Consider the following 115,343-nt stretch of genomic DNA (forward strand, 5'->3'; position numbering starts at 1 on the left):
GGTTCTGGATCGTCTGTAGGTACTGGCGGCATGCGATCCAAGATCGAAGCTGCCAAAGTCGCTACACGCGGCGGTGTGCCTGTATATGTGGGACGTGTAAGCGCGAATGGCGATCTAGACGCAGCCGTTGAAGGACACGGACCGGGAACATATTTTGACACTCACCTCTCTTCACTTCCGATGAAAAAACAATGGCTTGGATTTATGTCCACCCCTCTGGGCGCGGTGCATGTAGACGAAGGGGCCGAGGACGCGCTGGTTCACGGAGGACACAGTCTACTTCCGGTTGGCGTACGACGTGTCGAGGGCAGCTTTCATGCCGGAGATGTCGTTGAGGTGCTCGGACCGGAAAATAAAGTGTTAGGACGCGGCATCGTCAATTATGACGATGAACAGCTTCGAATGGTACAAGGATTACCGAGCGGTGAGGTTGTGGGCAAAATTGGTCCCATTCACCGGCTTGAGGTGATTCACAGGGATGAATGGATTACATTATGTATGTAGGGAGGCCGTAACATGAGTGATTTAACGACAAACACAGCTACAACCGAGGAGAATCAGTTTAGCGAAGTACGAACCAAAGCGAATCTTGCCAAAAAAAGTGCCGGGGTCATGAATCGCCTGACTACAGCACAGAAAAACGAAGCATTGCTTGCTATGGCTGAAGCTCTAGTAAACCATACTGAAGAGCTGATTGCAGCAAACCATAATGACCTGAAACATGGACGGGAATTGGGAACATCGGAATCGCTGCTCGACCGCCTCACGCTGACCGAGGACCGAATCGGGGCAATTGCCGAAGGATTACGCCAAATTGTGGCACTACCTGACCCGGTCGGCGACACCCTTGAGCAAATTGAACGTCCAAACGGTCTGCGAATTGAGAAGATACGTGTGCCGCTGGGTGTCATCGGCATCATATATGAAGCGCGTCCAAATGTAACCGTGGATGCCGCGGGCCTGTGCTTGAAAACAGGTAATCCGGTTGTGCTACGCGGTGGTTCGGCCGCCCTCTTCTCCAACCGCAAGATTATCGAAGTACTCCAGCAGGCATTAGACGCAACAGCTGTGCCACGCGAGGCACTTCAACTTATTGAAGATTCAGACCGTGCCTCGGTCAACGAAATGCTCACCTTGAACGGCTTGCTGGATGTAATTATTCCACGTGGCGGGCGTTCACTCATTCAAAATGTTGTTCAGAACGCTACCGTACCTGTCATCGAAACCGGAGCAGGTGTGTGCCATACCTTTTTGGACGCTACAGCGGATGCAGCAATGGCCGAAGCGATTACACTGAATGCCAAGGTGCAAAGACCGTCCGTGTGTAACTCGATGGAAACACTGCTCGTACACTCGGATTATGCAAAAGCACACTTAACAGGATTGGCAGAACGCTTTCGTGATGCGGGGGTCGAGCTACGCGGCTGCGCACGCACACGAGAATTGGCTCCTTGGGCTGTTCCTGCCACAGAAGAGGACTATGGCACCGAGTATAATGATTACATTATGAACGTCAAGGTCGTGGACAATTTGGACGAAGTACTGGAGCACATTGCCCGTTACGGTACGATGCATTCTGAGTGTATTGTCACCGAGGACCAAGCCCATGTCGAGCGTTTTCTGCAAGAAGTGGACGCGGCAGCCGTGTACCACAATGCCTCTACCCGCTTCACGGATGGCTTTGAGTTCGGGTTTGGTGCCGAGATCGGAATCAGCACACAAAAATTACATGCCCGTGGTCCAATGGGATTGCCTGCCTTGACTTCAACCAAATATCGCGTGTACGGTACTGGACAAATCAGGGAATAATAACAAAAATCAATCCGTATCCTTGGAGGTTATGAATCTATGTGTGAATCACAAACGAAAGTTTTAATTAACGAGCAAATTACGTTTTTCGGGGCAGGATCAATGGCAGAGGCTATTATTCGTGGAATGACGGCTCGTTCTGTCGTTAAACGTAGTGGTATTACCGTTATCAACCGCAGTAATCAGGCTCGTCTTGAGGAACTCCAAAAGCAATATGGAGTCTTGTACCAAACCGAGGATGCCGCCAAAACCGAGCTTCTGCGTCGTTCTCCAGTCCTTGTGCTTGCCATGAAGCCCAAGGATGCTGCACAAGCACTTGGACAGCTCGGCCCACTTCTGTCTGATGAGCAGCTGATCATATCGGTCATCGCTGGATTGTCCATTCGTACGATGCAAACCTTACTGGGTCGCAAGCAGCCGATCGCACGGACGATGCCCAATACATCCAGCTCGATTGGGCTGGGAGCTACAGGCATTAGCTTTTCCAAAGAGATCAGCGAAAACCAGCGTAAAAATGTGCTTACGATGTTCGAATCTGTAGGTACGGTGACGGTTATAGAGGAAGAGAAAATGGATGTTTTGACCGGGATATCTGGAAGCGGCCCTGCCTATGTCTACTATCTGATGGAAGCCATGATTGCCGGGGGAATTCGTGGTGGCTTGACCCCTGAGCAAGCGCACGAACTAACGGTGCAAACCGCGCTTGGAGCGGCACGCATGGTACAGCAAACCGGAGAGGAGCCTTCTGCCCTTCGCCACAAAATCATGTCTCCTAATGGCTCTACGGTAGCTGCATTGGAAATGCTGGACAAAGGTGACTTCTATGAAACGGTGATTGCGGCGGTGCAGCGGTGCGCTGAACGATCCCGCGAGATGGGAGCTGTACTCAAGGAGGGAATTGAATGAGCTATTGCTTGGCGACCTACCGGGTATACGATGACAAAGCCGATTTTAACCAAAAGGCCCAATCTATTGCCATCGGCATGACGGTGGGCAGCTGGACTGAGCTCCCGCAAGCCAAACGGGACGCGATGCAAAAGCATCTTGGCTCGGTTCATTCTGTGGATATTCACGATGGAGGTCCTGGTGAACGGTACGCCGACCTGACCATCGCTTACCCGGATGTCAACTTCAGCCGGGATATTCCCGCACTGCTGGTCACAGTCTTCGGCAAAATTTCGATGGACGGCCGAATTAAACTAACGAAGCTGGGTTTCTCGGAAGCCTTCCGCTCTGCTTTTCCCGGACCGAAATTCGGTATCAGCGGCTTGCGCGAGCAGCTCGGCGTGCATGATCGCCCTCTGCTCATGAGCATTTTCAAATCTGTGATTGGCCTCAATTTGGACGAACTTCGTGAACAGTTTACCCGGCAGGCTCTCGGCGGTGTCGATCTGATCAAGGATGACGAGATCTTGTTTGAAAATGCGCTGACACCAATTGAGAAACGAGTCGAAGCCTGCATCAAAGCTGCCGAAGCGGCTGAGCGCGAAACCGGTAAAAAGCTGCTGTATGCGGCTAATTTAACGGGGCCGACCTCGCAGCTTAAGACGCAAGCTCTCAAGGCCATCGACGCGGGTGCCAACGCGTTACTGTTTAACGTGTTGGCCTACGGTTACGATGTGCTGCATGAACTTAGCAGCGATCCCGCCGTCTCGGTGCCAATTGCTGCTCATCCTTCGTTGGCGGGAGCTGCTTATCCGTCGCCACATTATGGTATATCGGCGTCCGTTCTACTTGGTCAGCTTATGCGGCTGGCTGGCGCTGACCTCGTCCTCTTCCCTTCTCCCTACGGCTCAGTGACGATGCCGCGTGAGGAAAACATGGCGATCCGCGATGAACTGATCACCCCTGATCTACCGCTGAAGGCCAGCATGCCTGTCCCTTCCGCAGGGATTCACCCGGGCCTCGTGCCGTTAATTGTACGTGACTTTGGTACTGACGTTGTTGTCAACGCCGGGGGTGGGATTCACGGCCATCCGCTAGGTACAGAAGCCGGTGGGCGCGCCTTTGTGCAGGCGATTGAAGCCGTACAGCAGAATGTCCCGCTGGCAGAATACGCCCGTACTCACCCCGAGCTGCAATCTGCGCTTGACATATGGGGAGGTGAACGATGAGCACAGCAAAGAAGCCCGTCATTTTTTGCGATTTTGACGGGACAATTACGAACAGCGATAATATTGTCGCCATTATGAAGCATTTTCAGCCTGCAGGCTGTGAGCCCATCATGCATCAGATCGTAAATGGGCATACATCCATTCGTGAAGGCGTAGGTGCGATGTTCGCCTTGATGCCTTCGGAGCAAAAGGGCGAAATTATCTCATATGTACTTGGACAAGCTGGTATACGCGAGGGCTTTGCACGCTTTTTGGACTATGTACGGGAGCAGCAGATTGAATTTTTCGTTACCAGCGGCGGCATTGATTTTTTTATTGATCCATTGCTAAAACCATTCGATATTCCACACGACCACGTCTATTGCAACAAAGCAGATTTTTCCGAGGAGCGCATCCAGATTACGTGGCCGCATCCATGTGAGGAGCCGTGTACAAATGACTGCGGCATGTGTAAAACGACTGTGATTCGTCAATACTCTCCCGAACAATATGAACGGATTTTGATCGGCGACAGCCTGACCGATTTTGAAGGAGCTAAAATTGCCGATCTTGTGTACTCCCGTTCGCATCTGACTTTAAAGTGTCAAGAACTTGGCGTACCACATGTACCCTTTGAAACATTTGATGACATTATCGAGGATTTAAAGCAAAAACAGGAGCAAGGGGTGCTGTAAATGAGTTTTAACTTGGCAGACATTTCATTGGAAGAAAAACGCCGCGCACTGGAAGAAATCGCTGATGTCAAAGAACTATTCGCATCTCGCAACTGGTTCCCAGGCACGAGCGGTAATTTGTCGATCCGAATCGGTGACTTTCATCCTGAACAATTTTATTTTGCAGTTACCGCCAGCGGCAAAGATAAAACCAAGCGCACTCCGGAAGATTTTCTGTTCGTAGACCAGCACGGAAAAGCGGCAGAAGCCACAAACCTCAAGCCAAGCGCAGAGACGCTTATCCATTGCGAAATTTACCGCCTGACAGGCTGTGGAGCCGTTTTTCATGTGCATACCGTGTTTAACAATCTGATTTCAGAATATTACGGTGAGCAAGGCGCTGTACCTATCCAAGGCATTGAGCTGATCAAGGCTTTTAACATTTGGGAAGAAAATGCTGCGATTGATATTCCTGTGCTGCCTAACTACGCGGATATTGCCTCGATTGCCAGGCTGGTGCCTGGTGTACTGAATGATCAGGTGCCTGGAATTTTATTGCGTAACCACGGCATTTATGCGTGGGGCCGTGATGTATTTGAGGCTAAAAAGCATTTGGAGGCGTTTGAATTTTTGTTTGAAACGACGTATCGCTCCCTGCTGCTGAAAACTTTGAAGTAAATAAACTCATAAATTTCAAAGATGTGTATCATTATTTGTAAAAGTGGTTATTGAATATCGAGAACGGAGCCTGAGCGAAAAGCACGGTACGTTCTCTTTTTTATTAAAAAGTTTCCTATCCTAGTGGTGACATGAAATCTTAGTTGAGGTGATATGGCTCCTCGGGTAAAAAATACGACAAAGCATTGCAATTAATTTTTTTAAATGATAGAGCTCCTTTGAACTACATACCATTTATAATTACCAACTTTAAAATAAAGTTGTTGTCGTCGGATTTTGTACATACAACATACTGTACTAAATCGATTGACGATGGAAATAGGTCATTAAGAAGTTCAATTTGGAAACTAAACGATGGTCAATGGCAAATGTTTTTTCATCAGGGAACTCCAACAAAATAGGGACTCACTTTAAACACTTGGCTCTCGAAACACCACAATAATATCAACATTCAGATTAAACATAGCCTTCATAAAGGAAATGTGATGAATAAGAATCCTTCCGATGTAATTTTAGGCATGCTGAAAAAAAAAGCGCCCCCTATTGGGGACGCTCCAGCGTGAATTGCTCTCCTAGCTTCGCATAATTGTTCCCAGCCAACCGACTTACTGGACGCAACTCCTTAGCAATCACATACGTATTTTGGTACGCTTCCTCGGATAAATGATACTGCACTACGCGTCCGATTAACAGATCACAAGCAGGTGTGTCCTCCTTGCCTCCTAGCGGTATCACCTGTTCCAGAATACATTCCATACGTATTTTCGCTTCTGTCACACCGGGAACTGCGATTTTTGTACTTTTTATCGGGGTAAGGCCTGCCAGTGTAACCTCACTCTCCTGCGGCGACAGACGGGAAGCCGTCACATTCACCGCTCCCACATTGTCCTCGTCTGTGATATGTACGACAAAAGCTTTATGCTCCATCGCATTACGTGTTGTATCTTTGGATACTCCATCGACACGTTGTACGGATACAGACAGCAGTGGCGGCTCGGAAGCAACGATGGAAAAATAACTGAACGGCGCACCATTCAGCACCCCTTCGCTGCTCAAAGTCGTTACAAAGGCTACCGGCCTTGGAATAATACTTCCGGTCAACAGCTTATAATTTTCACGCCCTGTAAGCGTATCAGGATTCAACGAAATCATTTTTCTCCCTCATTTCCGATCACAATCGCTATTCGACTGCACACCATCAAGTTTCGCCTGATAAGCAAATGCACCATTAGTTAGCGACATGGATGACATCTCAGGCTTCCTTTTCAAGTATCGCGTGAATGATACAAAATGTAAAGTTGGAGCCGGAAAATCTCCCTATTTTTCAATTATATTTCCTCGGCTATCGCGCACAGTAACCGTAATTCCCTCAGGTACAGCAATCGTAACATCAAGCTGCTGTTGAGTCTGCATAAACCGTGTCGGAATTTGACCCAGTAATACATACAAGGTATCGCCGATTTGCTTGGTCTGATATAAATCTTGACCCTTTATTTCGTCCTCTTTGCCTGTGTATACATAACTTCCGAACACATGCACTTCCGGTGAGCTGGTTGCGTCAATTTTGACCGCATAAGGATCTTCTCCCTGTACAATCACTTTGTTCACTTCGACAGGCAGTTTTTCATGCCAGTCTGGGAGAACCCTTGTTTCCTGAACCGAACTCATTATTTCTCTGACTTGCGGAGTGATCCCCAATGAACTGACCAAGGCAAATCCGATACAGCAAAAAACCAATACCGCCGTAATAAACATACTGAATACATCATAACGAATACGCTCACGCGTCCCCTTCCAAGCAGTATACATTAAAATTTCCAAACCTAGCAAAACAAAAACGACAGGCCACCAGGTCAAAGCCTGGTCCAGTATGCCTGCTCCCCAAAACTTGGAGGCAAACGTTATACTCCCCAGCAGGACGAGGAAAAGTCCCATGGACAGCCTTCCGACTTTCCACACCCCTGCCGGAGCGTTTGACGCTTTAGAGGAATTATTTTTGTTAGATGATGTACCCAATATACCTGTGGAGCCTCCTCCATCGCTCTGAGGATGATGGGCTCCCTTAAAGGGAGCCTCACTCTTTGAAAATTCAGTATCCATTCTATTGCTTCTCCTTTACTCGTTTAGATTTGGAATTCCCGATCATCATCCAAATACCACCGCCGATCAACAATAAGGATACGATAATCGTTCGTAGATACATGTCAACCAAATTATAAATCTCTCCATTCGGAAACAGACGATCCAAAGTAGGAACTAATACGTTGATTAAGATGTAATAGGCTCCTAGCAATAGCAACCCCAAGCCTACCCAGCGGTGATATTGTGCAAACATACCGATCACAGGCTTGTCGATCAGCGGCTCCCGTCCATAACGGCTTACTTGCTGCAACGCATCAAAAAAGCTATAAAACCAGACCACCGGAATCAGGAACAAAAAAAGTGAAAGATGCAGCACGTCCAGTACATAGATGCCTCCTAAAAACAGAAGCATGAGCTGGAGTCCACGCTTTTGCAAACCGATATACATATGTCCAGCACCAGGAAATACCGATAAAATGGTAGCCAGCATTTTACTCCGCCGTCCCTCGACTCTCCCATATTCCAGTTCCTCAAACAAAGTACGATCCTGAAGCATTTCTCCCGCTTGTTTGCGATGTACATGCTGCACCGCATCAAACATGCAATACAGCCAAATGATCGGTAACACGCCCGCAAACGCCAAAAATCCGGATTCGTTTGTAATGCTGGTAATAAAAACGAGGATCGCTCCAAAGCCAAAGAAAGATAGCAGAAAAGACAAACCACGCTGCATCAGGCCCAAGTGAAGGTGTCCCAATCCAGGAATGAACGACAGCAAAATCGTAAAAAAGCGTTCATTGTCCGATCCTTTTTGAAAAGCAGGTGATCCTGCCATACCATAGTGTCCTTGTTGATAATGGTTATAGCCTGGGCCATATCCCATTCCTGCTCCCGGCGCATCCGTATCTGAGTGTGTTGCCTCCTCCGGTACCTCTCCTGTTAAACCAGCCTGTCCATAAGGCCCACTTTGCGAGTAAAAACCATATGGATTAGGTCCTACATGAGGGGGATATGGAACAGCAGCTGCACGAGGATCATAACGCAACAAGCTAATAATAATATGCAGCATACTCAGCCCCCAAAAAAGAGCGGCAACAAACATACTGGCCAATAAAGGTAATTCGTCTCTTGATACCACTGAAAAAAATAATCCTCCCGCCAGACATCCGAAAAACAAAATGGTGTATACAAACGCATTGGCTTTTCTGGTCCAGTAATAGTGTCCCACACCGGGAATGATGTTCAATAGAAATGCCAAGAGCTTGCTTCTTTCCGTATAAGGCATCGCTACACTTCCTTTCTATTTATGGAATTTTAATGAAGTCCCCATCTGAAGGTTGTTGTTTTTGCGTTTTTTATCTCACCCTTTATCCGAAGATTTAGGGCTTTAATTTATCGAGCCAGGTCGTGGTAGCTCGCATGACCTCTTCACTGTAAGAGACGCGTTCTTTTGGAGGAATCGGCTTTCCGTCTGTTTGCGGCATCATTTTGTCAAAGGCTCCACTGGACAACAAGATCAACGTTAGGCTTGCGGCGACAACATAGTGAAACACAGGTTTTTCAAACCAGCGGCGTTTTTTGAACATAACCTGACTCGGTTCAGCTTCTAGCTCGGGAAGAACGGCCATTACCTGATCTGTGAAGCGCTCCGTATCCATCCAGGCAGAATAATCTTTCAAAGTTGACTCCATTTGTTCCAGTGCAACAAGATATAGCATCAGCGCCTGTTCGTCTTCCAGCAGGATCTTTTCCAGCCGGGCAGATTCCTCTATCGTGCAAGTTCCTGCAATGTAAGCATGCCAGTCATTCGATTTCCCTTCAATCCACGGTTTATCCTGTTGGTCAGTCATTGCCATTCCTCCTCCTTCCAGTGGTTTCGAATCCATAGTCGCGCCCGGTAGAGTCTCGACTCTACCGTTTTTAAAGCTACCTGCGTCTCTTCTGCAATTTGGTCGTAGGTTTTGCCCTGCATATAGTAGGCTTGAATAATATCCCGATGTTGCTGGGGCAACTGAGCGATTTTTTGCGATAGTTCTTTAATTTGCTCCTCGCGGATGAGACGAGCCAGCACATCCTCATCCCGGGAAGGGAGCTGTACAAGGGATTGTGCGACGTCTATTAGCTCTGCGGGGCGTCTGTCCTGTTTGCGCTTAATATCCAGCGCTTTGTGGAGCGCAATTCGGCTCAGCCACGTTTTAAAACCTTCGTTCCGGTACTGGGGGAGAGACTTGTACACCTGAACGAATGCCTCCTGCGCGGCATCTTCTGCTTCCTTGCTGTCATGTAGCACCGAATAGGCGATATGAAATACATGCTTGCTGTACAGCTCTACGATCTCACGGAATGCCTGCCGGTCACCAGACCGTATTCGTTCAATGATTCTCTCTATATCAATGACGCTCTCCCCCTTCCCAATACTATAGACGCCAGGAAATTTCCTTCCCCTGCGTATTTCGAAAAAATAATTTAAAAAGGACACACCCTCCTGATGGAATGGTGTGTCCTCTATCATTAAAGCTATTTAGACCGATACATTAATTGCGTCCGCCACCACGGAATCGCTGGGCGTATTCTTTGGCATCCTGTGCATTACGGACACGGTTTCGGCTCCACTCCAGCAAAATACGGTCTATATACCGGAAATGTACCTTCCCTGCAAATACCGCTTCCTTCAAAGCCAGCAAAATAAGCTCCTCGGGATACCGATCCTGATCCACCCAGCTGGTGATCGTCTCGTATTCCATCGGTGATAATGGTCGTCCGAATTCTTTCTCGAAAATCGTGAACAAATTCCGTTCTTCTGTAAGCGGGGATTCCGATATTCCATTCAGTAAATCCGGCTTTCCGGCAAACAAAATGTCATCTTCATCAGGCTGCTCGTTACGTTCGGCGATCATACATTCTGCCAACTTACGATACAGCCCCGTCAGATTGTAACGTTCGAATTGTACGGATGAACTACGGTCTTCTACGGAATCGATTCTCAAAAATCCTTCTTTCATGAGCTTGCTGAAATAGAGCGCGATTTCGTTCGCAGTGCATCCGATACGGGCCTGCAATTGCTCCCATGTCGGAAACTCATTACGTTCCGCTTGTTTAAAGGCAAGCAACTGCATCAGTAGCAGCATTTCGCCATCTGCCAGCCGAAGTGTTCGATAATGCTTGAGCAGGGCGTAGGGAATCTGGACCATTCCGGCTTCCATAGCAAAGGCTACTCCCTCCGCCCATTCTGCCGCTGATGTCTTGTCGAATGATCCGGTCATCGGTTACGGATACAAACGATACAGCATACGTGGGAACGGAATCGTTTCACGTACATGATCGAGTCCACAAATCCATGCTACTGTACGCTCCAGGCCCAGTCCAAAACCAGAATGCGGAACGGTACCATAGGTGCGCAGATCCATATACCATTGGTAGGCTTCACGAGCCAAGTTATGCTCGTTAAAACGTTCTTCCATCAATGCTGGATCATCAATCCGTTGGGAACCCCCGATAATTTCGCCGTAGCCTTCAGGAGCGATCATATCGGCACACAGAACAACCTCTGGACGGGTCGGGTCTGGTTTCATATAGAATGCCTTAATGTGTGTCGGCCAATGTGTAATAAACACAGGCTTGTTATATCTTTCGGCAATCGCCGTTTCATGAGGAGCACCAAAGTCTTCCCCCCATGGGATATCGAAACCTTCACCTTGAAGGAAGGCAATCGCCTCATCATACGTAATACGTGGGAATTCGCCTTGAATTTGCTCCAGCTTCGAAACATCGCGTCCGATAGTTTCAAGCTCCTTCGCACAATTTTTCAGAACAGATTGCACGATATGGCTTACAAACTGCTCCTGTACGCGCAAGGATTCTTCATGATCCACAAAAGCCATCTCAGGTTCGATCATCCAGAACTCAATCAGGTGACGACGTGTTTTGGATTTTTCTGCACGGAAAGTTGGACCAAAGGAATACACTTTGCCCAGCGCCATTGCCGCGGCTTCCATATACAACTGTCCGCTTTGTGTCAAATACGCATCTTCATCAAAATATTTAATGTGGAACAACTCTGTTGTGCCTTCTGCAGAGGAAGGAGTCAAAATGGGTGGGTCCACCTTCGTAAAGCCGTTGCCGTTAAAGAATTCCTGTACAGCACGGATAATTTCCGCCCGTACGATCAGAACAGCACGTTGCTTGGCGGAACGCAACCACAAGTGACGATGATCCATCAGGAAATCTACACCGTGCTCTTTGGGTGTAATCGGGTAGTTTTCGGTCAAATGAATAATCTCAATGCCTGTAACCGTTAATTCAAAGCCCGATTGGCTACGCGGTTCTTCACGCACCACTCCAGTAACGTAAAGGGAGCTCTCTTGAGTCAAGGATTTGGCGTCATTCCAAATATCCTCGGACACTTCGCTTTTCACGATAACCCCTTGAATATACCCGCTACCATCGCGCAGTTGCAGGAACTGAATTTTACCACTAGATCGTTTATTGTTTACCCAAGCGCCGATTGTAACCGTTTCCCCTACATGGCGACCCACTTGGGCAATCGTACTTTTATTCGTCATGACCGTCTCTCTCCTCTTAACCGAAAATCAAACAGCCCTTCCCCCTGGGTCAGGCTGTTTGCTCTCGCTGTTTGGTGCATGCGGAACTCAAACAATAGTCCACATGCATAAAGTTTACACTTTCGAACCGAACTACTGAACCAGACGGAACGTGTCGCGGGCAATAACCAGTTCTTCGTTCGTTGGAATGATCAGTACTTCTACCTTTGAATTTGCAGTTGTAATCCGGCGAGGCTCGCCAGAACGAATAGCATTCAACGATTCATCCAGCTCGACACCGAGGAATGTCAATTGCTCCAACACTCTCTTACGGAGAACGATGGAGTTCTCGCCTACACCTGCTGTAAATGCAATTACGTCTACCCCGTTCATTGCGGCAGCATACGATCCAATGTATTTGCGCAGACGGTATTCATACATCTCAAATGCCAATGTAGAATTAGCTTCGCCTTTTTCCATACCTTCTGTGATTTCACGCATGTCACTGCTGATACCGGAGATAGCTAAAAGTCCACTATGCTTGTTCAGCATGGAATTGACTTCATTGACAGTCAATTCTTCTTTGTTCATGACATAAGGTACAATTGCTGGGTCCAAATCACCACTACGAGTACCCATCATAAGGCCTTCCAGTGGAGTCATCCCCATGGAAGTATCAACAGACAAACCGCCTTGAACTGCTGTTACACTACCACCATTACCGATATGACAAGTGATAATCTTCAGGTCTTCCAAAGGACGACCAAGGAATTTGGCTGCTTCCTTACTCACAAAATCATGAGAAGTACCGTGGGCACCGTAACGACGAACCTTGTACTTATTGTACAACACTCTTGGAATGGCGTACATATAAGCTTTTTCAGGCATGGTTTGATGGAACGAGGTATCGAATACTACAACCTGCGGTACATCTGGCATATTCAATTCAGCCGCTTTAATCCCCATCATGGAAGCGGGATTATGCAGTGGCGCCAGGTCAAACAAGCGGCGGATTTCACTCTTCGCTTCAGGCGTTACAACTGCTGACTGTTTGAAGATTTCGCCTCCATGAACCACACGGTGGCCCACAGCCTGAATTTCACTAGTACTGGAGATTACACCATGTTCAGCATCTGTGAGTGCGTTCAGCACTTTACGGATGGCTGTAGTATGCTCCAGAATTTCGCTAACTTCAGTGTATTCTTCTTTATTGGTTGGCTTATGCGTCAGAATGGAGGAATCCATACCGATACGCTCTACCAAACCTTTGGCCAGAACGGACTCGTCCGTCATATCATACAATTGGTATTTTAGGGAAGAACTCCCTGCATTAATTACGAGAATTTTCATATCCGGTCACCATCCTTGTCGTACTTAAAGAAGCCTTCGCCCGATTTCACGCCCAGATTACCTGCACGCACCATTTTCTTCAGTACGATGGACGGACGATATTTCAATTCGCCGAATTCACGGAACATACGCTCCAGAGCAGCCAAAACGGAATCCAGACCAAAGCGGTCAGCCATTTCCAAAGGACCGCTTTGGAAGCTGTAGCCGATTCGCATAGCGTCGTCGATATCATCAGCGGAAGCTACGCCCTCTTGCAGTACATGAGCCGCTTCGTTAATCAACAGACAGATTATCCGGCTTGTTACGAATCCAGGAGATTCGTAAATCATGACTCCTTTTTTCTCCACTATTTCTTCCACAAACATCTTAGTGTTTTCAAATGTATCGTCCGAAGTTTTCAAACCACGAATAATTTCTACAAGATCAATGCGGGATACTGGATAAATAAAGTGCATACCAATAACACGCTCAGGATACTTGGTCGAGCTGGCAAGCTCGGTCAGGCTCAGCGTGGATGTATTACTTGCAAGAATAATATTGCTTGGACACACATAGTCTAGCTCTTGGAACACTGCTTTCTTCTCGTCCAGATTCTCTGTAATCGTCTCAATGACCATATCGCAGCTGCCGAGCTCCGCCAAATGGATTACTTTTTGAATACGGGATAAGATCAATTTTTTCTCAGCTTGAGTAATTGCCCACTTTTCCAGTTGTTTGTCCAGACTCGTTTCAATCATATTGTAGGCGTAGTCTAGTTTCTCTGGTGTCTGCTCTACCAGCAGCACATCGATTCCTTTGGACGCGAGCATTTCAGAAATCCCCTGTCCCATGGTGCCGCCGCCGATGACGCCGATTTTTTTGAATTGCATGATTCTTTACTCCACCCTTTCCTGGTCACTCTCATATATTGTATCCTTCTTTGTCGAAAAATACATGTTTATGTCCCAATAGATAATAATATCTTAGCACGGACTAAAAGTAAAAAAAAATAACCAGCATAAAAAATTATGCTGGTAATAAAGCATTTTCACTAAATTGACATCTAAATTGGTCTCCAGACAAAGTTTCCTCCTTCATCAGGATGTCAAGTGAGTTGTCGAACACAGGACGATGCTTTTCCAGCAGTTCCAAAGTTCGGGTATGCAGGTCAGCCATAATCTCGCCATTTTCCCGCATGAGTTCTTCTTTCGTTACCATTTCCATGTTAATAATGCCAAGTGAAGTCAAACCGGAAGTCATCATCGTATGAACGATGTTCAGTGCTTGCTCAAAATCATTACTAGAGCCGGTACTTCGACCGCCATAGTACATTTCTTCTGCCGCAGCCCCTGCGAGCGAGATCATAATCTGCTCCTCCAGGTACTGCTTGGTGTATAAATACTGCTCTTGCTGTGGATTGTGACGCACATACCCAAGCGCTTTCCCACGTGGGCTAAGTGCTACCTGGCTTACGCTACCAGGACGAACAATTTCGGCCATAATAGCATGTCCTAGTTCATGAATCGCTACACGTTTTTTCTCTTCCAAGGTCGATTCTCGATCTGTCTTTTCACCCATCATCACTTTGTCAATTGCCATCGACAGATGTTTCTGTGCAATCATTTTCTGATCCTGTCTCATTGCATAGATTGCCGCTTCATTCATTACGCTCTCCAGCTGTGCGCCAGAAAACCCATAAGATTCCTCAGCAATTTTATCCAGATTCGCATCTTCCTGAATCGGTTTGTTTTTGGCATGAATTTTGAGAATATGAAGACGGCCCTTCTTATCAGGCAAATCCACTTGAATATGACGGTCAAAACGCCCTGGACGCGTTAAGGCGCTGTCCAGCATTTCTTTACGGTTTGTTGCCGCAATGATCAAAATCCGCGGTGTATCTACCGAATAAATACCATCCATTTCTGTCAGCAACTGATTCAAAGTCTGATCATATTCTCGTTGCTGTCCACCCTCACGTTTACCACCAATAACGTCGATTTCGTCAATAAAAATAATTGCATTTTCCTTCTTTTCCTTGGCTGCACGAGTACGTGCCTCCCTGAACAACTCACGAACACGACCTGCTCCAACACCAACGTACATTTCAACAAATTCACTACCTGAGGCTGCAACAAAAACAGAATTAGTATAGTGTGCCGCTGCCTTAGCCATCAGTGTTTTTCCTGTTCCCGGAGGACCTGTGAGCAAAACGCCTTTTAATGGACGGATACCAAACTTGGAGATTTCATCATGTCGATTCAAAAAATCCAAGGCCTCACGCAGCTCCTGCTTAGCGCTTTCTTGCCCACCGATTTCCTCAAAAGTCAGCTTGTCCGGGCCATTTTTTTTACGTTTACGTTCTTGCCCAGCACCTACGGCCAAGCCTCCACGAGCATGCATGAGCATTAACAAGCCGCTGAACATCACACCAGCAACTAGAAGAGGGATAATATTTACCCCAATAAAAACGAGAAATATAATGGTTACCGGCACAATGCCGATTAATATTTCCTTGATCCATCTAGGCATTAGGCCATACCCCCATCTGCTGAGATTGACGTGGCAAAACGATAAACTTGGTCGCTTTCCCTTCGCTGAGTCGGATATAGACATTGTTCGAATCCATGTCGGTATCAGCTTTGATACCCGTCTTTTTCTTTTTCATATGCTCAACTGTAGATGAAATTTGAGTATACTTTCTATTTTCCATCGCTTCGGCTACAGGAAACATAGCCTCAGACCACCATTGATTCAGTGCTGTATTGGAACGGTCTGCAATATCGAGCTTAATGGTGCGGCTGCCAATGATGGATTGTCCTTTTTGCTTAACTACATCGACCAATCCGGCCACATCCGCCTGCGGTTTGAGATCTAGTTTCAATACAACCTGATCCTGTTTAATATCTATTTGAGCGCTTGTCACGCCTGGATATTGAGAAACCAGTTTTTCCAGAGGACTTTGCATTGTAACCTGACGGTAAATGAACCATCCCCCAAATAGCAGCAAAGCTGCCAAAACTGCCGCCACAACGATAGGAACTGCACGCAATTTCAAACAACATCCTCCTCTCAAAATGTAAAACTCAGAAGAAACGGGACGAATGTCAACAAACAACCAAATTGCATGATCTTACAGTGATCAGCAATTCTTTTTTCTATCATTTTTGTCTATCACTTATAAAATATAGTATATCATAACGTATATCTAAAATCGAAGGCAATGTGTGGAGGAGTTGTGATGAGGCAAAATCTTTGGTTATGGTGGAGGTGGGACGCTGCGTGTAGGATTTGATCTTACGATCGCTGTTGCCCGCCATAAAGATGAATTTGCCTTAGGAGAGAAGTTGGGTAGGTAAAGATGCTTCGCTGGCATTCAGCTCATCTTTACGGCATAGCAAGACTAAAAGACGTAAATACGAATTTCATCGCATTTACGTCTTTTTCTTGAGCTTTTAATCATTTACTAGTCATTCATTCCACATCTGCTGATCCTCAACCAGCTCAGTTATTGGGCAAAGTATACTTTACCCCCGTCGCTCCCCCATCTGAAAAACGGTAAAAGGCATAGTAATGATGGCTTCCATCATCGTAAAACAGCTGCCACACATATTCGCCATTGAACACACTCGGCTGGAGGCTTACAATTTTTACACCTGGAAGCTGCTGCTGAATTAGCGACGTCATTTTTTGCTCGTCGACTCCGTTCTTCAGCAGCTCGGTATGAACACCGCTATTATCTGCGGCAGGTACGTTAGGTTGTCCCTCCACTTTTTGAAAAGGAACCCATACCATTATATTTTCATTCTGTGCATTTTTCCCTTGAACCACCCAATATACCTGATCCCACACAGACTTCCATGTTTGAGTCGTGCTAACCAGACCACCTGATTGCTTGGCCTTAATGATAGCGGCATTTTTCTCAGCCACCTGGTCTTGAGTAACATAGGAATAATACCAGAAAATGCTGACCAGGATCAGTATCACGGCCAAAATGGCGACCGCTATCCATTTTTTCTTATTTTTCAAACCCGTGCTTCCTCTCTAAGGGGATGTGACACCTGAATTAGCGCGACAGCAGCCCTTCAAAGGCGGCTTGTGCCTCATGTTTGATACGTTCCTCGTCCATAGTCAGGCATTCGCCGTTTTTCACAACCTGACGACCGTCTACCCACACATGAGCCACGTCCTTGGCGCTTGCAGAGTATACCGCATGGGAAATAAGATCTGTACGCGGCAAGAAATGTGCCTGATTCAGATCCAACGCGATAAAGTCAGCCTTGTTGCCTGCTGCCAACGCTCCTACTTCTTTTAAACCAATCGACTTTGCACCGTATTCTGTTGCCAGACGCAGCGCTTCACTTGCAGGAACTGCCGTAGGGTCACCGGATACACCCTTGTGAATAAGTGCTGCCAGACGCATTTCCTCGAACATATCCAGGTTATTATTGCTGGCAGGACCATCCGTTCCGAGAGAAACCGTAACCCCTGCACGCAGCAATTCAGGCACTCTTGCCACACCACTTGCCAGCTTCAAGTTGCTGCCAGGATTGTGGGAAACCGCTACACCACGTTCTGCCAGTAAAGCTATTTCTTCGTCGTTCAAATGAACGCCATGGGCAACAAGCGAAGGACGGGAGAAAAAGCCAAGCTTATCCAAGTGTGCAACCGGACGCAAACCGTAGTCGCGTACGTTTTGCTCTACTTCGGCGATCGTCTCAGACATGTGCGTATGCAGTGGCAAGTCCAGATCATGCGCAGCTTGTACGAATTTTTCAATAAACGCAGGTGGACATGTATATGGCGCATGCGGTGACATCATCGTTGTAATACGGCCGTCTGCTTTACCGTGCCAGTTACGCGCAAAAGTCACGGCCTCTGCCAGCTTGATTCGCTGTTCTTCCTCCGAACATAGTCCAATTGCTCCACGCATCAGACTTGCACGAATACCTGACTCTTCAGCCACACGAGCCACCTCATCCATATGATCGTACATATCGAGGAAGGTTGTTGTTCCACCTTTCAGCATTTCCAGCACAGACAAGGACGTACCCCAGTACACGTCTGTAGATGTAAACTTGGCTTCCATAGGCCACATTTTTTCCTGAAGCCATACTTGAAGTGCCAAATCATCTCCATGCCCACGCAGTAGAGACATCGCCGCATGACCATGAGTATTGATCAGACCAGGTAAAAACAATAGCCCTTTACCATCGATCGCTTCCGTCTCTTCCTCACCCGCAGGCAAGGTTTCGCCAATATAAGTAATACGACTATCCTCCACAATCATAAAACCATGGACTACCCCTGCTTCTGGTCCATTTACGGCAAAAGATCCGTTTTTAATCATCCATTTATTCACTGTCATATTGTGCTTCTTCCTTTCCGTCCTCCAAATAATAAGCGAGGCTAAGCAAATCAGTTGTAAAGTCTGTGGCATGAATCCGAATGTTGGCTGGTGCCTTGAGAGTAGTCGGTGCAAAGTTCAGGATCGCTCCAATTCCGCTATCAATAAGCCTATCAGCCACGTGCTGTGCTTCAAAATCAGGTACGGTAATAATCCCGATTCGAATGTTTTTTTCTTTCACAGTCGCTTCCAGTTCATCCATCGGTTGCACGACCAATGTATTGATCTTGGTTCCTACCTTATCCGGAAACGCATCAAATACCGCCACAATCTTCATATTGTCTTTTAAATAAGCGTTATAATTCGAAAGGGCTTGCCCCAGATTACCCGCTCCGACCAATACTACATTAATTTGTTGGTCGATTTTCAGGATATGGCGTATTTTCTCAATGAGATAAGAAACATCATAACCGATACCCTTCCGACCAAAATCTCCAAAATAAGCAAGATCTTTACGGATTTGGGCCGGGTTCAAATCTAGCCTCTGTCCCAGCTCTTGAGAAGAGACCGTAGCCACCTCCCGTTTGTGCAGTGCATTCAGATAACGTAAATATACGGGTAACCTCCGTACGACAGCCTCTGAAATTTTATCTGATTTCATACTTGCTCCCCCTAATTGTAACGAACATACTTATGTCCGTCCGTTATGCCTCTGTCTCCGGGGCGGATTGGAGCCATTCGGCGATGCGGGGCACCATTTGCTCCGATGGCATATGCTCCATTTTTGGTCCCGGTAACGAGTACAAAAAGTGCTTTCCGTAATAGGATTCAATCACACGCGTATCATAAACGATAACGACCCCGTGGTCGTTCGCTGTACGTACCAACCGACCAAATCCCTGTTTGAAGCGAATGACCGCTTGCGGTACAGACAGCTTCATAAATGGATTCTTCTTCTGCTGCTGGAGCAGTTCGCTTTTTGCCTCCAGCAGCGGGTGATTCGGCGGTTGAAACGGCAAGCGAACAATGGCTAGACAAGTCAGAGCCTTCCCCGGAATATCGACGCCTTCCCAGAAACTGCTGGTCCCCAGCAATACAGAAGCTTTCGCTTCCTGAAACCGGCGGGTTAGCTTGCTGCGACTTCCACTGTCCACACCTTGTCCCAGCACAGTAATTTCGCTGGATGCTAAGGCCTCTTTGAGCGGCTCATACACTTGCCGGAGCATCCGATAGGACGTAAACAGAACGAGCATTCTCCCACGTGTCGCCTGAGCAGTCGCTCCTAGAGAGCTAACGAGCATATCTACAAAATGCGCATCTCCTACACTGCCCTTCACACTTGGGAAATCCCGTGGAATAACCAGCAACACCTGATCCCTGTAATTAAAGGGTGACGGGAGCTGCGAAGTCATCAGCCGCTCTTGATCTGCGGCCTCCTGTAAGCCGAGCTGATCGATCATGTACTGAAACGACTTATCTACCGACAAGGTAGCAGAAGTCAGAATAATGCTTCTTTTTTTGTCAAAAAACATTTCTTTCAACTGGCGGCTCACATCGACGGGTACCGCATAAAATTGCAATGATTTACTACGGAATTGCCCGCTTGCCTCGAGCCAGTATACGGTTGTTTCATCATCGAGTCGGATAAAAAAGCGCAAATTTTCTCGAATCCCCGCCAAATCCTTGAGCAGACCCGTGATATCTGTAATAAGGCTATCCGCCGCATAATCGTCATGTTCTTCCTTGACGTCCAGCATCAGCTTGTCGCCCTTGCGCAAAATTTCGCTCATCGTTACATATAGCTGATTTTCCAAAGCTCCCGCCTGATCCCACTTTGCAGGCTTGGCCGAAGGTTTGAGACGGGAAGAAAACTGTCCTGTTTCACCCGGTGTCGCATCACTTCGCTCCGGCAACATGCCAAACAGCTTGTCGCTTAGCAGGTCCCAAGTTTCCTTCACCTCTAACACGAGCGGATACAGCTGGTCGATAGTTGAGGCCCAATCTGCCGACTTCTCGTGCCCCGATTTCGCCAACTGTTGACGAAGTGAAGGCAGTTGTCCATTCTTGCTGTCTTTGAACAGTCGCGTCAGTGTATGCACGAGTGTGAAATATTTCATATGCATACCTAGGTGTTTACCAGCTACTTCCTCCAGGTGATGGGCTTCATCTATCACCAGATGTTCATAGCTCGGCAATAACTGATGACTGGCTTTGACGTCTGTGAACAACTTAGAGTGATTCGTAATAACAACATCCGCTATTCCTGCTTCATGGCGTGCACGATGATAATAACATTTGCGGAACCATGGGCAGGAACGACCAAGACAGGACTCTGAATCACTCGCCACCGTTTCCCAGAAATCCCCTCCACGGTTGCTCAGATTCAGTTCTTCATCATCACCGGTTTCTGTTAGCGTCAACCAGACGATCATCTGAGCCGCTGTAATTAAATCTTCCTTCGGTGTAGCGAAGTCTCTTCTGTTTATTTTATGTTCAAACTTACGCAGACACAAATAATGTCCCCGACCCTTGAAAATAGCAGCCCGGAACGGAAACGGAATCACCTTGGTCAGCATCGGAATGTCGCGCTCGCGTAATTGCTCCTGCAGGTTGATCGTATGTGTACTCACCATAACGCGCTGTCCCTTTTTCACACTGTGATACAGCGATGGGAGCAAATAACCCAGAGACTTCCCTGTTCCTGTACCTGCTTCAATCAGCAGATGCTTGTCTTCACTCAGTGCCTGATTCACACCCTCAATCATCTGTATCTGCGCCTCGCGCTCCTCATATTGACTCAAGGATGAACGCAAATTGTCCCGCACATCATCCATGTACTCCTCAAAGGTAACACCTGACAGTGGATTCGGGTCATCTTCTCTACGCGGAGCAGCTAGCTCCGTCCAATCTTCCACTTTTAGCGCAAGCTGACGAAAAAACTGATATCCCTCCAAATCCTGAATAGGATCAAGCTCTTTCTCTTCACGCACCCCATCAAGAAACCATCCAAGGTCACTGTCTTCCTCTGCAAACAAATCACTAAGCCGCTGTATCGTTATCAGAGGTAATGCTTGAAGCTCACCCAGACACTTTAAAAACACCTCGGCCGTAGCCAATGCGTCGCTGTCTGCTTGGTGAGGGCGATCATGTGCCAGCCCGAACTCAGAAGACACAAAACCCAACTGATACGAAGATAGTGATGGAAACATAATTTTCAGAAAATCCATTGTATCCAAGATTCTTCCGCTAAATGGCAAGTATCCGCACCGATCCAGAGCGTTTTGCAAAAAATTAAAATCAAACGCCACATTATGACCGACCAGTACAACATCGTCCAGCATAGGCACAAGCTCCATCATCATTTCTTCAAGTGCAGGTGCATCCTTCACGTCATCGTCTGTAATTCCGGTCAATCCAGTGATAAAAGGTGGAATAGATCTGCCAGGGTTCACATAAGAGCCGTAAACACGGGAAATGCTGTTATCATGATCTATAATTGCAAGTCCGACTTGAATGATGTCATCCGCGGACTGGGTGCCTGTCGTTTCAAAATCCAATACCGCAAATTTCATTCGGGCTTAATCCTTTCTTATGACACTTACAAAAATAATAACTCCGTATATTAGCATAGCAGAAGATCGCGTGTTTGGAAATTAAGACAGCCAAAAAAGACGATGCATACGCCGCCTCAGGAGGTGGGCATGCATCGTCTTACTCGGTGTCTGACAACTACATCCAGGTCATTATGGAGCTGTCGTATCGAAGCTTTTCGGTACCGGACAAACAGGCTTCCATATTGTGCAGCGGCTCGGGTAACGCAGGATCGAACTGATGTGCGAGAGCAAAACATTTTTGCGCCTCCTCTACGTCAGCCTGCTTTGCCAACAGACAGCCTAGCGCATTATAGATGACCGCTTTTAGTCCTGCCTGCTCAGTCAGGTCCAGCACCTTCTGAAAATGGTATACAGCTTCTGCTGGATCATCTAGTTGAAAATAGGCCATTCCCATATACATGCGACTCTGCCAACTGTTCGGAAAATGCTGTAGTACCTGCTCAAATTGTTGGATCGCCTCAGGGTACATAAGTAATCGATAATACCCTTGCCCCCGACTAAAAGCCGGCAGCTCTTTTTCAGGCAGCTCCGTGTCAGACATATCGGTCTCCGCGGAAAAGCCGGCCGCACGCAGGCACACCATTTTTTCCTCAAAGGCCAGCCACTCATCCATAATTCCGTCACTCATTCTCCGCAGCAGACTCCAGTGCTGTAGCAGCTCCTGCCTGCGGGAGCCCTGGGCTGATGGGTAATGCTTCACGATATCATCTAACATGCTGTTCATTTCTGCGAATACATGCTGGAACATGTGCATCCCGCCCTTATGAAAGATGGATTAATACACTCACATTTTTCGCTTAAAAGACGGGTTTCATCCGCACTCCCATTCATTACATGATCGTCGCATGTACTTCTTTGTTCATCGTTTGGGCTGGTTTATTATGTTCATCAACAAATACCACTGTTGGTTTGTATGTTTTGGCCTCTTCATTTGACATGGAAGCATAGGAAATAATAATGACTGTATCACCAGGCTGCACCAAACGAGCTGCCGCACCGTTGAGACAGATCACACCGCTCCCACGCGGTCCGGGGATAACATAGGTTTCCAGTCGAGCTCCATTGTTATTGTTTACAATTTGAACCTTTTCATTCTCCAACAGATCCGATGTCTCCATGAGATCTTCATCTATAGTGATACTCCCCACATAGTTCAGGTTAGCTTCCGTAACCGTAGCGCGGTGAATTTTGGATTTCATCATAGTTCTAAACATGGGAAAGCACCTCCGCCTTCTGTATTCTTATATTGTCAATCAGTCGGGTACTGCCAAATTTCACAGCTAGCGCTACGATGATGTCTTCCTGAACATCACATAGCCGCTGCTCGGGAAGAAGGGGCTCCAGACCAGGAAAAGTTAAAATTTCAATGTAATCAATGTCTGCTAAAGGAGAGGAAGTAATGGTGGACTCCACCATTTGATGTAACTGACGAATCGTAATTGTGTTTGTTACAATATCTTCGCTCACTTCTTGCACCTTACGCAGTGACTGGGACAGCACCAATGCCTGCTCGCGCTGTTCTGCACTTAAATACACGTTACGGGAGCTGAGGGCCAAACCATCCGCCTCTCTGACGATGGGACAAGGTACGATAGTCACGTTCATATTGAGATCAGTCACCATCTGCTGGAGCACAGCAACCTGCTGTGCGTCCTTCACCCCAAAAAAGGCCAAATCAGGACCTATCATGTTAAAAAGCTTGGCTACCACCGTAGTCACACCATCAAAATGGCCGGGACGGGAAGCACCGCACAAGCGATCTGTCAAAGCGGATACACGAATTTTGGTTTGGGTTGGTTGTGGATACATTTCTGCTACAGTTGGCAAAAATACAATATCCACGCCCTCACGCCGTGCTACCTCCAAATCACGAGCTTCATCGCGGGGATAGCTTTCCAGATCTTCATTCGGTCCAAATTGGATCGGATTTACGAAAATGCTAAGCACCACCGTATCTGCCATTTCACGCGCCTTGTGCATCAAGCTCGCATGTCCTTCATGCAGGTATCCCATCGTTGGTACAAAGCCGACTTTATGTTGCAGTAAAGAGGCAGAATCGTGTACCGTTTTTGCTCCATTGGCTCCAAGTTGCCGACGTTCGGCAATAACCTTGCGTAGTTGAGCCACTTCTCTTACGATGATCATGACTGAGATTCCACCTTTTCCTTAGCTTGTTTCTGCGCTTGTCCTTTTGCCTGTCCGTACAAGGACTCCAGGGACTCCACAACACGGTCATCCGCGCTGAATACATGCTCTGCGGCCGGGAATGCCCGCCCTTTCACATCACTCACATACTGCTCAATGCTGCTGCGGATCAAGCCGCCTACATCGGCATAGGTTTTAACAAAGCGTTTGCTGAAATAAGGAGATGCGTACTGAATCAGATCGTGATAAACAAGTACTTGACCGTCACATCCACGTCCTGCACCGATTCCAATGGTTGGAATGGAAAGTTCTTTAGAAATCGCCGTTGCCACTTCCTCAGTCACCAATTCCAAGACAATACCAAAGGCACCCGCCTGCTCTAATGCCTTGGCATCTGCCATCAACCGGCGTGCGTCTGCTTCGTCCTTACCTTGAATGCGATAGCCACCAATTTGATTAACTGATTGCGGAGTAAGCCCGATATGTCCCAGCACAGGTACACCTGCCTGAACAGTCGCTTTTACGACATCGGTAATTTCAGCTCCGCCCTCCAATTTAACAGCATGCGCATGTCCTTCTTGCATCAGACGGCGGATGCCTTGAAGACTTTCGGATATGCTGCCGTGATATGTCATAAAAGGCATGTCCGCTACGATAAATGTATGCTCAGCGCCTCTTGCAACTGTCCGGGAATGGTACACCATATCATCCAAGGTCACAGGGATGGTCGAATCGTAACCAAGAACTACGTTACCCAGCGAGTCCCCCACGAGAATGATGTCAATTCCCGCCTCCTCGGCTATCTTAGCCGATGGATAATCATAGGCGGTCAGCATACTGAGCGGAATGCCCTCCTGCTTCATTTTTTTCATTTTTACAATATTCAGCGCTTGTTTTCCTGCCATCGCGAATGGCTCCCTTCCATCTTTTTTTGGCACAAAAAATAACCTTTTATGAACGCCTGTACATCTGCGTCATCAAAAGGTCCGAACAGCCAAAAAAGACACTCATTTTGAGATCGTCCCTTCTGTCTCGGTCCTGTTCGGCTCAGAGCAGAATCCAACGTAACCTTCAAATGAAGTTATGATGGTCTTACAAACTTGCTAAAGTAGAGCAATGTGCCCTTGGAGTGCAGCTCGGACCGTCCGATGCCGCCTCCTGCACAGTATAACAAAAAACATCAGCTTTTTCACGTGAAGTTTCACACAGGAAACAGAAAGATTGTGGTCGTATACTCAGCTAGGGTCGCTTCTACAATTGTATATCCCCTGAAATAACCTGAATCCGCTCACCCTGGTTCGTTTCTATCACTAGTGCCCCTGAAGGGTCCAAGCCCACCGCTGTACCTTCTACCGCTATCCCTTGTCCCGTATGTGCCCGAACGCTGCGGTTCATCGTCACGGATAACGCCTCCCACAGCATGGCTATGGGCTGGAACCCCTGCTCGGCATACAACTTACTTAGCAGCTCCATTTCTTCCAGAACTGCAGCAATCAGTGCAGTACGGTCAATTTCAAGCCCTGCTTCTATTTTCAAGGATGTCCCTACATGGGATAGCTCTTCCGGGTAATCTTCTTTATTTAAATTTACGTCAATGCCGACCCCTGCAATACAGTAGCGGACCCGTTGATCCTCTGTTGCAGATTCCAACAGAATACCGGATACTTTGCGACCATGAATCAACAGATCGTTTGGCCATTTGATTCCTGCCTCCACACCCGTCAGCCGACGAATGGCTCTACACACTGCTACACCTGTAAGTAGCGTTAGCTGGGGGGTAAAAGCTAAGGGCTGGGTGGGGCGCAATACAATGCTCATCCATATCCCTTTGCCGCGAGGGGAATACCATTTACGTCCCTGACGTCCCCGACCCGCCGTCTGTTCTTCTGCCAGCACTACCGTTCCCTCCGGCGCATCCTCTTCTGCTAAACGCATAGCATCCTGCTGAGTGGATACCGTCGAATCCAGCACTATGATACGCTGGCCAAACGATTGTGTAGTTAATAGATCTGCCAGTTTGGATACTTCCAATCGGTCAGGCCGAGATATCAACCGATAGCCCCGGCGCGAAGAGGCATCGATATTATAACCCAGCTCACGCAGTTTGTTGATTTGCTTCCATATTGCTGTGCGACTAACGGAGAGGCGTCGGCTAATCTCCTCACCAGATACGTAATCGGATGAACCTTCCTCCAGTATGCCTAACAGTCTATCATGATTATTCACTACTCATCACCCGTTTCACTTCCTGAAGCAATGTTTCTGTTTCATTCGGGATATCTCCGCAAGCGACCGCTTGTAAAAGCCGTTCCATCATCTGCCCCAGCCAAGGTCCACCTGGTCGATTCATTGCCTGAACCAGTTCATTTCCAGTAATATTTAAATCTTTGATACGAACGACGACAGCCTGCTGTGTCCACGAGTTTGCCAGTTCGGCAATCTTCTTCACATGCTTTTCTACCCACGGCGGTAATCCACGGAACGAAGAAGGCAGTGTCTTGTGAAGCTCCAGCCAGTCTGAAGCTGTATCCTTTCCCAGCTTAATTAACAATCGAATCCAGTTACGACGCAGTACCTCGTCGTTGATAGGGTCAGAATCTCTCGAAACAGAGTTGTCAGCTATGGCAACAGCATGGCTGATGAGCTCGGTCTCCCATTCCAATAAATGAACCAAACGCAAACGTACGGCGTTGGAGAAGGTCCAAGCTCTTAATAGCTCGTCCGCTGCCTCGGAGCTAAGTCTACAAGACATAAGGAGCAAACCCCACCGTAGCTCTGCTGGCAGCTGCACGATCTCCTTGAGCGCCTGTGCGTCACATTGTTCCCAGGGAACCGGAACCTTCGTACAGCCAAGCAATCCGCTACGTCCCAGCATCTCCAATCCACGTAATGGGTCAGGCCCCGCTAGCATCTTTTCTAACTCGACTCGTACCCGTTCCATGGCTATATATCGAAGTCCCTCTCTGCGACGGATCATACCTTTCCAGGTATTGTAGGCCACCCGGAACCGAAATACAGAGGCAAAACGGATGCAACGCAGCATTCGCAGCCCGTCCTCCTCAAAGCGTTCCTCAGCTCGTCCCACACAACGAACGAGAGCAGCTCGCAAATCGGCTTCTCCCCCAAACGGGTCCACCCGCTCTCCGTGTTCTGCCATCGCAATCGCATTCATAGTAAAATCCCGTCGCATCAGATCCTCACGGATATCCTTCACGAAGGCAACTTCCGTTGGACGGCGGTGATCGGCATAACCGCTTTCTGTACGAAAAGTGGTCACCTCGAACGCATGGCCACCCTGCATAACCGTTACCGTCCCATGCTGGATTCCTGTCGGAATAACATGAGGGAATAGCGCTAAGACCTGTTCAGGCTCAGCCGAAGTGGTCAGATCCATATCATGAATAGCTCGTCCTAATAGCTCATCCCGCACACAGCCGCCAACCCAGTAAGCTTCGTGGCCTGCTGCTGTTAGTGTATGTATGACCTCTCTGCCATGAAGTGCCATCTCTTGGTCAGCGCATTGCCAAGTATTTGTATTCATAGGGTTTCCCCCTTTGCAAGTATTCAATATAAAAAACGGACGCGAGTCCGCCCCCTTAAACGCTGATCGGTTTAAGATCCGGCACCTCGCGTCCCAACACACGGTAATAGATTTCTTCATATTGACGGGTAATCAGCTCATCACAAAAAACGGTACGGGCGCGGGTCAGACACGCTTCACGGAAACGTTCCGCCATCGCTTCATCGGACAACAGCTCAACTGCATAATCAGCCATCGCCTCAGTATTACCAATTTCAGCAAGATACCCCGTACTTCCATGCACAACGAGTTCAGGAACTCCTCCGGCCTGAGAACCGATTGTCGGCACTCCACAGGCCATTGCTTCCAGCGCAACCAAACCAAAACTTTCTTTTTCCGAGGGAAGCAGCAGCACATCCGCCATAGAAATCACTTCTGCGATCTGATCCTGCTTACCTAAAAAGAAGACCTTGTCTTGAAGTCCTAAATCCTCAATTTTGCAACGGATTTTTGGTAGATCCGGTCCTTCCCCCACCAGCAGCAGCTTCGCAGGCACTTTTCGTTGCACTCTTTCAAATATATCCAACACATCGCCCACCCTTTTGACAGGACGGAAATTGGAAATATGCATCATTATTTTTTCATGCGGTTGGGCAAAGTCTCTTCTAAGCGCAGCGGCATCTCGTGGATAATACACCCGTTTATCTACAAAATTATAGGTTAAATCAATAGGCCGTGTAATTTCCAGCGCATCTATCGTCTCCCGAATCAAATCTTTGGAAACCGCCGTCACAGCGTCACTTTTGTTAATAGCCAGCCGAATCAGGTCCTTCAACGACTCATCCTGTGCCAAGACTGTAATGTCCGTACCGTGTAGGGTGGTTACCACCTTCAGATGATCACCCACCATTTCCTTCGCCAAGTAAGCGCATACTGCATGTGGTACCGCATAATGAACATGGAGTACATCCAAATTCTTCATTTGTGCGACTTGGGCCATTTTGGTCGCCAGTGACAAATCATAGGGCGGATATCTAAACACGTAATAATCGTTAATTTCAACCTCATGATAAAAAATATTTTTCTGAAACGTCCCGCCTAATCTGAACGGAATGCTATTGGCAATAAAATGAACCTCGTGCCCTTTTTCTGCCAGCAACTTGCCCAGCTCAGTAGCCACTACGCCGGAACCACCCAGCGACGGATAACAGGTAATCCCAATTTTCAGTTTGTCATTCAAGCTAGCTGCCTCCTTCCGCTCACCAGTGATAACTTTTCTGCCGATTTATTTTTACACTCTGCAAAATGCTCAAGTATAGAATTCTTATGTGAATAGCTTAACCAGATATGGCGTTTTGGACGCAAACCCTTCTGCATACGTAATCAGTTTGCGCTGACCCAACAACGAGTCGCGAGCTTTTACGCGTTCCACATATCCCTGATTTAATGGAGTGGATACTGTATCCTTTCCAGGCGCTGCCTGAAATTGCGAAGCATAACTCAATAATGACTGTTCCTTGACTTCATAATGCTCGGTGATATCCACAATCAAATCCGTTCTGCCAATATCATTGATAAAATAAAAATATAATTGCTCTACCTGTACCGCAGGATTTTCTGGCATAAAACGTCGCAACTTCGCGTTAAATACCGCTTCCTCCACCAACTTGCTACACATGACATGGTCTGGATGCCGATCCTCCCAATAAGGAGCGAATACGACTTTCGGTGCATGGCGCCTGATTTCTGCTGTAACTGCAGCTACATGTTCAGGAGTTACATATAATCCACGATCAGGCAGACCCAAATTCGTCCGCACAGCAAGCCCGAGCACTTTCGAAGCATGTTCAGCTTCTGACATACGAGTATCCACATCACCATTGGATGACATTTCAGCCCGCGTCAAATCGCACACGCCCACCTTTAAACCAGCGGCTGTATGCTTGGCAATCGTGCCTCCCATTCCTATTTCTGCATCGTCAGCATGAGCTCCGAAAATCAGGATGTCCAGCGTCATTATATATCACCCTGCTGGTCAATGCCCGGTTTATATTTATGTACCAGCTCACGCCAAGCAAAATCGCCTCGGTCCAGCGCTTTCACCAGTATTTCAGCAGTTGCAACGTTTGTTGCCAAAGGAATCCCCTGCACGTCACACAAACGTAACAAGGCACTAATGTCCGGCTCATGCGGTTGTGCCATGAGCGGATCACGCAAGAATATAATCAAGTCCATGTCATTTTGCGCAACCATGGCCCCGATTTGCTGATCTCCTCCAAGCGGCCCGGACATGAAACGGTGAATTTCAAGCTTGGTTTGCTCCATAATGCGCAGACCTGTTGTACCTGTTGAAAATAACTTGTGATCTGTAAAAACATGCTCATAGGCCGTTATGAAATTTACCATTTCATCCTTTTTTCGGTCATGCGCTATAAATGCAATCTTTAACATTCGAAGTTCCTCCTGCCTCATTCTATAATTTCATTCGTCCAATCATTCGCGTATTCTTAATCGATGTAATGCTCAAATCCATATACAAGCCCTGGCTGCTCCATGACCTTCTGAATACCGATTTTAACACCCGGCATATAGCCCGCCCGTTCATAAGAATCCTGACGAATCTTCAGAGATTGTCCAAACCCTCCGAATATCACTTCTTGCTGTGCGAACACACCGGGAAGACGGACACTGTGGACACGAAACCCTTGATAGTAACCTCCCCGTGATCCTTCTAACGTTTCTTCCTCTTCCGGGTTACCCTGTCGCAGCTCTTCACGCTGTTCGGCGATTAGCTCTGCGGTCTTAATGGCTGTGCCCGATGGCGCGTCCAATTTTTGGTCACCATGATATTCGATAATTTCCAGATGTGGGAAGTATTTCGCTGCCTGAGCCGCAAACCGCATCATCAAAATGACGCCAATTGAAAAGTTTGGCGCGATCAGACCACCAATTTGCTGCTCACGACACTGCTTGTCCAGTTCATCAATCTGTTCGGGAGTAAACCCTGTTGTTCCGATAACCGGACGAACTCCATGCTTGATAGCAAGCGCTGTATGTGCATATGCAAAACGCGGCCCCGTAAAATCGACCATGACATCCGCTCGGCTATCCAGTAATGCCTGCTCCACATCCTCCACAATAGCGATACCCGCTTCCGGTAGTCCGACGAGAAGGCCGGCATCACTGCCGGCATGTGTTCTGTTCACTGCGGCCACAAGCTGTAGTTCCTCATCTTGAAGAACCAATTTGACAACTTCACGGCCCATACGCCCTGCTGCTCCTACAACAGCCACTTTTATTGGTTCTGACATATCCCTACAACTCCTTATGCATCCATTTGTGCTAGATCTGTTCATTCATCTGCTGGCATAACTTCTTCATGAGGTTGGCAAGCTGCACATTGTGAGGAAACAGTGCAGCCGCCTCACGAGCAGCCTGCACAGCCAGCTTATACTCATTCATTTCGTCATAAATCAATGCGAGCAGCAAAAAAGCATCCCCACATAACGGATCGAGGGCTATTGCTCGTTCCAGTAACAAGATCGCATCCTGACGCACCTGCGGCGTAGCTCTGTCGACATCCAGCATTTTTCTGGCCTTCTCCGTATGCTGCCTGGCTTCCTGCGCATGTAGATGGAGAACATATTCATCCTGCTGTGGAGCGAGACGAACCGCATGCTCTGCATATGCGAGAGCCTGCTCCAAACGACCACTACGAGCATAGGTAACCGAGCACCGGAAATAATGCTCCGCATGATCAGGCTGAGCTGAAATTGCTTTTTCAAACCATTCCACGGCCTGCTCAAAATCGTTCTGCAAAATGCACTGATAAGCTTTCTGAACGTATTCCTCCGCCTTCATGACACTGCACCTCCGGGTAACCGGTTTGGTACAGCATATGTACAAAGCGCCTAATCGGTGTCCTTTTTGGTCCAACGATTCGCATCACGTGTGTTAAATTTATGCATAACCTTATCATGTGCCTCGGTCAAATTTATACCTAGCGAGTTCGCAAAGCAGATGGTGATGAACAAAATGTCCCCCAGCTCCAGCTCAATGGAATTGTCCGCCTCATCCGTTTTTTTCGGTTTCTCGCCAAAGGAGTGATTGACTTCCCTCGCCAGTTCCCCGACTTCCTCAGACATCCGGGCCAACATCGCTAAAGGGCTAAAATACCCTTCCTTAAATTGAGATATATACTGGTCTACCTCACGTTGAATTTCATCTAATGATTTTTCCATGAAACACGCAATCCCCCCATGTGCAGGTTTATTCATATGTTATCGTAAAGCACATTTTAAAACAAATTTTTTTTAATTGTGAACTTATGACCCCAACTTACTGTCATCAGTCTTTTAAAGCTACCGTAAAAAGGTATACTACATATAAGGAGCTGCGATTAGCAAAATCAGCATGAAGTCGTTCTTCCTTAAACTGCTACTGCGAGGGATTATATGAAGATATCCAAGTCCATGGAACAGCTTAAAATGATTTTACCCATTGTGCTCGGGACCGCCATCTATGCATTCGGTCTGCTTTATTTTATTATACCCAGTAAACTGATGGAAGGTGGTATTACTGGGATCACCCTGCTGCTCAATTATGCTTTTTCGATTTCACCCTCTCTCTCCACATTGCTTCTGAACATTCCTTTATTTTTAATTGGATGGAAAATGCTTGGGGGCAAGCAAATTCTATATACAGGGGTAGGTATTGGGTCGCTCACTTTTTTTCTGTGGTTGTATGAAAAAATGATTCATCTCGGATGGATGGGAACATTTCAAACTGAACACGATTTTATACTTTCTTCATTATATGCGGGGGTTACGCTTGGAGCCGGATTAGGTATTGTGTTCCGCTTTGGCGGCACCACGGGCGGCTCGGATATAATCGCTCGTATTCTAAACCGGAAGTTTGGCTGGAGTATGGGAAGGATTATGCTGGTCATTGATATCGTCATTATCGGTGCTTCACTACTTTACATACCAAAAGAAAAAATTCTATATACATTAGTCGCCGTGTTCATCGCGTCCAAGATTATTGATTTTATACAAGAAGGCGCCTATTCCGCCAGAGCCTTTATGATTATCAGCGACCACACGATGGACATTGCGGATATTATTATTAGAGACATGGATCGCGGAGTTACTATTATTCCGGCTGTAGGTGCATTTTCCAAGCAGGCCAAGCATGTTGCCTATTGTGTCGTGCCTCGTCAGGAAATACGACGTTTGCACCAAATTGTTAAATCGGTTGATCCACGGGCGTTTATTATCATACAGGATGTGCATGATGTACATGGAGAGGGGTTCAAAGAGGAATAGCCCGGAAATCCGGGCGATGGGCTAATCTATATGGATGGCTCAGCAGCCAACGACGCGAATGTTCGAATTTGCATCGTTATCCAGAGAAACCAGCTCGATATTTACGATAACCTGCATAGACCAGCGCCAGCAGAACAATCATGCCGATTGCCAATTCTGCCCGGCGCTCACTTTCACGCGGGATAAATGGCGCCAGTGCAGTGGCGTCTTTTTCACGTCCAAACAAGGCATTAAACGTCGGATTTCCCTGATCCAACGCCCCTCTAATCGCTGAGGCATCTGCGTATTGCTGATCACCCAATCCTTTGACGTAGGAAATCCATGAATCAGCCCGGATAACCTCACTTGTTCTGCCATGTATCAATGCTGCTGTACGAATCGTCTCATAATGGTCCTCCAGCACTGCGGCTCCAGCTTTGAAACCCTTCATGTTACCTTTAGCAAACTGGCTGTTCAAACCGCTAACATCTTCTTTTAAAATCTTATAATACTGCTGCCATAAGGGCTGACGCGGATGTGCAAGCGCATCTGTCGCAAGTCGTAAATTGGCCGCAGCCTTCACCCACTCATCTGGTGATACTTGGACGGACTGTGTAGCTTGCTGCACCTCAAGGATGCTGCCGGACAAAGCATGAATGGCCTCTACAGATAATGCTGCCTGCACCTGTCCGGTGCCAAACCATCGACTCACCTCGGCTACATCCGCGCGCGCTTTTTCAATGTTCCCGTCCATCACATCCCGGTACAGTATCGCAGCTGCATGATCCAGTTCCTCAATTTCTTTTGTATTTCGTATGGGTTTTGATTGATCACGCGCTTCTGCCACACCTGGAGGGACGCAGACGGACAGCATCAGGACCATAGATAATACAACACTCGAAACAATACGTATCGTAATTTGAAACGTCTGACCCCTAATCATGGGACATCCCTCCTCACCTTACTGTATGGCAAGGTTACCGGGACTAGAACTTTCTTCAAAATCAAAACCAAAACTTTGTGTAGCTAAATGATTAAAGCTCTTTCTTATTTTATGATCATCACGGATTCCTTTCTATTTCTTCACTTCTACTCTCATTCGATTGCGCGCAAACATGGCAAGCCATGCTGCTACGATACTGACAAGGGTTAGCATATAGGTAAACGCACGCACTTGCGGTACATTATCCATTAGCGTCTTTGGAAGATACGGATATATACCAAATGTATAATCCATCGTATCATTTAACAATGTCCAGAGTGCGGCTAGGCATAAAGCAGCCCATTTGCAGGTGAAAAAACGCACGAACAGTAACGCTTCGACCGCCATTGCCGTGTGAGATGCCACCAGCATCCAATCCTGCCATATCATATGTCCGCCCTGCGCAACTCCCCAAAAAATAATAGCTGAAGCCCATATGCCATATTTTACACTCGTGACAACAGCCAACGCCTCCATGATCTGTCGAATGACCTTCAAGCTCTTGAGACGCGGAGAATAGAGCAAAAATGCTATAGAGATCGTAAAAAACAGACTCGCCGTCGGACTATCAGGCACAAATACAATCTGCCACATCGGATGATAATTTAGAGTATATTCCAACTGCCCCCCATACCATATGTACCCACACACTGTTCCTACCAGATTACACCAGAACAGCAGCCATAAAAAAGGCCGGCTCGTCAAGAACGACCGGCTCCACAAATAAGATAACGACACGCCCTTCATCCTCCGTTCATACGACGGTTGCCTTGTACAGGCCCATCCTACAAAAACTATACCATATCCAAGCGTACCAAAAAAACCTGACCGCCGCTACAGTCAGGTTTGATGATTATAATCTCGAACTAACAATTGGTCTGAAATCCAACTTAGGGTTCCTAAGATTATTCTAACTCATTGCTTTCAGCTCATCCGTAAGATGACGAAAAGCTACTTCATCTCCGGAGGCTAGCGCCTCATCAATATCCTTGTAGAGTTTTTCACTCCGGTGTTTACGTAATGCCTCGTCCAAAACCATTTCAGCAGACAGGCCCAACATTACTTCATAAGTAACCTTCATTTTATCCATAGGATGCACCTCCAACATGAGTTTAAGAGATCCTATATTCTTTTCCTTTCGCCACATAGCTGAGTGCCGTTCGTGACATCCGCTGCAAATCTGCATCTGTCAATTCGCGCACCACTTTGGCAGGTGTACCGAGAGAAAGAGTATAGGGTGGTATTTTGGTATTTTCCGTAACGACCGACCCTGCTCCTATTAAAGCATATTCACCAAGCTCCGCTCCGTTGAGTACAATGGCCCCCATACCGATTAAAGTGCCTTTGCCTACCGTACAACCGTGGATTATTGCAGCATGACCTACCGAAATGTCATCCGCCAGCAACAGGGGCTGATCCGTGTTCACATGTCCCACGACACCGTCCTGAATATTGCAGCGTTCACCTATGATGATAGGCGCCATATCTCCGCGCAGTACGGCATTAAACCATACAGAGGAATCTTGGCCGATCGTTACTTTTCCGACAATTTTTGCTCCTTCTGCCACATAGACAGATGAATGGAGCTGTGGCATGTTTCCGGTATAGTGAATCAGCATCAACTTCACCCTCTCTTTTTGGGTGAAATTCTATCAACATGTGTGTTGCTTGTCAATGGAGCCGTATACCCGAGTCGTTCCGCCCAATGCGGCACTCTCCCGCCAACTTCAGCCCCCAGGCCGTCATCTGTACAGAGGGTCCCGTCGGATGTTCACCCTGACGAAGCATACCCAAGTGAAGCATCATTCGTATAATTCTCTGATCAAAGACCGAACGGGGCGTATCATAGTAAAACGGTCGAATCAGTGGGCCGATATGTACAAAAAGCGACTCTGAGGACGTCCACGGTCTGGCACATTCTCCAATCCAGTAGACTAGAGAAAGCAAATTAGGAACGGCTCCTTTATACAGTCTTAACCAAAACCTGAATAGCTGTATCATTTCTTCCTCAATTGTATGCTCCTGATGTGCTTCCCCCTTTGCCGTCAGCACAACCTGGTCCCCTTTCTCCTCGATGTACTTGGAGTGTCGGGCATAATCATACAGTAGGGCCATTCGGTCTGGATAAAACTTAAAAGAGGAACCATACCCGAAACGCCATCCTCCCTTCCCCAAAAGCGGCTCCGCAATGTGCAAATGCTCCATCAGCTGCTGCTGATTGCGACGGTACCAAGCCCCCTCGGGATTTAGCGGAACCTCATGCTGCCCCATGTATTGAAGGAAAAGCCGTAAATCCTCTGCCAGTAGATGCCCTTCATCCCGGTACGATGACGGTTCGCTTACCCGTGTCATTCCGCTTTGGAAGTCATGTACCATAACACGTCGAAAGCGCTCCTTCATATCCAACGGAATTTGGAACAAATACCTCGTGTTGTGCGTCGAACCGTTGAACAACCAGCCACTAGAACGCAGACGGGTCACAATATCTCTTGGCCGCTCACCAGGATTTTCGTCCTCCTCAACAGACTGTTTGGCTATTGCAATCAATTCCTCCATGCTGAAATACGGTCGGTCATCGAACAGCAGTGCGTTCAAAAACCTTACCTCTGACAACCTCAGCTCCTTGACCTGCGCCTCAAAAAAACTACTGCTGCCGAGCTTCGTCAAAATCCCCTGGATCAACTCATGCTTGGAATTAGGTTTACAGTCACAATCGTAATACACCGCGATTCTGTTCAAATGCACAATATCCGCAAATGTCAGCATATCCGCCAGATTCATTGTTCCATCGCCTCGTCACTGGACTGTCATCCGGAATTGATTCTTACCTGTTGTACCCACAGCTTTGACGGATTGTTCAAACTCTAAACCTCTTTTTTTGCAAAGGTATAATTAAAAAACAAAAAAGACCACGACTTCTACGATGAGTAGAAGCCGTGGTCTTTTACTAACTTTTTGAGTTACAGTCACTTTTCTCTTGCAAATGCTTCGTGCAATTATACAAAAGTGGTGCCCAATCCATATCCTCACGCTGAAGTATACTAAGTGACAAATTGCCGATTCGTTCCGTGAATTTTTCCTGATACAGAGCCTTATACAAATTAGCCAAAAAACCGCCGTGGGAAACGACCAGCAGATTCTTGTCCCGATTTTCCGTCCAAATGGCCTCCATAAAACCTAGCCCGCGAAGCTGAAGATCCGCATCGCTTTCCTGCCCTAGATCCAGCAGGTGCCAGTCGACTCCCCACTTCTCTTCACGCTCGGCCTGTGTCATGCCCTCGACCTGACCATAAGCACGTTCTCTTAGTCGATCATCAGATTCTAGCAACGGAAGATGCAGAGCAGAAGCAATAATCTTCCCGGTCTCTTTCGCTCTGGAGAGACTACTTGTAATAAGCCCGTCCCAATGATAAGACTCTCTCTTTAATCGTTCTGCAAGCAAGCGTGCCTGCTGGCGTCCTTCCTCATTTAACGGAATATCACTGTGGCCCTGGATTTTCCCTACCGCATTCCAATCCGTCAATCCATGTCTGATCAAGCCAATAAGCATCGTGTCTTTTCCTCCGCTGTTTTGTTATTCAGGCATTGTTATGAATTCATATTGGAGTCCAGCTGTCCTGCTAACTTCTGACCCTTCTCGTCCGATGGATCCAGCCCAGAGAAAATAAAGCAAGCGCAAGTGCCAGTACAGACAACAGCATCCAGTATTGCGGATAAGTAGGAACAATGCTAGCAACCAGCGGGTCCATAATGCCACTATTCACATCTTTAATGTGGTATTGATATTGTGGAGATGTACTTGTAGTTTCCAACAGGCCTGTCGGTAAAATACCCGTATCCATGACAGGAGCTGCTTGAGGGGGATTTTCCTTAGAGGAGCTTCCATTCCAGTTCAAAAACAAAAAGCTGCATAAAAATACGGCCAAGAAGCCAGCGATCCATACAGACATATACTTACGGGCTGCTGGGTTCACACGCGCACGTCGATGCTCACCCGGAACAAGCCACGGTGATTCTTCATAAATTCGATCCATGACTCTGCGATTCATGGCCTCTAGCTTATCATCTGTTATTTCAAAGGAAATATCACGAATAGCGGATCGATTTTCTTTTGACAAATCCCACTCTTTTTCTTCCAAACCATGTTCCCACCCAGCAGACGAGCTTTTGGCCCGTCTGCGCTCCGAGTCTTGTTTCGATACATTTTTGCCTGTAGCGAACAAATCCTCAGTGTCCCTGGATTTCATTGGCTGCTCATCCCTTCGTTTTCCTCATAGAGAGGCTCAAAAAAATAAGGCTCCAACTGCGTCTTCACACTGGTTCTTGCCCGGAAAAGCAACGACTTCACCGCACTGACGGTCTGTCCTAAAATAGTCGCAATCTCCTGATAATCTAATTGCTCATATTCACGCAAAATCAGCGCAGATCGCTGCTTCTCAGGCAATCTATTGATCGCCTCACGAACCATCTCTACCTTCTCACCGCGAAGGACAGCCTGCTCCGGAATTACATCCGATGGAGCTACCGGTACATAACCGCTCTCCTCCAATGGAACCTGACCGCTACGGTGCTTGCGAAGCTCACTTAGCACCGTATTGCGTGCAATTGTATATAACCAAGTGGAGAACGATGCGTCTACCTCGCGAAAAGAGTGCAGGCTCCGATACGCTTTGTAAAACGTCTCCGAGCATAAGTCCTCAGCAATCATTTCCAGGTTCGAACTTTTCAGCATATGATAAACAAAAGCTAAAATTTTACGTTGGTGACGCCTCATTAATTCTGAATAAACCTCAACATTACCTTGTTTGATTTCCTGAATCATCTGGGAATCTGTCATCATCCGAGTGAGACCCTCCTCGCCCATACATGTGCTGTTTTCCCGTTCGATTCTGTCTATATATACCGAACAGGTCAAAAAAAGTTGCGCCCTCTGCGCAAATGGATGAAACAGCATCATGGAACATTTGTTATTTTCTTACCCTATGTAGTGCCAACATTAACGGTGCTATCCCCAACAATATTCAACGTCCAAAATGGACTTACCCATTGTACCACAAAATGACCGCCAGTAAAAAAGTCCAAAATCCCCACGATTTCCATCAATGCCTCCCTAACGCTGGCAACTAATTCATTTATACAGCTTTTCAATGGATTTTAAATTTTTTCAAGATTAAATGACAAACCTACTGAAAGCGTGCCATCAAATAAACCAATAAGGATAATTACACAAAAAAAGAAAACGCTTTAAAAAAATATTGACAAAATGAAAACGTATACATATAATAAAAGTACAGTATGGTTTCTCTCCACTCCTATCCTACTCAGCTACTTCACTAAAAGTAGCTACCACCCGGGGCTTTACCCGGGTGGTCTTTTTTTTGTTTTCCAATACTCCTCTTTACCTTACTCACCTACCCCATATGTGGGTTGATAAAATACATCAATATTTCACCAATTATTTGGTTGTCCTATTAAAACACATTATTATATAATTAATTTTTTCAATAGATAGGGGGCAGGAAATGAATAATAAGTGGAACAAGGCTGTATATAAGATTTGGTCTCCAATTTATGATAACTTTTTCAATTCAGGTAGCTTCCTCAATTCTAGAAAGATCATATTTCAAGAAAAGTCATTTAATAGCGAGCAAAAAATACTTTTTGTAGGTGTAGGAACTGGAGCAGATTTAGAATTAATAAATCACTACAGGCTGGATATTACTGCCATAGATTATTCACCTGAAATGCTTAACAAAGCAAAAGATAAATTTGCCAAAACCTCCATAAAATTCTTGGAAATGGATGCTCAACAAATGAATTTTATGGATGAGCAATTTGATATAGTAGTAGGAAGTTTAATTCTCTCAGTAGTACCTAACGCAAATAAATGCTTCGATGAGATGGTGCGGGTTTTGAAAAAAGACGGGGAAATTATTATTTTCGATAAGTTTTCTCCTAAAGGAAAAAAGCCCTCATTATTCAAAAAAACGATAAGGCCCGTTATTAAGGTGTTAGGAACCGATATAGGGTTGAATTTTGAAGAACTGTTTGAAACCCAAAAAACAAAACTGCGGATCAAAGAGGATGCACCTATAATGTTCAACGGTATGTATAGAAAGATAGTAATTACAAAATAACGCGTAGCTCCACTACCTCTTCAAGTAACAAAAAAGCGAGCGAAGAGAACCTTCACCCGCTTTAGATCTTTTCTTACTACTTCACTCTCAGAAAGTGTGGTGCTTTTAAGGCGGTCCATAGCGTAGAGGTTCATTCGAATCTGGAGAAGCGGAGCGCTCGCCTTTGCCTGCGGGATTTTCCCCTTTGTACATATATTCAGAAAATCCGCAGACAACAGCGATCGTAAGATCAAATGAATCGCGGAGCGCAGTCCCTCCTTTAACGAACACTCATACTTTCTTCACCCTTTATACCACCACTTTATAGCCCATCGAATCCAGCAGTGTCTTGGCACGCTCCCAATCCTGCTCTTGACGGAAGGAAAGCCGCATGATGCCTGGGACATCCTCCCGGCTTTCAATGATTTGCATATTGCTCAGATTAATGCTGTGATTCCCCAGTTCCATAGCAATTCGCCCGATAATCCCTGGGGTATCCGGTACATCAATATACAGATCAAACGTAGAGACGATGACTCCTTTACGACGCTCTGGCAGTTCACTGCGGAAGTGCCCAGCTGTTAAAAACTCGTCAGCGATTCCCTTACCGTCTTGTATTCTCAGTAAATGGGTAAAACGCTCAATCTGTCCGTTCCATTCTTCCAACAGACCTAGTAAAACTTCACGATTGCTCAGTAAGATGTCCCGCCACACAACCGGATCACTAGAGGCTATCCGTGTAATATCACGGAACCCACCGGCAGCCAATGTACGGTACAACGGATTTTCATCATTGTGCTTTCGCACCTGATTCACCAGCGCTGCTGCAATAATGTGCGGAAGATGGCTAATCGCACCGACAATGTCATCGTGCATAGCTGGTTCGACACGCACAACATGAGCATTAGTATATTTTAATAAACGTTCCAGCGAGCAGTATGCTTCCTCAGGCACACCCTCTGCCGGGGAAAGCACATAATATGCATTTTCAAACAGCAACGCGGAAGCAGCCTTTACACCGGAACGCTCCGAACCGGCCATCGGATGACCACCGATAAAGTAAGCATTGCGCAAAGAAATTTCTGATGCTTTTTTGGCAATTGCCGATTTCGTGCTGCCTACATCAGTGATAATACAACCCGCTTTAAGCGGTAGCCTGCTTAACAGTTCGAGATAATACTCCAATAAGCCCACAGGTACGCATAAAAAAATAAAATCGGCATCCTCTGCCGCTTCTTCAACCGAAAGAGTCGCGGTGTCCACGACACCACGGCTTAACATCGGTTCCATCAGTTCAGGGAGATGGGCATGGCCGACAACCGAAATATCCGGCTTCCCTTTAAAACAAAGTGCGAGGGACCCACCTATCAGTCCCACGCCGAAAATGGCAATCTTCATCAATTATCAAATCCCATCTGCGGAAATTATAGGCGTACTTTCGCCGCTTCCGCCCCCAGGACCTGTTCCAGCGCACGAATAAACAACTCATTTTGCGGTTGTGATCCAACGGACACTCTAATATATGTCGGATATTTGTGATGACCTGCGCGAATAATCACACCTTTACGAAGCAACTCCTGGAATACCTCACCGGATGGACGACGTACATCCAGCATAATAAAATTACCATGTGCTGGGAAAGACTCCAATCCCAGACGCTTCAGCTCATTTTGCAAATAAGCTCTGCCCTCTGCATTACGATCCCCGCATTCTTGAACAAATTCCTGATCTTCCAAAGCAGCAATAGCCGCAGCCTGTGCTACCCGTGAAGTATTAAACGGTTCACGAACCTGATTTATCAAGCGAATAATTGACTCAGCTCCCATACCATAACCAATGCGTAGCGAAGCAAGGCCATAGATTTTGGAGAAGGTGCGAAGTACAACCAGATTTTCATACACTGGCAACAAACGAATGCCGTCGGGATAAGAACGATCCGTCACAAACTCGGCGTAAGCTTCATCCAGCACAACCATGATATGCTTTGGTACTTGGTTCAAAAACGCAATCAGCTCCGCTTCGGGTACAATCGTGCCCGTCGGGTTATTTGGATTACATATCCAAATAATTTTTGTACGGTCATTGATGTGGGACAGCATAGCATCCAAATCATGTACACCATCACGCAAAGGCACCTCAACTGCAACCGCTCCCTCAATTTCCACGTTACTTTTATACACGGAAAATGTCTGATCGGCCATGATGCTTTCTTCTCCAGGAAGGAGGAAAGCACGCGTAATCAACGCAATAATTTCGTCAGAGCCACAGCCATAGATAAACTGTTCCTCTTTTAAACCCGTCCGTTTAGCTAGTGCCTGTGTCAAAGCTACCGCACTTCCATCAGGATACACACTAATGTTAGCAAACTCCTGCTGAATAGCCTGCAATACTTTAGGAGAGCTACCATACGGATTCTCATTCGAGGCGAGCTTGATGACTTCATCGAGTCCCAGCTCACGTTTTACGTCTTCAATCGGTTTACCGGGCTGATATACTGGCAAATGTACAATATGCGGTTTAGGTTGCATGCCCCTACCTCCTCTATCCAATCAGAACTATATTTACTACTTTATATTTTGACACCCATTATTGCTTTAATTGTGCCACAAAATTATGAATTTGCAAAAGACCTTCTTGCCTGCGTGCAGAATCATTCAGTAGCGGAATGGCCTCCTCTACCTGACGTACAATAGCACTGCCGACTACAACTCCATCACAAATGTTTGAAAACCGGGCTACCTGTTCTTGAGTAGAAATCCCGAAGCCGACCGCTACCGGAATATCCGTATGCCGTTTGACCTGCGCGATAAAGCCCTCTATACCTTCAAAAAAGGAAGCTCTTTCCCCGGTTACACCCAGCGAGGATACACAGTATACAAATCCACGGGCCTGACGGACAATTCGCTCGATCCGCTGTTCAGACGTTGGAGCCACCAGAGGAATCAGATGCACACCCACCTCTGCTGCCCGTCCTCCCAGCTCCTCCGCTTCCTCAAGCGGAAGGTCCGGAATAATAAGACCGCTGATACCGTGCTCCTGCAAGCCTGCAAAGAAAGCATCCATCCCCATCTGTAATACAGGGTTATAATACGTGAACAGAATAAAAGGCAGGTTTGAACCTGCCGCCCTAGCCAGAGAAGCTGTCTCCATGCACGTGCGGATGGAAATTTGCCGTTTCAGTGCACGCTCAGACGCGCGCTGAATTACAGGACCATCAGCCAGCGGGTCGGAATAGGGTACACCCAGTTCCAATATGTCAGCTCCGGCCGACTCTAACTGCCGAATGATCTCTATCGTCGTATCCACATCCGGGTCGCCTACCGTCAGAAAAGGAACTAATGCCGTTTTGCCTTCATTTTTAAGGCGATCAAACGCCTGATCAATTAGATTCATGACGGATTTCCTCCCAAATACTTGATAATGGAGTCCACATCTTTATCCCCTCGTCCAGACAAACAAATAACGATAATATCATCTGGCGTCAACGTAGGTGCCAGCTTGACGACCTGCGCAACTGCATGTGCCGACTCTAATGCAGGAAGTATTCCTTCGGTACGGCAGAGGAGCTGAAGCGCATCCAGCGCTTCCTGATCCGTGATCGGAACATATTGGGCCCGCTCAATATCTTTCAGGTATGAATGCTCCGGTCCAACACCTGGATAATCCAGTCCAGCCGAGATGGAATGCGCAGGTTGCACTTGTCCGTACTCATCCTGAAGCAGATAACTCATAGAGCCTTGGAAGACCCCTTGTGTTCCCTTGGTCATCGTAGCTGCATGGAATTCTGTTTCGACACCTTTTCCAGCGGCCTCCACGCCAATCAAAGCGACACCCTGATCCTCAATAAAAGGATAAAACATGCCGATGGCATTGCTTCCGCCACCGATCGCTGCCACGATGACATCCGGCAATCTGCCTTCCTTCTCTAGGATCTGGCGACGCGTTTCATCACCAATCACACGTTGGAAGTCCCGCACCATCATTGGATATGGATGCGGGCCGACAGCTGAACCCAAAATATAAAACGTATCATGGACATGGCTGACCCAGTAACGCAAGGCTTCATTACCAGCATCCTTAAGTGTACGTGTACCCGATGTCACTGGAATGACCTCTGCACCCAAAAGCTGCATCCGAAAAACGTTCAACTGCTGGCGCACAGTATCCTCTTCGCCCATAAACACCTTGCATTCCAATCCGAGCAACGCAGCCACAGTTGCTGTCGCGACACCATGTTGTCCTGCGCCTGTTTCAGCAATAACCTTCTGTTTACCCATACGCTTCGCCAGCAATCCCTGAGCTAATGCATTATTGATTTTGTGGGCGCCAGTATGGTTTAAATCTTCGCGCTTCAAGTAAATTTTAGCCCCGCCCAAATACTGGCTCAGACGTTCCGCATGATAAAGCGGGGTTTCCCGACCAGAATAGTCTTTCAGGAGCCCGTTCAACTCTGCTTTAAACTCGGGATCATCCGCGTACTTACGGTAGGATTCCTCCAATTCAATCAGTGCGTTCATCAACGTTTCCGGTACAAAACGTCCTCCAAATGTTCCAAAACGTCCGTTGTTATCAGGTAATTGTGTCATGCCTGCTTCACCCTTTCTACGAATGCTGTGATTTTTGCAATGTCCTTGACTCCGTTCGTCTCTACACCGCTGGATACATCCAGCCCTTCGGGATGATACTCATGAACCAGCTTTTCCGCATTATCAGCAGTCAGCCCGCCGGCTACAAACAAAGGAATTCCATGTTGATGGGTCCAAGCCTGATAGGCAGGAATTCGATCCCACGCAAACGTTTTTCCAGAACCGCCACCATACAGGGGATCGTATGTATCGAGCAGTAAAGCATCAATTGTTCCGACATAGGCATCCAATTCGTCCGCCGAGCGTTCTCTCTGTCCTTGACTGTCCACAGACCATGCCTTGAATACCTGTATACCAAAATACTCCCTGATTTCCCGACAGCGCTCTGGACTCTCCTGTCCATGCAGCTGTATGACATCCAAGGGTGCTTTCTCCATCACATCATTTAACAGTGCATCACCAGGGTTCACAAATACGCCCACGCTGCGCGGTCTGCTGCCTGAGGTCCATTCATCCAATACGCGAAGCAGCTCTCCAGCCTGTACGCCGTCAATCCGGCGCTTGCTGTCGGCAAACACAAAACCTATATAATCGACCGGTAAGTTTACCATAGATTTTAGCACTTCAACGCTTTGAAGTCCACAAATTTTTACGCCCGTTTTGTTCATACTTTAATCCCGTCCATCAATTCGGTTACAGCCTGTCCCACATCTTCCTTGCGCATCAGATGCTCCCCTACCAGGATGCCGTGTGCACCCACCGAATGCAGATACTTTACATCTTCCGGTCCAGCAATTCCGCTCTCACTGATGAACGTAATCCCTTTAGGAATTAGTGAGATCAGCTCCTCCGTCGTCTGGAGACGAGTCTCGAATGTTCGCAGATTTCGGTTATTTACGCCAATCAAGGTTGCTGTCCCCAGCTCCAGTACCGCTTTAAGCTCCTCACTGTCATGCACCTCTACCAATGCGTCCAGCCCAAGGTTCTTGGCGATTTGTAAAAAGGACCCTAATACACGCGGTTCCAGTATAGCGGCAATCAACAGCACCGCATCCGCTCCCAGCAAACGAGCTTCATATATTTGCCGTTCATCAATGATAAAATCCTTTCGCAACAGCGGAATCTTCACCTGATCGCGAATCTGCTGTAAATATTCAGGACTTCCCTGAAAATACGTCACATCTGTCAGTACAGAAATGCAATCCGCTCCTGCTCCCTCATATGCACGTGCAATGTCCACCGGATGGAAATCCGGTCGAATCAGCCCTTTGGATGGGGAAGCCTTCTTCACCTCAGCAATCAGTCCGAGCGGACGGTTGCGTCCGCTCGCGATCGCATTTTCGAATTCTCTCGTCGCAGGTAAATCAGCAATTAATCGTTCAGCTTTACTTATTTGAAAATGCTCCTTAAGCTGCTCCACTTCTTGTCGCTTCGTCACCACAATTTTATCAAGATACATATTGATATTCCCCCGTTGCCTGTATTAATTGGTCCAGCTTGGAAAGTGCCCGTCCAGAGTCAATGGCTTCGGCCGCTCGTGCTACTCCGTCCGTCAAGGTAGCTGCTGTGCCTGATACATAAATGCACGCTCCTGCATTCGCTAACACAACATCCCGATAAGCTCCATGCTCTCCGTTTAAAATTCGTCGTATGATATCTGCGTTAACCTGTGCGTCACCGCCCAGTACCTGATCAAGAGAATGCGTCTGCAAGCCCAAATCCGACGGATGAAGCTCGAACGTGTGAACCTTGCCGTCCCTTAGCTCGGATACTCGTGTCGCAGCTGAAATGCTAATTTCATCTAGTCCATCCAGACTACTGACAACCATGGCCCGTTTGGAGCCGAGCTGGTTCAATACCTCGGCAATGACTTCCGTTTTGCTGGCGTCATAAATGCCCAACAACTGCCGATCCGCACCAGCCGGATTCGTCAATGGACCCAGCATATTGAATACCGTCCGCACACCCAGTTCGCGGCGCGGCGCGGCGGCATGCTTCATAGACGGATGATACAGCTGTGCGAATAAAAAGCAGATGCCGATTCGGTCCAGACATGACCTAGCCTGATCACTCGTCAAATGAATATTGACTCCCAATGCCTCCAGGACATCAGCGCTCCCGGCACGGCCACTTGCAGAACGGTTGCCATGCTTTGCTACCCGTACAGACACCGAAGCTGCGATGATTGCGGATATCGTGGAAATATTAAACTTGTGAATTCCCGAACCTCCAGTACCACATGTGTCCAGCAGACGACCGTTGCCTTCTTCAGTTTGCACTGGACTAGCGTAGCTACGCATAGCCTCGGCAAAACCAGTGATTTCATCTACCGTTTCCCCTTTGAGGCGAAGAGCCGTCAGCAGCCCGCCAATTTGCGCCTGTGTAGCACTCCCACTCATAATCTGTTCCATTACGCTCCGGGCCTCCGTACGCGAAAGATGCTGTCCCTCCATGATCCGGCTTAACCCCACTTGCATCATGTCATGTCGTTCCATTGTCGTCTCCTCCTCAAAATCAGATTTTTGTGTGTTACGGAGTGTACAAATAATCCTGGTTGATGACGCTGTTATAGGGCTGTGTCGTTGCCGGGAACATCACTTCTGCCGTGCGGATTGCCTTCAGCAATGCCTTTGCTTTGTTCACCGTCTCCTGATACTCGCTTTCCGGAACCGAGTCCCACACAATTCCAGCGCCTGCCTGGACATAAGCCCGGTTCTTTTTAAACACAATCGTGCGAATCGTAATGCAAGCGTCCATATTGCCCGAGAAGCCCAAATATCCAATCGCCCCTGCATAGGGTCCACGTGCTTCCCGCTCCAACTCAGCAATAATCTCCATGGCCCGCAGCTTTGGTGCCCCTGATACGGTGCCGGCTGGCAGACAAGACAGGAAAGCATCGAAGAAATCTTTGTCCTCACGTAGCTCACCTGACACATTGGATACAATGTGCATGACATGAGAATAGCGTTCAATTTCCATGAACGTGTCGCATTTGACTGTGCCAAACTGTGATACACGGCCCAAATCATTTCTTCCCAAATCGACCAGCATCAGATGTTCTGCACGTTCTTTTTCATCCTTCAGCAGTTCTTCAGCAAGCGCCGCATCTTCTGACTCCGTTACGCCACGCGGTCTCGTTCCCGCAATAGGACGGGTCTCTACCCGGCCGTTTTCCACCTTGACGAGTGCCTCAGGCGAAGTGCCTACGATGATCTCGTCATCCATTTTCAAATAATACATGTATGGCGACGGGTTCATCGTGCGCAGCACGCGGTAAACCTGTAAAGGAGAGGCCTCTGTATCAATGTGAAAACGTTGGGATAGTACAACCTGAAAAATATCACCGGATCGGATATACTCCTTCGCCTGCTCTACGTTTGATATAAACTGTTCCTTCGTCACATTGGATTGAATCTCACCCAGTTCCACATCATCAGGAATAGAGGCCGATCCTAATCGCTCAGGCTGAGGCTGCTTGCGCAGATACTGTGCCGTTTCCTCCAACTTGCGTTCCACATCAGCATAAGCAGCTCGAATGTCCTCATCGCGGAACCCTTCGCCTACATGAACATTGCCAACCAGCAAAATTTGCTGTTTCACATGATCAAAGACAATGACTTGATCGCAGAACATAAAACGAATATCATCCATATTCAAATCATCTACCGAGTGCTCTGGCAGCTTTTCATAGTATTGAAGCAGGTCATATCCAAAAAACCCGATAGCCCCGCCTGTAAATGGAGGCATTTCTTTCAGTTTCGGACTGCGGTATTTACGTAGCAATGCTTTGAGCGCTTCAATCGGCTTGTCGTTTAATATTTGCCGTTTACCGTGTTGTTCCAATATCAAACGTCCCTTTTTACCCGAGACCATTAGAAACGGGTCTGTACCGATGAACGAATGTCGCGCCCACTGCTCGCCTCCCTCTACACTCTCTAGCAGAAAGGCACGGTCCCGCTCGGCATACCGACGGAAAATCCGAATCGGCGTCTCCATATCAGCCAGCACTTTTTTGTATACAGGAATCAGGTTAAATTCACTCGCCATCGTTATCACTTGCTCCACATGCGGCGTTAACATGAGATCACTTCCTTTCCAAATTGGCGCAGAACCAAAGGAGAGAATATAAGAAAAACGTCTATCGACGTACCTTCACGGAGGCCAGACCGCGTGTAGCGGAAGTTTTTCTTGCGATTATAGAATTGTTCAGCTCCGCTGAAAATTTTATAAATTCTATAATCGTAAAAAAGCCTCTACCGGTAAGGTAGAGGCTGTCAGTTATTGAAATTATAAGAATGCTCCATATGTAAAATGACTACAGCAAATTGATAAGTATACACTCATCCCTTTGGTTTAACCGCGCAGGTTGCCTCAAATAAGCTTCTCTGTAGAAGAATATCTCTTCATAGACAAAAGCTTACCCGCTACCGCCGATCTCTGTAATCTCATATGGAATTGGCTAAGGCTGCACTCTTCTCATCTCAACTCTGTCTCTGGCTAACTCTACTCTACTTAACTCTGCTACACACACTATATCTCATGGGATGTTACTTTGGCAACCATCAACTTAAAAAACAGGCACTTATTTCCCTTGGGAAGCTAGATCCGGTCTTAAGGCCTGCGCTCCGTTCAAATATACATGTTTAATTTCCCGCTGGGATTTATCAGTGTTCACCTGTACCATCAGACGGATGCACTTGGGCAAACTACCTGCCACAGGAACTTCTAATGCACACATGAGCGGAACCATATCCCAGCCATCAAGCTGACGAATGGCCTTGGCTGGAAAGGCAGTATCCAGATCATGAGTCACCGTAATCCATACGTTACTAATATCCTCTGGCTGAATTTCATTGTAGGATACAATTTCTTCCAGTAGTTGGCTTGTTGCTTCCAAAATTTCATTTTCTTCATTATTCGCTACGGTCGTCGCGCCACGAATTCCACGATTGTACATCGTTACACCCCCTCTTTTAACTGTTCAATAACTCTTCGGATGTAAGAGACGGAAATATCCTTCACAACCTCCACGTGCCCGATGCTACGTGGGACGACAAAAGTAATGCTGCCTTCTTTGAACTTTTTGTCATGCATCATCGCGTCCAGTAGCCGATCTGTATCGAGATGTGACGGAAGGGAGGTCGGTAGCCGTAGTGAAGACAACATATCCTTCGTTGCATCTACCAAAGAAGGATATGCCCCCAGCTTCACGCCCAAAAGTGCGGAGCCGACCATCCCAATCGAAATGGCTTCCCCGTGTAAAAACTCACCATATCCCGCAATAGCTTCAATCGCATGACCAATCGTATGACCTAGGTTTAAAATAGCGCGCAAATCATTTTCTCGTTCATCGCGTGACACCACTTCGGCTTTAATGGAACATCCCTTTTCCAGACCGTACTCCAGAGCTGTCGCATCCAGTGCAAGCAAATCAGTCGCATGGTCACGGCACCACTGGGCGAAATCAGCATCCCAGATCAAGCCGTGCTTGATCATTTCAGCAAGCCCCGCAGATACCTCACGAGGAGGCAGTGTAGACAACGTATCTACGTCATACAACACAAGTTCCGGTTGATGGAAAGCTCCTATCATATTTTTCGCCAAAGGATGGTTGATGCCGACCTTACCGCCCACGCTACTGTCATGGGCCAGAATCGTAGTGGGGATCTGTACAAACTTGACACCTCTCATATAAGAAGCTGCCACAAATCCAGCCAAATCACCCACGACACCACCCCCAAGTGCAATAACGGCTGAATTGCGATCCAAGCCGCCCTCAATGGCTGCTGTTATGACCTGCTCAAATACAGCAAGCGACTTGGAGGTTTCACCTGGCTTAACGACAAAGGACACTGTCTTGTAGCCAGATGCCTGAAGATTGCTCTCCAATGTTGCCAAGTAGAATCCCGCTACATTTTCGTCAGAAACAATCAACAACGGGCTTTTTTGCGCAATTCCTCGTTCCTTCAACAACTCTCCGGCTCGATATAACAGTCCTCGTCCAATATGAATAGGATAAGAACGTTCGCCAAGCTGTACCGTCAGCGTACTCATTTTAGTACCGCCCCAATTGTTCTTCGTAGGATGCAATATTCGCACGAATCTCTTCAATCGAATCCCCGCCGAATTTTTCTAGCAAAGCTTTTGCAATCTCCCAAGCTACCACATGCTCCATAACTACGCTAGCCGCAGGTACTGCACATGCATCCGAACGCTCAACCTGTGCAGTAAACGCCTCCTTCGTATCAATGTCGACGCTTTGCAGAGGCTTGTAGAGTGTGGGGATCGGCTTCATTACGCCACGAACCACAACTGGCATTCCATTCGTCATGCCCCCCTCAAAACCACCCAAACGATTGGTACGACGGTGATATCCACGTTCCTCATCATATAGAATCTCGTCATGCACCTGTGAGCCGCGCAACTCTCCTGCTTCAAAACCGATGCCTATTTCCACGCCTTTAAATGCATTAATCGACATGACGCCTTGTGCGATACGTGCATCCAGCTTCCGATCATACTGTACATGACTGCCCAGACCAATCGGAATACCTTCTACAATACATTCCACTACCCCACCGACTGAATCACCTTCTTGCTTGATCAGATCAATATATGCTTCCATTTTCTTTTCGGTTTCTGGATCGGTTACTCTCACCGAGGAAGCTTCTGTCACCGCAATCAGCTCATCAATCGGCAAATCGCGGTAAGGAGCTTCGATTTCCCCAATACGAATGACCTGACCTGCCACCTTGATTCCGAACTCAGCCAGCAATTGACGAGCCAAACCGCCGCATGCCACACGAATTGCTGTTTCACGTGCGCTGGAGCGCTCCAGCACGTTACGAAGATCCTTCAGGTTGTATTTCATTCCGCCATTCAAATCCGCATGACCCGGACGTGGCCGGTGAACCCGACGCTTTTCTTCATCACTGCCTTCAATAGGTTCAATATTCATAATGTTCTGCCAGTGCTTCCAATCGTTATTTTCCACAACCAGCGCAATCGGTGCACCCGTGGTGTATCCGTGACGTACGCCTCCAGCAATCTTCGCCGTATCTTTTTCAATCTGCATACGCCGACCCCGTCCATATCCTTTCTGACGACGGTGCAGCTGAAAATTCAATTCCTCAAAATCCAATTTTAAATTGCTCGGCATACCCTCTACAATGGCAGTTAGCTGGGGACCATGCGTTTCCCCCGCGGTTAAATAACGTAAACTCATGACGCGTTCCCCCTTTAAACTGTTAAACTGTGCATCGCTAAAATCTTTAACTGTGCTTCATTATAGTATACGCACCTTTCTTTGACAAGAAAAGCCACGTGTATGCAGATAAACAAAAACACGCCTCTTAGCCAAAGGGGCTAAAGGACGTGCTTTGCTAATAAGCCAACCATCAATTACTCAAAGATATAAATAAGTCCCTATAAAACTTTGGATGATGTTTGCAGGCTTATGCTTTTTTGCGATAAAAAAAGGTTTCCGTCGATTCCAGACCATATTGGTTAGGAGAAAAGATTTGCTCTGTGCTACCGACAAACAATACTCCGCCGGGACGAAGACTGGCTGCAAACTTTTGATACAACGTATGTTTGGCCTCTTCTGTAAAATAAATCATTACATTTCGACAGATAATGAGATCATAGCCATCCTCAAACCGATCCAGCAGCAAGTTTTGCTTTTGAAATTTCACGGCTTGTTTCAAACGGTCATCAATTCGATACATCGCACCATCCGGCTTAAAATATTTGCTAGCTACCTGCTCAGGCACATCCTTGAGCGAACGCTCCAAATATTTGCCTTCCTTGGCTTTTGCCAATGCACCATCATCAATGTCGGAAGCCGTAATGGAGCAATTCCCCAAAATACCTTTACCGTCGAGAACCATAGCCAAGCTATAAGGCTCTTCACCAGTCGAGCAGGCCGCACTCCACAGCTTAAGCTTCTGCTTCCCCACAAGCAGTTGTGGCAAGATTGTATCTCGCAGCACTTCCCACCGATTGGGATTACGCCAAAATTCCGAAACATTGATCGTCATCCGATCCAGAAATTCATAGAATAGAGGTTTTTCCTTCATCATGGCATCATAAAAAGAAACAAAACTGGGAAACCCGTTTTTGTTGCGAAGCGTAGTTAACCGCCTTTTCATCTGTGCTTCTTTGTATTGTGCAAGATCAATACCTGTGCTGTCCTTGATTTTGCGGATAAACGCTGTGTAATCGGGGTCCGTCTGACCCAGTTCCATATCCGTCATGCTACCATCCTTCTTCATACGTAATTAAACTTACATCCAGGTCGCCACACTTTTTTCATACCGAACGGATTCTTCCGGCATGAAAAAATTTGCAATCTCGCGCTCTGCGCTCTCCGGTGAATCTGAACCATGAATGAGGTTAAACGGTGTATGTGCTGCAAAGTCTCCACGAATTGTGCCCGGAAGAGCTTCGGTTACTTGTGTTTTACCAATCAACAAGCGGGAAAGCGTAACGATGTTATCCCCTTCCCATACCATAGCAAACACAGGGCCTGATGTGATAAAACCTACAAGCTCTTCAAAAAAAGGCTTGCCCACATGCTCCGCATAATGCCGTTCTGCCTGTTCTCTTGATACTTGTACAAGCTTGCCAGCCGCCATTTTAAAGCCTTTGTCTTCCAGACGACTAATGATACGTCCAATCAACCCACGTTGTACACCATCCGGTTTAACCATCAAAAAAGTACGATCCATCGGCTCACTCCCAATCCAATCTAATGTATTTATACAGTACTAAACTGTATTGTAACAGAAAGCTTGGAACTGGTTAAAGCATTTTGTCACAGCAAACCCAAAACACAACTTTAGTAGGAGCGGCGTGTTACAAAATGAGCAATATCGCGTAGCGTCTTTTTTGTTTTGACATCTGGTAGTAAGTCCAGCGCGTTTAGCGCTTTATTAATATATCGGTCGGCGAGAATTTCAGCTTTAGCGATTCCTTCACTTTTTTTGATTATATCCACCGCTTTGCGTGCGTCTCCTAGCCCATCTCCATCCTGAATGCGGCGGATTTCAGCCAGTAGATCTGCACGCAACTCAGGCTGTTCGAGCGCATAAATCACCGGAAGCGTAATATTCCCCTGTCTCATATCGCTGCCCGGCGGCTTTCCGATCTTTTTTTCTGTTCCGCACAGATCAAGCAGATCATCCTGAATTTGAAAAGCCATACCTACGTTATAGCCGTAGCTGTACAGCAGGGAATTGACACTTTCCTGTGCCTCTGCAGCCATAGCTCCCAGCTGGCAACTAACCGCAATTAATAAAGCCGTTTTGCGCCGTATGCGAAGCAAATAATTACGCACACTCTGATCCACATTAAAAAAATCACGAATTTGTTCCATTTCACCAATGGACATCTGCACCAGCGCTTTAGACAGTACCCGGTGAATGTCGGGATTCGGCAATCCAGCAGCAATAGACAGCGCACGTGCATATATGTAGTCTCCGGTGTACATAGCCACCCGATTGTCCCATTTGGACTTCACGGTGGGTTGACCGCGTCTCATTTCCGCATCGTCAATCACATCGTCGTGAACGAGAGAGGCAGAATGAATCAATTCCAGAGGTACCGCTATACGCTTGAGCTTGTCCAGATCATATTCTCCAAACTTGCCTCCCAGCAATACAAATACGGGACGCAAACGCTTGCCCCCTGCTTTAAGCAGATGAAGCGACGTATCATTAATCAACGGCTCCGTACTATCGATACTGCGGTACAACTCTTCTTCTATAAAGTTCATATCCTTCTTTAATAAACCGAACAAATCCAATCGTTTCATTCTTTCACCCGTGTCAGCGTATTGTCACTCCAGAGAAGCGGCTTTACTCGTCGGTCAAGCAGCCCCAGTTCATGCGCATACTGAAAGTAAAGCTCTAAACCTTGTTGTTGCTTCTCTCCAAAATCATAACACAGATTAGTAAAGTAGCGCTCCCAATAATCTCGCAGACCTCCAATTTCCTCGCATGCTTCAGAAATAACAGACGTCAAGTCCGACAGACTACGCTGCTTGCTTGCGCGGAACGCACTCGCAGTTTCAGCTACCGCTGCGGGATTTTGAGCAGCAACAGCACGTCGTACTGCCCATACAGCAAAAGTCATACTGTAGCCCGTCCAGCGCTTCCACTCTTCTCCGAGGTCCGTAACATACAGACCTTCGTTTCGCCAAGATGCCTTAATCGCGTGATCTCCAATCAGTAGCCCCGCATCTGCCTGTTCCAGCATCAAGTCAAGATCCGGTTCACAGTCAAAATAGGAAGGCTGACCTTCCCATGCCTTTTGCATCAAAATTTTCAACAAATTCACGGATGTAGCAGACGTATTTGTTAGTGCAATGGTTCCGTTTTTGATTTCGTCCAGCGGCTTGCGTGAAAATAGTAAAATGGATTGCACAGGACCATCTGCACTGACGGATAAATCCGGCAACAGTAGCATTTCCTCAGCACCGGATGCATACGCAAAGGAGGACATCGCACTGATATCCAAACTCCCATTCAACATACCTTGATTCAATTCAGCCGGAACTTTAGAAACCATCTCCGCCGAATGGAGAAGCTCAGAAGGATTAAAATAATGAAAAATAGGCCAAGCGTTTGTATATTTAATTTTTCCGATTGTGATTGTCTTGGTGTCCGGTGTCGGCATCGGAATCCCCCCATCTCGTAAACAGTTGATGTTCTATACGCAAGCTGTCCAATACTTTGCCTACGAGGAACAGCACAATATCATCCAGCGTCTTCGGATGAAAGTAAAAAGCCGGCATGGCCGGAATCATTTTGACGCCAAGTCTCGCAAGCTTAAGCATGTTTTCCAAATGAATGGCATGTAGAGGCGTCTCACGAGGCACAAGGATCAGCGGACGACCTTCCTTTATCATCACGTCCGCTGCCCTCGCCATGAGATTATCGGACGAACCGTGTGCTACTGCTGATAACGTCCCCATCGAGCATGGCATGATAATCATCGCATCCACCAAATAAGAGCCGCTTGCAATCGAAGCTCCAATATCTGTGAACGGATGGTATACAAGAGAACCGGGACGGCCTCCGAATTGTTCATTCAAAGCCCCTTCCCGGTCAGTCACATTCCAGCCCAACTCCTCTTTCAACACCCGCCAGCCAGCATTAGACACGATCAGGTGAACTGTGTATTGCAAGTCCAGCAGAGTCTCTACCAGTCGCACACCATAAATGCTTCCGCTCGCGCCTGTAATGCCAATAACGATTCGTTTGCCTTGATGTTCGCTCACCTGATTATTCATTAGTATTAACGCACCACCAAATCAATCAGTGTAAAGGCAAATACGACAGTGCTAAGTACACCGTTCATAGTAAAGAATGCCGTCTGCAAACGACTCAAATCTTTTGGAGATACGATATAGTGCTCATAAAATAAAATAATGCACGAAATAATCATGCCCGCCAGATACCACCAGCTTAAATCTGCAATAAAGAACAGTACAATAAATCCGATCGCCGTAATGACGTGAAATGCCCGAGCGATGTTCAATGCACCTGCTACACCAAAACGGGCAGGAATAGAATAAACTCCTTCGTTTTGGTCAAAATCTATATCCTGACAAGCATAAATAACATCAAATCCAGCCGTCCAAAATGCGATCGTGAGATACAGAACGATAGCGGTCAAATCTATTTGTCCCGTTACCGCAACCCACGCGCCTAGTGGCGCCAAACCAATGGTCAGACCAAGTACAATATGGCAAAGCCAAGTGAAACGCTTGGTGTAAGAGTAAAAAACGAGCATAAAAAAGGCCAGCGGGAACAGCTTGAACGCCAGCGGACTTAACTTGAATGATGCCCAGAATAACAACACCAGACTGACGATAATGAAAATTACCACTTCGCTCGATTTGAGCAACCCTGCCGGGATAGCGCGTCCTGCTGTGCGCGGATTTTTCCCGTCAATCACCCGGTCGATCATACGATTGAAGCCAAAAGCAGCGCTGCGTGCGCCAACCATAGCTAGCAGGATCCAGCCGATCTGCGGCCACGAGGGTAGGTTGCCTGTCACGATAACTGACCCCAATACAGCCCCCATGAATGCAAATGGGAGCGCAAATAACGTATGTTCAATTTTAATCATTTCCAAAAAAATAGCAATTTTCTTAAACATGCTGACTCTCCTTGATTCCAATGTGCAATGCCGCAATGCCTCCGGTGAGAGAATGAGCCTGAACATCCTTCAATCCGACTTCACGGAAGATGCCAGCCAACTCATCCCTTCCTGGAAAAAGCGCCAACGAATCAGGGAGCCATTTATACTGCTCATAACGTTTGGCGAACAATTTGCCGAGCATGGGCAAGATGTGTTGAAAATATGTGTAGTAAATTCCCTTGAACGGCTGCCAAGTAGGTTTGGACAATTCTAGACATACGACCTGCCCGCCAGGTTTGACGACTCGTTGCATCTCCTGTAACACGTGGCGCAGATCAGGTACGTTGCGCAGACCGAAACCAATCGTTGCATAATCAAATGAATTATCTTCAAAAGGCAGTTCCATCGCGTTGCCCTGAACAAGCTTAATTTGCTTTTCACGGGATTCTGATATAATTTTACGCTCGCCAACATTGAGCATGTTCTGACTAAAATCGAGTCCTACGATGTGACCACTTTCACTTGCTCGCGCCATCGCAAGCGTCCAGTCACATGTACCACAGCAAAGATCAATTGCCGTATCGCCGCGACGCATGTTCATTTTTTTCATCGTAAATTTCCGCCAAGCCTTATGTCTGCGAAAGCTCAGTATATCGTTCATCAAATCGTATTTACCTGCTATGCTTTCAAACACGCCATGAACGAATTGCTCTTTCGGCTTGGTGTCGCTTGATCCCATCACGTTCACCTAACCTTCCCTCACAACTGGGTGCGGACTATTTAGCAGCTTTAGGAAAGGCTCAAGCATGCGTTCAAATTCCTCGATCCCCGTATTTTGGTCATCTGACAGGATCTGCCGGATGTGTGTAACTGCCGTGCGAAGCTTGTCCAGTATCGCATCCTCGGCTTTGTATTTCAGAACAAGCTTACGCCATGCTTCAGTGTCAGTACCACTTTCTGAAAGCAACGCTTGCTCGTTCCGGTCTCCGTTACCATAAATATGCCAGAACATATATCCGAAACGGGACTTGTCCGGTTCTGTCCGCTTGCCCCATTCCTCCACCAAGGTATCACAGAGGGCAAATTTGTTAAGAAGCTGCTTCCAAATTTCCTGATCCTGTTCTGCTACAAGTGAAGTGAATGATAAAAAAAGCTCCTTTTTGAAACGAACCATCTGAGTTAAATACTGAGTTGCATCCAAGCGGAATTGCTTCATTCCCCAGTACAGACTCATTTTCCCTGCGTTCACTTCACATACAGCATCACTCAACTTCGAAATGGCCGTAATGCGGCCTGCCAGTGCAAGCAACTGATAAAAACGACTGCTAAAATAGTCCCCAGCTAACACTTTCAGCTGTCTGGAACGCATCTCCTCCGGGCTCCGTATACCGGATAAAGTATCAATCATATCATGCGTATCCAGCCCCATCTGCACAAGTGAGGTTACCAATGCGTACAGTTCGTCCTCACTGGCATGCAGCTCCTGCGCATTCCGGTTCAAAAACACAAACATCAAACGGGTACGGCTGTCAGGAAAAGCCGGCATTTCCGTATGTTGTTGAATCATGTCGTATTCCACATATTTCCTTGCTAATTGGGGTACGCGATACGGTTTCATCCTAAGCCTCCGAGACATGACTTTCTGCTATACTCAAATAATTGCAATGCCTTATATTATATCACAATTTAAAATGATTCGCGACTAAAGTACTGTAGGTCCACCGGCAGAAACATCTAATCTGTATATACACCGTTAAACCTGTTTTGCCACATGGGCGTTACTGTAATGCGGAAACGGGATTTCAAATCCTCTGGCAATTCCGCGCCTTCCCGGCTTCTCAGCTGTTCCAATGCCTCGTTCGTCCACTCGTTCCGGCGTATATCGGATGCAAGCAGCAAATGACGTTCTCCTGACCATTCGTCCTGCGTCACCACCCGAAGCAGCAATTGCCGCACATTCGTCGTTCCGTAAAAGCTAAAAGCGGCAATCTCCGCCATGTTTTGATAAATCTCTAGCGGGGCAGTTTCTTCCTTGGACAGTTTGACATCCAGGGTCAGGACAGAATGTTCCCAGCTTGCGCTTGCAATCGGTGTAGTCAACGGTAGCTCGTTCAGCGTATCCACCAGATTGTCATCTGACAGCAGCACCCGTTGCTGAGGCGAAATCGTCGCCTGTGTCTCACGAACTGCTGCGGTTCCTGAGTCCAGCACTTGTAAAGACGGCAGCAACACAGCTGCTGCGATGGTTATGAGAATGGAGCCACCGAATACAATCCAAGGTTTCATCAGAGCCTCCCCTGACCTCTACCTCATAATGTGGGTTTGCTACGGTAAAGGTCCTCACTCTCATTCTACAACAAAAAAAAGCAGGCTATGCCTGCATTTTAATCCTCCGTATCTACTACCCCGTGCTTAGTCATCACAACGGCTTTGCCGCGAATTTTAATAGCAGAAGTATGATCCGTAAATTGGACAATCAGTACCTCGCCCTTGTCCAATTTTTCTGAATGATGTAGGCGTGTATCCTGGCCTCTGGTCAAACCAAATACCTGACATCCGTTGCTTTTCGCTTTAATTACGACGTACTCACTGCTACCCGTCACGTTATCTTCCATATCCTTTTCCTCCCTGAGAGCCGAAGCTATACTTTTTATGATGGAGATTCAAGCTTGTTTTGTCAACTACATGCTTCCCGTGCTCCTGCAACAATTAGCATGTCCCGAGCCATACTATCCGTGCAGTCCCATCTATTAAAGAAAGGAACGGATCTGATGAAAAACTACCTTCCCGCCAATCTCAGTCCTGCCCAAATCGAACGGCTTCAACAGCTGGAGCATGAATTTGCCGAGCTGACAGGTGAACCCCTAGTGCTGATCGCTTATGCCTCGCGAAACGGCAGGGCAGCTTCCTCTTCTCCAGTCCATAGCACCCCTACCACGAAGTAAACAGGACAAAAAGAAAAGGCCGTGAATCAAATTCACGGTCTTTTCAGCGCATTGGGAATATGTAAGAAATCTTATTTAATTCCGTCTTTAAGCGCTTTACCCGGTTTAAATGCCGGAATTTTGCTCGCAGGAATTTCGATTTCTTCTCCTGTTTGCGGGTTACGTCCTTTACGTGCGGAACGTTCACGAACCTCAAAGTTCCCGAAACCTACCAGTTGCACTTTATCTCCGCTTTGCAACGCTCCAGAGATCGCCTCAAATACTGCATCGATTGCTTTGGTTACGTCCTTCTTGGACAATTCAGTGCTTTCAGAAACCTGATTGATCAAATCCGTTTTATTCAACATATTCACCTCCCAATTCAAGTGTAGTCCAGCATTTAGGTTATCGGTGTTAATGACCGATATGAGGTCGCCTGTATAAAATAACCCGGGCGGCGTACTGCCTTCCATAATGTTATCATCTGTTTCCGTTTCGTCGTTAAATATACATAGAATATACCTAACCTCCGCAATATAGGCCGAAACTGGCGTTTTATGGCACCCTGCTTGCGTGGAACAAGGTTTATAGTAATACAGTCCACAGACAATTTCAAGTACGACGACGGTTTAACACATAAAAAGTAACGGCCAGCGCAAGTACCAGCACTACTCCTTTGACAATATCATGGGCGAAATATTGCACATTCATCATCGTTAGTCCATTAACCAACACACCGATCAAAACTGCACCAATAAATGTACCAATAACATTGGGTTTACCAGCACCAAAGACCGAAAAACCGACGAATACTGCAGCTACCGCTTCCATGAGCAAGGGGGAACCCGCGTCAATTTGGCCTGAGCCTACGCGCGAGGCATACAAAATACCGGCAATCGACGCAAATACACCTGAAGCAACATAGGCCAGAGTACGGACTTTTTTTACCCGTATACCCGACAGACGAGCAGCTTCCTTATTTCCACCCGTTACATACATTTGACGCCCATGCTTTGTATAGGTCAAGAAAACATGCACCGCCGCCACAGCCAGCAACAGTAAAATAACCGAAATCGGGATACCCAACCATTTACCTTGCCCCAGCAAAAGAAATGCAGGAGATATCTCCCCCGGCGCCTTGCTACCATCGGGAAACTGCATATGATTATATATGGTATAGCCCTGTGCGTACGTTTTGTGAATCCCGCTTACAATATACATGATTGCAAGGGTTGCGAGCAAATCAGGAATACGCAGTTTAATGATCAATAATGAATTCAACAGTCCTACCAAAGCGCCGACAATCAGAGACACAATAATGACCACCGCAACAGGCTGCTCATACCAGACCATTAAAGAAGCGGAAACGACCGTTGTCAAAGATACTGTAGCTCCCACCGACAGGTCAAAACCGTCCACGATAAGTGACAATGTCACACCAATGGCAACGAAAGTCACAATGGCAATCGAGCCAAGAATGTCCATTAAATTATCATAAGTCCAGAAATAAGGTAATGTAGATGAAAAAAACGCCAACACACCTATAATGACAACTACGGCACCGTAACGAAATGAGACGTTTAACCATTTTTCCTTCATGAAGAATGCACCTCTTCACCCCCGCTGGCATACAACAGAAGCTGTTCCTGTTCCACTTCGCCCCGAGCAAATTCCTTTATAATTTTGCCATCATACATCACTGCAATCCGATCACCAATGCCAATCCCTTCAGCAAATTCACAGGTTAGATAAATGATCGCTTTTCCTTGCTCCGCCAACTCACCAATGATACGGAAAATATCACTTTTTGCCCCTATATCTACACCCTTGGTTGGCTCGTCAAAAACAAATACATCCGCTCCGGAATGCAGCCATTTCCCAATAGCAACTTTTTGCTGATTCCCGCCACTTAAATATTTAACATTCTGACGGAGCGATGGTGTCTTAATACCGAGAGAGGCGACAATCCCATTACCGTTATTTCGTTCTTTACGTCGACTGATGAAACCAAGGACACTCAGTTTGCCCAAAAGCGGAAGACTAAGGTTTCTTTCCACACTCTCCTCAATTAGCACCCCCTGCTTACGTCGCTCCTCGGGTATGGACACAATTCCTTGAGCTACCGCATCCGCTGGTTCCCTCAATCGAATGGAGCGACCTTTAAAGGTCAGCTCTCCCTTATCCGGCTTGTCTGCTCCTGTAAGAAGTCGTGACAGCTCTGTCTTGCCTGCACCAACCAAACCCACAATAGAGAGAATTTCACCACATCGGACCTGTACATCAATGCCGTGCACTCGTAATCCTTTGTGAAGCCCTTTCGCTTCCAATACCGTTTCACCAATCGGTACCTCTGTTTTTGGAAATTCCTCCTCAAATGTTTTCCCAAGCATATGCGTAACGATGTCACCTACACTTAAATCAGACGCAGGTCCCGTGAACACGCGCTCACCATCACGCATCACCGTAACACGGTCACTGTGTTCGATAACCTCCGGCAATCGGTGTGTGATGAGGATACATGCAACTCCCTCATCCTTGAGTGTATGGATTGTGCGGAACAAACGTCGCGTTTCTTCTTCGCTGAGCGGCGCCGTAGGCTCGTCAAAAATGATGGCATTGGCTTGCTGTGTCAGAATGCGTGATATAAGTACAAGCTGTTTTTCTGCCAACGTCAATTCAGACACATATCGTCGCACGTCAATATCTACCTCCAGACGTGCTAATGCCTCACGCGCTCGTCTGCGCATAGAAACCGGTGCAGTCCACCATCGACCATCAGGGGCTGACAAATCGTCCATTACAATATTTTCAGCAACAGTTAACTGTGGTACAAGCGCTGAATCGACCTCCTGATACACACAGTGAATTCCCGCTCTTTTGGCCTCCCACGGTGAACTAATGTTCAGTTCCTTGCCACCAACTACGATAGCTCCCTGATCGGAATGATACGCACCGGACAGAATCTTCATCAATGTACTTTTCCCTGCCCCGTTGGCGCCCAGCAGAGCGTGAATCTCGCCACCCTGCACCGTAAAATCCACGGCTCGCAGCGCATCTACACCAGCAAACTGTTTGCTAATTTTTTTCATTTCCAATGTATATACTTGTGAACTCATGGTGCCCCCTCACGCCTGCTTATGATAAAAGCGCGCCGAAGCGCGCCTTTGAGTTATGCAAACATTTTATTTGGACGTTTCATATTCCTTCATCCAATCCTTATAGCCCTGTTCGCTTTGGCCCCAGCCCTTCACATATTGGGACAGCTCGGATGTGGAAATTTGCTTATCCGGCAACGCTTCGCGTTGCACATATACAGCCTTCAGTACGACTTTCTCCTCCGGATTATCCCCATGCAGCTTCTGATATGCATAGCGCACTTGTACGCGCCCGATATCTGTTGGATCTACGGCTGCCGAGGCCACCCAAGGGTTTTTCGGGTCTTGGATCATTTGCAAGTCCTCGTCGCTCATGTCAATGCCGTAGACTTTAATTTCCGTACGTCCCGCTTGTTGGATGGCACGGGCTGCGCCTTTGGCAAATTCATCCCATGCCGCCCAGACGGCTGTAATTTCGCCCTTAGGATATTGCTTTAATACAGCTTCCATTTTGGCTTGCGTATCCAACGCAGGATTCTGAGCCGAACCAAAAGTCGCAATTTCTTTAATATCCGGATTGGATTTCAAAAATGCACCATAAGCAACCTGACGACGTTCCATCGGCGCAAATCCGGCAACCCATACTTTCACAATGTTGCCTTTGCCACCGATATCCTTCTTCATTTGCTCCAGCGTTAGCTCAGCCATGCTTTGGTCATCCTGTGAGAGCACTACCGCACCCGGAACATTGACGGCAGCATCGAACACGATAACTGGAATATTGCGGGAAACTGCTTTTTTTAGCCCTGTTTCCAGTAATGCATCACCGTGATCAGTCAAAATGACATCAAACTGCTGGTTAATCGCACTATCAAGCAGAGAAGCCATTTTAGCCTTATCGTTATCTGCCACAAACTTAGTCAGCGTACCGCCAAATTTTTTAACTTCCTCTTCCACACCTTGAACATACTGTTGCGAAAATGTGCCCGTGTTAAACTCCATGATCAACGCAACCCGTTTACCCTTTAGATTTAAGTTGTCCGTTTTTTCGTTTGTTGTATTCGATTCCGCAGTGCTTGTCCCTTGAGTGCCGCTCTCTGTTTTCGGCACGCCACATGCAGTGACCAGCAAAACCAGCACCAGTAGCATGATACCTCCCAGTCCTAGCTTTTTGTGTCTTTGGAACTCTTTTTGGATATCCATAATTTCATTTCCCCCTCGTTCAACCACAAAATGATTCAAATTTGATACTTAATATATCGCTTTAAACCAAGTATGTAAATAGGTTTTATGAAATATAGAAAAATTTCTGTTTTATAGGCCAGAATACAAAAATCAACCGTCCCCGATTGAATACCGGAAAACGGTTGCTGTTTAAATGTAAAATCAAGGCGGAGCCTAGCTCTCTACTTGTGAAACTCATTAATCGGATTGTTATATTTGAACCTACATCCTGCTACGAGAAACGAAAAGCTCAATAAAAACAGAGGTAGTCTAGGACTTTATTTTCTCGTCCATGGCTACCCCTGTCTGGTTTTGGAGGTCAGTCTAATATTTTGTTTTTGCGAACCGTAGAGAGCAAATTGCTCTCCACGGTATTTCTCTTATACATTTTTTAGGTGTGGCTTACCCTTAAAGAATAATAGCAATGAGACCGCCGGAGCCTTCATTAATGATACGACCCAGCGTTTCCTGCAGCTTATAGCGTGCATTGTCCGGCATCATGGCGATTTTACCCTGAATGCCTTCCCGTACAATGGAATGCAGCGAACGTCCGAAAATGTCTGACTCCCAAATTTTGATTGGGTCATTCTCAAAATCTTGCATCAGATAGCGCATAAGCTCTTCACTTTGCTTCTCTGTTCCGATAATCGGAGCAAATTCCGATTCCACATCGACACGAATCATGTGTATAGAAGGTGCTGTCGCCTTGAGCCGCACACCAAACCTTGTACCCTGACGAATCAACTGCGGATCGTCTAGTGCCATCTCAGATAACGACGGCGCGGCAATGCCATATCCCGTTGTCTTGACCATTTCCAGCGCCTCGGCGAAGCGGTCGTACTCTCGTTTGGCATGGGCAAAATCCTGCATCATTTGCAGCAAATGATCCTTGCCACGAATCTCTACCCCGACGACTTCGACCAAAATCTGGTCATACAGCTCATCGGGAGCATACAGATCAATTTCAGCTACGCCCTGCCCCATATTCATCCCGCTCAATCCGGCCCTGTCGATGAATTCATATTCCATAAACTGGCCAACCACTCGATCTACATCACGCAGGCGTCGAATATCTTTAACCGTATCGCGAACGGAATTTTCATAATTGCTACGCAGCCAGTGCTCTTCGTTCAGTACCATGACCCAGCTCGGCAGGTTTACATTCACCTCATGCACCGGAAATTCATACAATACTTCACGAAGTACGCCTGTAACATCATCTTCCGTCATCGTCGCCGCGCTGAGTGTCATAACTGGTATATCGTACTTGGCAGCCAGCTCACCGCGAAGCTGGAGTGTTTCATCACTGCGAGGATGCGTGGAGTTGATAACCAAAACAAATGGTTTGCCAACTTCCTTCAACTCCTCAATGACGCGTTCCTCCGACTCTACATAAGAGCTGCGCGGGATTTCCGCAATCGTGCCGTCTGTAGTGACTACCACACCGAGCGTCGAATGCTCCTGAATAACCTTGCGTGTACCAATTTCTGCCGCTTCCTGAAAAGGAATGGGTTCTTCGAACCATGGTGTGGAGATCATCCTCGGACCATTTTCATCCTCGTACCCTTTTGCTCCTTCTACTGCATATCCTACACAGTCAACCAGACGTACATTCACATCCAGTCCTTCCGTTACTTTGATCTGGACGGCATTATTCGGTACGAATTTAGGCTCCGTCGTCATGATCGTCTTGCCTGCCGCACTTTGCGGCAACTCGTCTACGGCGCGGGCACGGTCCGCCTCACTTGTAATGTTTGGCAGAACAATCGTCTCCATAAACCGCTTGATAAACGTTGATTTTCCTGTTCGGACTGCGCCGACGACCCCAAGATAAATGTCTCCTCCGGTACGTTCGGCAATGTCTTTAAAAATGTCTACTTTCTCCAATGAAATCCCCTCCTAAAAAGTCTCCGAAGGAAAAATGCTTAAAGAGCATCCGCTTCGTGTTCAACCAACTGCTTGATCCCAGATGCGGCAGAACAGCCTTTAAAATGCCCGGAAGTCGTCCGCCGCCGAGATTCAGGAGACTGATGGAATCGGCGAAACGGCGTAAACTCGTACATGCATTTGGACTGATACCATCATATGTATCCCCTCCGTAAAATATGTTTAGTTTTTTGAAAAATAGATTACGACAGAGCGATCATTGCAGAAACGATATTTTACGTTTGGTTCCACTCACCTAATATATGCGGGGCAAGACTCTCCCATGACTTCGTCGCTAGATTAAATAAAAAAAGGATGTTTCTCCTGACCGTTTAGAGTCGTCGGAAACATCCTTTTTCTATTCTCCTGATATAATCGGCATTACCACAGTTCATCATCCAGCGCCTGACGCTCCAGTTGCCGTCTGATAGCCGCCTTGAGCCTATCCTCCGGTATGGTTACCTCCATATCGCCTTGGACACGTGCCTGGCAGGATAAGCGCATTCCTTCATCCAGTAAAGGCCCCAGCTTACGCTGCTCTGCATCTCTGGGTTGGTCTGCAAATTCAGCCCATTCCGGTGATATTTGTACCTTACACATCAGACAGGCTGCTTTTCCGTCACAACGAGTGGGGATATATACACCCGCTTTACGAGCAGCCTGAAGCAATGACGTACCCTGACCGACCTGTACGCGCCTACCTGACGGCCTAAACGTAATCTGCACATTCATGAATAGTCCTCCAGTTGTCTTTCTCCTAACACACACAACTTATACTTCATTGCCCATCTGGATGACGGAGTGCAACTCTGGCCAAGGCAGAAGTTCTACAAGCTTGTCCAATTGCTCCTCATTCCAAATATTACTGACTAGTAGCTGCTTCAGCACAATGATATGACGTCGCGGGTCGCGCTTCATGACTTCTGCAATCGCTTTATATCGGTCGGGTCGATTTCGCAATATATTGAATAAAAGTTCATGACTGAGCGGCATCAGACGCAGTGAAGCACTCCCCAGCTCAAGCTGAACACCAGCCGACCAAAGTAGTCGCTCGATCTCTAAGCGGTATAACGCTCCGTCACATAATACTTCAAATCCCCCCACCAACTCGACTGGAAATCCCTCCAGATCATAGTGGCTCAGCAATGAAACGTAAGAGCCGCTACGATCAACCTGCTGTCGATCTATACTTATACCCAGGGGGTGCGCATGAAGTTGCTTTGCTGCATGAATATCCGCATAAATATCAATGTCCCGAGGCAGGCGATCCAGTTCAACTTCATGTACAAGTAGTGAACAACTCCCGCCTAGCATCCACGGAACCGACACTGTTGACCAGTTCTCAGCCAAGCTACTCAGCGCAACTGCCAGATTGTGAGGAAGCCTGTCTACTAACACCGATGATATTGCCTCCTTCAACATTGTTTCCTCCTTTGCTGTCTTTCCTTCCGTTTCCTGATGGGCATCATTATAACATGTTCGACAGGGCAGTTCGATATTTTGTGTACTGTAAAAGCGGTTACCCACTCCAAAATATAAAAAAACCGCGAACCTTCCCGGTCCACGGTGAATAATACTAACTGGCGTGCGGCCAGCGGTCTATTTTTTCATCATCATTTTCATCAACGCTTCCATATTGGAAGGATTCATTCCGCTCTTTTTGACGGCACCAACAATATCCCTTACTGTATCTTCCGACACCGGAATGTTGGCCATCGCAGACACTTGCTTGATAAGCTGACGCAGTTGCGCTTCGCTTTGAAGCGTGTCCGCCTTTACCGTGCCTGCCAGCTTTTTCACTGCATTTTCGGATATGTTTTTGCCGCCTTTTTTGTTAATGGCCTTCAATGCATCTTTCGGAAAGTTTTTATTCATAATCTCCCCTCCTCCGCCATTGCTCAACTCAGTCTATGAGTGGCGGAGACAAAAGGTGATTAAGCGTACATAAGACATGCCAAACGCCTAACTAAAAAAGGCTATCTCATTATAGAAAAAATCTACCATGAGACAGCCTTTATATTATTAAAGCTCATCTGAGCCTTTAAGAATGCCATTGCTCCCAAGTCTGAAGTGGCATGACTTCCATCTCGGTCTTAGGGTCGCGACCCATCAGCGCCTCAACGGCCTTACGGACGTCACGTCCTTCAAACAGTACTCCATACAGTACCTCTGTAATAGGCATCTGAACACCTAATTTTTGAGAGATGGCGTATGCCGCTTTTGTCGTTCGAATCCCCTCTACGACCATGCCCATAGATTCCAGCACATCATCAAGCTGTTGGCCCTGTCCTAATAGTGACCCTGCACGCCAGTTGCGACTGTGACGACTCGTTGCCGTGACCACTAGATCGCCAATCCCAGCCAGACCGGCAAAGGTTAATGGATTAGCACCCATCTCAACTCCGGCACGGGTAATTTCAGCCAATCCACGGGTCAATAAAGCCGCTTTGGCATTATCACCGAAACCAAGTCCATCTGACATTCCCGCACCCAATGCGATAATGTTTTTTAGCGCCCCGGACAGTTCCACGCCGAGCAAATCGCGGTTTGTATAGACACGGAAATAGGAGTTCATGAACAGCCCCTGAGCAGCCTGTGCAGCCTGCTCATTGGAGGAAGCTACAACGACCGTTGTAGGACATTTCCTCACCACTTCTTCCGCATGACTCGGACCAGACAGCACGGCAATATCGCCCTCCGCGACTTCCAGTTCTTCCGAGATCACCGTGGACATACGTTTAAGCGTTTCTGTTTCAAAACCTTTAATGGCATGCACTACCAGCATATCCTTGCTAAAATGAGCTTTCAGACTACGTGCTACCTGACGAGCAGCAGCAGAAGGAGATACGATTATCACTGCTTTAGCACCAGATACCGCAGCCTGCATATCAGTTGTAGCTGAAATGCGATCAGACAAAATAGAGCCCGGTAAATAATGCTCATTTGTATGCTTCTCATTGATTTCAGCTGCTTGCTGCTCGTTTCTCGTCCAGACAGAGACATCGTTGTTATTGGCCGCAAGAACGGAAGCCAGGGCTGTTCCCCAACTCCCCGCGACCAGCACAGCTATTTTCTCAGACAAGACGATCTCCTCCTTTGGAGCCAAGCTTATTCTCATTCCCCCGTACCAACTTGACTATGTTGGTACGGTGTCTCCACACAGCGAACAGACAAATGATTAGAGCCGTCCAGAATAACGGCCATGCAAAACCAAGCACGAGTAATATCCAAGGGGTCAAAATGACAAATATGAGTGATCCAAGGGATACGTAACGAGTCATTACAATTGCAAGTATCGCAATGATTCCGGCATATAGTGCGGGCAGTAAGGCAAGCGATGCCAATACACCAATAGCAGTCGCAATACCTTTTCCTCCACGAAAGTGAAAATATACCGGCCAGTTATGGCCCGCAATCGCCGCAATGCCGCACAAACCCGGTACCCAGGATGATTCCCCACCTAACCAGTGCCCTATTAGTACCGCAATACCCCCTTTAAGTACGTCCAGCAGCAGTACCAGAATAGCTGGGCCTTTTCCAAGCACACGCAGCGTATTCGTCGCACCGGCATTGCCGCTCCCATGTTGGCGAATGTCGATTCCTTTTAATTTTCCATACAGCAAACTAAAGCTGACAGAGCCAAGCAAGTAACTGAGTACGATGGCAACGATTTGTAAAATCAACCTATTCGCTCCTAACTTTCGTCAGACTTGCGCCGTGTAAAGATTCGAATTGGAGTTCCTTCAAAATTGAAGGCGGCGCGGATTTTGTTCTCCAGATAACGCTCATACGAGAAGTGCATTATTTCTGGATCGTTTACGAATACAACCATCGTAGGCGGCTTAACAGCAACCTGGGTCACATAGTTAATGCGCAGACGACGTCCCTTGTCTGTTGGTGGAGGATTGATGGCAACCGCATCGGAAATTACATCATTCAGCAAATGTGTCTGAATACGCAACACATGCTGCTGTGCCACATGCTGTACAACAGGAAGCAGCTTTTGCAGGCGTTGCTTCGTTTTTGCAGACAAGAACACAATCGGAGCATATGTCATAAACAAAAAGTGATCGCGAATTTTCGTTTCAAACTGGTGCATCGTTTTGTCGTCCTTGTCCACGACATCCCATTTGTTAACGACAAACAGCGATGCTTTACCCGCTTCATAAGCATAGCCAGCAATGTGCTTATCCTGTTCAATAATGCCTTCCTCGCCGTTAATAACGACCAATACAACATCTGCACGCTCAATAGCACGCATGGCACGCATTACACTATATTTTTCGGTCGTTTCATATACCTTGCCACGTTTACGCATACCTGCCGTATCAATCAGTACATACTTTTGACCGTCTTTTTCAAAAGGTGTATCAATTGCATCACGTGTCGTGCCTGCAATGTCACTAACGATAACCCGCTCTTCTCCCAGAATGGCGTTAACCAGTGAAGACTTACCTACATTCGGGCGGCCGATCAAGGCAACACGAATAACGTCTTCATCATAGTGATCTTCTTCCAGCTCAGGCAAATTGGATGTAATGGCATCTAGCAGATCGCCTATCCCTGTACCATGGCTACCAGAAACAGCGATTGGATCACCAAATCCATAAGAATAAAACTCATAAATCAGATCGGCGCGACTGAGGTTGTCCACCTTGTTGACAGCTACGATGATCGGTTTACCCGAACGATATAGCATTTGAGCAACCTCTTCATCTGACTGTGTAATTCCTGCTTTCGCATCACTCATAAATACAATTACATCTGCTTCTTCTATTGCAAGTTCAGCCTGCATACGGATGGATTTTAAAATGACATCCTCACCATCAATCTCAATGCCGCCGGTGTCAATAATACTGAAGGATTTACCATTCCACTCCGATATACCGTATATACGGTCACGAGTGATTCCGGGTTTATCTTCCACGATGGACAAACGATCCCCGATTATCCGATTAAAAATAGTGGACTTGCCCACATTCGGACGACCAACGATAGCCACAACGGGTCTTGCCATAAATTCACTCCTCCTGTCAATTCTTCCGCTATCATCATAGCAAAAAACATACCTATTGGCGATATGGTCACGTAACAACAATCGGCGAACCCTCTGGGTCCGCCGATGGTGTACGTTATGCATATTATAAAATGTATTGATTTAAACTCATTTAAATTTGTTCAGCTTATCGCCAAAACGCTCGCCGAGCGTAATGCTCAGACCGGAATTATTGAGGGAAACGTTAGGATTATTCAGTTCCTCACGAGGTGCACGAGATGCACGTGGTGCTCTTTCTGCTTTAGGAGCAGCTTCGGGAGCTTCCTCAGTTTCTTTAATGCTCAGGCTAACACGTTTTTCGGAAGGATTCATTTCAAGAATTTTAACTTTCACTTCTTGCCCTTCTTCCAGAACTTCTTGTGGAGTTCCAATGTGTTTGTGGGAAATTTGGGAAATATGAACCAAACCTTCCACGCCAGGAGCGATTTCAACGAATGCGCCGAAGTTAACCAGACGTTTTACAACACCTGTTACGATGTCATTGTTGTTGAATTGTCCAGCAGCCGATTCCCAAGGACCAGGCTGTGCAGCTTTCATGCTCAGGCTGATTTTTCCTTTTTCAGGATCTACTTTCAAGACTTTTACTTTCACTTGGTCTCCCTCAGAAACTGCATCAGAAGGCTTATCGACATGAGTCCAAGCAATTTCAGATACGTGAACAAGACCATCCACGCCGCCAACATCTACGAAAGCACCGAACTGAGTAAGACGTTGAACCGTACCTACGATTTCTTGGCCTTCTTTCAGCTCAGCCATTACTTTAAGCTTGTTGGCTTCGAATTCTGCTTCCAGAACGTCTTTTTGAGAAAGGATCACTTTGTTATTTTCACGATCCAGTTCTTTTACAACAACACGCAATGTGCGGCCTTTGTAATCACTGAAATCTTCTACGAAGTGACGTTCTACCATGGATGCAGGGATAAATCCGCGCAGACCCACGTCTACCACGATGCCGCCTTTAACGACATCATTTACAACGACTTCAAATACTTCTTTGCTTTCGAACAGTTGCTCCAACTTTTCCCAAGCATTTTCACTGTCGATTGCACGTTTGGACAGAACAAGTTTTTCCTTGCCATCGTCAATGCTGATAATTCTAGCTTCAACCTCTTGGCCTACTTGTACTGCTTCTTCTGCGTTATCCAGACCAGAAGACAACTCGCGAATTGGAATAATTCCATCGTATTTATATCCAATGCTTACTACCGCTTGGTTATCTTCCAATTTCACGATTGTACCCTTAACGGTGTCACCTTTTTTCAGGGAGACGATTTGATCGAGCTCGTCTTGATTTGCCGCTTCAGCAGCTTCTTGATTTTTAATTTCTTCCGACATGTCAATACCCTCCTCAATTCAAAAAAAACCATTTATTTAAACCTGCGCATGGCAGAGTTCAAAACATAAATAAACTTTTGTTCTAGTTTTCCGAGCTTAGACACAATTCATACAAGCCTTTCAGTTATTCGTAGGCTTACCCGTTTCCTTCATCGTGCGAATACGAGACATAATTGCTTCTGTTGCCAGTTCAAGTGGATCTCCTTCGATATCGGCACCCTTTTGGTAAGCTTCCAAATTGACAGGTTTACCGTATAACACTTTCGTTTTACGGAAAAGCTTGTAATCACCAATAATGGCGACCGGAACGGCAGCCGCTCCACTGCGTAGCGCAAAGCTTGCAGCACCCTTTTTACCGATTCCCCCAGCTCCTCTGGAACCTTCGGGAAAGATTCCCATAACCTTACCATCACGCAAAATGTTCAATGCCAACTTAATGGATTCCTTACTTACACCGCCACGTTTGACTGGAAAAGCTCCCAGTTTCCCAATTAGTGGACCCAGTACAGGAACATTAAACAGCTCGGCTTTTGCCATAAAGTGAACCTTTCTTTTCAGCAAAATACCAACTGTAGGAGGGTCAAGATTACTAATATGATTAGAACACAACAGCACTCCACCCTCAGCAGGAACATTTTCCCTGCCTACCGCCTCAAGTCTAAACAGAACGCGGTAAATGAGACGCAAAATACTGGCGCATACAGTATATATCATTGGCTGATCTCTCCATCCTTCTCCGTTAAGCAATAAGATACGATCATATCAACGACATCCTGAATGCCCATTTGGGTCGTATCGAGCACGATGGCGTCCTCACTGCAACGAAGCGGAGATACCTCCCTCTCCTCGTCAAGCTTGTCACGTGCCGCAATGTCACGTTCCAGTTGCTCCAGAGTGATATCATCAGTTTCGCTCAGTTCTTTAAAACGGCGGGAGGCACGTTCCTGAACACTTGCGGTCATGAACACCTTGACTTCCGCATCGGGAAGTACAGTTGTTCCAATATCGCGACCATCCATAACGACACCCTTGCGTGCAGCCATCTCACGCTGGTTTTCAGTCAAACGTGTCCGTAAACCAGCAATACTTGAATACTGTGACACGTTGCTAGTCACTTCCATCGAACGGATCACAGTGGTTACATCTTCCCCGTTACAATAAACCTTTTGGCCTGTGGGGTCCGGTACTAATTCAATCACCAGCTCAGGTATATGTTGAAGCACTTTTTGTACATTTTCTGCAGGAATTTCCTTACGCATCATGTACCACGTTGCTGCTCGGTACATGGCTCCAGTATCTACATATACATAAGAAAGTGCTTTCGCCACCAAGCGGGCCACTGTACTTTTCCCTGCACCAGCAGGTCCATCAATGGCTACATTTATTTTGTTAATTGAAGATACATGTTGCCTTGCCAACAGGGAATTCCTCCTAACCTAACCTCAAGAAAAAAGCAGGCATTGCCTGCGACGTGAAAATTATACCACACATTTATAGGCGATGCAAAATAAGCGACAGGTTTACTAAAAAAGAAAATTTTCGGATGATTAAGATTTCCCCCGGAATTCCAGCTGTCTTTCAAAGCAATATTTAATCAGTTTTTGGCGCTCCTGATCAGCGATTTCCTCATATTTCAGCATAATGAGTTTGCGACCGTTTTCCATCTGCTGAATGCGCACAATTTCAGATTGGAACGGAACATGCTCCTGAGTACCGTTTTTATATGGAACTAAAATCCAGCAAGACAATGATTCTCCTTCTTCAAGATGATGAGTTCCCTGGGTGTGAAAAGAAACACCCCCGCCTCCTACATCATGTGTCTCTGCTACAAATCTGGACTCGTCCGCACCATGCTTTACAGCAATTTCCAAGTTGGCCTTAACCCGAAGAAAGTTTCGACGCTGAATTTTGCTGATGCTGTCTGGAGCAGGTTTGTGGATACGAATCATCCGGAGGATATCCTCTTTGAAACCCGTAACGTGGGTATTAAAATAATTTTTAATCCCACCCTCGCTCATAAAAAATATAGACAGTTCTTCCCCTAGAAACAATTTTTTCAAATGCCCACTTGTTTGTGACATAGGAATTTCAATTAAAAAGTTCTGTGACTCCTCTTCTGCAATACGAGACTTAAATTCAAAAATCTCGTCCTTATGGTCAGTACCTGCCACTTGTATGTATAACACATCATTAATTTTGGGAAACAAATGATCCACCATCCTTGTCCATTAAAAGCTCTAATTAAGGTATATAATACCACGACTTTGTGCCTATATTAAGCATAATATTTGTTTGATCTATGACTAAAGCACAAAAAACCTCCTTCATGAAGGAGGTTTAGAGTGACTATTGATTCATTTTCATGTAATCAACTAGGCATTACTTGCAGTAACCTGAGGTTCATCTGAATCTTTAACCTCTTCAATCGTTTCTTCCATCCCCGTATTGGCGTTAATGTATATCCGGTAAACGGAACCATTGATTTTACCACCAAATTCATAACAGAGAACTTCATTCGAAAGTTCATTTTCAATTAAGGCTTTACGGTGGTAAGTTTCACGAAACTCAGGATTCAATTTTGCTCGTGCTGCATTCAAATTCAATTTCGCTTGCGGTATGCGGCGGAGATGACTATGCTCATACACATAATCACTGGCTTGAAAACCGATCACTTGTCCGTTATCAAGGCCTGATCTGACTGCGATTTTTTCTGGATAGATAATCACATCCCCTTGTTGGCTCACAAATGTAATGTTAGCTAAATTCCCGCTTTCATCATACGCAACGGGCTTCATGTCTTTGTAACCTTTTTGTTCAAGGTATTCACTAGCATAGCGAATCGCTTCATTACGTGTTGCTTTCTTAGGACCTACTGCCCTCATGTCATGATAAGAAATAAGCTTGCCGCCTTTTTTCGTAAAATCCATACTGGCCACAGGCTGCTTCTTATTTAGCAGGGTAGCTGTATAAGATGCCCATTCCGTTCCTTTACCGTTTTCGTTCACCCTGATCTGACTTTCCGGTTTTCCTGTAAATTCAGCAGCATTTTGTTTAATTTGTTCTGCATTTACTGGCGGGAGACTCAATTTTTTCACAGAGCGTTTATCATAGATGCTGGCTACAGACGGTCCCCAATCCAGCTCTTTATAGTTTTCCACCTTTTTGTCCACGGTTTTAAAGCCATCAATAATGGTGTTGTCCTTCGGCCCAGTTTGAGAACCTGCCGCCATATCCACATCCGTCCAGCGCAAATTTTTGCTAATGACTTTCTGCTGCACTTCCTGCATGTTTTTCGAAATTTCTTTGGAATTGTTATACAACGTTTTCAGGTTCGAAATTTCTTTCTCGTTTAAAGGCTCGTGATCCAGATCACGGACAGCGGTCTGATACGAAAATGCAGATAGATGTGACAGCAAATCTTTAGCATGATTAAAAGGCATTACATTGAGGGGCAACTGATTAACCTCATTTTGAGCCTCACTTGTAATCCTCCACACGTTCATCAAACATTTGCGGTGCATCGCGTGTGAAGTATTATGGACTGCAACCGCGTTACCGAGTTGAGAATGCAGCTGATCCATATGAAACGACAAATCGTGAAACGCACGCTGGTATTGATTTTCCGCTTTTATCGACATGCTATTTGCCTGAAGAGACACCTCTTTTCTCATCTGGCTTTGCTGATAACCCCACACAAATGCTCCTATCATCATCAGGGTAACCACCGGGAACAATACGGAACTAAGTCGCTTATACATATTGGGAGTCTCCTTTCTTCAAGTACACTACCGATAGTGTGACAAGAAGAAAGCTCTCTTATGCATGGTTTTCCATGACTTCAACAATAAACTCACAGTTATCGCAAATACAGCGTTTAAAGCCGGTCTGAATCTGTCCTTGCTCTATGCGTCCTCTCAGCACAAAGCGTTCTCCGCATCTTTTACAATGAATTCTAACTTTTATACGCAAAAAAGACACCTCTTTCTCTAACAGGTTTGTCAGATCAGTGTGTCCCATTTTGTTACATGTTAACCTTTTCTTCCCGTTTTAACAAACGAAAAGGAGAACGGTTATTAGCCCGACTGATCTTCGCCATTCCTCCATACCATAGAAAGGCCATAAGTGGAATGATAAACCAGATCCAGTCATGCGAAAATTTCGTTAAAATCAAATCGTATACTCCGTGCCAGAACCATGGAAGCACCAATGACAGCAGCAACATGTATTTGCTCCTCAAGCCTTCTGAAAACTTGGCCTTCCCCATGTAGTAGCCCATCATTACGCCAAACATCGCATGACCGGATACCGGTAGCAATGATCTCATCAGCATCATGCTAACCGAAGCATGGCCCGCCCAGGCATATAACAGATTTTCAACCGTTGCAAATCCGAGTGAGACTGCGGTCGCATACAAAATACCATCATAAGGCTCGTCGAACTCGGTATGATTATAGATGATGTGATACAACAGAAACCATTTAAAAAACTCTTCCACTCCGGCTGAAATGCCGAACGCCTGGATTAACGTGTGATCCCCTAGCCAAAGCAGCAGCCCTCGTTGAAAAATCATGACAGGAAGAACCACCAAAAAGCCGAGCAAAAACACTTTAATAACCATGTGCAGTGGCTCCGAATCATACCTGTCCTTCAAGTAAAAATACATCAATAAGGCGAGACCCGGCGCTGTGGCTGCCGCTATAACTGAAAACAGAAGCACCGATCATCCCTCCATAAAAATGAGTCGGCTCTGCTTTCAGCGCAGAGCCGACAAATTCACTTCAATATCACTTTTGATAAAACGAATCAAGAACGGCTGTCAAAATGAGTGCAGATGACAGCAACTGCCTGTTCAGGAATGACCAGTTTGCCGTACTCTTCCAACATAGCTGGTGTAACGGATGAGCCTTCTCCAAATTCAGCAAGAACCGCGATTAAAGCGGCAAGCTTGGACTCCTCTACTTCTTCTGGTTCCAAATGCAGAATCCATTTTCCTCTATAATGATACAGCTTACCTGCTTCCGTAGTGTTGCTACGAAGCATATGAGCCGCTTCTATGAGTACTTCGAAATCGCTAAACGCATAAACGATGGAATCACTATGCTCCAACGTGACTTCCATTTCGTAGACTTCCTCTGGAAGCTCCTCATCGGGACCCGAACCATACTGTTGATGGTCGTATTTACCCCGAGTGACGATAACAACCATTCCTTGAGCAGGAAGCGCAAAGACTTCGACAGCTAACGGTCCCGTGGCGTCGAAGCCCAGCTCACTGTATGCCTGATCCATCATTTCGGTAAACAGCTCATGAACTCTAGGAATTTCTTGCCACATATCGTCTTTTTGAATACCGCGTTCGCTCAAATCGTCAAAGGTAAGGAAAATCCGTATCTTGTCCTGACTTAATCTTTCTATTTTCATACTGGACCCTCCTCCTGGCAGCCGAGTGTTATTAACAGATTATGATGCAATTATGATGCCTGTGATGAAAATGGTTCTATGTAATCATGTTATCATTTTATAATCGTAAATGCACGCAATAAAAAGATAAAAAAAAGAATCATTTGAACGGCTTTTACAAAAAAGCCGCAAAATGATTCGGAATAAAGGTTTCTGGGTTACAATCCCGGTACGGCTGTATGAGTTTCTTTCAAAATTTGCTCGACCTCACGTTTAACATCGGGACTTGTGCTGATGAAGTCTTTAATCAACTTCATATTCTCTTCTTTGTTCTTGGCAGTATGGGCGTTATAAGCGGTTTTATCTGTTTGTGAATGATGGTCTTGATCCTTATGGGTGTCTTCTTTATTGAGCGTAATCTCGCCCATCCCGGGGAATGCCGCGTCCATCATTTTAGTGCGGGCTTGCTGCACTAAATTGCCGCCTTTTTTTCCACCTATGTCCATAGATAAGCCCAACATGTTGCGGTTACGGGAGATCATAGAGCTTGCGACAGCGCCCAAAACGATTCCCAGGAAAAATGAAGATGTTTTCACAATTAGAACCTCCCTTTGTGGTAGAATCAAGCATAGTGTTCGTCAGTAGTGACAAACTCATACGGTATAAAATACAGGAAGGTGAGATGAAATAATGGGTACAAAAACAGCAGCCATTTTGTTCACCGCATGTCTGCTGCTTAGTGCTTGCACTGCAACCAAGCCTGAATCTGCGGCAACAAGCAACCAGCAGGATTCGGTAGCGTCTGACTCAAGTAACAGCGCCAAAGATCAGAGCAACGTCTCTTCCCCAAAAAACAGCAGTAAGCAAGCAGGCAGTGATGAACATAACTCAGCGGATAAAACCAATGCACAAAATGATAAAACCAGCGAAAGCAACGAAACAGGAGCTGCGACATCTGCAACTATCAATAACAAAATGTATCACTTGGACAAAGCTTACAATGTAATCCCTGACCAACAAGGTACCGAAAAAAAAGTCGTGTTATTGACCTTTGATGATGGTCCTAAGGAAGCAGCCATGATTAACAAAATCATAGATGTACTGGACAAACACAAAGCGAAAGCAATTTTCTTCGTAAACGGTTACCGTGTAAAAAAGCATCCTGAGTTGCTTAAGCTTATCCATGACCGTGGACAGCCCATCGGCAACCATAGCTGGGATCACATCGTGCTGAAGAATAAATCTGAGCCCGAGGTCAAAAAACAGATTGAAACGGTACAAAAAGCTGTTAAGGACATTACAGGCCAAGCCCCCGTCTTCTTCCGCCCCCCTCATGGTGCAGGCGGGGACGTAGGTCGCAAGGTCGCTAAGGAAAACGGTCTCCTATACATGACATGGTCCGTCGGTTCTCTGGACTGGACAATGAAAAAGAATCAGCCTAATAAAACGGAGGCACTTCTCAAAAATGTAACAGAACAACTTCATCCAGGCAGCAATATCTTGATGCACGAACTGCCATGGACAGCTGAGGCGCTGGACAGTCTATTGACGCGCCTTGAGCAAAAGGGTTACCAATTTGTCGATCCGCAAGGGATTGAGGTTCCTGCTAGCTAGTAGACACTTGCGTATACTCCGGATTAACTATAGATGATGCAATAAAGGCCTCCATTCTCCGTTATTCATGTGGAGATGGAGGCCTTTTCGCCGTATCATTACGCGCCTTGACCTAAGCACAGACGTCCATAATAACTTTATATTACCAAAGCATTTCACTGATGGGTGGTGCACCCTTGACGCCCCACCACAGTAATGCTGCAGTAATCAGCACAAAAAGAGTGCTCAAAAAATTTAAAAACCACTTGCTTACCCGAATACGGCGGGACGGAAACATTTCTGCCCGCGTTCGGTACTCACTGGCAGGAGTGTCACCCTCCATCGTCACAGCAACTTCTGGTGCAGCGGCAACGTGAGCCAATTCTGGCACGGGCCGTGAAGCACGGGAGCGAACTGGTTTAGATTTTGACCTGTCCTCTTCCTTGCCTTTGCGACCATTTCGACGGCTACCATAGGTCTGCACTCTGCTAAGTTCCTGATTCATTCTTCATACCTCCGAAAACGTAACGCTAAACCAGATATAAGGTCAATCACAAAATGACAAATGATCGGTGCCCACAGACTACCGGTCTGCACATATATGTAGCCCAATCCATAACTGCTAAGAAAAACCCAGCCAGTGGGAATCCAATGCCGTAAATATCGGATATGAATCACCGCAAATAAAATGCTTGTCCAATAAGGACCAAAGCTGTACTGAATCGCACCTCTGAACAAGAGTTCCTCAAAGATAGAAACGATAGCTGCTATACAAATAATATGCCAAACCGGACGATTTTGAAATAGCATTTGGTTAATACCACCGTCATCCATAGCATCCTCAGGCATAATCCGGGATAGCAACAGATCCACAAGTAACATAGCGGCGGCCAATCCCAATCCCCACCATAAGACGTGCAGAGTGTTCGGCAATGCAAATAGTTCTAACAAATTTCTTTTCTGAAAAAATATCCAGATTGCGCCAATCAGCAGGGTCAGCCCCTGAGTTAGATACAAATTGTAAAGCAGCAAGCGGTCGTTCAATTCATGAATTTGCGCTCTTTTCCATTTCACTTTAAGCTTTTTCATAGTTAGTTAGTCCTCTGCATAGTCTTCTTTAGCATCATAGCCAAAAAGTCGGGCGGATTCAAGAAGACTTAAATCTTAATTTTCCGCATTCTGTAGCTATATATCTAGCCTGCTATCCTCACATGTCGCATGTCCTATTGACATGCCCATGTAAGCCATGATACATTATGAAAAAATTATTAGCGACAACAACAATGATGGAGAAAAGGTATTGATTTCGTCCTCAGAGAACCGGTGCTTGGGTGGAAGCCGGTGACGAAGTAACTACTTTCAGCGCTCCTGAGTTATTGCACCGAGGTCTGGGGAATATTTCCCGGCATTAGATGCAATCGGCAGAAAACCGTTATCCTTTCGGTCATTTTATGACCGCTGAAGGCAGTCCATTGCGAAATGGCTGCGAATTAGGGTGGTACCACGATAACTCTCGTCCCTTACTATGGAGATAGTATGTGATTCGGGGGTTTTTTTGATGCCCGAAAACCGCAAAGCGTCTCCGCATAAGACTTTTGGTCGTTAGTTTGGTGCATAATGCTATTCCATCCCTTTTCTGCGTCAATGCGTTATCACACTAGTATTTCACACCGCTCTCCTGTACTTTTAGAAGCATTTCAAGTTTTTTCATGTTCTTTATGGAATGTATTTCAGTTTGAAGTGCATCCTGTCCATAAAAGAAGTTAACTTTGAGGAGGAAACCAAATGTTTAAAGTGTTAGTATCCGATCCAATCAGTGACCTGGGCATCCAGCAACTGATGGATGCAGACGATGTCACGGTGGACAAGAACACAGGTCTCAGCGAGGATGAATTGGTTCAAATTATTGGTGACTATGACGCATTACTCGTTCGAAGCCAAACTCGGGTAACCGAACGCATCATGACGGCAGGTAAGAACCTCAAGGTTGTAGGGCGAGCTGGGGTCGGAGTGGATAACATCGACCTCGAAGCAGCAACACAACGCGGGATTATCGTTATTAACGCTCCTGACGGCAACACGATTACGACATGTGAGCACACTTTTGCGATGATGATGGCTCTAGCACGTCATATTCCACAGGCATATGCCAAAACCATTGGCGGTACATGGGATCGTAAAACATTCCTCGGTGTCGAACTGCGTAACAAAACACTTGGAGTCCTCGGCATGGGACGTATCGGCAGTGAGGTGGCTAAACGTGCCAAAGCATTTGGCATGAGTATCCTCGGCTATGATCCATTTCTAACGGAAGAACGCGCTGAGAAGCTGGGCATTAAGCTTGCGAGCGTGGATGAAATTATCCGCAACGCAGATTTTATGACCGTACACACACCATTAACACCGGAAACGAAACATATGATTGCTCGTCCACAGTTTGAAGTGATGAAAAAAGGAATGCGCATTATCAACTGTGCCCGGGGCGGAGTTATCGATGAAATGGCTCTTGTTGAAGCCATTGATGAAGGTATCGTTGCCGGTGCAGCTTTTGACGTATTTGAGTCAGAGCCGCCAGCACAGGACCACCCATTCCTGAGCCACCCGAAAATTATCGTTACACCACATCTGGGTGCCTCGACTGTCGAAGCTCAGGAGAATGTAGCTATCGACGTGTCCGAGCAAGTGCTGCATATTTTGCGTGATGAGCCTTTTAAAAATGCGGTCAACATGCCTCCAGTACCATCCAACGTCATGACGCAATTGCAGCCATATTTCTCGCTTGGAGAGAAGCTGGGCAGCTTTGCCGCTCAGATCACGAATCAGGCTGTACGTGAAATTCAGGTAGATTACGCTGGCGATTTGTCCTCTGTGGATACACAGCCGCTGACACGGTATATTTTGAAAGGCGTACTTAGCCGTCATCTGGGCAGCGATGTGAACATTGTAAACTCTGTACATCTGGCCAAAACACGTGACATCCATCTTGTCGTATCTCAGGCGCCCGCCACCAAGGGTTTTACCAACCTGATTACCGTTACACTCAAAACGCAGAGCGGCGAAGAGCAACGTGTATCTGGCACCCTGCTGGCAGGCTATGGCGAACGTATTGTTAGGTTGAACCAGTTCCCAGTAGACGTGGCACCGGAAGCTCATTTCCTGCTCATCTCGCACAATGATAAACCAGGCATTATCGGTCGTGTCGGCACCTTGCTTGGGGAGAACGGCGTCAATATCGCTTCTATGCAAGTAGGGCGTAAAATTGTCGGCGGAGAAGCTATCATGATCCTGACCGTCGATAAAGCCGTGCCGAAAGACGTACTGATTCAACTCGTTGGTTTGCCAGAACTAAATACTGCCCAAGAAGTAGTGCTAGATTAGTTCCAGACCCTATTGAGAGGTCCATGGTTTTATAATAAAGAGAGGCGCCTGGCTACCCAGGCGTCTTTTTCTTATACCGAGTTATCTATCATGTGAGTAATCATTTTGAAACAGGATGTTCCACGTTGAACAAGATAAATGTTGATTTTTCAACAAAAAGCACCCTCTTCCGAGGATGCCTGCAAACCGGGGGATATCAGATTGGGCTTATAAGCCTGTTACAGACCCAGCTTAGTTTTGCTGGAGATAGGCAGCAAAATAGTAAATTCCGTCCCTTCCCCCAATACGCTGGCAGCAGAGACAGAGCCTCCGTGAGCCTCTACAATATTCTTGACAATAGCAAGCCCCAAGCCAGTCCCTTTATCCTCACCACGTACTCTGGCTTTATCTGCCTTGTAAAAGCGGTCGAAAATATAAGGTAGATCCTCGCTGGCAATGCCTACACCTTCATCCTTAATCCGAATACGGATTAACTCATGCCGTTCTCCCAAAATTCGATCCGCCGCAATAGTAACCTTTTTCCCACCGGGTGTGTGTCTAAATGCATTATCCAGCAAATTGGTCAATACCTGTTCCAACCGGTCTTCATCTGCCTCAGGCAGCAACAAACGCTGGCCATGCTCATGGTAATCGAGTGTCAGTCCCTGTTCCTTTGATCGTACCGTAAATTTACGGTGAACACGCTCGATCAACTCGTTCACATCCAATTCCTGTCGGTGCATGTCTGTATGACCAGCCTCCATTCGGGCCAGATCAAGCAGATCCTTGACTAACCTTCCCATGCGTAATGACTCATCATGGATGACCTGCACCAGTTCCTCGGATTCTTCTGGTGAACCCGCCATACCATCCAGCAACGCCTCACTGTAGCCCTGCATCATAGATAAAGGTGTACGGATTTCATGAGATACGTTGGCCACAAAATCGCTCCGCATCTTCTCTAGCTTCACTTCTTCCGTAATATCTCTAAGCACAGCTACTGCACCGCGGATTGCATTATCCGTATACAGAGGCGCCATCTGCACCGACCAGGAGCCCTTCTTGACATGGATATAGTCTCCGACATCCTCTCCCCTGTCCATAACGGTATGGAACAGAGACTGCAAAGGCTCAGGTACAGAAGCTCCAAACTCCTCCAGATCACGTTCCTGCCACTCCAGCTTTTCCCAGATATTCAGCAAACTTTGTGCCGGCGGATTCGTCAAGATGATTTGTCCGCTTCTGTCGAAGGTGATTACTGCATCAGACATGCTTCGCAGTACGCTGGATAAATGGTTTTTCTCCTCATTCAGACTGCGGATCGTTGCTTCCAGTTCCGTAGACATATGATTAAAAGTTTTCGCCAGTTCTCCAATTTCATCACTGGTCACCAGCGAAAGCCGAGTATCATACCTTCCCTCACGAATGGCATTCGCCGCCTGAATCAACAGCTGCATAGGCTGTGTGATTTTAGTAAAAAGAAATAGGGCAAAAAAGGTCGTCAATAAAAATCCGACTATACATGTATAGGTGAACAAATGCTTGATTTCCGTCGATTCATATGCCGCAAAATTTCTGTTGATGTACGGCAATAAAAAAAGCCCTAGAAAAATAAGCACAGAGCCTACAAGGCAAATGATGGTGATCCACAGCTTGCCTACCAGCGATCTCCAGAAGTTCACGTTATTTTGGAACCTCCAGCTTATAACCTACGCCCCACACGGTCGTAATCATAGCGGCTGCCTCTGGCGATACCTTATTCAGCTTTTCACGAAGCCGTTTCACATGCGTATCCACAGTGCGCAGGTCACCAAAAAATTCGTAATTCCAAACGTCTTTCAGCAGTTCTTCGCGTGAGAAGACTTTATCTGGTGACACCGCCAAATAATGCAACAGCTCGTACTCTTTAGGCGTGAGACTGATTTCAATCCCACCCGCAGTTACCCGGTGCGCATCATGCTCAATGATAAGATTCGGAAAAACAATACTATTGCTGGGTACCGCTTCTTTCGTTAAAAAGGCAGTTTCCGACGAACGGCGTAAAATCGCCTTCACCCGGTAAATGACTTCTCGCGGGCTAAAGGGCTTAACCACATAATCATCAGCTCCGACTTCAAAGCCTTGTACACGGTTCACTTCCTCGCCTTTGGCAGTCAGCATAATCACAGGTGTAGCTTTGGTCTGACGCAGCCGTGTACACACCTCAATCCCATCCATCCCTGGAAGCATCACATCGAGCAAAATAATGCTGTAATCGCTTGCAGTCGCTTTTTGGAGGGCAATCTCGCCATCCTCAGCTTCGTCAATTGCATATCCTTCTTTTTCCAGATACATCCGCAGAAGGCGTCGAATGCGTTCTTCATCATCTACAATTAATATGCGGTTGCTTTGTTCTGACATATTCCCAGCCCCTTCGCTAAAAAAAGCATTCTCTCTATTTTACTATTTTCCCGTGCTTGGTCAAACTTTACTCTCATCCAACAGTCTCTTTACACCAAAAAGGCCGGGGTTATGACCCCCGTCCTGTCCGTTTCTTTTTCGTGTTGTCTGATTTGGCAAGTTGAATGAGACGGTTGATTTCGTCCTTGGTTAGGGGTCTGGTCAGACCGCGCTTCAAGTTTTGTAGCAAAAGATCTCCGAAGGCTATCCGCTTGAGTCTGATGACTGGGTGTGAAATGGCCTCAAACATCCGTCTTACCTGCCGATTTCTGCCTTCATAAATGGTAATCTGGATCACAGACTCCTTACCATTCGGATCTACATCTTTATATTCTACCTCGGCTGGTGCAGTAATGCCATCTTCCAGCACGATTCCCTTTTTCAGCTTGTCCAGCTCAGTACCATGTGGAACGCCTTTGACTGTTGCCACATATGTCTTGGGCACATGATGCTTGGGATGGGTCAGCAGATTGGCGAACTCGCCATCATTGGTAAGCAACAGCAGTCCTTCGGTGTCGTAGTCGAGACGTCCTACCGGATATACGCGTTCCTTAACGCCTTTCAGATAGTCTGACACGATTTTACGGCCTTCCGGATCGGAAGCGCTCGTAATGACCCCTTTAGGTTTGTTCATCATCAAATAGATTTTTTTCTCGGTTTTGATCGGGCGTCCCTTTACCGTAATCATATCTTGATCAGGGTCTGCCTTCGTTCCCAGTTCAGTTACGACAACCCCGTTCACTTCCACGCTACCCGCCTGAATAAGCTCCTCACATTTACGTCTGGAAGCTACACCCGCTTGGGCCAATATTTTCTGCAATCTTTCCATGTTCGCTAATTCACCTCATGCTAATGATACCCATCCATGAGCAAAATCACAACCCCCGTTCAAAAAACGATGCAGAAATTAAAATACAAGCAGGCAAATCGCAATGGCTGCCACAAAACCAACCACATCTGAAAATAGTCCTACCTTCAAAGCATACCGTCCATTGCGGATACCTACCGCACCAAAATATACAGTTAGCACATATAGCGTCGTGTCTGTGCTGCCCTGAATCGTTGAAGCGATCCGACCGATCATGGAATCCGGGCCATAGGTGCGAATTAGATCCGTCGTAAACGCAAGTGAACCAGTGCCCGTCAATGGACGAAGCAAGCCTAAAGGCAATACCTCGCCCGGTACACCCCAGTGTTTAATCCAAGGGGTAACCCAAGAGATCAAATAGTCCAAGGCGCCGGATGCTCGAAAAATGCTAATCGCCACCATCATGCCTACGAGATGAGGAATAATGCTGATGGCGGTAGAAAATCCGTCTTTGGCTCCATCCACAAAAGAATCGTAGACAGGGACCTTTTTAGCATATGCATATAAAGGAATAAAAGCGAGAATAACCGGAATGGCCCAAGTCGATACGAGGTTTATAAAATTAAGCATGCCTCCCTCATCCTTTCCAAGTGGTGTCCCTGCCCTTGGCAGCCGTGATTCCCGTTCGCGGAACGGCAGGTAAAGATGCGGGCAACGTAGTTGAAGAGGCAGCAGATGTTGGTGCTGGTGGGGCGAGTGGCGCCAAGGATGACTGGGACGGCGGAATCGCCGGAGGACGGCGGCGCAATTCTCGACTACGGTACCAACGGTCCGCCGCAATTGCGGCAAAGGTGGCTATTGCGGTCGCTACCAGTGTTGTACCGACGATTTCTGCCGGATGTGCGGAATGAAAATTAAGCCGTATCGCGATCAACGTCGTAGGAATAAGCGTAATACTGGCTGTATTCAGGGCGAGCAGCGTACACATGGCTGGTGTGGCGGTTTGCTTATCTGGATTGAGCGTCTGCAACTCTTGCATCGCCTTGATTCCCATCGGTGTAGCTGCATTCCCCAGACCCAGCAGATTGGCGCTCATATTGGACAAAATGTAACCCATAGCGGGATGATTACGCGGAACATCAGGGAAGAGAAAGGCAACTAAAGGAGAAAGAAGCTTGGATATTTTCTGTAAGAGCCCGCCATCTTCAGCCAGCCGCATCATGCCCATCCAGAACACCAGCACACTTATCAGTCCAAAGCACACTGTAACCCCCGTAGTTGCCCCGTCAAAAGCCGCTTTCGTCACCACCTCAATATTTCCCTGCGCGGCAGCAAATACAAATCCAATACAAATCAAAGCCACCCATATGAGATGAATCATGGCTGATTCCTCCTTTTCCCAATGATGTGACACGTACAGCTCTATTTCCTGGTTGCCCTATGCTCCAAACAAATTTTTAAGGATTTCGTTCCATCTGCTCGTCCAACCTCGTTGCTGAGTATTGTTCGCAGGTTCCTGTGCAGTTGGAGTCTCCTTCTGTGGCTGTACGGTTTTTTGAGCAGGCAGCTTACTACCTTTTGCATACACAGGAACAGAACCGATAAGTTTACCTTCCAAAAGGAATTCAACCCGTCCTCGTAAGCCAAAAGATACGTCCGCTCTATCGGCAGAAGCGGAATTTTTATACAACACCAGTCTTTTGTGCAACTGGGTTTTCTCGCCATCATGTAAAGGATAGGCAAAGCTTGTACCTGTTAATAGTGGGTAACCATCGATAGGTTGCTGCTTGTCCGTAATCGGAATGAGCGGATAATATCGGAATCCGTAATCAAGCATACGGGCATGATCGTTCCAATCGTCCCCGTCATTCAAGGTAACAGCAGCGAGCTGACGACCGTCCCGTGTAGCCGAACTGACCAGACAGCGAAACGCTTTTTTGGTAAAGCCTGTTTTCACCCCATCAGCTCCGTCATACAGCCGCAGCATTTTGTTTTTATTGTGCCATGAGTAGTCCCAAGAGTCGTTGGGATTCGGTGCTTTTTTCAATTCTGTTTTTACGATACGGGCAAAAGTTGGATTATGCAGCGCATAAGCAGTAAGCCGGGCCATATCATTGGCTGAGGAATAATGTCCCTCGGCATCCAGCCCGTGCGGATTAGCAAAATGTGTATGGCTTAGCCCAAGCTGAACCGCCTTGTCGTTCATCAAATGAACAAATCCCTCTTCTGTCCCCCCCACATGCTCAGCAATGGCAGAAGCGGCATCATTACCAGAACGGAGCATTAAGCCGTACAGCATATTTTCCAATGACATTTGTTCACCCATTTGCAGAAAAAGCGAGGACCCTTCTTTGGCATATGCGGTTGGGCTCACCTTTACCCGGTCCTGCAAGCGTCCATGTTCAATAGCCACGATCGCTGTCATAATTTTGGTCAGGCTGGCAATACGTAGCTCCCGATCACCTTCGGTAGAATAAATGATTCTTCCTGATGTGACATCAATTAAAGAAGCAGCCTGTGCGTGGGTTCCTAATGCGGGCGGCGCTACTTCTGTTTTTATCGCTCCCCGAACGGGCTGCGGACTTAGCAACGTAAGCGGCAATGACAAAATAAGCAGTAGTACCAGCGGCAAAACAAATGCGCGTGCCTTATTCAAAAAATGGCTGTGGTCCGCGTGAATGTGTTGCTTTTTTTTAAACATTTGGATTCCTCCGGTTTTAAGCAAGTCTTGTACCATTCTATGTCCAAGCTGTTCAAAGTATGTCCACCTTTATAACAGAAAATTCCTTTATAGGACTAACCATTAGCTGCTCCTTTTTCGCTTTCTTTCTACACAAACCAAGCAACATGCCCTCCTGAGCACATATATATTAGTTACTAAACGTTAAATATGGATCGAGGGGTTAAAACATGCAGCGACTACAGTTTGAAATGATTTTAAGATCGCGGATTGTAGAGTCCGCAGAAGCATTGCATCGAAGCGGTGTATCCTTTGCCACTTTTGCTACCGCACGTTGCAACCCGAAATTTTGGAATTTAACGGAAAAAGGTGGCTTTCAGATCAAAGCAGGTGTCACACCGGCCCAAGGCATCAGAGATATCTTTTTAAACGGTCATCAATACGCTTTTGAATGTGCAACAGCTATGGTTATTGTGCTGTACAATGGAGTGCTGGATTCCATTCTGGAAAGTGAGTTTAATCGGATTTTTGCTGATATGCTGCTGTATGACTGGCACTATGATAGCGACCTTAGGCTCATACAGCAGCAAGGAAGTCATAAAGCGGCTCCTGGCGATATTCTGTATTTCAACAATCCGGATGTGTCATCTGAAACATTGGAATGGAAAGGAGAAAATGTCATTAAGCTAAAGGAAGACTTGTTTTACGGCCATGGGATTGGTATCTTGCCGGCGAAGGGTATTATCGATTCCCTGAATCAACATCGTCGACCGGAAGCCACGGTATCTGCTTATTTGACGAATGAAGTGATCTATCCGGACTTCATCTACCTATCGCAGTTTGCTGCCGAAGGAAATCGAAAAAATGAATTTTCCTCGCTGCATACTTTGTATCAACTGGAATACTGTCACCAAATACATGCTGTCATTGGAGGAAGACAGTATATTCGGGGATAGGCCCAAGTACAAGCAGAAAAGAAGGTATTCCTTAGCCTATACTCGGCCTTGGGATACCTTCCTGAGAGAACGCTTTTAATTTCAATAACTTTTACAAGTAAGCCGGGCCAGAATTACTGTGATCCGTAGCAACATCTACAGGTACCTGTGGGGGGGGAGTCTGCAAGTCGCCGCCTGAATTCCGGAAGATAGACTGAACCTTATCAATCAGGTATGGCGTGGAATCAATGAGCTTCTCAATCAGATGCGTTTGATTGTCTAATGGAACGATTTGCGCCCCCTGTTTGCCAACAACTAGAAAAGCAATGGGATGAATTGATACACCACCACCGCTACCGCCTCCAAAAGGATGCCCTTCCTTCCCGCTATGATTACCCGACGCCGAGGAAGTATGAAGTGCCTCTTCGTCTACGTTAAAATCACTTCCCCCGGCAGCGAAACCAAATCCTACCTTACTGATTGGCAAAATAACAGAACCATCGGGTGTTTCCACTGCGTCTCCTACAATCGTATTCACGTCTACCATAGCTTTGATGTTTTCCATTGCGGTTTGCATGAGCCCTTGAATCGGGTGATCTGACATGATTTATTCCTCCTCTGCTTATCTCAAGCGTAGACTGCCTTTTCTTTCGCTATTGTGCGCAGGGGTTCAAAGAAATATGTATGTCATTCGATAGTTCAGAAAGGATTGAGTCTCACCTCTCTCCACTGTTTATCATTCATTGTTAGCTTGATGATCCTCAGTTTTTTTGGAAAAAACCCGTTTCCACGCCTCCGGTCCACCCGGAACGCGCCATATGTGATAAGCTAACGTGAGCATGGAGAAAATTAAATAACCGAGCGACATATTTGCTTCACAGGTCAAGGTGGTAGTAAACCGCAAGCGATCTACCCAATAGGGCACGACAAACAGCTTCGGGATACAGTTCACACGTACAAAGCTGGTAGCAAAACCGATCAAGGTCGTTTTCAATCCCCACAAAATACCAGTTGAGGTAGCTGTATATGCCGCGTCAGCAAGACTAATGTTGGTAGACCATTCCATTTTGGACATTGTCACATGCGCCAAGGTATGTCGCAACCACCGATGTAAGGATTTCGTTCCCTTGAGCAAAACCCGTACATCATGTATAAATTGCTTTATTTTTTCTGTATCAATATTTCCACTATCCACGGAAGCATCCGTTTTATGTATGTTTTTGTGGCGATCAAGCCGATAGAGAAGCCCTTTTTTCAACCCTGTTATGAGAATGGCCGGCACATCGTAATTCATTTTAATCATCCCGTATAGAAATCTGATCTCTAGATGCGCCCGATCATCATTGTCATGTTTGGCAATATCCAGCTTCAATCGAATACGAGAGAGCAGAATTGCCAGTACAAGTAATATAAAGACGATGATGGCGATACTGATCCATTTCCACACTGGCGTGTCCTCCCTACCTTGTTGCTATAGAATATCATGGCAAAAATAGTATGACCGATCGCCGGAAAATCATGCATCTTAAAATACCAACAGCCAGCCCCCAACGATATGAGGACTGGCTGTCTGTTTGAACTTTTACATAAGTGAGCCGTAAGATCCGGAGCAACTTTATTGGGATTCAAGATCCAGATCGTTGGCCGCAGGCTGGCTACTCTCCAGACGCTCGAACAATAATTGAGTCTCTTCCTCCAAATTGTCCGAATTCTCGAACAGCTCCGGTTGCGGTAGATCTGCCAGAGAGCCCAGACCGAAATAATCCAAAAATGATTTCGTCGTTCCGTACAATATCGGCCGTCCGATGGCTTCAGCTCGACCTTTCTCTTCAATGAGCTCCTTGTTGACCAGTGTATGTATGGCCCGCTCGGATTTAACCCCCCGAATCTCTTCGATTTCAACTCTTGTAATGGGCTGGCGGTAGGCCACAATGGCCAGCGTCTCCAAAGCAGCTTGAGACAGTGACGCACGTGCCGGAGAGTATGCGAGCTTTTCAAAGTAAGGTGCATGTTCGGATAAAGTTGCAAGCTGATAATGACCGGCAATACGGACAAGTTGCAGGCCTCTTCCCCCCTGCTCCATGTCCTGCTTCATATCTTCCAGGCACTGTTCAACCAGCTCTTGCTGCTGCTCTACAATGTCGGCGATCTGCTTGGTGGACAACCCTTCCTCTCCTGCTAGAAACAGCAGTCCCTCAATAATTGATTTCAGCTTCAGATAATCCATTAACCCGTAAATCCCCTCTCCACTCCATTACAATATCATCGAAAAGCTTCTCCTGATAACAGAAAATTTGCTTCATTTTCATCAGTTCAAGGATAGCCAAAAAGGTCACAACCACTTCATGCCGATACATATCCTCATGCATCAGCTTGGAGAACAGCAGCCGTCCTCCATTCCCCACCATCTCTAAAGCCCCGATAACTTGCCGGATACGGTCCTTGACTGAAATTTCGTCCCGATGAACACGGGTTACCGTCGTACGTCGTTCTGCTTTGCGCAAAGCACGCTGAAAGGCTGCGACCAAATCGCTTGCATGCAGCCCATGCACCGGATTTACGGGTTCAGTGGGCAGGAATGCACTCAGATCTTCTGGCTCTTTGCCATAAATTAGACTCCGCTCCCACTCACGTTCACTTAGATGGCGAGCAATCCCTTTATATTTACGATACTCCACCAGCTTGCGGACCAGTTCCTCACGTGGATCATAATCCTCTTCCTCATAAAAATCCAAATCGTCATATTCCATCACAGGTGGCTTGGGAAGCAACAATTTACTCTTAATGGATAAGAGCGTCGCCGCCATCACCAGAAACTCGCTCGTAATGTCCAGTTCCAGCTCCTGCATACTGTGCAAAAAAGCCATATACTGATCAGTAATATCGCTAATCGGGATATCCTGAATGTCGATTTCGGCTTTATCAATCAGATGCAACAGTAGATCCAGCGGACCCTCGAATGTTTCCAGCTTGTAGTTTACGACTGTCAATGTGCTTCCCCCTGCCTTACTCCAATCATCATTCAACAATACCTTTCCCTATAGCACTTATGCTCTGCGTTATCAATCCCTCTTTCTGTAGTATATACGTCATCGCCTTGCTTAACAATCCAATCCCTTTTTTCCCCTCGCAGTTTATACCGTTCTATTCAGCTATTCCTATCATTAAAATTGCTTGCCGAGATTGGCCATTTCAATCGCAGCCAGTGCTGAATCCCAACCTTTATTACCAGCCTTCGTACCTGCTCGTTCAATAGCCTGTTCAATGTTTTCTGTAGTCACTACCCCAAAAATAACAGGTACTCCCGTTTTTAGGCTGCTCGCTGCCACACCCTTGGCCACTTCATTGCAGACGATATCATAATGTGAAGTAGAACCACGGATGACCGTACCCAGCGTAATTACGGCATCATATTTGCCGCTTGCAGCCATTTTTTGCGCAATTAGTGAAATTTCAAATGCACCCGGAACCCAGGCTACATCAATTTCATCTTCCTGTGCACCATGTCGTTGAAGTGCGTCAATTGCACCGCTTAACAGCTTGCTCGTAATAAACTCATTAAATCTGCCCACCACAATACCATATTTTAAACCGTTCGATACAAGATTACCTTCTAGAAAACGTGCCATAATTAATCAACCTCTCTTAATTTAAATTATTTACAATGACAAACGACGACGGTAGTCCACCAAATCCTGAATACTGATCAGCTTCAATTGATGTCGCTTAGCGACCAATGCCAGATCAGGCAGGCGGGCCATTGAGCCATCTTCCTTTATAATTTCACAAATGACTCCAGCAGGCTTGAAGCCACTGAGTCGAGCCAGATCAACAGCCGCCTCCGTGTGACCAGCACGCTGCAAGACACCCCCATCGCGAGCAATCAGCGGGAACATGTGACCAGGCTTGCGGAAATCACTTCCTGTGACTGCTTCGTCTGCCAAGGCGCGTACAGTCAAGGAACGCTCGGCCGCTGAAATCCCCGTTGTTGTCTCCATATGATCTACCGATACCGTAAAGGCAGTACCGTGGAAATCTGTATTTTGCTTTACCATAGGATGCAATTCCAAGGCCTCGGCTCTTTGTCGTGTGATCGGCACACAGACCAACCCGCGACCTTCTGTAATCATGAAATTAATGACCTCAGGCGACGCTTTTTCAGCCAAAGCGATAAAATCGCCTTCATTTTCGCGCTGTTCATCATCCACTACAATGACAACCTTACCGTTTTTCAAGTCCTCCAACGCTTCTTCGATGGAATCCAAACGAATCTCTTCGTCATGTTCCAACTCGCCATGCTCTATGACGTTTGCCATTGCACTTGTTTGGCTACCTCTATCCATAACACTTTCCTCCTTATGTCTTGTGCCACGAATGCTCCTAAACAGGTTTACCATTCAATATCAGGCAAAGCCGTATTTCGCCAAATAGTCCAAACTGAGAGGAGCTTTTTCTACTCTCTCCGCCTCCGTTGCACCTCTGTAATTTAAAAGCTGTTCTACATATTTGCCCAAAATATCGCATTCGATATTGACGGTATCCCCCTCACGTTTGGCTTGTAAGGCCGTTTCGGATAAGGTGTGGGGAATAATGGATACGGCAAAGGTCTCTCCCGTACGCTGTGCGACTGTGAGGCTTATACCATCAATTGTGATTGACCCTTTGAGAAGAATATATTTAAATAATGTTTGATTTTTAGGCTCAATTTCGTACACCACTGCATTCTGGTCTGATGTCACCCCGCGAATCGTTCCCGTCCCGTCCACATGTCCTTGCACGATATGTCCTCCGAACCTTCCACTCGCCGCCATCGCTCGCTCCAGATTAACTCGGCTGCCGGATCTCAACTCTTTCAGATTAGTGCTACGAAAGGTTTCCGGCATCACATCAACCTTAAAGTCTTTCGTACCGATCTGTATCGCCGTCAGGCAAACGCCATTCACTGAGACACTGTCTCCTATTTTTAAATCGCCCAACACCACGGAACCCGAAATCCCCAGCACCATCGCTTCACCGCTTTTGGAAATGGTTTGAATACGACCCACTTCCTCGACCAATCCGGTAAACATGCCTTCACTCCTTTCCACTACATCTCAGTTTATCCCTAATTCATCAGCTATAAGCGCAAAAAACCCCCAGTTCGGATTCAATCCGTCATGGGGGTGATGAGAGTCACATTTGTAGTATACAAGCGCAGTTTATATGCATCTTAAGACGACATGAAATCATAGGTTTGCCAATAGAAAGCATGACTGAGGATACAGCCAAATACGCTCAGAACACCCATCAAAAAGAAAGCTTAAGAAAGCTATCGCCCGATGCCATCCTACAACGAAATAAGCCGTACGCACAATTGGGTATGCTAAAAATCGGCACATGTCACGTCATGTACATGCGCTTCGTATCCTTCTCCCATCCAGACTATACTGTCGGTCCCGGATTTGCACCAGGTCCACCTTCTGCTGATCATTCAGCATCCGGGTCACGGACTAAGCCATGCTGTTTCTCACAAAAACGATCCACAAACATGTCATCACCGCCGGTGGGGAATTTCGCCCCGCCCCGAAGGATCTTGCTCTTATTTAATTGAATTAACATTAAACTTGTTACGTATATTAGCACCGACTTCTAAAAAAAGCAAGTTATCAAATAGAAGCTCCTGCTTTGGTTTTGACATATTGGCTGGAGAGTTCTTCAAACCAGGTTTTATCGTTCATATGAAGCGCCAAGTCAATCAGATCGGCCAGTTCCTCGACTCCCAGCTCTGTTGCATGATCAAAGGTAATTACGGCTGAAGCAACCGGTCCTCGCCCTTCCTCAGAACATGCTTCATAATCCAGTCGTACATCAACATGTCCGTCAATAAACTCGCATTTTAGAAAATAAATAATTTCGCACATTAAAATGGGGCGTACTTGTGTTTCTAACACGCAATCCATCACCTTGGCAGAATAATGCTGGTTCGTCAGCGTAAATTTGTGTTCTGTCGCTGCCAGCGAGGTCCGTCCAAAATCTTCCGTAAACTTGAGTTCCACTGGCTTGATGTTCATAACCTTAGGGATTTGCTTCTTTATAATTTCGATTATTTCAACTGTATTCAGCTTAATCATTACCTGCACCTCATTGCATCTTAAAATTCAGAAGAAAACTTTTTAACGTGCCTCTTATAGGCCTCCACTCCTATATCGGAAATCATTACCTGTTTTTTTATGCTTCAACCCATAAACGACAAAAAAGATTCTTTGCGCAAAAAGCGCAAAGAATCTTGATTGAGCCACTACAGTAACAGCGGCTAACAATGTTAATCGATGATTATGCAAAAAACAGGATTATAGCTCTGAAATTTCATGTTTCTTTTTCAGGATAGTCCAACGACGCTCAATCTCCTGTTCAAAGGTCGCCAGCGTAGCCTCCTCCTTAATAAGATGCTTCGTTTTACCCATTAATTTCAGCCATTCAGCAGCTGGAATTCGTTTTCCTTTGTCCTCCGGATTGTACGTAATCGTCGTACTGCCTTGCTCTATTTCGTACAAAGGAAAGAAACAGGACTCGACTGCGGCGCCCACAATGCTGGTACCCAGTCTGTCTTCGGATTTCCAATTCAGCGGACAGGCGCACAGGATTTTACCATAGGCCGTACCCACGTTGTTTGCATACCATTGAGCCTTGGCTGCTTTACGCAGCATATCCTGCGGATGACTTTCAGCAGCGGTAAAAGCATACGGAATGTTACAAGCAGCCATGATTTGCACGGTATCCTTGTGATGCCCTTGCTTTCCTTTTTGCATTTTACCTACACCCGACGTACTGGTCATGTGACCGAGCGGAGTGGAGTAAGATTGCTGTGAACCTGTATTCATGTACCCCTCGTTATCATATTCCAGCATGATTAGCTTATGATTACGCAGAGCCGCACCAATCGCAGAACCCATACCAATATCCATCCCACCGTCACCACTAATCATGATAAAGGTCGGATCGTCCGACATCTCAATTTCATTACGCCGTTTCATTTCCATGTAAGCTTCCAGCGCTCCTGAAAGGGTAGCGGCCCCGTTTTGAAAAAGATTGTGGATCATCGGTTGTTTGTGTGATGTATATGGATACCCTGTCGTCGTCACATATACGCAGCCTGTCTGGAACAGCACGACAATATCCCCTTCAATACCTTTGAAAAACAGTTCCAGCGCAGACAATGCCCCACATCCTGGACAAGCTCCGTGGCCTGGTGAAAGACGCCGTGGTTTGGTTGTCAACGACCGCAAAGGTGGTACCTTGACCTTGAGCTTCCCGGTCTCCTCGTCCGGCGTAACCTGAATCAGACCCGTCCGGTAATCATTACCACGTGGCGGCTGCATAACTTGCGGCATCACCTTGTCCGGTGAACCCGAATTAATTCCGTAGTAATCAAAGGGCTTCTCTACTCGTCCGGCCTCTGCCGCCTCGATTGCAAGCTGGAAGAACGCCTCTGCATCTTCTGCATAAAAATCTTTGCCGCCCAAGCCAAAGATACGGCTCAACACGAGTGTCCGATTCAGCGGGTCCTCCTGCAAGGCCGCTTTAATTTCATGCGTTAAATTACCACCGTCCGCCCCATACGAGTCTGCACGTTCACCTACTAGCAACGCCTTGACATTGCGTAATGCTTCCCGCAGTTGTACGGCTGGGAACGGTCGGATGATGTTCGGACGTATCACACCAGCTTTAATTCCGCGCGCGCGGAGTTGATCCGCCACATCCTTGGCCGATTCAGCCGCCGAATTCAACAGAAATACCGCAACCTCAGCATCCTCCATTTGATACAGATCTAAAATCGGGTATTCCCGACCGGATAAAGCGGCATATTCTGCTGCTACCTGCTCATATACTCCTTCTGACAGCTTCAGTGCTTCGGACAGCTGAACATGATTATTCGTCAGGTCATCGCCGTTCATATGCGCGCCCACAGTAACAGGATGATCAAAATCCGTAATATTCGGATAATTTAAGTTCGGGTTAGGACCTACAAAACCACGCACGGTCTCAGCATCGGCAAAATATTGCACTTTACGTTTTTGATGGGACGTATAAAAACCATCATATGCGACCATTACAGGCAGCCGAACATCGCTGTGCTCTGCAATTTTTAGTGCCATAATGTTCATATCATACACAGCCTGTGGTGTACTTGCCGTCAAAATGACCCAGCCTGTATTCAAACCATAGTACAGATCCGAATGATCTCCACGAATATCCAGGGGACCACTGACAGCTCGTGTCACCAGATTCATAACCATTGGAAAACGAGTACCTGACTGAACAGGTAACTGCTCCAGCATGTACAGGAAACCTTGCGAACTAGTGGCGTTCACCACCCTCGCTCCCGCTGCGGCAGCTCCATAACAAATCCCTGCCGATCCGTGTTCTCCGTCTGCTGCAACCAGCTTAATATTATGCTGACCTCTCGTTCTCATCTGATCTAGATACTGCGCTACCTCGGTAGATGGAGTAATCGGGAAATATCCCATCATATGATAATTAATCTGCGCAGCCGCCGTTGCTGCCATTTCATTACCGGATTCGAACGTTGTCACTTGCGCGGCGCCTGTCTGTTTGAGTTCTTCCTCCAGTTTTGCCATTACGCACGCCCTCCTTCATATACTGGAAATTGGTGGGCAACTCGATTCTGTTCAGCCCATCCCCATTGCTCGCGACGCGAGCTTAGTGCCCCCGATGGGCAAATATCTACACATTTCAGACATCCTTTGCAATACTGGTAATCAATCCCTTGCAAAAATGGCATCATTCTTCCGCGTTTGTCTGCTTGCTCTTCCCATACAAAACAGTAATCCGGGCAAATCGAATCACACTTGGCACAATGGGTACATTTATCAACTTCATATTCAGGCACATACCCCTGACGTGAACCACTAACATCTCTCGTTATGCTGTTTCCCTGAGTTGCAATAACGCCCCCCAGTAATTGCGTTTCGTATCCCAGCAATGGCTGCGGACGTTCAAAAACCCGATCCTGCGCGTCATCAGTAACCGGATATACGTGCAGTTCCATTTCATCATAACCACGGTTAAACGTACGCAGATTAGGTTCCACTAACAGTGGATTTTTCTTTTCAAAGGTACTGCGTATAACCGATCTCATCGCTTCCGGGTCCAGGAAGTCACAGACACGGAACAAGGCACCGAGCATGGACGTATTTAGTTTGGTTCGCTCTTCCAGTGCGATGCCCATCGCATCCACCACCGCTAATGTTCCGGATACCAGTCCCAAATCAGCCCGTATTTCTTCTGCTGGACGCGTGGAATTAACCACTACAATCCCATCCGCTGGCAGTCCGCTGATTACATTTACCGTTTTGTATAACGTTTCATGGAAAATGCCTACCACATGCGGTTGCTCAATCGGACTGTGATCCCGAATATCGACTTCTGGCTCACAGAAACGGACGAAACTTTTAACCGGAGTTCCCTTTTTTTCCGAACCGTAGGACGAAAAATTTGAAGCATTCAGCCCCAGACCAAGCACCCCGGTTTCGGCCAACATTTTGCCAGCCAGATTAGCGCCGAGTCCACCAATGGATTCCAGCCGGATTTCAAAAAATCCGAGTCGATTTGTGCTCGTTAAAATAGACAATGTGATAAGCCCCCTTCTTTTCCAATCCTTAACGAGTTTGAATACTCATATAAAAAAATTGGAAATTGCATTCTTATGGAAAGGCTATCACAACACTTACTTTTCGAATGTGATCTTACGCACTGTAATGCCTACGTGATTGCGAAAATCAATAAACCGTCAAACAAAAGACAACAAAAGCCGCCCTGTCCAAAGACAGAACGGCTTAGTGCAACGCTATTTAAAAAAGATCATGTAATTAACGGTAAAATTACACGTCAAATACTTTAACCTCTTTCATTTTGTCGCCTTGTTTTACAGCATCAATGAATTCCATACCTTTGGTTACTTTACCAAATACAGTATGTACTCCATCTAAATGTGGTTGTGGAGCGTAGCAGATAAAGAATTGGCTGCCACCTGTGTTGCGACCTGCATGTGCCATGGACAGAACGCCTTTGGCATGCTTTGTTGTATTCGTAGCTGTTTCACAGTCAATCGTGTAACCAGGACCGCCTGTACCGTTACCGATCGGACAACCACCTTGAGCAACAAAGCCAGGAATGACACGGTGGAAGCTCAAACCGTTGTAGTAACCGCTGTTTGCCAGCTTTTCAAAGTTAGCAACGGTGTTTGGAGCTTCTTCTGGGAAAAAGTCAATTTCGACGATACCGCCGTTTTCAAGATCTATTCTACCTTTTTTCATTGTTTGTATCTCCTTTTCAACCTGTTTTGAGAACTAAATAACATCAAGTTCCAGTTTACTATGAATTGCCGCGCTTAGCAAAGTCTTGTCCAAAAAAAAGGGCCATTGACCCCGGTATATGATTACCGACTCAATGGCCTGCTTGATCTTACAATGTTAAAATCAGGATGAAACCGTAATCTTGGCGTTGGGCTGAACCGCCGGACTGGCTTGCTCACGAATCAAGCGCTGTGGCACAACATCGTTGCGTACGATATCTTCGTAGGTTTCCCGACGCACCACCAACTCGGCCTCACCGTTGTTGACAAATACAACTGCTGGTCGACGTATTCGGTTATAATTACTCGCCATCGAGTAATTATAGGCTCCGGTTGAGGCAACAGCGAGCAAGTCGCCGCTATTTATACGAGGCAGCTCTACATCCCAAATCAGCATATCGCCGCTTTCACAGCATTTGCCCGCAATGGACACCGTCTCTTCGTTCGTATCCTGCGCTCGATTAGCCAGCATCGCTTCATACTTGGCCTGATACAATGCAGGGCGTGGATTATCTGTCATCCCACCATCTACCGAGACATATTTACGTACTTGCGGAATATCCTTGATGCTTCCTACCGTATATAAGGTCGTGCCTGAATCGCCTACAATACTGCGTCCCGGCTCAATCCAAATTTCTGGAAGTTCATCGTAAAGTCCTGAAAAATAAGTTTTCACCGCTGCGCCGATAGCCTGCACATAGGTGGAAACTTTCAGCGGTGTGTCCTCCTCAGTGTAGCGAATGCCAAATCCCCCACCCAGATTAATCACTTTGAAAGAAAACTGAAGCTGTTCCTTAATTTCTCTGGAAAAAGCCGCAACCCGTTCAGCAGCCATTTGGAAGCCATTCACTTCGAATATTTGCGAACCGATATGAGAATGTACCCCCAGCAGGTTAAGATGATCCAGCTTGATAGCCTGTTCCACTGCTTGGCGTGCTGTACCGTTCCCAATGTCAAAGCCAAATTTCGAATCTTCTTGACCTGTGGCCATATATTCATGCGTATGCGCCTCAACCCCTGGTGTAACCCGCAATAAGATATTCACCTGTTGTTCTTTCTCAGAGGCAAGGGCCTGCAACAAATGCAACTCCATTTCACTATCGACGACGAAGCAACCAATTTGCGCATCTAACGCCATTTCAATTTCTTCCGGTGTTTTGTTATTGCCGTGAAAATGGATTCGCTCTGCCGGGAACCCTGCTTGTAGCGCAGTAAATAATTCTCCACTGGAAACAACGTCAAGCGACATCCCTTCTTCAGCAGCTAAAGCGCACATCGCCATAACACAAAACGCTTTGCTTGCATAAGCAACTTGAAACTTCAATCCAGTTTCACGAAAAGCTTCTATGAATTCCCGGCAACGCCGGCGGACTAACTGTTCGTCAACAATATATAGCGGCGTGCCAAAACGCTCTTTCAAAAGCGTTGTATCACAACCGCCGATCTCCAAATGTCCATTGCTGTTAATTTTACTGCTTCCATGCAAATACATGTTCTGGCGCCTCTCTTTCTGGAACAAGCTAGTCATATTCCATCGAATGTTTACACCAGTATAGCAAAAAAAACATCAAGAACAATGGATTTTTATGCAGATCATTTATATTAATGCTCCTGTCCATTGCCTGAGTTTGAATCTGTGTCGGCATCCGTATGGGGCATACGCGTATTGTCCCTCGTTTTGTTAGATGACGGGCGGTTAGGTGAATCTAGTACAGGCATACGGAACAAGATGGAAGCTAACGCTTTGGCATTAAAAGGAATGAACGGCCACAAATACGAAGAATTATATGACCGATGCAGCGTCAGCATCAAAATGATCAGTGTCGTACCCACGACAAAGCCCGGTACGTGAAAAATCGCAACAGCAACCAGCAGGAATAGTCGAATCAGTCTATTTGCCAGCCCCAGCTCGTAGCTCGGTGTTGCGAACATTCCTATGGCAGCGACAGCCATATACAGCACAACCTCATTCACGAAAAGTCCCGTCTGAACCGCTATGTCACCGACCAGAATGGCTGCGATCAAGCCCATAGCGGAAGCCAGTGGTGTCGGAGTATGCACAGCCGCCATTCGCATGAGATCGACCCCTAATTCCACGATGATAAACTGTGCAATCAGCGGAAGATGTGCTTCCTTTTGAGGACCAATAAAATCAAGAAAAGCTGGTTTTAATTCGGGATTGATGACCATTAGCAGCCACATCGGAAGCAGAAACATTGAGGCGAATATGCCTAAAAAACGTACCCAGCGCAAATAACTACCCATAAAAGCGGTTTGCCGATTTTCTTCTGCATGCTGACACAAGTCAAAAAAAGTGGTAGGCAAGATCATCACGCTGGGTGAGGTATCTACGAAAATAACGAGTCTCCCTTCCATAATATGCGATGCCACGACATCTGGTCGCTCCGAATATCGTACTAATGGATATGGATTCCAACCTTTATTGATAATCGTCTCCTCTAATTGCTTATCGGCCAGCGGAATACCATCCAAATTAACATTTTTAATTTTGTCTCGTACAGTATCCACCATCACCTTATCTACAATATCGTCAATATAGCCCAAGCATACGTCCGTTCGAGTTCGGCGTCCGACCTGCATAGCCTCAAATTTAAGTCCTGGGTCCCGCAAACGTCGGCGCACCAAACCTACATTTGTAAGCATTGTTTCAGTAAACCCGTCACGGGCACCGCGCACAACCCGCTCCAAAGAAGGTTCCTCCGGACTACGCACCGGATAATTACGAGTATCCAGAATAAGGGAAAAACGTTCGCCTTCCATGAAAAAGGCACTCATCCCCGTCAGTACCTTGTTAATGACGACTGACATTTTATCTGTCTTCTCCACCTGAATATGTGGAATAAAGTTTTCGAAATACGCTTGTAGTCCATCGGAAGAGAGATTATCCGGCGTCAGATAGGTGAGCCGCTTTAGCACTTCAAGCATAATTTGATCCTTCGCAAAGGTATTCAGGAACAGATATCCGGTATGACGCCCTCCCAGTGTCATTTCCCTGAATACGACATCAAAGGTCTCCCCCAAACCTAATACTGTTTCAAGTGTATTCTTGTTATCCTTCATCCTCGGCGATATATTATCTTCGGCCTGCCAGTAGCGAACGGACTCCTCTACGTTATCAGATCGCTCACTCTCTTTTTTGTGTTTAAAACGTGCAGATTCCTGCGCCTGCTTTTCCTGCCATGGACTCAACTTTTCTTCGCCAGTATGATGTTCCCTTCCGATTACCCCATCTTCTTGATGCTGCTCCCGATCCTCTTGATCCGCTCTGTGATCCATATTCCTTGCCCCCTTCGCTTTCGTTGTTAACGGTTGTATACAAACCAGTCAAATAAGGAACCCGTCACCTTACCAAGCACCATTGCCATTAGCAGACCAAGCATATACACGGTCATGTGGAGTCGCTTGGCGAGTATAGGCAGGAGATTTAATACCTCCGTTAAAGCCGCGGCGAGCAAACCAATAAACACTCCGCAAAATAGCCCAGGTATCCATGTAAATATGCCCGGTAGTGGCAAGCAAATGTTCCAAAAATCGACCACAGTCCCCAGCACTGAACCTATAATCATTGCCTTTTCGTATGCACGTGATTTTTTATACGTACGGGTGAGTTGTGCTAATCGCGGCATGATATCTAGCACAATAAAAAAAGCAATTACACCGCTACCCACCGCAAGGCCCCCAGCAATACCTAAAATAATCTGAAGTGCAGCCTGTACAAATATCATGGTTTCTTAGCCTTTGTCTGCAGACGGGCCATCTTTTCATATTCCTCTGCCACAACATACTGATCCACATTTTCCTGGTACAGATACATTTCCACCTCCAGCGGTGTCGGCTCCTCGTTCCAATTTTTCTTGAACAAGTGATTAAAAAAAACGATCATGCCAAAGCCTATGCCGATTGAGTAAGCAATTTGAAACAGGTACGGATGCTCATCCTTATGTCCCGTAATCATCTCCACAATCCGAACCTGTACCTCCATCATGCTAACGTCGGCATGAAAATTCATTATTGTCAGCGCAGAGCCAAAAAACAGAAGCACCCATACCAAAACAAACAGTATTTTGGACGGCTTACGGGGTTTCTCCACGAGTTCGACAAGTACATGCGGCTTCCCAAGAGATTCAACTACGACCCCCGGAATATGATCTCTAATTTTTGCTATGATCTGCAGCATATCTATCAGTATCAGATTACCGTCCTGGTGCTGCGGCCGCTTGAGAACAAGCTCAAGCAGTTCCTTTTCCCATTCAGGATTAGTCAGCAAATTGGCTACATCACCCAAATGTAAATCCTGTCCTTGTATCATGCGGACACGGCTGCGGAGCCGCAAGTAGACAATAGGAGCTACTGTAGGAGCCGGAGTATGAGTCATCAGATCCCCTCCTTATCCTCGTAATTATCAGTTAGTATGGAACGAAGCAAGGAAACCTATTCTGTGTATTGTCTTTTATCCCACGCAAAAAAGAGTACCCCTGACCATTAAAATGGCTTTGGAATACCCTTTAGAATTACGTAAGCATAAGGATTTCACTAAGATCCTGACTGTTATTATTGGGCAATCTGATCGCGGATCAGTTGTAAAATCTTTTTTTCCAGCCGTGATACCTGCACCTGAGAAATACCAAGCCGACTTGCAACCTCTGATTGCGTCTGATCCCGGTAATAGCGCAGGTACACAATCAACCGCTCCCGCTCAGATAGTCCGCCAATGGCCTCATTGAGTGCCAGCTTGTCAAACCATCTTTCCTGTGATTCGTCAGCAATCTGATCCATAAGTGTAATCGGATCACCGTCATTTTCGAACACCGTTTCGTGAATTGAAGTAGGCGGCTTATTGGCCTCCTGCGCAAAAACAACGTCCTCTGGCGTCACTCCCAACTCATCAGCAACTTCCTTGACTGTAGGCAGGCGGTTGAGCCGTTTGGATAGCTCGTCTTTCATTTTGCGGACCTTATTGGCCGTTTCCTTCAAGGAACGGCTAACCTTGAGTGTACCGTCATCACGCAGGAACCGTTGAATCTCACCGATAATCATCGGTACTGCATATGTTGAAAATTTGACTTCGTAGCTGAGATCGAATTTATCCACCGATTTTAACAAGCCAATGCAACCAATTTGAAAAAGATCGTCAGGTTCATACCCCCGGTTCATAAAGCGCTGCACGACAGACCAGACGAGCCGGATATTACTATTGACCAGTGTCTCACGAGCCTCATTATCACCGGATTGACTCAATGCAATAAGCCGCTTGACTTCCGCATCTTCTAAATAGCTGTGCGAAGTTTTTTTTCCTCCTGCTTCCATAGGATCAACTCCTAATTATATAAAGCTTTCTTGGATTCAATCCTTTTCTTCATCCGGACCGACGTGCCTCCGCCCGGCTCACTGACTGCTTCAAACTCATCCATGAAATTTTCCATAATTGTAAAGCCCATGCCGGAGCGTTCCAATTCAGGTTTGGACGTATATAAAGGCTGCTTGGCGAGTTCTAGATCCTCAATTCCTCGGCCTGCGTCCTCAACAACCAACGTGATCACGTCCGCTTCAATCCCGACTCTAATCGTTACGACACCTGACGGGTCGCTGTCATAGCCGTGAATGATACTGTTTGTCACCGCTTCAGACACCACGGTTTTCAAATCACTTAGCTCATCCATTGTGGGATCAAGCCTGGAAATAAAGGCCGCGACAGCCACACGAGCAAATGCTTCATTCTCGGATTTTGCAGCAAACTGCAAGCTCATGAAATTGTTACCCGTGCCTTCTCTCATGACACTACCTCCAGTTCCGTGAGCGCATTTCCCTCGTTTTCATAAATGGGCATGATTTTGAACAGCCCTGACATATCCAGCAGTCGGTGTACTGGCGGATTGACATCACAGACTGCCATTTTTCCGCCCTTTTGCTTGATCAGTTTGTACCGTCCCAAGATAACGCCAAGGCCGGAGCTATCCATAAACTGAAGATTCTTCAGGCTGAGCACAATATGCTCGCATTGCCGGCGCTGAATCGCCTCATCCATTTGCATACGGACCATGTCCGACGTATGGTGATCAAGCTCACCAGACAGCCTTACAATCAGTACCCCCCGGTGATGCTCCATTTCAATTTGCAGGTTCATGCTTGCTCACTCTCCTCCCGGTCTTGGACAAGGATTTCTACGTAGCCGCAGACGATTCCTGCCCTCCGACAAAACTAGAAGAAAACCCCGTAAAATCTACAAAGAAAATAGGTTCGACATGGTACGTTTAAACAATTTCCACCATCCGGCCTTCTCGATAGCCACAGGCGAAGTGATATTAAACTCCTTAAGCCGTTGTCCATCCTGATAGACGACCAGCTTACCAACTGGGTCACCAGCCTGGACAGGAGCTTTGAGGCTTGGGGCCAGTTGCAATTCATGACGCAACGTTTGTTTGTTGCCACCTTTTTTCACCAGCACACTGTAAGAACGGTCAGCCTGAATTTTCAGCTCTGGCAACACGCCTTTTTCAACTTTTACGCTGCCCAGCAATTCACCCGGCTTGTATATGGATTTCATTGTATATTGAGAAAATGCATAGTCGAACATGGAAGACACTTCATTGTTGCGTATCTTCGTATTTGGCTCCCCGAGCACGACAGCCACGACACGCAAGCCATCACGCTTCGCAGTAGCGGAAAGACAGAACTTTGCTTCTGCCGTATAGCCTGTTTTCAGCCCGTCTGCTCCAGTATAGAAACGGACAAGTTTATTCGTATTCACCAGCCAAAAGGGCTTGACTGAGGACTTACGCAAATAGTCCTGATAGGCTCCCGTATATTTCGTAATTTGCGGGTATTTCAACAACTCCCGACTCATAACCGCAATATCATGCGCAGAAGAATAGTGATTCTCTACGGGTAAACCGTTGCAATTGGCAAAATGCGTATCCTTGAGCCCGAGTTGCTGCACCTTGGCGTTCATCATCTCAACAAATGCCTGCTCAGACCCTGCAAGTTTCTCAGCCATCGCCACAGAGGCGTCGTTGCCTGAAGCCATCGCAATTCCCTTCAGCATCTCATCGACCGTCATTTCTTCTCCCGGCTCCAAGAAAATTTGCGAGCCTCCCATTGAAGACGCATATTCGCTGGCCCGAACTTTATCAGTCAGCTTAAGCTTGCCATCCTGAATGGCCTCCATTGTCAGCAACATCGTCATAATCTTGGTGATGCTCGCTGGAGGAAGCTTTTCACGACTGTTTTTTTCATAGATGACTGTGCCCGTATCTGCATCCATCAGGATCGCCGAGAGAGCCTGGGGAGCTAGCTCAGCCGCTGATCCCTCTTTGGTTTTGCTTTCAGGTATACTTTCTTCGGCCCAACCGCCGACAGGGACGGCAGTCAAGGCTACCAGGCAAGCCAGGATGAACGCCACCACTTTTTTCTTCACAATCGGTTCCCTCCTCAACATATTGGCGTAAACCACCGGAGCCTATTTACTTACTCCTCCGGCCTATTCGCGTGCTGCTAACCATTGTCGTCAGAATGAAAGAAAAATATTCCATATGACTAAAAACATCAAATAGCACCAAGCTGAGTCAGCATGGTGCGCATTTTCCAATATATAAAAAGACAGAACATCTATCGTCTGTGAAATAATTGTTTAAATTCGGCTTACGGTGAGATATGTGATACCTCCACCTGGTAGAATATCCATTGCATTTTGACTGAACACCCGTATATCAATAAAAGAATTCGCTTCCAGTCTAAGTTCCATTGCTCCACTCAATGCACTATAGTTCAGTCCACCAATTACCCTGTCATCGAGATAAGCATAGGCGGAACTCCCGGCAAGCTGCTCATCATTCAAGTGAAGTGCTAACCGTGTACGGTTTCCATCCACTTGGGGATCGGTCGAAATGTAGACTTGTATTCTGTATTTCCCAGCTCGCTTGGCTCGCCATCGACTATTCACCGCATCGAATTCGATCAGCTCATCCTGGTTGATTTGATTGAACTTCACCTTCTGCCAGCTACCTGCCGGAAGATTTTGCCTCGCTCCCAGGTAGGCTTTAACAAAGGTTTCGTCCAAATGCTCAATTCCGTTGTTCGAGTATTTCTCGACCAGCAGCAAAGCCTGCCCTGTCCCATTATTCTCGTCATAACGATTATTGTTATAGTTAAAATCCAAATGTGAGCGAAGTGTCACCTGCTGTGTGGAAGAGCTACCAGAGAAAGAAATAAGCTTTTTTAGATTACGGGGATACCCTCCCACCTCGTCCACCAAAACTTTTTTGCCAATGACCACATCTACAAAATAGTTACATACGGATTGGGTATCATTGAATTTATCCGCTATCGCTAAAATGGAGTCACGCAATGCCACATTTTTGGTTTCTTTAGTAGCACCAATTTGAATAAAAGAAGGTACTGTCTTCTTATGCTCTCTGCTTAGTCCCTCAAACCAGCAGCCTATAAATTCAGCGTTCATAAAATCATTAATTAGAATGGGAATATCATTGGAACTTCCATCCTTAATGTGCTGGCTAGCCAAAAATCTAGCCCCGTTGGAGCTATTCAGATCCAATGCCGTATCGTTCCCCAATGTAAAAAGCGCTATGCTAGTAAACTGTGAACTTCTGTTCTGCAAGTGAATCCCTGTTTTATTGTAATTAATCTCTGTGCATTTAAATAAATTGACATCACTTTCGTAGCCCCAAAAAGCCGTTTCAAAATGCTCAATTAGGACATTATCCAGGGCAACTCCGCCACCCTTCCAATCCTGAATACCCAAAGTACCTTTACCATAATATCCACGCTTCACCGACTGCGAAAACGGATTATTTAATGTGGCTCTGTCAGCCCCCTCGTACCGGATCGATAAGTCATGAAACTGCACATTTTGAAATCCGCTAAACGAAGGTAGACTTTCATCTCCAATTTGGAAACAAGGGCCCGTACCATAATATTCAATCGACGTAACCCCTTTGCCTTGTCGGTATCTGCCCTTATGAATGCCAAAAATGCGCACACCCTGCTTGCGAATCTGTAGGGTAGAGGTTATTTTGTATCGTCCACTGGGAATGTGAAGAATAGAATAATCGGGGGTCTTATTAATCAATTCCTGCAAAGCTGCCGTATCATCCTGAATACCATCACCAGCAGCTCCAAACCAGCTTACGTTTACACTGCGTTCAATGAATTCTTTTTCAATGGTTTTAAAATTTTCATTTAATTGCTGCGGCGTTAACTCTTTGCCCGTACCACTCAAATTCAACTTCAAACGGTCTGTAAAAAAATGATCCGCCACCCGAACACCCCCATGTTTAAAACGTAAAAAGTTCCTCTTTGACCAGCCGAAGAATTCTTCATTTTCTTAGCATGGACTGAGTATATGCACAAGAGGGCTTGCTCTAGGCTTAAGAAAAATGAAAATAAATATTTTATTATTATTGTACAAGAGGATACGTTTTGTATATTATAGATACATAATGTATCCAGGTGGTGAAATCGTGAAACATGTACTTACAGTAGCTGGTTTACTAGCTTTTTCGATTCCTTATGCTTGTCAGGGTTTGTCCCCCAGAGTTATCACGATTTCCCTGCTTATCCTGTTGTTCAGCTATACCATGCTACTACCTTCACTCAAGTCATTGATCGCAACCTTAGCCGACAATCCATTGCTTACTTTACTCATGCTGTACATCGCTGCCTCCTGTTTATGGGCTGAACAAGAGCAGACCTCTTCCTTGCTGATGGTTCTCAAATTTCTTGCCTTCTCTACCTTTGGTCTCTATTTGGTCACCCATTATACAACACAGGGCTGCATTCGCCTCTTAGTCGTTACGTTAAGTATTTTGAGCATACTCAATCTACTCGGCGTTTTGCTCGTTCCCTCCTTTGCTATTCATGGCGGCGTAGAACATACTGGGCTATGGAAGGGCATCTCTGGTCATAAAAATACACTTGGAACTCTCTCTCTGTTAAGTTTTGTTTCACATGTTATTTACTTTTTCAGGGGTAAACATAAAGTTTTGCATATTGGCTTCATCTTACTCAATGCCTTATTGCTCATCGAGTGCCAATCTACCACCTCTTTGGTGCTGACATCTTCGCTCTTCGTATTTATATTATTTATATTGCTATTCAAGAGAATCCGAAGCGTTGCGTTGCGCGGTTTCTTCATTAGCTGTTCCTGCTTGCTCGTTCTTTTGGGTTTGATATTCACCTTTACTTATGGAGATGCGATTGCGTCGGAATTTGGAAAAACAACGACCTTAACTGGAAGAACGGAAATCTGGCAGGGGATTGGTGGTGCTATTCAGAGCCATTACTGGTTCGGACATGGTTACGGCTCCTACTGGGCAGCCCGGCCCAGTATCTATGCAAATGGAATTCGATTTGATCTGACAAGCAGCCATAGCGGTTTCCGAGATCTGTGGATCGATGTGGGCCTTACAGGACTACTGGCAACAATTACAATCGCCATAACCACTTTATTTAAATTCAGAATTGGTAAAGCAGATATGTATACATGGTTGACGGCAGCTGTTTTTTTCTTGTTTATCATATTGAACAATATAACGGACAGTCGTTTCCTGAACTCGCTATCCATTTACTGGATTATTTTTATGGTTATCGTGATTAAGGTGCAAGAACAACATAAACTGGCTGTGGCAGAAAAAGCGAATTCAACTGCATTGAGCACACAGCCTCTTCATTAGGAGGTCATACTCAGCTCAACCGCTGTATGTAAAAAAAGAACCCCGTACCCACGCCAACAAAAGGCGTTCGGATATAGGGTTCTTGGGATATATGTCCACCACTTCGGTTGAACATGATCCCCAATCTACATTTGTGGAATAATCGCTAGCACAAGTTTTAAAAATTGCTCACGTACCTTCTCTGCCGTCTCCATCACTTCACCATGGGACAAAGGCTGATCCAGAATGCCTGCGGCCATATTCGTGATACAAGAGAAGCCCAGCACCTCAATTCCTGCATGACGGGCTACAATAACCTCAGATACGGTCGACATACCCACTGCATCTGCACCCAGTGTACGCAGCATGACGATTTCAGCAGGCGTTTCATAGTTAGGTCCCAGCAATCCAGCATATACACCTTCCTGCAGGCTGAAGCCCTGTTGGTTAGCCGTTTGCTTGGCAATTTCACGCAAACGGCGGCTGTACGCCTCCGACATATCTGGAAAACGAACGCCCAGACCGGCATCGTTTGGTCCAATCAGCGGATTTTGTCCTGTCAGATTAAGATGATCCGAGATGACCATCAGATCGCCTGCTTCGTAGGAAGTATTTACACCACCTGCTGCATTCGTCACCAGCAGACTTTGAATCCCTAATTGCTTCATCACCCGAACTGGGAAAGCCGTCAGCTGCGGGCCATAGCCCTCATACATATGAAAGCGCCCTTTCATCATGACGACAGCGCGACCTTCAATCGTGCCTAACAGTAATTCACCCTCGTGACCTTCTACCGTCGATACAGGAAAATGGGGAATATCCTGATAAGGAATACTAATTCCATCCTGAATTAAATCGGCCAGAATACCGAGACCCGATCCCAGAATAAGGCCAATCTCTGGACGTATTCCGCTCTTGGCGCGGATATAATCTGCTGCTTCCTGAATTGTAGCTTGGTTGGCTGTTGACATTAATATCTCTCCTGACTTGTACAATCGTAAAGTTATAGTCATTATCACATTTTCTATGAAACCAAAGTATCGTTATGTTCGATCTTTGCTTTCATGAGAAGTGCGGTTGCCGCCGTGCGGGTGATGCTTTTCATATACTTCCTTCATATTCCGTCTGGCCGTCTGCGCATATACCTGCGTCGTTGACAGATCAGCATGACCCAGCATTTCCTGTACAGAGCGTAAGTCCGCTCCGCCCTCCAGCATATGTACCGCAAAGGAATGCCGCAGCGTGTGGGGCGTGATATCCTCGCTTATGCCTGCTTCCTGGCCGTACTTCTTAATCATTTTCCAGAAGCCCTGTCTACTGAGACGCTGTCCAGATACGTTCAGGAACATGGCTTCCTGCTCTACCTGAGCTTCTTCACCCTGCCCGGATCTCAGCAATAATAGACGCTGCTCGTCCATATAGGCTTGTGCCCAATGTGATGCCTCACGGCTGATCGGTACAACACGCTCCTTGCCTGCCTCGCCGCCACAATGCACAAAGCGCAGATCGGTGCGCACATCACGCACGTTTAAGGCAATCAGCTCTGATACGCGAATGCCCGTCGCATACAGCAACTCCAGCATCGTCTTGTCTCGCACCCCTTGCGGGGCAGTCACATCTGGCGCGGCCAGCAAACGCTCTATCTCATCCTGCGTTAGCACCGAGGGCTTCTTTTTAGTCGCTTTGGGCAGCTCCAGCAGAACAGACGGATCATGGATCGTAATTCCCTCCCGAATAAGAAAATGAAAAAAGGAGCGAATGGAGGCGACGCTACGTGATATTGTCGCCGCAGCCTTTCCCTGTTCCTTCAAATGGCCCAAATACAGTACCAGATGTGACCGTTGGACATTATCCGGCTGTTCAATACCACAGCTTTCTGCGAACTCGACAAACTGCTGTACGTCTCGTTGATACGCTTCCAAAGTGCTGCGCGACAAACCCTTTTCCTCTTCCATAAATTGAACGAAAGGTTGAATGTACATTTTCATGAGTTCCAAAAGTCTCCTTGTTCTGCATACAGCGGTTCAGTCTCAGCGCCTGCTTCTTCGTGTGCTACCTTCATCATTTCATAAGCTCGTCAAGACCGATTACTTAGACTATTCACCATACCAGTAAAAGAAACGTAAACGTTCTAACACTGCTATTCGATGCTCGGACCCTTCATTTACTTTTTGTCCGCCAAATACCTTCACTGCATGTCCTTCCGGTATTCGGTAATGATCTACAGGTGTTATCCAATCTGTAAACAGCCTGAGGCTAAAAAAGAACATACATGCCAGCGCACCGAACAAGATTACCAAACGCAGCCATTTTAGTCCTCTCCGCAACGATAGTACCATGTGGATCAGCCGCCTTTTCCCCATAATATGGTCCTAATTAGGACTCTCTATGGAAGGGTATGACAAGCTATTCCTTTTTATACCGCTTAATCCCGAACAACAGGCTCCGAACCAAAAAAGCTCTCCCGAACGCATCTTCGTCGGTGAGAGCTTGGGTAGTCAGCTTTTAGTCCTGAGATTTGTTTTTTCTGGATTTGCCCAAAGATTTCTGAGCGGTCGTATCGTTCTTCGCCTTACAACGATAACAAATACCGTGGAAGTCCAAACGATGATCCACTACGGTAAAGTTATATTCCCGTTCCAAGCGCTCCTCCAATGGTCCAAGCCAATCTTCCAGTATTTCATCTACACTGCCACACTGCACACATATCAAATGGTGATGGTGATGTTTGGTTGTATCGCCGCGCAAATCATAACGCGCAACGCCATCACCAAAATTAATTTTCTCCACGACATGCAGTTCACTTAGCAGTTCTAGGGTACGGTATACGGTTGCCAGACCGATTTCGGGAGCTTTCTCTTTGACGAGCATAAATACATCTTCCGCACTCAGATGATCATCTTCGTTCTCAAGTAAAACTCTGACGGTGGCTTCCCGCTGAGGCGTTAGTTTGTAGCCCTGGGATTGCAGCTGCTGCTTAATTTTTTCGATCCGTGCTTCCATGTGTCTCCCTCCCCCTGCAAAGCTACTGCCTACTGCACTTTTTTCACTCCTATTATTATAGGGGGTCTATACAAATAAAGTCAAACATTTTGAAACGGATCAAGATGACACGGAAGCTGTCAGCATAGGAGTGACCCATTGCATCATAACCGGGGTGATCCAAGTTTCAAAGGACGCGCTACCAATAAGAAGCACGATCATCACAGCAGTCAACCCTGCGTAAGACAGCAACGGACGCAGCATTCCGTCTGACGGCCGGGTAGCGAGTATTTTGGTTTTGATCATATGGATGGAAAAAGTCATCGCAGCCACGCTGCAGACGAGCAGTACCGGAATCACGAGCAGGTTATGGGGAGCAACTGAAACCAAAGAAAATAGCAGTCCTTTCCACGAATATTGCCCCACCAGATAACCTACTGAAAATCCGATTAGCACACCCTTGAGGAAATTCAATACAAGAATACCCGGTAGACCAATAACCGAAAGGCCACACACCCAAATTAGGCCGACCCATTTCAGATGTAAAGATACGCTATCCCAAAAGGTCGAAGCCGCCTGCGAATCAGCGAATCCCTGTTCGTTTTGATTGACCGTTACAAAAAAATCCTTCAGGTAACGGGACAAATCCTGTAACTGCTCCAGCGAGAGTGCGTTTACCATAAGTGCGCCAAAGACGACTCCCACCAGAAACAGCACAGCCAAGAACACATAATATGGCGTCTGATCCTTTAACGTATGACGAAACCATTGCATCGGCGTCCTGCCCCTTTCATCTGCTTGTTTGTCCAAAAAACAACCGTAATCCGACGGCTGATGGCTAGAAATGGGGCAGCTTTCGCTGCGGATCAAACATCACGAATGATGTGCCAAGCCAGCGGCATAGATAATTTATGGTTATGAACAAGCAGACGCTGATATGCCTTTAGAGGGACAAGACTTTACTAGGACTTAGCTATTTTGCCGTATGTTCCACCACCACCGGATACAAGCGACAGTCGCCCCTCGCGTGAAAGCACAATTTGCTCTGCCAGCACTTTTCCGACGACTGCTGCTAACTCCTCCTGTGTAACCTCATGTAAAATATTCATTTCTGTTCCAAATGCAGCCAATAGCTGGTTCAGCTTGGCTTTGCCCAGACCTGGAATAAATTCCAGTGGAATCTGGTAAATGTACGGCGGACGATGGGAGGGAATCATGGGTTGCTCACGGTCGGCAATGCTCCATATTCGATCCAGCACTCCTCGCACCAGCTTGGTATGACCACAGTCAGGACAGCGTTCATCCGCCATCTGTTGCTCGTCAATAATCGTACCGCAGCTTTGACAGTAAGAGCGATGGTATTTGCCCAGTTTTGGATTTAATCCGTAGTTGGCACGCACCCGTCGTCCTTCCCGCCGCTCCAAAGCCATTCTGAATTCATCAAAACACGGCTTCGCCAGTGATAATTTATTGTATTCTCGTCCGATTTTCCCGAGTGAATGGGCATCTGAATTCGTGAGAAAGCTGAAGCGATCCAGTTCCGAAATTAAACCGGCCATAGACGAATCTGCGCTCAGTCCCAGCTCC

At 46.6% G+C, this 115,343-nt stretch carries 125 protein-coding genes, 1 riboswitch and 1 other annotated feature (2 of these 127 cut by a window edge); of the genes, 14 read left to right on the plus strand and 111 right to left on the minus strand.

Going from position 1 to position 115,343, the window contains the following annotated elements:
* The 7 genes from proB to ACYCS5_RS00290 form a co-directional block, all read left to right on the plus strand.
* Window positions 1-504, plus strand: the 3' portion of a protein-coding gene (proB, locus tag ACYCS5_RS00260; RefSeq protein ID WP_069011518.1) for a glutamate 5-kinase. 702 nt of this gene lie to the left of the window's left edge; 504 of the gene's 1,206 nt are visible here — the last part of the coding sequence; its start codon lies off the left edge, out of view; the stop codon is at window positions 502-504.
* Window positions 505-516: 12 nt separating this feature from the next.
* Window positions 517-1,809, plus strand: coding sequence for a glutamate-5-semialdehyde dehydrogenase (locus ACYCS5_RS00265; protein WP_039271142.1), 1,293 nt, complete (start codon window positions 517-519; stop codon window positions 1,807-1,809).
* 39 nt (window positions 1,810-1,848) lie between these two features.
* Window positions 1,849-2,715 (plus strand): pyrroline-5-carboxylate reductase, encoded by an 867-nt coding sequence (proC, locus tag ACYCS5_RS00270; protein ID WP_069011517.1) that lies wholly within the window; start codon window positions 1,849-1,851, stop codon window positions 2,713-2,715.
* Complete coding sequence (locus tag ACYCS5_RS00275) at window positions 2,712-3,923, plus strand: 2,3-diketo-5-methylthiopentyl-1-phosphate enolase (protein WP_165146885.1); 1,212 nt, start codon at window positions 2,712-2,714, stop codon at window positions 3,921-3,923. Before proC ends, ACYCS5_RS00275 begins: the two co-directional genes overlap by 4 nt.
* Complete coding sequence (locus ACYCS5_RS00280; protein WP_029517384.1) at window positions 3,920-4,597, plus strand: 2-hydroxy-3-keto-5-methylthiopentenyl-1-phosphate phosphatase; 678 nt, start codon at window positions 3,920-3,922, stop codon at window positions 4,595-4,597. The genes ACYCS5_RS00275 and ACYCS5_RS00280 overlap by 4 nt, the downstream gene beginning before the upstream one ends.
* Window positions 4,598-5,254 (plus strand): methylthioribulose 1-phosphate dehydratase, encoded by a 657-nt coding sequence (locus ACYCS5_RS00285; protein ID WP_459760626.1) that lies wholly within the window; start codon window positions 4,598-4,600, stop codon window positions 5,252-5,254. It begins immediately after the preceding gene.
* A 185-nt stretch (window positions 5,255-5,439) separates the two neighbouring features.
* The gene (locus ACYCS5_RS00290) at window positions 5,440-5,655 is read left to right on the plus strand and encodes a hypothetical protein (RefSeq protein ID WP_459760627.1); all 216 of its coding nucleotides are present in this window, start codon (window positions 5,440-5,442) and stop codon (window positions 5,653-5,655) included.
* 139 nt (window positions 5,656-5,794) lie between these two features.
* Here ACYCS5_RS00290 and ACYCS5_RS00295 read toward each other — a convergent pair whose 3' ends face one another.
* The 27 genes from ACYCS5_RS00295 to ACYCS5_RS00425 all read right to left on the minus strand — a co-directional run bounded on the left by ACYCS5_RS00295 (window position 5,795) and on the right by ACYCS5_RS00425 (window position 32,070).
* Window positions 5,795-6,406, minus strand: a complete 612-nt coding sequence (locus tag ACYCS5_RS00295) for a flavin reductase family protein (protein WP_069011515.1) — start codon at window positions 6,404-6,406, stop codon at window positions 5,795-5,797.
* A gap of 165 nt (window positions 6,407-6,571) precedes the next feature.
* Window positions 6,572-7,354 carry a hypothetical protein gene (locus tag ACYCS5_RS00300; RefSeq protein WP_459760628.1) on the minus strand — a complete coding sequence of 261 codons (783 nt, stop codon included), beginning with the start codon at window positions 7,352-7,354 and terminating at the stop codon, window positions 6,572-6,574.
* A 1-nt stretch (window position 7,355) separates the two neighbouring features.
* Window positions 7,356-8,621, minus strand: coding sequence for a multi-tm2 domain protein (locus ACYCS5_RS00305; RefSeq protein ID WP_459760629.1), 1,266 nt, complete (start codon window positions 8,619-8,621; stop codon window positions 7,356-7,358).
* Window positions 8,622-8,715: 94 nt separating this feature from the next.
* Window positions 8,716-9,186, minus strand: a complete 471-nt coding sequence (locus ACYCS5_RS00310; RefSeq protein ID WP_165146919.1) for a hypothetical protein — start codon at window positions 9,184-9,186, stop codon at window positions 8,716-8,718.
* Window positions 9,183-9,848 carry an RNA polymerase sigma factor gene (locus ACYCS5_RS00315; protein ID WP_459760630.1) on the minus strand — a complete coding sequence of 222 codons (666 nt, stop codon included), beginning with the start codon at window positions 9,846-9,848 and terminating at the stop codon, window positions 9,183-9,185. The genes ACYCS5_RS00310 and ACYCS5_RS00315 overlap by 4 nt, the downstream gene beginning before the upstream one ends.
* A 22-nt stretch (window positions 9,849-9,870) precedes the next feature.
* Entirely contained in the window at window positions 9,871-10,599 is a 729-nt protein-coding gene (locus ACYCS5_RS00320; protein ID WP_039271126.1) for a DnaD domain-containing protein, read from the minus strand.
* Between the two features lie 3 nt (window positions 10,600-10,602).
* Window positions 10,603-11,898, minus strand: coding sequence for an asparagine--tRNA ligase (asnS, locus tag ACYCS5_RS00325; RefSeq protein WP_013310674.1), 1,296 nt, complete (start codon window positions 11,896-11,898; stop codon window positions 10,603-10,605).
* Between the two features lie 132 nt (window positions 11,899-12,030).
* Window positions 12,031-13,227 carry an acetate/propionate family kinase gene (locus ACYCS5_RS00330; RefSeq protein WP_039271124.1) on the minus strand — a complete coding sequence of 399 codons (1,197 nt, stop codon included), beginning with the start codon at window positions 13,225-13,227 and terminating at the stop codon, window positions 12,031-12,033.
* Window positions 13,224-14,096, minus strand: a complete 873-nt coding sequence (locus tag ACYCS5_RS00335; RefSeq protein ID WP_165146928.1) for a 3-hydroxyacyl-CoA dehydrogenase family protein — start codon at window positions 14,094-14,096, stop codon at window positions 13,224-13,226. The genes ACYCS5_RS00330 and ACYCS5_RS00335 overlap by 4 nt, the downstream gene beginning before the upstream one ends.
* A gap of 136 nt (window positions 14,097-14,232) precedes the next feature.
* Window positions 14,233-15,735, minus strand: coding sequence for an AAA family ATPase (locus tag ACYCS5_RS00340; RefSeq protein WP_165146932.1), 1,503 nt, complete (start codon window positions 15,733-15,735; stop codon window positions 14,233-14,235).
* Window positions 15,728-16,261, minus strand: coding sequence for a hypothetical protein (locus ACYCS5_RS00345; RefSeq protein ID WP_069011509.1), 534 nt, complete (start codon window positions 16,259-16,261; stop codon window positions 15,728-15,730). The genes ACYCS5_RS00340 and ACYCS5_RS00345 overlap by 8 nt, the downstream gene beginning before the upstream one ends.
* 446 nt (window positions 16,262-16,707) lie before the next feature.
* Window positions 16,708-17,232: a cell wall elongation regulator TseB-like domain-containing protein gene (locus ACYCS5_RS00350; RefSeq protein WP_039271118.1), complete on the minus strand. Its 525-nt coding sequence runs from the start codon at window positions 17,230-17,232 to the stop codon at window positions 16,708-16,710.
* 37 nt (window positions 17,233-17,269) lie between these two features.
* Window positions 17,270-18,571 (minus strand): amidohydrolase, encoded by a 1,302-nt coding sequence (locus ACYCS5_RS00355; RefSeq protein WP_069011508.1) that lies wholly within the window; start codon window positions 18,569-18,571, stop codon window positions 17,270-17,272.
* A complete protein-coding gene (locus ACYCS5_RS00360; RefSeq protein ID WP_029517369.1) occupies window positions 18,558-19,211 on the minus strand; it encodes a redox-sensing transcriptional repressor Rex in 654 nt (217 codons plus the stop codon). The genes ACYCS5_RS00355 and ACYCS5_RS00360 overlap by 14 nt, the downstream gene beginning before the upstream one ends.
* Window positions 19,212-19,254: 43 nt before the next feature.
* Window positions 19,255-22,122, minus strand: coding sequence for an ATP-dependent DNA helicase DinG (dinG, locus tag ACYCS5_RS00365; protein ID WP_318627170.1), 2,868 nt, complete (start codon window positions 22,120-22,122; stop codon window positions 19,255-19,257).
* Between the two features lie 157 nt (window positions 22,123-22,279).
* Window positions 22,280-22,912 carry a tetratricopeptide repeat protein gene (locus ACYCS5_RS00370; RefSeq protein WP_209947376.1) on the minus strand — a complete coding sequence of 211 codons (633 nt, stop codon included), beginning with the start codon at window positions 22,910-22,912 and terminating at the stop codon, window positions 22,280-22,282.
* 82 nt (window positions 22,913-22,994) lie between these two features.
* A complete protein-coding gene (gene panD / locus ACYCS5_RS00375; RefSeq protein ID WP_013371641.1) occupies window positions 22,995-23,378 on the minus strand; it encodes an aspartate 1-decarboxylase in 384 nt (127 codons plus the stop codon).
* A complete protein-coding gene (gene panC / locus ACYCS5_RS00380) occupies window positions 23,371-24,309 on the minus strand; it encodes a pantoate--beta-alanine ligase (protein WP_459760631.1) in 939 nt (312 codons plus the stop codon). Before panC ends, panD begins: the two co-directional genes overlap by 8 nt.
* Window positions 24,306-25,214: a 3-methyl-2-oxobutanoate hydroxymethyltransferase gene (gene panB / locus ACYCS5_RS00385; RefSeq protein ID WP_165146943.1), complete on the minus strand. Its 909-nt coding sequence runs from the start codon at window positions 25,212-25,214 to the stop codon at window positions 24,306-24,308. The genes panC and panB overlap by 4 nt, the downstream gene beginning before the upstream one ends.
* A 346-nt stretch (window positions 25,215-25,560) precedes the next feature.
* Complete coding sequence (locus ACYCS5_RS00390; protein WP_029517364.1) at window positions 25,561-26,535, minus strand: biotin--[acetyl-CoA-carboxylase] ligase; 975 nt, start codon at window positions 26,533-26,535, stop codon at window positions 25,561-25,563.
* Window positions 26,528-27,850, minus strand: a complete 1,323-nt coding sequence (locus tag ACYCS5_RS00395; RefSeq protein WP_340932481.1) for a CCA tRNA nucleotidyltransferase — start codon at window positions 27,848-27,850, stop codon at window positions 26,528-26,530. Before ACYCS5_RS00395 ends, ACYCS5_RS00390 begins: the two co-directional genes overlap by 8 nt.
* Window positions 27,851-27,905: 55 nt before the next feature.
* Entirely contained in the window at window positions 27,906-29,069 is a 1,164-nt protein-coding gene (bshA, locus tag ACYCS5_RS00400; protein WP_029517362.1) for an N-acetyl-alpha-D-glucosaminyl L-malate synthase BshA, read from the minus strand.
* Window positions 29,070-29,153: 84 nt separating this feature from the next.
* On the minus strand, window positions 29,154-29,846 hold the full coding sequence (gene bshB1 / locus ACYCS5_RS00405) for a bacillithiol biosynthesis deacetylase BshB1 (protein ID WP_449292238.1): 693 nt from the start codon (window positions 29,844-29,846) through the stop codon (window positions 29,154-29,156).
* Window positions 29,846-30,280 (minus strand): methylglyoxal synthase, encoded by a 435-nt coding sequence (gene mgsA / locus ACYCS5_RS00410; RefSeq protein WP_029517360.1) that lies wholly within the window; start codon window positions 30,278-30,280, stop codon window positions 29,846-29,848. The genes bshB1 and mgsA overlap by 1 nt, the downstream gene beginning before the upstream one ends.
* A gap of 56 nt (window positions 30,281-30,336) precedes the next feature.
* Window positions 30,337-31,140 carry a 4-hydroxy-tetrahydrodipicolinate reductase gene (gene dapB / locus ACYCS5_RS00415; protein ID WP_039271105.1) on the minus strand — a complete coding sequence of 268 codons (804 nt, stop codon included), beginning with the start codon at window positions 31,138-31,140 and terminating at the stop codon, window positions 30,337-30,339.
* 31 nt (window positions 31,141-31,171) lie between these two features.
* Window positions 31,172-31,690 (minus strand): tetratricopeptide repeat protein, encoded by a 519-nt coding sequence (locus ACYCS5_RS00420; protein ID WP_029517358.1) that lies wholly within the window; start codon window positions 31,688-31,690, stop codon window positions 31,172-31,174.
* Window positions 31,691-31,740: 50 nt separating this feature from the next.
* Window positions 31,741-32,070, minus strand: a complete 330-nt coding sequence (locus tag ACYCS5_RS00425) for a nucleotide pyrophosphohydrolase (RefSeq protein WP_029517357.1) — start codon at window positions 32,068-32,070, stop codon at window positions 31,741-31,743.
* Between the two features lie 213 nt (window positions 32,071-32,283).
* Here ACYCS5_RS00425 and ACYCS5_RS00430 point away from each other — a divergent pair, with 213 nt between their 5' ends.
* Window positions 32,284-33,153, plus strand: coding sequence for a YitT family protein (locus tag ACYCS5_RS00430; protein WP_029517356.1), 870 nt, complete (start codon window positions 32,284-32,286; stop codon window positions 33,151-33,153).
* Between the two features lie 76 nt (window positions 33,154-33,229).
* Here ACYCS5_RS00430 and ACYCS5_RS00435 read toward each other — a convergent pair whose 3' ends face one another.
* The 8 genes from ACYCS5_RS00435 to ACYCS5_RS00470 form a co-directional block, all read right to left on the minus strand.
* Window positions 33,230-34,075 (minus strand): sporulation protein YpjB, encoded by an 846-nt coding sequence (locus ACYCS5_RS00435; RefSeq protein ID WP_459760632.1) that lies wholly within the window; start codon window positions 34,073-34,075, stop codon window positions 33,230-33,232.
* 132 nt (window positions 34,076-34,207) lie between these two features.
* Window positions 34,208-34,852: a DUF1405 domain-containing protein gene (locus ACYCS5_RS00440; protein WP_209947374.1), complete on the minus strand. Its 645-nt coding sequence runs from the start codon at window positions 34,850-34,852 to the stop codon at window positions 34,208-34,210.
* Between the two features lie 172 nt (window positions 34,853-35,024).
* On the minus strand, window positions 35,025-35,204 hold the full coding sequence (locus ACYCS5_RS00445) for an IDEAL domain-containing protein (RefSeq protein WP_013371655.1): 180 nt from the start codon (window positions 35,202-35,204) through the stop codon (window positions 35,025-35,027).
* A gap of 22 nt (window positions 35,205-35,226) precedes the next feature.
* Window positions 35,227-35,733: a gamma carbonic anhydrase family protein gene (locus ACYCS5_RS00450; protein ID WP_459760633.1), complete on the minus strand. Its 507-nt coding sequence runs from the start codon at window positions 35,731-35,733 to the stop codon at window positions 35,227-35,229.
* Between the two features lie 52 nt (window positions 35,734-35,785).
* Entirely contained in the window at window positions 35,786-36,895 is a 1,110-nt protein-coding gene (locus ACYCS5_RS00455) for a hypothetical protein (RefSeq protein ID WP_069012435.1), read from the minus strand.
* A 166-nt stretch (window positions 36,896-37,061) separates the two neighbouring features.
* Complete coding sequence (locus tag ACYCS5_RS00460; RefSeq protein ID WP_039271097.1) at window positions 37,062-37,664, minus strand: histidine phosphatase family protein; 603 nt, start codon at window positions 37,662-37,664, stop codon at window positions 37,062-37,064.
* Window positions 37,665-37,734: 70 nt separating this feature from the next.
* On the minus strand, window positions 37,735-38,361 hold the full coding sequence (locus tag ACYCS5_RS00465) for an anti-sigma factor (RefSeq protein ID WP_459760634.1): 627 nt from the start codon (window positions 38,359-38,361) through the stop codon (window positions 37,735-37,737).
* Entirely contained in the window at window positions 38,358-38,954 is a 597-nt protein-coding gene (locus ACYCS5_RS00470) for an RNA polymerase sigma factor (protein ID WP_013310707.1), read from the minus strand. Before ACYCS5_RS00470 ends, ACYCS5_RS00465 begins: the two co-directional genes overlap by 4 nt.
* A 682-nt stretch (window positions 38,955-39,636) precedes the next feature.
* Between ACYCS5_RS00470 and ACYCS5_RS00475 the strand changes: the two genes are divergently transcribed.
* On the plus strand, window positions 39,637-40,251 hold the full coding sequence (locus ACYCS5_RS00475; RefSeq protein ID WP_459760635.1) for a class I SAM-dependent methyltransferase: 615 nt from the start codon (window positions 39,637-39,639) through the stop codon (window positions 40,249-40,251).
* A gap of 105 nt (window positions 40,252-40,356) precedes the next feature.
* Here the strand turns inward: ACYCS5_RS00475 and ACYCS5_RS00480 are convergent, their stop codons facing one another.
* The 22 genes from ACYCS5_RS00480 to mtrB all read right to left on the minus strand — a co-directional run bounded on the left by ACYCS5_RS00480 (window position 40,357) and on the right by mtrB (window position 59,578).
* Window positions 40,357-40,521, minus strand: coding sequence for a hypothetical protein (locus ACYCS5_RS00480; protein ID WP_161626999.1), 165 nt, complete (start codon window positions 40,519-40,521; stop codon window positions 40,357-40,359).
* A gap of 18 nt (window positions 40,522-40,539) precedes the next feature.
* Window positions 40,540-41,628, minus strand: a complete 1,089-nt coding sequence (locus ACYCS5_RS00485; protein ID WP_459760636.1) for a prephenate dehydrogenase — start codon at window positions 41,626-41,628, stop codon at window positions 40,540-40,542.
* A 26-nt stretch (window positions 41,629-41,654) separates the two neighbouring features.
* Window positions 41,655-42,758: a histidinol-phosphate transaminase gene (hisC, locus tag ACYCS5_RS00490; RefSeq protein WP_459760637.1), complete on the minus strand. Its 1,104-nt coding sequence runs from the start codon at window positions 42,756-42,758 to the stop codon at window positions 41,655-41,657.
* Window positions 42,759-42,816: 58 nt separating this feature from the next.
* Complete coding sequence (gene trpA, locus ACYCS5_RS00495) at window positions 42,817-43,623, minus strand: tryptophan synthase subunit alpha (protein ID WP_459760638.1); 807 nt, start codon at window positions 43,621-43,623, stop codon at window positions 42,817-42,819.
* Window positions 43,620-44,816: a tryptophan synthase subunit beta gene (trpB, locus tag ACYCS5_RS00500; RefSeq protein WP_459760639.1), complete on the minus strand. Its 1,197-nt coding sequence runs from the start codon at window positions 44,814-44,816 to the stop codon at window positions 43,620-43,622. Before trpB ends, trpA begins: the two co-directional genes overlap by 4 nt.
* Window positions 44,813-45,484, minus strand: a complete 672-nt coding sequence (locus ACYCS5_RS00505; protein ID WP_165146976.1) for a phosphoribosylanthranilate isomerase — start codon at window positions 45,482-45,484, stop codon at window positions 44,813-44,815. The genes trpB and ACYCS5_RS00505 overlap by 4 nt, the downstream gene beginning before the upstream one ends.
* Window positions 45,481-46,275, minus strand: coding sequence for an indole-3-glycerol phosphate synthase TrpC (gene trpC, locus ACYCS5_RS00510; RefSeq protein ID WP_459760640.1), 795 nt, complete (start codon window positions 46,273-46,275; stop codon window positions 45,481-45,483). The genes ACYCS5_RS00505 and trpC overlap by 4 nt, the downstream gene beginning before the upstream one ends.
* Window positions 46,265-47,311: an anthranilate phosphoribosyltransferase gene (gene trpD / locus ACYCS5_RS00515; protein WP_459760641.1), complete on the minus strand. Its 1,047-nt coding sequence runs from the start codon at window positions 47,309-47,311 to the stop codon at window positions 46,265-46,267. Before trpD ends, trpC begins: the two co-directional genes overlap by 11 nt.
* A gap of 34 nt (window positions 47,312-47,345) precedes the next feature.
* Window positions 47,346-48,896, minus strand: coding sequence for an anthranilate synthase component I (trpE, locus tag ACYCS5_RS00520; protein ID WP_459760642.1), 1,551 nt, complete (start codon window positions 48,894-48,896; stop codon window positions 47,346-47,348).
* A gap of 502 nt (window positions 48,897-49,398) precedes the next feature.
* Window positions 49,399-49,773 carry a chorismate mutase gene (aroH, locus tag ACYCS5_RS00525; protein WP_029517339.1) on the minus strand — a complete coding sequence of 125 codons (375 nt, stop codon included), beginning with the start codon at window positions 49,771-49,773 and terminating at the stop codon, window positions 49,399-49,401.
* A gap of 2 nt (window positions 49,774-49,775) precedes the next feature.
* Window positions 49,776-50,870, minus strand: coding sequence for a 3-dehydroquinate synthase (aroB, locus tag ACYCS5_RS00530; protein ID WP_459760643.1), 1,095 nt, complete (start codon window positions 50,868-50,870; stop codon window positions 49,776-49,778).
* 1 nt (window position 50,871) lies between these two features.
* Complete coding sequence (gene aroC / locus ACYCS5_RS00535; protein WP_459760644.1) at window positions 50,872-52,041, minus strand: chorismate synthase; 1,170 nt, start codon at window positions 52,039-52,041, stop codon at window positions 50,872-50,874.
* A 229-nt stretch (window positions 52,042-52,270) separates the two neighbouring features.
* Window positions 52,271-53,071, minus strand: coding sequence for a CheR family methyltransferase (locus ACYCS5_RS00540; protein WP_023989169.1), 801 nt, complete (start codon window positions 53,069-53,071; stop codon window positions 52,271-52,273).
* 30 nt (window positions 53,072-53,101) lie between these two features.
* Window positions 53,102-53,545 carry a nucleoside-diphosphate kinase gene (ndk, locus tag ACYCS5_RS00545; RefSeq protein WP_039271067.1) on the minus strand — a complete coding sequence of 148 codons (444 nt, stop codon included), beginning with the start codon at window positions 53,543-53,545 and terminating at the stop codon, window positions 53,102-53,104.
* Window positions 53,546-53,655: 110 nt separating this feature from the next.
* Entirely contained in the window at window positions 53,656-54,630 is a 975-nt protein-coding gene (locus ACYCS5_RS00550; RefSeq protein ID WP_029517336.1) for a polyprenyl synthetase family protein, read from the minus strand.
* On the minus strand, window positions 54,627-55,493 hold the full coding sequence (locus ACYCS5_RS00555) for a menaquinone biosynthetic enzyme MqnA/MqnD family protein (RefSeq protein WP_029517335.1): 867 nt from the start codon (window positions 55,491-55,493) through the stop codon (window positions 54,627-54,629). Before ACYCS5_RS00555 ends, ACYCS5_RS00550 begins: the two co-directional genes overlap by 4 nt.
* On the minus strand, window positions 55,450-56,109 hold the full coding sequence (locus ACYCS5_RS00560; protein ID WP_340955770.1) for a UbiX family flavin prenyltransferase: 660 nt from the start codon (window positions 56,107-56,109) through the stop codon (window positions 55,450-55,452). The genes ACYCS5_RS00555 and ACYCS5_RS00560 overlap by 44 nt, the downstream gene beginning before the upstream one ends.
* A 5-nt stretch (window positions 56,110-56,114) precedes the next feature.
* Window positions 56,115-56,981: a UbiA-like polyprenyltransferase gene (locus tag ACYCS5_RS00565; RefSeq protein ID WP_459760645.1), complete on the minus strand. Its 867-nt coding sequence runs from the start codon at window positions 56,979-56,981 to the stop codon at window positions 56,115-56,117.
* The gene (locus ACYCS5_RS00570; protein WP_039271329.1) at window positions 56,974-57,702 is read right to left on the minus strand and encodes a demethylmenaquinone methyltransferase; all 729 of its coding nucleotides are present in this window, start codon (window positions 57,700-57,702) and stop codon (window positions 56,974-56,976) included. Before ACYCS5_RS00570 ends, ACYCS5_RS00565 begins: the two co-directional genes overlap by 8 nt.
* A 9-nt stretch (window positions 57,703-57,711) precedes the next feature.
* Window positions 57,712-58,581 (minus strand): heptaprenyl diphosphate synthase component 1, encoded by an 870-nt coding sequence (locus ACYCS5_RS00575; RefSeq protein WP_069012695.1) that lies wholly within the window; start codon window positions 58,579-58,581, stop codon window positions 57,712-57,714.
* Between the two features lie 116 nt (window positions 58,582-58,697).
* Window positions 58,698-59,249 carry a hypothetical protein gene (locus tag ACYCS5_RS00580; RefSeq protein WP_029517330.1) on the minus strand — a complete coding sequence of 184 codons (552 nt, stop codon included), beginning with the start codon at window positions 59,247-59,249 and terminating at the stop codon, window positions 58,698-58,700.
* Between the two features lie 98 nt (window positions 59,250-59,347).
* Window positions 59,348-59,578, minus strand: coding sequence for a trp RNA-binding attenuation protein MtrB (mtrB, locus tag ACYCS5_RS00585; protein ID WP_013310730.1), 231 nt, complete (start codon window positions 59,576-59,578; stop codon window positions 59,348-59,350).
* Window positions 59,579-59,632: 54 nt separating this feature from the next.
* Here mtrB and ACYCS5_RS00590 point away from each other — a divergent pair, with 54 nt between their 5' ends.
* A complete protein-coding gene (locus tag ACYCS5_RS00590; protein ID WP_069012696.1) occupies window positions 59,633-59,908 on the plus strand; it encodes a hypothetical protein in 276 nt (91 codons plus the stop codon).
* A gap of 71 nt (window positions 59,909-59,979) precedes the next feature.
* Here the strand turns inward: ACYCS5_RS00590 and ACYCS5_RS00595 are convergent, their stop codons facing one another.
* The 20 genes from ACYCS5_RS00595 to ACYCS5_RS00690 form a co-directional block, all read right to left on the minus strand.
* On the minus strand, window positions 59,980-60,252 hold the full coding sequence (locus tag ACYCS5_RS00595) for an HU family DNA-binding protein (RefSeq protein WP_013310732.1): 273 nt from the start codon (window positions 60,250-60,252) through the stop codon (window positions 59,980-59,982).
* 247 nt (window positions 60,253-60,499) lie between these two features.
* On the minus strand, window positions 60,500-61,486 hold the full coding sequence (locus tag ACYCS5_RS00600; RefSeq protein ID WP_069012697.1) for an ABC transporter permease: 987 nt from the start codon (window positions 61,484-61,486) through the stop codon (window positions 60,500-60,502).
* Entirely contained in the window at window positions 61,483-63,003 is a 1,521-nt protein-coding gene (locus ACYCS5_RS00605; RefSeq protein WP_459760646.1) for a sugar ABC transporter ATP-binding protein, read from the minus strand. Before ACYCS5_RS00605 ends, ACYCS5_RS00600 begins: the two co-directional genes overlap by 4 nt.
* Before the next feature lie 66 nt (window positions 63,004-63,069).
* Window positions 63,070-64,185, minus strand: a complete 1,116-nt coding sequence (locus tag ACYCS5_RS00610) for a sugar ABC transporter substrate-binding protein (protein WP_340885733.1) — start codon at window positions 64,183-64,185, stop codon at window positions 63,070-63,072.
* A 429-nt stretch (window positions 64,186-64,614) separates the two neighbouring features.
* A complete protein-coding gene (gene spoIVA / locus ACYCS5_RS00615) occupies window positions 64,615-66,093 on the minus strand; it encodes a stage IV sporulation protein A (protein WP_029517326.1) in 1,479 nt (492 codons plus the stop codon).
* A gap of 38 nt (window positions 66,094-66,131) precedes the next feature.
* The gene (locus tag ACYCS5_RS00620; protein ID WP_013371690.1) at window positions 66,132-66,269 is read right to left on the minus strand and encodes a hypothetical protein; all 138 of its coding nucleotides are present in this window, start codon (window positions 66,267-66,269) and stop codon (window positions 66,132-66,134) included.
* 244 nt (window positions 66,270-66,513) lie between these two features.
* Window positions 66,514-66,864 carry a 2Fe-2S iron-sulfur cluster-binding protein gene (locus tag ACYCS5_RS00625; protein WP_029517325.1) on the minus strand — a complete coding sequence of 117 codons (351 nt, stop codon included), beginning with the start codon at window positions 66,862-66,864 and terminating at the stop codon, window positions 66,514-66,516.
* 39 nt (window positions 66,865-66,903) lie between these two features.
* Complete coding sequence (locus tag ACYCS5_RS00630; protein ID WP_023989184.1) at window positions 66,904-67,554, minus strand: hypothetical protein; 651 nt, start codon at window positions 67,552-67,554, stop codon at window positions 66,904-66,906.
* 177 nt (window positions 67,555-67,731) lie between these two features.
* Window positions 67,732-68,007, minus strand: coding sequence for a stage VI sporulation protein F (locus ACYCS5_RS00635; protein WP_013310741.1), 276 nt, complete (start codon window positions 68,005-68,007; stop codon window positions 67,732-67,734).
* Window positions 68,008-68,173: 166 nt separating this feature from the next.
* Complete coding sequence (locus ACYCS5_RS00640) at window positions 68,174-69,214, minus strand: NAD(P)H-dependent glycerol-3-phosphate dehydrogenase (protein WP_340885738.1); 1,041 nt, start codon at window positions 69,212-69,214, stop codon at window positions 68,174-68,176.
* Window positions 69,207-69,815 carry a glycerol-3-phosphate 1-O-acyltransferase PlsY gene (plsY, locus tag ACYCS5_RS00645; protein ID WP_459760647.1) on the minus strand — a complete coding sequence of 203 codons (609 nt, stop codon included), beginning with the start codon at window positions 69,813-69,815 and terminating at the stop codon, window positions 69,207-69,209. The genes ACYCS5_RS00640 and plsY overlap by 8 nt, the downstream gene beginning before the upstream one ends.
* 11 nt (window positions 69,816-69,826) lie before the next feature.
* Window positions 69,827-71,149 carry a ribosome biogenesis GTPase Der gene (gene der, locus ACYCS5_RS00650; RefSeq protein ID WP_013310744.1) on the minus strand — a complete coding sequence of 441 codons (1,323 nt, stop codon included), beginning with the start codon at window positions 71,147-71,149 and terminating at the stop codon, window positions 69,827-69,829.
* A gap of 147 nt (window positions 71,150-71,296) precedes the next feature.
* Window positions 71,297-72,523 (minus strand): 30S ribosomal protein S1, encoded by a 1,227-nt coding sequence (gene rpsA, locus ACYCS5_RS00655; protein ID WP_029517322.1) that lies wholly within the window; start codon window positions 72,521-72,523, stop codon window positions 71,297-71,299.
* A 120-nt stretch (window positions 72,524-72,643) separates the two neighbouring features.
* Window positions 72,644-73,237, minus strand: coding sequence for a lysophospholipid acyltransferase family protein (locus ACYCS5_RS00660; RefSeq protein WP_029517321.1), 594 nt, complete (start codon window positions 73,235-73,237; stop codon window positions 72,644-72,646).
* Window positions 73,234-73,941 carry a (d)CMP kinase gene (gene cmk, locus ACYCS5_RS00665; protein WP_342434256.1) on the minus strand — a complete coding sequence of 236 codons (708 nt, stop codon included), beginning with the start codon at window positions 73,939-73,941 and terminating at the stop codon, window positions 73,234-73,236. The genes ACYCS5_RS00660 and cmk overlap by 4 nt, the downstream gene beginning before the upstream one ends.
* 129 nt (window positions 73,942-74,070) lie before the next feature.
* The gene (locus ACYCS5_RS00670) at window positions 74,071-74,730 is read right to left on the minus strand and encodes a flagellar brake protein (protein ID WP_342434257.1); all 660 of its coding nucleotides are present in this window, start codon (window positions 74,728-74,730) and stop codon (window positions 74,071-74,073) included.
* 165 nt (window positions 74,731-74,895) lie between these two features.
* Window positions 74,896-76,281 (minus strand): germination protein YpeB, encoded by a 1,386-nt coding sequence (gene ypeB, locus ACYCS5_RS00675; RefSeq protein ID WP_340885743.1) that lies wholly within the window; start codon window positions 76,279-76,281, stop codon window positions 74,896-74,898.
* 263 nt (window positions 76,282-76,544) lie between these two features.
* Entirely contained in the window at window positions 76,545-77,240 is a 696-nt protein-coding gene (gene prsW / locus ACYCS5_RS00680) for a glutamic-type intramembrane protease PrsW (protein ID WP_029517317.1), read from the minus strand.
* 86 nt (window positions 77,241-77,326) lie between these two features.
* Complete coding sequence (locus tag ACYCS5_RS00685; RefSeq protein WP_013310751.1) at window positions 77,327-77,941, minus strand: genetic competence negative regulator; 615 nt, start codon at window positions 77,939-77,941, stop codon at window positions 77,327-77,329.
* A 197-nt stretch (window positions 77,942-78,138) separates the two neighbouring features.
* The gene (locus tag ACYCS5_RS00690; RefSeq protein ID WP_029517316.1) at window positions 78,139-78,516 is read right to left on the minus strand and encodes a hypothetical protein; all 378 of its coding nucleotides are present in this window, start codon (window positions 78,514-78,516) and stop codon (window positions 78,139-78,141) included.
* A 94-nt stretch (window positions 78,517-78,610) separates the two neighbouring features.
* Between ACYCS5_RS00690 and ACYCS5_RS00695 the strand changes: the two genes are divergently transcribed.
* Window positions 78,611-79,534 carry a polysaccharide deacetylase family protein gene (locus ACYCS5_RS00695; RefSeq protein ID WP_029517315.1) on the plus strand — a complete coding sequence of 308 codons (924 nt, stop codon included), beginning with the start codon at window positions 78,611-78,613 and terminating at the stop codon, window positions 79,532-79,534.
* A gap of 142 nt (window positions 79,535-79,676) precedes the next feature.
* Here the strand turns inward: ACYCS5_RS00695 and ACYCS5_RS00700 are convergent, their stop codons facing one another.
* Both ACYCS5_RS00700 and ACYCS5_RS00705 read right to left on the minus strand, forming a co-directional pair.
* Window positions 79,677-80,018, minus strand: coding sequence for a hypothetical protein (locus ACYCS5_RS00700; RefSeq protein WP_029517314.1), 342 nt, complete (start codon window positions 80,016-80,018; stop codon window positions 79,677-79,679).
* On the minus strand, window positions 80,015-80,602 hold the full coding sequence (locus tag ACYCS5_RS00705; protein WP_459760648.1) for a CPBP family intramembrane glutamic endopeptidase: 588 nt from the start codon (window positions 80,600-80,602) through the stop codon (window positions 80,015-80,017). Before ACYCS5_RS00705 ends, ACYCS5_RS00700 begins: the two co-directional genes overlap by 4 nt.
* 185 nt (window positions 80,603-80,787) lie before the next feature.
* Window positions 80,788-81,037: a binding site (T-box leader), on the plus strand.
* Window positions 81,038-81,298: 261 nt separating this feature from the next.
* Between ACYCS5_RS00705 and serA the strand changes: the two genes are divergently transcribed.
* Window positions 81,299-82,891 carry a phosphoglycerate dehydrogenase gene (gene serA / locus ACYCS5_RS00710; protein ID WP_013310756.1) on the plus strand — a complete coding sequence of 531 codons (1,593 nt, stop codon included), beginning with the start codon at window positions 81,299-81,301 and terminating at the stop codon, window positions 82,889-82,891.
* Between the two features lie 218 nt (window positions 82,892-83,109).
* Here the strand turns inward: serA and ACYCS5_RS00715 are convergent, their stop codons facing one another.
* The 6 genes from ACYCS5_RS00715 to ACYCS5_RS00740 form a co-directional block, all read right to left on the minus strand.
* Window positions 83,110-84,552 (minus strand): ATP-binding protein, encoded by a 1,443-nt coding sequence (locus ACYCS5_RS00715; protein ID WP_069012706.1) that lies wholly within the window; start codon window positions 84,550-84,552, stop codon window positions 83,110-83,112.
* A 1-nt stretch (window position 84,553) separates the two neighbouring features.
* Window positions 84,554-85,270 carry a response regulator transcription factor gene (locus ACYCS5_RS00720; RefSeq protein WP_029517311.1) on the minus strand — a complete coding sequence of 239 codons (717 nt, stop codon included), beginning with the start codon at window positions 85,268-85,270 and terminating at the stop codon, window positions 84,554-84,556.
* A gap of 109 nt (window positions 85,271-85,379) precedes the next feature.
* Window positions 85,380-86,138, minus strand: coding sequence for a pseudouridine synthase (locus ACYCS5_RS00725; RefSeq protein ID WP_023989197.1), 759 nt, complete (start codon window positions 86,136-86,138; stop codon window positions 85,380-85,382).
* A 78-nt stretch (window positions 86,139-86,216) separates the two neighbouring features.
* Window positions 86,217-86,747: a spore maturation protein gene (locus ACYCS5_RS00730; RefSeq protein ID WP_013310760.1), complete on the minus strand. Its 531-nt coding sequence runs from the start codon at window positions 86,745-86,747 to the stop codon at window positions 86,217-86,219.
* Window positions 86,748-86,754: 7 nt separating this feature from the next.
* Window positions 86,755-87,498, minus strand: coding sequence for a nucleoside recognition domain-containing protein (locus tag ACYCS5_RS00735; RefSeq protein WP_029517310.1), 744 nt, complete (start codon window positions 87,496-87,498; stop codon window positions 86,755-86,757).
* A 57-nt stretch (window positions 87,499-87,555) separates the two neighbouring features.
* Window positions 87,556-88,818 carry a D-alanyl-D-alanine carboxypeptidase family protein gene (locus ACYCS5_RS00740; protein WP_459760649.1) on the minus strand — a complete coding sequence of 421 codons (1,263 nt, stop codon included), beginning with the start codon at window positions 88,816-88,818 and terminating at the stop codon, window positions 87,556-87,558.
* 209 nt (window positions 88,819-89,027) lie between these two features.
* Between ACYCS5_RS00740 and ACYCS5_RS00745 the strand changes: the two genes are divergently transcribed.
* Window positions 89,028-89,753, plus strand: coding sequence for a protein-glutamine gamma-glutamyltransferase (locus ACYCS5_RS00745; RefSeq protein WP_459760650.1), 726 nt, complete (start codon window positions 89,028-89,030; stop codon window positions 89,751-89,753).
* Between the two features lie 91 nt (window positions 89,754-89,844).
* Here the strand turns inward: ACYCS5_RS00745 and ytfJ are convergent, their stop codons facing one another.
* The 20 genes from ytfJ to ACYCS5_RS00845 form a co-directional block, all read right to left on the minus strand.
* Entirely contained in the window at window positions 89,845-90,336 is a 492-nt protein-coding gene (gene ytfJ, locus ACYCS5_RS00750) for a GerW family sporulation protein (protein WP_029517307.1), read from the minus strand.
* 132 nt (window positions 90,337-90,468) lie between these two features.
* A complete protein-coding gene (locus ACYCS5_RS00755; protein WP_459760651.1) occupies window positions 90,469-91,179 on the minus strand; it encodes a DUF2953 domain-containing protein in 711 nt (236 codons plus the stop codon).
* Between the two features lie 168 nt (window positions 91,180-91,347).
* Window positions 91,348-91,959 (minus strand): SMC-Scp complex subunit ScpB, encoded by a 612-nt coding sequence (scpB, locus tag ACYCS5_RS00760; RefSeq protein WP_029517305.1) that lies wholly within the window; start codon window positions 91,957-91,959, stop codon window positions 91,348-91,350.
* Window positions 91,928-92,722 carry a segregation and condensation protein A gene (locus tag ACYCS5_RS00765; RefSeq protein WP_029517304.1) on the minus strand — a complete coding sequence of 265 codons (795 nt, stop codon included), beginning with the start codon at window positions 92,720-92,722 and terminating at the stop codon, window positions 91,928-91,930. The genes scpB and ACYCS5_RS00765 overlap by 32 nt, the downstream gene beginning before the upstream one ends.
* 174 nt (window positions 92,723-92,896) lie before the next feature.
* Window positions 92,897-93,361 carry a 6,7-dimethyl-8-ribityllumazine synthase gene (gene ribH / locus ACYCS5_RS00770; RefSeq protein ID WP_023989205.1) on the minus strand — a complete coding sequence of 155 codons (465 nt, stop codon included), beginning with the start codon at window positions 93,359-93,361 and terminating at the stop codon, window positions 92,897-92,899.
* 30 nt (window positions 93,362-93,391) lie between these two features.
* On the minus strand, window positions 93,392-94,048 hold the full coding sequence (gene ribB / locus ACYCS5_RS00775; protein WP_459760652.1) for a 3,4-dihydroxy-2-butanone-4-phosphate synthase: 657 nt from the start codon (window positions 94,046-94,048) through the stop codon (window positions 93,392-93,394).
* Between the two features lie 87 nt (window positions 94,049-94,135).
* Window positions 94,136-94,801: a riboflavin synthase gene (gene ribE / locus ACYCS5_RS00780; protein WP_459760653.1), complete on the minus strand. Its 666-nt coding sequence runs from the start codon at window positions 94,799-94,801 to the stop codon at window positions 94,136-94,138.
* A gap of 331 nt (window positions 94,802-95,132) precedes the next feature.
* Window positions 95,133-95,306, minus strand: a riboswitch (FMN riboswitch).
* Between the two features lie 71 nt (window positions 95,307-95,377).
* A complete protein-coding gene (locus ACYCS5_RS00785; RefSeq protein WP_459760654.1) occupies window positions 95,378-95,842 on the minus strand; it encodes an IDEAL domain-containing protein in 465 nt (154 codons plus the stop codon).
* Between the two features lie 219 nt (window positions 95,843-96,061).
* Entirely contained in the window at window positions 96,062-98,350 is a 2,289-nt protein-coding gene (locus ACYCS5_RS00790) for a thiamine pyrophosphate-dependent enzyme (protein ID WP_459760655.1), read from the minus strand.
* Window positions 98,350-99,363: a 2-oxoacid:acceptor oxidoreductase family protein gene (locus ACYCS5_RS00795; protein WP_029517299.1), complete on the minus strand. Its 1,014-nt coding sequence runs from the start codon at window positions 99,361-99,363 to the stop codon at window positions 98,350-98,352. Before ACYCS5_RS00795 ends, ACYCS5_RS00790 begins: the two co-directional genes overlap by 1 nt.
* A 250-nt stretch (window positions 99,364-99,613) precedes the next feature.
* Window positions 99,614-100,048: a peptidylprolyl isomerase gene (locus ACYCS5_RS00800; RefSeq protein WP_013310775.1), complete on the minus strand. Its 435-nt coding sequence runs from the start codon at window positions 100,046-100,048 to the stop codon at window positions 99,614-99,616.
* 162 nt (window positions 100,049-100,210) lie between these two features.
* Complete coding sequence (gene lysA / locus ACYCS5_RS00805; protein ID WP_459760656.1) at window positions 100,211-101,578, minus strand: diaminopimelate decarboxylase; 1,368 nt, start codon at window positions 101,576-101,578, stop codon at window positions 100,211-100,213.
* A 110-nt stretch (window positions 101,579-101,688) separates the two neighbouring features.
* The gene (locus ACYCS5_RS00810) at window positions 101,689-103,383 is read right to left on the minus strand and encodes a spore germination protein (protein ID WP_459760657.1); all 1,695 of its coding nucleotides are present in this window, start codon (window positions 103,381-103,383) and stop codon (window positions 101,689-101,691) included.
* 26 nt (window positions 103,384-103,409) lie between these two features.
* Complete coding sequence (locus tag ACYCS5_RS00815; protein ID WP_029517296.1) at window positions 103,410-103,832, minus strand: stage V sporulation protein AB; 423 nt, start codon at window positions 103,830-103,832, stop codon at window positions 103,410-103,412.
* Window positions 103,829-104,482 (minus strand): stage V sporulation protein AA, encoded by a 654-nt coding sequence (locus ACYCS5_RS00820; protein WP_029517295.1) that lies wholly within the window; start codon window positions 104,480-104,482, stop codon window positions 103,829-103,831. Before ACYCS5_RS00820 ends, ACYCS5_RS00815 begins: the two co-directional genes overlap by 4 nt.
* 176 nt (window positions 104,483-104,658) lie before the next feature.
* The gene (gene sigF / locus ACYCS5_RS00825) at window positions 104,659-105,414 is read right to left on the minus strand and encodes an RNA polymerase sporulation sigma factor SigF (RefSeq protein ID WP_023989213.1); all 756 of its coding nucleotides are present in this window, start codon (window positions 105,412-105,414) and stop codon (window positions 104,659-104,661) included.
* 11 nt (window positions 105,415-105,425) lie between these two features.
* The gene (gene spoIIAB, locus ACYCS5_RS00830; RefSeq protein WP_029517294.1) at window positions 105,426-105,881 is read right to left on the minus strand and encodes an anti-sigma F factor; all 456 of its coding nucleotides are present in this window, start codon (window positions 105,879-105,881) and stop codon (window positions 105,426-105,428) included.
* A complete protein-coding gene (gene spoIIAA / locus ACYCS5_RS00835) occupies window positions 105,878-106,231 on the minus strand; it encodes an anti-sigma F factor antagonist (protein WP_459760658.1) in 354 nt (117 codons plus the stop codon). The genes spoIIAB and spoIIAA overlap by 4 nt, the downstream gene beginning before the upstream one ends.
* 96 nt (window positions 106,232-106,327) lie before the next feature.
* On the minus strand, window positions 106,328-107,521 hold the full coding sequence (locus ACYCS5_RS00840; RefSeq protein ID WP_342444162.1) for a D-alanyl-D-alanine carboxypeptidase family protein: 1,194 nt from the start codon (window positions 107,519-107,521) through the stop codon (window positions 106,328-106,330).
* A 213-nt stretch (window positions 107,522-107,734) separates the two neighbouring features.
* Entirely contained in the window at window positions 107,735-109,381 is a 1,647-nt protein-coding gene (locus tag ACYCS5_RS00845; protein WP_459760659.1) for a glycosyl hydrolase family 28-related protein, read from the minus strand.
* 202 nt (window positions 109,382-109,583) lie between these two features.
* Between ACYCS5_RS00845 and ACYCS5_RS00850 the strand changes: the two genes are divergently transcribed.
* Window positions 109,584-110,795 carry an O-antigen ligase family protein gene (locus tag ACYCS5_RS00850; RefSeq protein WP_459760660.1) on the plus strand — a complete coding sequence of 404 codons (1,212 nt, stop codon included), beginning with the start codon at window positions 109,584-109,586 and terminating at the stop codon, window positions 110,793-110,795.
* 125 nt (window positions 110,796-110,920) lie between these two features.
* Here the strand turns inward: ACYCS5_RS00850 and ACYCS5_RS00855 are convergent, their stop codons facing one another.
* The 6 genes from ACYCS5_RS00855 to ACYCS5_RS00880 form a co-directional block, all read right to left on the minus strand.
* Complete coding sequence (locus tag ACYCS5_RS00855; protein WP_013310786.1) at window positions 110,921-111,745, minus strand: purine-nucleoside phosphorylase; 825 nt, start codon at window positions 111,743-111,745, stop codon at window positions 110,921-110,923.
* Between the two features lie 72 nt (window positions 111,746-111,817).
* Window positions 111,818-112,762, minus strand: coding sequence for a site-specific tyrosine recombinase XerD (gene xerD, locus ACYCS5_RS00860; RefSeq protein ID WP_459760661.1), 945 nt, complete (start codon window positions 112,760-112,762; stop codon window positions 111,818-111,820).
* A 108-nt stretch (window positions 112,763-112,870) separates the two neighbouring features.
* Window positions 112,871-113,113 (minus strand): YqzK family protein, encoded by a 243-nt coding sequence (locus tag ACYCS5_RS00865; RefSeq protein ID WP_029517289.1) that lies wholly within the window; start codon window positions 113,111-113,113, stop codon window positions 112,871-112,873.
* Between the two features lie 166 nt (window positions 113,114-113,279).
* Window positions 113,280-113,777, minus strand: coding sequence for a ferric iron uptake transcriptional regulator (gene fur / locus ACYCS5_RS00870; RefSeq protein ID WP_013310789.1), 498 nt, complete (start codon window positions 113,775-113,777; stop codon window positions 113,280-113,282).
* A gap of 99 nt (window positions 113,778-113,876) precedes the next feature.
* The gene (spoIIM, locus tag ACYCS5_RS00875) at window positions 113,877-114,530 is read right to left on the minus strand and encodes a stage II sporulation protein M (RefSeq protein ID WP_029517288.1); all 654 of its coding nucleotides are present in this window, start codon (window positions 114,528-114,530) and stop codon (window positions 113,877-113,879) included.
* 188 nt (window positions 114,531-114,718) lie between these two features.
* Window positions 114,719-115,343, minus strand: partial view of an endonuclease Q family protein gene (locus tag ACYCS5_RS00880; protein WP_029517287.1) — the 3' portion only. The gene runs 572 nt beyond the window's last position; the window shows 625 of its 1,197 coding nt (coding positions 573-1,197); the start codon falls outside the window, past its right edge; it ends in the stop codon at window positions 114,719-114,721.

The organism is Paenibacillus sp. SEL3 (genome assembly GCF_054602585.1).

Coding starts and splice junctions, on each gene's coding strand:
- ACYCS5_RS00695 (WP_029517315.1), top strand. CDS start 78,611: ATGGGTACAAAAACAGCAGCCATTTTGTTCACCGCATGTCTGCTGCTT.
- xerD (WP_459760661.1), bottom strand. CDS start 112,762: ATGAAAATGTACATTCAACCTTTCGTTCAATTTATGGAAGAGGAAAAG.
- ypeB (WP_340885743.1), bottom strand. CDS start 76,281: ATGTATAAGCGACTTAGTTCCGTATTGTTCCCGGTGGTTACCCTGATG.
- ACYCS5_RS00620 (WP_013371690.1), bottom strand. CDS start 66,269: ATGTACGAGTTTACGCCGTTTCGCCGATTCCATCAGTCTCCTGAATCT.
- ACYCS5_RS00605 (WP_459760646.1), bottom strand. CDS start 63,003: ATGAGTTCACAAGTATATACATTGGAAATGAAAAAAATTAGCAAACAG.
- ACYCS5_RS00790 (WP_459760655.1), bottom strand. CDS start 98,350: ATGGCAAAACTGGAGGAAGAACTCAAACAGACAGGCGCCGCGCAAGTG.
- ACYCS5_RS00485 (WP_459760636.1), bottom strand. CDS start 41,628: ATGAAGATTGCCATTTTCGGCGTGGGACTGATAGGTGGGTCCCTCGCA.
- ACYCS5_RS00435 (WP_459760632.1), bottom strand. CDS start 34,075: ATGATTAGGGGTCAGACGTTTCAAATTACGATACGTATTGTTTCGAGT.
- ACYCS5_RS00815 (WP_029517296.1), bottom strand. CDS start 103,832: ATGATATTTGTACAGGCTGCACTTCAGATTATTTTAGGTATTGCTGGG.
- ACYCS5_RS00445 (WP_013371655.1), bottom strand. CDS start 35,204: ATGGATAAAATGAAGGTTACTTATGAAGTAATGTTGGGCCTGTCTGCT.
- ACYCS5_RS00550 (WP_029517336.1), bottom strand. CDS start 54,630: ATGAAACGATTGGATTTGTTCGGTTTATTAAAGAAGGATATGAACTTT.
- ACYCS5_RS00560 (WP_340955770.1), bottom strand. CDS start 56,109: ATGAATAATCAGGTGAGCGAACATCAAGGCAAACGAATCGTTATTGGC.
- aroB (WP_459760643.1), bottom strand. CDS start 50,870: ATGAGTACGCTGACGGTACAGCTTGGCGAACGTTCTTATCCTATTCAT.
- mtrB (WP_013310730.1), bottom strand. CDS start 59,578: ATGGAAGATAACGTGACGGGTAGCAGTGAGTACGTCGTAATTAAAGCG.
- serA (WP_013310756.1), top strand. CDS start 81,299: ATGTTTAAAGTGTTAGTATCCGATCCAATCAGTGACCTGGGCATCCAG.
- trpB (WP_459760639.1), bottom strand. CDS start 44,816: ATGACACAATTACCTGATAACAACGGACGTTTTGGAACATTTGGAGGA.
- ACYCS5_RS00575 (WP_069012695.1), bottom strand. CDS start 58,581: ATGAAACCGTATCGCGTACCCCAATTAGCAAGGAAATATGTGGAATAC.
- ACYCS5_RS00865 (WP_029517289.1), bottom strand. CDS start 113,113: ATGGTACTATCGTTGCGGAGAGGACTAAAATGGCTGCGTTTGGTAATC.
- ACYCS5_RS00700 (WP_029517314.1), bottom strand. CDS start 80,018: ATGAATCAGGAACTTAGCAGAGTGCAGACCTATGGTAGCCGTCGAAAT.
- ACYCS5_RS00630 (WP_023989184.1), bottom strand. CDS start 67,554: ATGTTGAAGGAGGCAATATCATCGGTGTTAGTAGACAGGCTTCCTCAC.
- trpA (WP_459760638.1), bottom strand. CDS start 43,623: ATGAATCTAATTGATCAGGCGTTTGATCGCCTTAAAAATGAAGGCAAA.
- ACYCS5_RS00300 (WP_459760628.1), bottom strand. CDS start 7,354: ATGGATACTGAATTTTCAAAGAGTGAGGCTCCCTTTAAGGGAGCCCAT.
- ACYCS5_RS00475 (WP_459760635.1), top strand. CDS start 39,637: ATGAATAATAAGTGGAACAAGGCTGTATATAAGATTTGGTCTCCAATT.
- ACYCS5_RS00330 (WP_039271124.1), bottom strand. CDS start 13,227: ATGAAAATTCTCGTAATTAATGCAGGGAGTTCTTCCCTAAAATACCAA.
- spoIIAB (WP_029517294.1), bottom strand. CDS start 105,881: ATGAGAGAAGGCACGGGTAACAATTTCATGAGCTTGCAGTTTGCTGCA.
- ACYCS5_RS00470 (WP_013310707.1), bottom strand. CDS start 38,954: ATGATGACAGATTCCCAGATGATTCAGGAAATCAAACAAGGTAATGTT.
- ACYCS5_RS00295 (WP_069011515.1), bottom strand. CDS start 6,406: ATGATTTCGTTGAATCCTGATACGCTTACAGGGCGTGAAAATTATAAG.
- ACYCS5_RS00280 (WP_029517384.1), top strand. CDS start 3,920: ATGAGCACAGCAAAGAAGCCCGTCATTTTTTGCGATTTTGACGGGACA.
- ACYCS5_RS00430 (WP_029517356.1), top strand. CDS start 32,284: ATGAAGATATCCAAGTCCATGGAACAGCTTAAAATGATTTTACCCATT.
- ACYCS5_RS00540 (WP_023989169.1), bottom strand. CDS start 53,071: ATGACGGATATGGAACTGGGTCAGACGGACCCCGATTACACAGCGTTT.
- ribB (WP_459760652.1), bottom strand. CDS start 94,048: ATGGCAAACGTCATAGAGCATGGCGAGTTGGAACATGACGAAGAGATT.
- rpsA (WP_029517322.1), bottom strand. CDS start 72,523: ATGTCGGAAGAAATTAAAAATCAAGAAGCTGCTGAAGCGGCAAATCAA.
- ACYCS5_RS00455 (WP_069012435.1), bottom strand. CDS start 36,895: ATGAATCTGGCGGATATGCTGACATTTGCGGATATTGTGCATTTGAAC.
- panD (WP_013371641.1), bottom strand. CDS start 23,378: ATGTTTAGAACTATGATGAAATCCAAAATTCACCGCGCTACGGTTACG.
- ACYCS5_RS00720 (WP_029517311.1), bottom strand. CDS start 85,270: ATGTCAGAACAAAGCAACCGCATATTAATTGTAGATGATGAAGAACGC.
- ACYCS5_RS00785 (WP_459760654.1), bottom strand. CDS start 95,842: ATGATTAAGCTGAATACAGTTGAAATAATCGAAATTATAAAGAAGCAA.
- ACYCS5_RS00370 (WP_209947376.1), bottom strand. CDS start 22,912: ATGTTCCAGCATGTATTCGCAGAAATGAACAGCATGTTAGATGATATC.
- ACYCS5_RS00285 (WP_459760626.1), top strand. CDS start 4,598: ATGAGTTTTAACTTGGCAGACATTTCATTGGAAGAAAAACGCCGCGCA.
- trpE (WP_459760642.1), bottom strand. CDS start 48,896: ATGTTAACGCCGCATGTGGAGCAAGTGATAACGATGGCGAGTGAATTT.
- ACYCS5_RS00855 (WP_013310786.1), bottom strand. CDS start 111,745: ATGTCAACAGCCAACCAAGCTACAATTCAGGAAGCAGCAGATTATATC.
- ACYCS5_RS00580 (WP_029517330.1), bottom strand. CDS start 59,249: ATGAAACCTTGGATTGTATTCGGTGGCTCCATTCTCATAACCATCGCA.
- ACYCS5_RS00340 (WP_165146932.1), bottom strand. CDS start 15,735: ATGCCTAGATGGATCAAGGAAATATTAATCGGCATTGTGCCGGTAACC.
- dapB (WP_039271105.1), bottom strand. CDS start 31,140: ATGTCAGAACCAATAAAAGTGGCTGTTGTAGGAGCAGCAGGGCGTATG.
- ACYCS5_RS00425 (WP_029517357.1), bottom strand. CDS start 32,070: ATGGAAAAATCATTAGATGAAATTCAACGTGAGGTAGACCAGTATATA.
- ACYCS5_RS00450 (WP_459760633.1), bottom strand. CDS start 35,733: ATGCTGATTCACTATACCGGAAACATGCCACAGCTCCATTCATCTGTC.
- ACYCS5_RS00275 (WP_165146885.1), top strand. CDS start 2,712: ATGAGCTATTGCTTGGCGACCTACCGGGTATACGATGACAAAGCCGAT.
- ACYCS5_RS00660 (WP_029517321.1), bottom strand. CDS start 73,237: ATGATATATACTGTATGCGCCAGTATTTTGCGTCTCATTTACCGCGTT.
- ACYCS5_RS00355 (WP_069011508.1), bottom strand. CDS start 18,571: ATGACAGTGAATAAATGGATGATTAAAAACGGATCTTTTGCCGTAAAT.
- ACYCS5_RS00320 (WP_039271126.1), bottom strand. CDS start 10,599: ATGACCGGATCATTCGACAAGACATCAGCGGCAGAATGGGCGGAGGGA.
- hisC (WP_459760637.1), bottom strand. CDS start 42,758: ATGCAACCTAAACCGCATATTGTACATTTGCCAGTATATCAGCCCGGT.
- ACYCS5_RS00460 (WP_039271097.1), bottom strand. CDS start 37,664: ATGCTTATTGGCTTGATCAGACATGGATTGACGGATTGGAATGCGGTA.
- trpC (WP_459760640.1), bottom strand. CDS start 46,275: ATGTATCTTGATAAAATTGTGGTGACGAAGCGACAAGAAGTGGAGCAG.
- trpD (WP_459760641.1), bottom strand. CDS start 47,311: ATGGAACGACATGACATGATGCAAGTGGGGTTAAGCCGGATCATGGAG.
- ytfJ (WP_029517307.1), bottom strand. CDS start 90,336: ATGTCAGATCACCCGATTCAAGGGCTCATGCAAACCGCAATGGAAAAC.
- ACYCS5_RS00740 (WP_459760649.1), bottom strand. CDS start 88,818: ATGTTTAAAAAAAAGCAACACATTCACGCGGACCACAGCCATTTTTTG.
- ACYCS5_RS00395 (WP_340932481.1), bottom strand. CDS start 27,850: ATGAATACAAATACTTGGCAATGCGCTGACCAAGAGATGGCACTTCAT.
- sigF (WP_023989213.1), bottom strand. CDS start 105,414: ATGGAAGCAGGAGGAAAAAAAACTTCGCACAGCTATTTAGAAGATGCG.
- dinG (WP_318627170.1), bottom strand. CDS start 22,122: ATGAAATTTGCGGTATTGGATTTTGAAACGACAGGCACCCAGTCCGCG.
- aroC (WP_459760644.1), bottom strand. CDS start 52,041: ATGAGTTTACGTTATTTAACCGCGGGGGAAACGCATGGTCCCCAGCTA.
- ACYCS5_RS00600 (WP_069012697.1), bottom strand. CDS start 61,486: ATGAAGGAAAAATGGTTAAACGTCTCATTTCGTTACGGTGCCGTAGTT.
- lysA (WP_459760656.1), bottom strand. CDS start 101,578: ATGTATTTGCATGGAAGCAGTAAAATTAACAGCAATGGACATTTGGAG.
- ACYCS5_RS00310 (WP_165146919.1), bottom strand. CDS start 9,186: ATGACTGACCAACAGGATAAACCGTGGATTGAAGGGAAATCGAATGAC.
- ACYCS5_RS00705 (WP_459760648.1), bottom strand. CDS start 80,602: ATGAAAAAGCTTAAAGTGAAATGGAAAAGAGCGCAAATTCATGAATTG.
- ACYCS5_RS00820 (WP_029517295.1), bottom strand. CDS start 104,482: ATGACTCATACTCCGGCTCCTACAGTAGCTCCTATTGTCTACTTGCGG.
- ribE (WP_459760653.1), bottom strand. CDS start 94,801: ATGTTTACCGGATTGGTCGAGGAAGTGGGTCGTATTCAAACCATTTCC.
- bshB1 (WP_449292238.1), bottom strand. CDS start 29,846: ATGACGCTGGACATCCTGATTTTCGGAGCTCATGCTGACGATGCAGAA.
- spoIIM (WP_029517288.1), bottom strand. CDS start 114,530: ATGCAATGGTTTCGTCATACGTTAAAGGATCAGACGCCATATTATGTG.
- ACYCS5_RS00685 (WP_013310751.1), bottom strand. CDS start 77,941: ATGAAAATAGAAAGATTAAGTCAGGACAAGATACGGATTTTCCTTACC.
- ACYCS5_RS00610 (WP_340885733.1), bottom strand. CDS start 64,185: ATGGATATCCAAAAAGAGTTCCAAAGACACAAAAAGCTAGGACTGGGA.
- ACYCS5_RS00565 (WP_459760645.1), bottom strand. CDS start 56,981: ATGTTTAAGAAAATTGCTATTTTTTTGGAAATGATTAAAATTGAACAT.
- ACYCS5_RS00305 (WP_459760629.1), bottom strand. CDS start 8,621: ATGCCTTATACGGAAAGAAGCAAGCTCTTGGCATTTCTATTGAACATC.
- proC (WP_069011517.1), top strand. CDS start 1,849: ATGTGTGAATCACAAACGAAAGTTTTAATTAACGAGCAAATTACGTTT.
- ACYCS5_RS00555 (WP_029517335.1), bottom strand. CDS start 55,493: ATGCCGACACCGGACACCAAGACAATCACAATCGGAAAAATTAAATAT.
- ACYCS5_RS00735 (WP_029517310.1), bottom strand. CDS start 87,498: ATGATTCATCTCATATGGGTGGCTTTGATTTGTATTGGATTTGTATTT.
- fur (WP_013310789.1), bottom strand. CDS start 113,777: ATGGAAGCACGGATCGAAAAAATTAAGCAGCAGCTGCAATCCCAGGGC.
- ACYCS5_RS00570 (WP_039271329.1), bottom strand. CDS start 57,702: ATGGGATCAAGCGACACCAAGCCGAAAGAGCAATTCGTTCATGGCGTG.
- der (WP_013310744.1), bottom strand. CDS start 71,149: ATGGCAAGACCCGTTGTGGCTATCGTTGGTCGTCCGAATGTGGGCAAG.
- ACYCS5_RS00725 (WP_023989197.1), bottom strand. CDS start 86,138: ATGGAAAGATTGCAGAAAATATTGGCCCAAGCGGGTGTAGCTTCCAGA.
- mgsA (WP_029517360.1), bottom strand. CDS start 30,280: ATGTTAAAGATTGCATTTATAGCGCATGACCGAAAAAAGGATGAAATG.
- ACYCS5_RS00360 (WP_029517369.1), bottom strand. CDS start 19,211: ATGAAATCAGATAAAATTTCAGAGGCTGTCGTACGGAGGTTACCCGTA.
- ACYCS5_RS00635 (WP_013310741.1), bottom strand. CDS start 68,007: ATGAATAAAAACTTTCCGAAAGATGCATTGAAGGCCATTAACAAAAAA.
- panC (WP_459760631.1), bottom strand. CDS start 24,309: ATGATCATCGTAAGAGAAGTGGCTCAACTACGCAAGGTTATTGCCGAA.
- spoIIAA (WP_459760658.1), bottom strand. CDS start 106,231: ATGAACCTGCAAATTGAAATGGAGCATCACCGGGGGGTACTGATTGTA.
- asnS (WP_013310674.1), bottom strand. CDS start 11,898: ATGACGAATAAAAGTACGATTGCCCAAGTGGGTCGCCATGTAGGGGAA.
- ACYCS5_RS00465 (WP_459760634.1), bottom strand. CDS start 38,361: ATGAAATCCAGGGACACTGAGGATTTGTTCGCTACAGGCAAAAATGTA.
- ACYCS5_RS00625 (WP_029517325.1), bottom strand. CDS start 66,864: ATGAATGTGCAGATTACGTTTAGGCCGTCAGGTAGGCGCGTACAGGTC.
- ACYCS5_RS00810 (WP_459760657.1), bottom strand. CDS start 103,383: ATGGATCACAGAGCGGATCAAGAGGATCGGGAGCAGCATCAAGAAGAT.
- ACYCS5_RS00800 (WP_013310775.1), bottom strand. CDS start 100,048: ATGAAAAAAGGTAGAATAGATCTTGAAAACGGCGGTATCGTCGAAATT.
- scpB (WP_029517305.1), bottom strand. CDS start 91,959: ATGGATTATCTGAAGCTGAAATCAATTATTGAGGGACTGCTGTTTCTA.
- ACYCS5_RS00315 (WP_459760630.1), bottom strand. CDS start 9,848: ATGATAGAGGACACACCATTCCATCAGGAGGGTGTGTCCTTTTTAAAT.
- aroH (WP_029517339.1), bottom strand. CDS start 49,773: ATGTACAATCGTGGAATTCGTGGCGCGACGACCGTAGCGAATAATGAA.
- ACYCS5_RS00505 (WP_165146976.1), bottom strand. CDS start 45,484: ATGAACAAAACGGGCGTAAAAATTTGTGGACTTCAAAGCGTTGAAGTG.
- ribH (WP_023989205.1), bottom strand. CDS start 93,361: ATGGCACGTTTTCTAGAAGGTAATCTTGTATCGAACGGTTTAAAATAT.
- panB (WP_165146943.1), bottom strand. CDS start 25,214: ATGGCAGGAAAACAAGCGCTGAATATTGTAAAAATGAAAAAAATGAAG.
- ACYCS5_RS00335 (WP_165146928.1), bottom strand. CDS start 14,096: ATGCAATTCAAAAAAATCGGCGTCATCGGCGGCGGCACCATGGGACAG.
- ACYCS5_RS00730 (WP_013310760.1), bottom strand. CDS start 86,747: ATGCTTAATTTTATAAACCTCGTATCGACTTGGGCCATTCCGGTTATT.
- ACYCS5_RS00420 (WP_029517358.1), bottom strand. CDS start 31,690: ATGAAGGCGGAGGAATACGTTCAGAAAGCTTATCAGTGCATTTTGCAG.
- ACYCS5_RS00265 (WP_039271142.1), top strand. CDS start 517: ATGAGTGATTTAACGACAAACACAGCTACAACCGAGGAGAATCAGTTT.
- ACYCS5_RS00745 (WP_459760650.1), top strand. CDS start 89,028: ATGCAGCGACTACAGTTTGAAATGATTTTAAGATCGCGGATTGTAGAG.
- ndk (WP_039271067.1), bottom strand. CDS start 53,545: ATGGATCGTACTTTTTTGATGGTTAAACCGGATGGTGTACAACGTGGG.